Source organism: Nitrospira sp. T9, assembly GCF_052156535.1.
Lineage (GTDB): Bacteria > Nitrospirota > Nitrospiria > Nitrospirales > UBA8639 > Nitrospira_E.
Map to the genome: position 1 here is coordinate 1 of NZ_JBQKUP010000022.1, position 109,380 is coordinate 109,380.

Annotated in this window: 101 protein-coding genes, 4 tRNA genes and 1 pseudogene; 21 read left to right on the forward strand and 85 right to left on the reverse strand. The window is 50.3% G+C overall.

The genetic code is table 11. The features are described from left to right. From ACTRXD_RS02225 to ACTRXD_RS02240, 4 genes are all read right to left on the reverse strand, one after another. Window positions 1-131, reverse strand: a 131-nt coding sequence (locus tag ACTRXD_RS02225; protein ID WP_442430316.1) for a GTP-binding protein, incomplete at its 3' end; no start/stop codon positions are given. Between the two features lie 53 nt (window positions 132-184). After that, window positions 185-260: transfer RNA gene (locus ACTRXD_RS02230), tRNA-Thr, on the reverse strand. Between the two features lie 66 nt (window positions 261-326). After that, a tRNA-Gly gene (locus ACTRXD_RS02235) sits at window positions 327-401 on the reverse strand. A gap of 90 nt (window positions 402-491) precedes the next feature. Then, window positions 492-576 (reverse strand) — tRNA-Tyr (locus tag ACTRXD_RS02240). A gap of 512 nt (window positions 577-1,088) precedes the next feature. Between ACTRXD_RS02240 and ACTRXD_RS02245 the strand changes: the two genes are divergently transcribed. Then, window positions 1,089-1,454: a DUF192 domain-containing protein gene (locus tag ACTRXD_RS02245; RefSeq protein WP_442430237.1), complete on the forward strand. Its 366-nt coding sequence runs from the start codon at window positions 1,089-1,091 to the stop codon at window positions 1,452-1,454. 18 nt (window positions 1,455-1,472) lie between these two features. Here the strand turns inward: ACTRXD_RS02245 and ACTRXD_RS02250 are convergent, their stop codons facing one another. Both ACTRXD_RS02250 and ACTRXD_RS02255 read right to left on the reverse strand, forming a co-directional pair. Next, window positions 1,473-3,647, reverse strand: a complete 2,175-nt coding sequence (locus ACTRXD_RS02250; protein WP_442430238.1) for a RelA/SpoT family protein — start codon at window positions 3,645-3,647, stop codon at window positions 1,473-1,475. 339 nt (window positions 3,648-3,986) lie between these two features. Then, entirely contained in the window at window positions 3,987-4,190 is a 204-nt protein-coding gene (locus ACTRXD_RS02255; protein WP_442430239.1) for a ubiquitin-like protein Pup, read from the reverse strand. Between the two features lie 139 nt (window positions 4,191-4,329). On the opposite strand from ACTRXD_RS02255, the gene ACTRXD_RS02260 reads away from it, so the two are divergent. The 4 genes and pseudogenes from ACTRXD_RS02260 (at window position 4,330) to ACTRXD_RS02275 (ending at window position 6,475) form a co-directional block, all read left to right on the forward strand. Beyond that, window positions 4,330-4,404, forward strand: a tRNA-Val gene (locus ACTRXD_RS02260). 177 nt (window positions 4,405-4,581) lie between these two features. Continuing rightward, window positions 4,582-5,763, forward strand: a complete 1,182-nt coding sequence (locus ACTRXD_RS02265; protein WP_442430240.1) for a tetratricopeptide repeat protein — start codon at window positions 4,582-4,584, stop codon at window positions 5,761-5,763. A 94-nt stretch (window positions 5,764-5,857) separates the two neighbouring features. Beyond that, window positions 5,858-5,980 (forward strand): annotated as a pseudogene (locus tag ACTRXD_RS02270) (ribonuclease H1 domain-containing protein); the annotation flags it as partial. Between the two features lie 75 nt (window positions 5,981-6,055). Then, a complete protein-coding gene (locus ACTRXD_RS02275) occupies window positions 6,056-6,475 on the forward strand; it encodes an RNase H family protein (protein WP_442430317.1) in 420 nt (139 codons plus the stop codon). A gap of 63 nt (window positions 6,476-6,538) precedes the next feature. On the opposite strand, the gene ACTRXD_RS02280 is transcribed toward ACTRXD_RS02275, so the two are convergent. The 15 genes from ACTRXD_RS02280 to folD all read right to left on the reverse strand — a co-directional run bounded on the left by ACTRXD_RS02280 (window position 6,539) and on the right by folD (window position 21,929). After that, window positions 6,539-7,525 (reverse strand): hypothetical protein, encoded by a 987-nt coding sequence (locus tag ACTRXD_RS02280; protein WP_442430241.1) that lies wholly within the window; start codon window positions 7,523-7,525, stop codon window positions 6,539-6,541. 3 nt (window positions 7,526-7,528) lie between these two features. After that, window positions 7,529-7,822: an integration host factor subunit beta gene (locus ACTRXD_RS02285; RefSeq protein ID WP_312646236.1), complete on the reverse strand. Its 294-nt coding sequence runs from the start codon at window positions 7,820-7,822 to the stop codon at window positions 7,529-7,531. Window positions 7,823-7,922: 100 nt separating this feature from the next. Continuing rightward, the gene (gene sppA, locus ACTRXD_RS02290; protein WP_442430318.1) at window positions 7,923-8,762 is read right to left on the reverse strand and encodes a signal peptide peptidase SppA; all 840 of its coding nucleotides are present in this window, start codon (window positions 8,760-8,762) and stop codon (window positions 7,923-7,925) included. Window positions 8,763-8,858: 96 nt separating this feature from the next. Continuing rightward, window positions 8,859-10,562, reverse strand: a complete 1,704-nt coding sequence (locus ACTRXD_RS02295) for a 30S ribosomal protein S1 (RefSeq protein WP_442430242.1) — start codon at window positions 10,560-10,562, stop codon at window positions 8,859-8,861. 54 nt (window positions 10,563-10,616) lie between these two features. Next, complete coding sequence (locus tag ACTRXD_RS02300) at window positions 10,617-11,285, reverse strand: lysophospholipid acyltransferase family protein (protein WP_442430243.1); 669 nt, start codon at window positions 11,283-11,285, stop codon at window positions 10,617-10,619. Then, on the reverse strand, window positions 11,282-11,941 hold the full coding sequence (gene cmk / locus ACTRXD_RS02305) for a (d)CMP kinase (protein WP_442430244.1): 660 nt from the start codon (window positions 11,939-11,941) through the stop codon (window positions 11,282-11,284). The genes ACTRXD_RS02300 and cmk overlap by 4 nt, the downstream gene beginning before the upstream one ends. A 55-nt stretch (window positions 11,942-11,996) precedes the next feature. Continuing rightward, entirely contained in the window at window positions 11,997-13,304 is a 1,308-nt protein-coding gene (aroA, locus tag ACTRXD_RS02310) for a 3-phosphoshikimate 1-carboxyvinyltransferase (RefSeq protein WP_442430245.1), read from the reverse strand. Beyond that, window positions 13,301-14,215, reverse strand: a complete 915-nt coding sequence (locus ACTRXD_RS02315) for a prephenate dehydrogenase (RefSeq protein WP_442430246.1) — start codon at window positions 14,213-14,215, stop codon at window positions 13,301-13,303. The genes aroA and ACTRXD_RS02315 overlap by 4 nt, the downstream gene beginning before the upstream one ends. Before the next feature lie 10 nt (window positions 14,216-14,225). Next, on the reverse strand, window positions 14,226-15,239 hold the full coding sequence (gene aroF / locus ACTRXD_RS02320) for a 3-deoxy-7-phosphoheptulonate synthase (protein WP_442430247.1): 1,014 nt from the start codon (window positions 15,237-15,239) through the stop codon (window positions 14,226-14,228). A 22-nt stretch (window positions 15,240-15,261) separates the two neighbouring features. Next, window positions 15,262-16,347 carry a histidinol-phosphate transaminase gene (gene hisC / locus ACTRXD_RS02325; RefSeq protein ID WP_442430248.1) on the reverse strand — a complete coding sequence of 362 codons (1,086 nt, stop codon included), beginning with the start codon at window positions 16,345-16,347 and terminating at the stop codon, window positions 15,262-15,264. A gap of 129 nt (window positions 16,348-16,476) precedes the next feature. After that, window positions 16,477-17,559 (reverse strand): prephenate dehydratase, encoded by a 1,083-nt coding sequence (pheA, locus tag ACTRXD_RS02330; RefSeq protein ID WP_442430249.1) that lies wholly within the window; start codon window positions 17,557-17,559, stop codon window positions 16,477-16,479. Between the two features lie 155 nt (window positions 17,560-17,714). Then, entirely contained in the window at window positions 17,715-18,638 is a 924-nt protein-coding gene (locus tag ACTRXD_RS02335; protein ID WP_442430250.1) for a methyltransferase domain-containing protein, read from the reverse strand. 526 nt (window positions 18,639-19,164) lie between these two features. Next, on the reverse strand, window positions 19,165-19,695 hold the full coding sequence (locus ACTRXD_RS02340) for a hypothetical protein (protein ID WP_442430251.1): 531 nt from the start codon (window positions 19,693-19,695) through the stop codon (window positions 19,165-19,167). A gap of 561 nt (window positions 19,696-20,256) precedes the next feature. Continuing rightward, window positions 20,257-21,045 carry a 3-methyl-2-oxobutanoate hydroxymethyltransferase gene (gene panB / locus ACTRXD_RS02345; protein WP_442430252.1) on the reverse strand — a complete coding sequence of 263 codons (789 nt, stop codon included), beginning with the start codon at window positions 21,043-21,045 and terminating at the stop codon, window positions 20,257-20,259. A 26-nt stretch (window positions 21,046-21,071) separates the two neighbouring features. Continuing rightward, on the reverse strand, window positions 21,072-21,929 hold the full coding sequence (folD, locus tag ACTRXD_RS02350; protein ID WP_442430253.1) for a bifunctional methylenetetrahydrofolate dehydrogenase/methenyltetrahydrofolate cyclohydrolase FolD: 858 nt from the start codon (window positions 21,927-21,929) through the stop codon (window positions 21,072-21,074). Window positions 21,930-22,332: 403 nt separating this feature from the next. On the opposite strand from folD, the gene ACTRXD_RS02355 reads away from it, so the two are divergent. Together ACTRXD_RS02355 and ACTRXD_RS02360 are read left to right on the forward strand one after the other, a co-directional pair. After that, window positions 22,333-23,307, forward strand: coding sequence for a hypothetical protein (locus ACTRXD_RS02355; protein WP_442430254.1), 975 nt, complete (start codon window positions 22,333-22,335; stop codon window positions 23,305-23,307). Further along, on the forward strand, window positions 23,304-23,975 hold the full coding sequence (locus ACTRXD_RS02360; RefSeq protein WP_442430255.1) for a hypothetical protein: 672 nt from the start codon (window positions 23,304-23,306) through the stop codon (window positions 23,973-23,975). Before ACTRXD_RS02355 ends, ACTRXD_RS02360 begins: the two co-directional genes overlap by 4 nt. Before the next feature lie 38 nt (window positions 23,976-24,013). On the opposite strand, the gene ACTRXD_RS02365 is transcribed toward ACTRXD_RS02360, so the two are convergent. From ACTRXD_RS02365 to ACTRXD_RS02470, 22 genes are all read right to left on the reverse strand, one after another. After that, window positions 24,014-24,481 (reverse strand): peptidylprolyl isomerase, encoded by a 468-nt coding sequence (locus tag ACTRXD_RS02365; RefSeq protein ID WP_442430319.1) that lies wholly within the window; start codon window positions 24,479-24,481, stop codon window positions 24,014-24,016. Between the two features lie 178 nt (window positions 24,482-24,659). Then, entirely contained in the window at window positions 24,660-25,409 is a 750-nt protein-coding gene (gene rnc / locus ACTRXD_RS02370) for a ribonuclease III (protein ID WP_442430256.1), read from the reverse strand. 171 nt (window positions 25,410-25,580) lie between these two features. Then, a complete protein-coding gene (gene fabF, locus ACTRXD_RS02375) occupies window positions 25,581-26,834 on the reverse strand; it encodes a beta-ketoacyl-ACP synthase II (protein ID WP_442430257.1) in 1,254 nt (417 codons plus the stop codon). A 121-nt stretch (window positions 26,835-26,955) separates the two neighbouring features. Beyond that, entirely contained in the window at window positions 26,956-27,186 is a 231-nt protein-coding gene (acpP, locus tag ACTRXD_RS02380; RefSeq protein WP_312646215.1) for an acyl carrier protein, read from the reverse strand. 56 nt (window positions 27,187-27,242) lie between these two features. Beyond that, a complete protein-coding gene (gene fabG, locus ACTRXD_RS02385) occupies window positions 27,243-27,986 on the reverse strand; it encodes a 3-oxoacyl-[acyl-carrier-protein] reductase (RefSeq protein ID WP_442430320.1) in 744 nt (247 codons plus the stop codon). A gap of 41 nt (window positions 27,987-28,027) precedes the next feature. Next, entirely contained in the window at window positions 28,028-28,963 is a 936-nt protein-coding gene (gene fabD / locus ACTRXD_RS02390; protein WP_442430258.1) for an ACP S-malonyltransferase, read from the reverse strand. A 71-nt stretch (window positions 28,964-29,034) separates the two neighbouring features. Then, a complete protein-coding gene (locus ACTRXD_RS02395; RefSeq protein WP_442430259.1) occupies window positions 29,035-29,850 on the reverse strand; it encodes an SDR family oxidoreductase in 816 nt (271 codons plus the stop codon). A gap of 121 nt (window positions 29,851-29,971) precedes the next feature. Beyond that, entirely contained in the window at window positions 29,972-30,946 is a 975-nt protein-coding gene (locus ACTRXD_RS02400; protein WP_442430260.1) for a beta-ketoacyl-ACP synthase III, read from the reverse strand. Window positions 30,947-30,967: 21 nt separating this feature from the next. Next, complete coding sequence (plsX, locus tag ACTRXD_RS02405) at window positions 30,968-31,963, reverse strand: phosphate acyltransferase PlsX (protein WP_442430261.1); 996 nt, start codon at window positions 31,961-31,963, stop codon at window positions 30,968-30,970. A gap of 45 nt (window positions 31,964-32,008) precedes the next feature. Next, window positions 32,009-32,191: a 50S ribosomal protein L32 gene (gene rpmF, locus ACTRXD_RS02410; protein WP_312646209.1), complete on the reverse strand. Its 183-nt coding sequence runs from the start codon at window positions 32,189-32,191 to the stop codon at window positions 32,009-32,011. Between the two features lie 38 nt (window positions 32,192-32,229). After that, entirely contained in the window at window positions 32,230-32,847 is a 618-nt protein-coding gene (locus ACTRXD_RS02415; RefSeq protein ID WP_442430262.1) for a YceD family protein, read from the reverse strand. Between the two features lie 48 nt (window positions 32,848-32,895). Beyond that, window positions 32,896-33,147, reverse strand: coding sequence for a 30S ribosomal protein S18 (rpsR, locus tag ACTRXD_RS02420; protein ID WP_376753428.1), 252 nt, complete (start codon window positions 33,145-33,147; stop codon window positions 32,896-32,898). Continuing rightward, the gene (locus ACTRXD_RS02425; protein WP_312646207.1) at window positions 33,147-33,557 is read right to left on the reverse strand and encodes a single-stranded DNA-binding protein; all 411 of its coding nucleotides are present in this window, start codon (window positions 33,555-33,557) and stop codon (window positions 33,147-33,149) included. The genes rpsR and ACTRXD_RS02425 overlap by 1 nt, the downstream gene beginning before the upstream one ends. Beyond that, window positions 33,541-33,888 carry a 30S ribosomal protein S6 gene (gene rpsF, locus ACTRXD_RS02430; protein WP_442430263.1) on the reverse strand — a complete coding sequence of 116 codons (348 nt, stop codon included), beginning with the start codon at window positions 33,886-33,888 and terminating at the stop codon, window positions 33,541-33,543. Before rpsF ends, ACTRXD_RS02425 begins: the two co-directional genes overlap by 17 nt. Before the next feature lie 498 nt (window positions 33,889-34,386). After that, window positions 34,387-34,959, reverse strand: coding sequence for an aminoacyl-tRNA hydrolase (gene pth, locus ACTRXD_RS02435; RefSeq protein WP_442430321.1), 573 nt, complete (start codon window positions 34,957-34,959; stop codon window positions 34,387-34,389). Window positions 34,960-34,968: 9 nt separating this feature from the next. After that, complete coding sequence (locus tag ACTRXD_RS02440) at window positions 34,969-35,691, reverse strand: 50S ribosomal protein L25 (protein ID WP_442430264.1); 723 nt, start codon at window positions 35,689-35,691, stop codon at window positions 34,969-34,971. Between the two features lie 42 nt (window positions 35,692-35,733). After that, window positions 35,734-36,675 (reverse strand): ribose-phosphate diphosphokinase, encoded by a 942-nt coding sequence (locus tag ACTRXD_RS02445; RefSeq protein ID WP_312743993.1) that lies wholly within the window; start codon window positions 36,673-36,675, stop codon window positions 35,734-35,736. Between the two features lie 112 nt (window positions 36,676-36,787). Further along, the gene (gene ispE, locus ACTRXD_RS02450) at window positions 36,788-37,732 is read right to left on the reverse strand and encodes a 4-(cytidine 5'-diphospho)-2-C-methyl-D-erythritol kinase (RefSeq protein ID WP_442430265.1); all 945 of its coding nucleotides are present in this window, start codon (window positions 37,730-37,732) and stop codon (window positions 36,788-36,790) included. An 18-nt stretch (window positions 37,733-37,750) separates the two neighbouring features. Beyond that, complete coding sequence (locus ACTRXD_RS02455) at window positions 37,751-38,983, reverse strand: type II secretion system F family protein (RefSeq protein WP_442430266.1); 1,233 nt, start codon at window positions 38,981-38,983, stop codon at window positions 37,751-37,753. A gap of 54 nt (window positions 38,984-39,037) precedes the next feature. After that, window positions 39,038-40,150, reverse strand: coding sequence for a type IV pilus twitching motility protein PilT (locus tag ACTRXD_RS02460; RefSeq protein WP_442430267.1), 1,113 nt, complete (start codon window positions 40,148-40,150; stop codon window positions 39,038-39,040). A 24-nt stretch (window positions 40,151-40,174) separates the two neighbouring features. Further along, entirely contained in the window at window positions 40,175-41,998 is a 1,824-nt protein-coding gene (locus ACTRXD_RS02465; protein ID WP_442430268.1) for a GspE/PulE family protein, read from the reverse strand. Between the two features lie 14 nt (window positions 41,999-42,012). Next, window positions 42,013-42,585, reverse strand: a complete 573-nt coding sequence (locus ACTRXD_RS02470) for a CDP-alcohol phosphatidyltransferase family protein (RefSeq protein ID WP_442430269.1) — start codon at window positions 42,583-42,585, stop codon at window positions 42,013-42,015. Window positions 42,586-42,747: 162 nt separating this feature from the next. Between ACTRXD_RS02470 and ACTRXD_RS02475 the strand changes: the two genes are divergently transcribed. From ACTRXD_RS02475 to ACTRXD_RS02505, 7 genes are all read left to right on the forward strand, one after another. Next, entirely contained in the window at window positions 42,748-43,095 is a 348-nt protein-coding gene (locus ACTRXD_RS02475) for a hypothetical protein (protein ID WP_442430270.1), read from the forward strand. A gap of 900 nt (window positions 43,096-43,995) precedes the next feature. Next, window positions 43,996-44,877 (forward strand): mechanosensitive ion channel family protein, encoded by an 882-nt coding sequence (locus ACTRXD_RS02480; RefSeq protein WP_442430271.1) that lies wholly within the window; start codon window positions 43,996-43,998, stop codon window positions 44,875-44,877. Between the two features lie 446 nt (window positions 44,878-45,323). Next, window positions 45,324-45,800, forward strand: a complete 477-nt coding sequence (locus ACTRXD_RS02485; RefSeq protein ID WP_442430272.1) for a hypothetical protein — start codon at window positions 45,324-45,326, stop codon at window positions 45,798-45,800. A gap of 236 nt (window positions 45,801-46,036) precedes the next feature. Beyond that, the gene (locus tag ACTRXD_RS02490) at window positions 46,037-46,870 is read left to right on the forward strand and encodes a mechanosensitive ion channel family protein (protein WP_442430273.1); all 834 of its coding nucleotides are present in this window, start codon (window positions 46,037-46,039) and stop codon (window positions 46,868-46,870) included. Between the two features lie 4 nt (window positions 46,871-46,874). Next, window positions 46,875-47,738 (forward strand): CBS domain-containing protein, encoded by an 864-nt coding sequence (locus tag ACTRXD_RS02495; RefSeq protein WP_442430274.1) that lies wholly within the window; start codon window positions 46,875-46,877, stop codon window positions 47,736-47,738. Then, window positions 47,735-49,039 (forward strand): magnesium transporter, encoded by a 1,305-nt coding sequence (mgtE, locus tag ACTRXD_RS02500; protein ID WP_442430275.1) that lies wholly within the window; start codon window positions 47,735-47,737, stop codon window positions 49,037-49,039. Before ACTRXD_RS02495 ends, mgtE begins: the two co-directional genes overlap by 4 nt. 339 nt (window positions 49,040-49,378) lie before the next feature. Further along, window positions 49,379-50,581 carry a hypothetical protein gene (locus tag ACTRXD_RS02505; RefSeq protein ID WP_442430276.1) on the forward strand — a complete coding sequence of 401 codons (1,203 nt, stop codon included), beginning with the start codon at window positions 49,379-49,381 and terminating at the stop codon, window positions 50,579-50,581. A gap of 120 nt (window positions 50,582-50,701) precedes the next feature. Here ACTRXD_RS02505 and ACTRXD_RS02510 read toward each other — a convergent pair whose 3' ends face one another. From ACTRXD_RS02510 to ACTRXD_RS02525, 4 genes are all read right to left on the reverse strand, one after another. Continuing rightward, complete coding sequence (locus ACTRXD_RS02510; RefSeq protein ID WP_442430277.1) at window positions 50,702-51,172, reverse strand: carbohydrate-binding protein; 471 nt, start codon at window positions 51,170-51,172, stop codon at window positions 50,702-50,704. Window positions 51,173-51,379: 207 nt separating this feature from the next. Next, complete coding sequence (locus ACTRXD_RS02515) at window positions 51,380-51,958, reverse strand: antibiotic biosynthesis monooxygenase (protein ID WP_442430278.1); 579 nt, start codon at window positions 51,956-51,958, stop codon at window positions 51,380-51,382. A gap of 115 nt (window positions 51,959-52,073) precedes the next feature. Then, window positions 52,074-52,436, reverse strand: coding sequence for a nuclear transport factor 2 family protein (locus tag ACTRXD_RS02520; RefSeq protein WP_442430279.1), 363 nt, complete (start codon window positions 52,434-52,436; stop codon window positions 52,074-52,076). A 66-nt stretch (window positions 52,437-52,502) separates the two neighbouring features. Further along, window positions 52,503-53,183, reverse strand: coding sequence for a DNA-3-methyladenine glycosylase family protein (locus ACTRXD_RS02525; RefSeq protein ID WP_442430280.1), 681 nt, complete (start codon window positions 53,181-53,183; stop codon window positions 52,503-52,505). Window positions 53,184-54,003: 820 nt separating this feature from the next. On the opposite strand from ACTRXD_RS02525, the gene ACTRXD_RS02530 reads away from it, so the two are divergent. From ACTRXD_RS02530 to ACTRXD_RS02545, 4 genes are all read left to right on the forward strand, one after another. Then, window positions 54,004-56,118 (forward strand): UvrD-helicase domain-containing protein, encoded by a 2,115-nt coding sequence (locus ACTRXD_RS02530; RefSeq protein WP_442430281.1) that lies wholly within the window; start codon window positions 54,004-54,006, stop codon window positions 56,116-56,118. A gap of 331 nt (window positions 56,119-56,449) precedes the next feature. After that, the gene (locus ACTRXD_RS02535) at window positions 56,450-57,031 is read left to right on the forward strand and encodes a hypothetical protein (RefSeq protein WP_442430282.1); all 582 of its coding nucleotides are present in this window, start codon (window positions 56,450-56,452) and stop codon (window positions 57,029-57,031) included. Continuing rightward, a complete protein-coding gene (locus tag ACTRXD_RS02540) occupies window positions 57,022-57,600 on the forward strand; it encodes a hypothetical protein (RefSeq protein WP_442430283.1) in 579 nt (192 codons plus the stop codon). The genes ACTRXD_RS02535 and ACTRXD_RS02540 overlap by 10 nt, the downstream gene beginning before the upstream one ends. Window positions 57,601-58,111: 511 nt before the next feature. Then, complete coding sequence (locus tag ACTRXD_RS02545) at window positions 58,112-58,699, forward strand: DUF1353 domain-containing protein (protein WP_442430284.1); 588 nt, start codon at window positions 58,112-58,114, stop codon at window positions 58,697-58,699. 395 nt (window positions 58,700-59,094) lie between these two features. Here ACTRXD_RS02545 and ACTRXD_RS02550 read toward each other — a convergent pair whose 3' ends face one another. Then, window positions 59,095-61,737 (reverse strand): hypothetical protein, encoded by a 2,643-nt coding sequence (locus ACTRXD_RS02550; RefSeq protein ID WP_442430285.1) that lies wholly within the window; start codon window positions 61,735-61,737, stop codon window positions 59,095-59,097. Between the two features lie 920 nt (window positions 61,738-62,657). Here ACTRXD_RS02550 and ACTRXD_RS02555 point away from each other — a divergent pair. After that, entirely contained in the window at window positions 62,658-62,864 is a 207-nt protein-coding gene (locus tag ACTRXD_RS02555) for a hypothetical protein (protein WP_442430286.1), read from the forward strand. A gap of 436 nt (window positions 62,865-63,300) precedes the next feature. Here ACTRXD_RS02555 and ACTRXD_RS02560 read toward each other — a convergent pair whose 3' ends face one another. The 22 genes from ACTRXD_RS02560 to asnS all read right to left on the reverse strand — a co-directional run bounded on the left by ACTRXD_RS02560 (window position 63,301) and on the right by asnS (window position 87,103). Beyond that, the gene (locus ACTRXD_RS02560; protein WP_442430287.1) at window positions 63,301-64,386 is read right to left on the reverse strand and encodes a serine hydrolase domain-containing protein; all 1,086 of its coding nucleotides are present in this window, start codon (window positions 64,384-64,386) and stop codon (window positions 63,301-63,303) included. A gap of 42 nt (window positions 64,387-64,428) precedes the next feature. Next, the gene (locus ACTRXD_RS02565) at window positions 64,429-64,947 is read right to left on the reverse strand and encodes a DivIVA domain-containing protein (RefSeq protein ID WP_442430288.1); all 519 of its coding nucleotides are present in this window, start codon (window positions 64,945-64,947) and stop codon (window positions 64,429-64,431) included. A gap of 23 nt (window positions 64,948-64,970) precedes the next feature. Continuing rightward, window positions 64,971-65,270, reverse strand: coding sequence for a YggT family protein (locus tag ACTRXD_RS02570; RefSeq protein WP_312646157.1), 300 nt, complete (start codon window positions 65,268-65,270; stop codon window positions 64,971-64,973). Continuing rightward, window positions 65,254-65,499 (reverse strand): hypothetical protein, encoded by a 246-nt coding sequence (locus ACTRXD_RS02575; RefSeq protein ID WP_442430289.1) that lies wholly within the window; start codon window positions 65,497-65,499, stop codon window positions 65,254-65,256. Before ACTRXD_RS02575 ends, ACTRXD_RS02570 begins: the two co-directional genes overlap by 17 nt. A gap of 85 nt (window positions 65,500-65,584) precedes the next feature. Then, a complete protein-coding gene (locus ACTRXD_RS02580; RefSeq protein WP_442430290.1) occupies window positions 65,585-66,334 on the reverse strand; it encodes a YggS family pyridoxal phosphate-dependent enzyme in 750 nt (249 codons plus the stop codon). A 533-nt stretch (window positions 66,335-66,867) separates the two neighbouring features. Further along, complete coding sequence (gene pgeF, locus ACTRXD_RS02585; protein ID WP_442430291.1) at window positions 66,868-67,584, reverse strand: peptidoglycan editing factor PgeF; 717 nt, start codon at window positions 67,582-67,584, stop codon at window positions 66,868-66,870. A gap of 43 nt (window positions 67,585-67,627) precedes the next feature. After that, window positions 67,628-68,824 (reverse strand): cell division protein FtsZ, encoded by a 1,197-nt coding sequence (gene ftsZ / locus ACTRXD_RS02590; RefSeq protein ID WP_442430292.1) that lies wholly within the window; start codon window positions 68,822-68,824, stop codon window positions 67,628-67,630. A gap of 112 nt (window positions 68,825-68,936) precedes the next feature. Continuing rightward, window positions 68,937-70,190: a cell division protein FtsA gene (gene ftsA / locus ACTRXD_RS02595; RefSeq protein ID WP_442430293.1), complete on the reverse strand. Its 1,254-nt coding sequence runs from the start codon at window positions 70,188-70,190 to the stop codon at window positions 68,937-68,939. Window positions 70,191-70,193: 3 nt separating this feature from the next. Further along, window positions 70,194-71,015, reverse strand: coding sequence for a cell division protein FtsQ/DivIB (locus tag ACTRXD_RS02600; RefSeq protein ID WP_442430294.1), 822 nt, complete (start codon window positions 71,013-71,015; stop codon window positions 70,194-70,196). Next, window positions 71,012-71,980, reverse strand: a complete 969-nt coding sequence (locus ACTRXD_RS02605; RefSeq protein ID WP_442430295.1) for a D-alanine--D-alanine ligase family protein — start codon at window positions 71,978-71,980, stop codon at window positions 71,012-71,014. Before ACTRXD_RS02605 ends, ACTRXD_RS02600 begins: the two co-directional genes overlap by 4 nt. A 76-nt stretch (window positions 71,981-72,056) precedes the next feature. Then, on the reverse strand, window positions 72,057-72,977 hold the full coding sequence (gene murB / locus ACTRXD_RS02610; RefSeq protein ID WP_442430296.1) for a UDP-N-acetylmuramate dehydrogenase: 921 nt from the start codon (window positions 72,975-72,977) through the stop codon (window positions 72,057-72,059). Between the two features lie 38 nt (window positions 72,978-73,015). Beyond that, entirely contained in the window at window positions 73,016-74,395 is a 1,380-nt protein-coding gene (murC, locus tag ACTRXD_RS02615) for a UDP-N-acetylmuramate--L-alanine ligase (protein ID WP_442430297.1), read from the reverse strand. Between the two features lie 313 nt (window positions 74,396-74,708). Further along, window positions 74,709-75,797, reverse strand: coding sequence for an undecaprenyldiphospho-muramoylpentapeptide beta-N-acetylglucosaminyltransferase (gene murG, locus ACTRXD_RS02620; RefSeq protein ID WP_442430298.1), 1,089 nt, complete (start codon window positions 75,795-75,797; stop codon window positions 74,709-74,711). A gap of 17 nt (window positions 75,798-75,814) precedes the next feature. Next, window positions 75,815-76,993 carry a putative lipid II flippase FtsW gene (gene ftsW / locus ACTRXD_RS02625; protein WP_442430299.1) on the reverse strand — a complete coding sequence of 393 codons (1,179 nt, stop codon included), beginning with the start codon at window positions 76,991-76,993 and terminating at the stop codon, window positions 75,815-75,817. Next, complete coding sequence (murD, locus tag ACTRXD_RS02630) at window positions 76,994-78,397, reverse strand: UDP-N-acetylmuramoyl-L-alanine--D-glutamate ligase (RefSeq protein WP_442430300.1); 1,404 nt, start codon at window positions 78,395-78,397, stop codon at window positions 76,994-76,996. It lies immediately after the preceding gene. 31 nt (window positions 78,398-78,428) lie between these two features. Further along, window positions 78,429-79,505: a phospho-N-acetylmuramoyl-pentapeptide-transferase gene (gene mraY / locus ACTRXD_RS02635; RefSeq protein ID WP_312646141.1), complete on the reverse strand. Its 1,077-nt coding sequence runs from the start codon at window positions 79,503-79,505 to the stop codon at window positions 78,429-78,431. 130 nt (window positions 79,506-79,635) lie between these two features. Continuing rightward, the gene (locus ACTRXD_RS02640) at window positions 79,636-81,051 is read right to left on the reverse strand and encodes a UDP-N-acetylmuramoyl-tripeptide--D-alanyl-D-alanine ligase (RefSeq protein ID WP_442430301.1); all 1,416 of its coding nucleotides are present in this window, start codon (window positions 81,049-81,051) and stop codon (window positions 79,636-79,638) included. Window positions 81,052-81,066: 15 nt separating this feature from the next. Next, on the reverse strand, window positions 81,067-82,581 hold the full coding sequence (locus ACTRXD_RS02645; protein ID WP_442430302.1) for a UDP-N-acetylmuramoyl-L-alanyl-D-glutamate--2,6-diaminopimelate ligase: 1,515 nt from the start codon (window positions 82,579-82,581) through the stop codon (window positions 81,067-81,069). A 3-nt stretch (window positions 82,582-82,584) separates the two neighbouring features. Further along, window positions 82,585-84,354: a peptidoglycan D,D-transpeptidase FtsI family protein gene (locus ACTRXD_RS02650; protein WP_442430303.1), complete on the reverse strand. Its 1,770-nt coding sequence runs from the start codon at window positions 84,352-84,354 to the stop codon at window positions 82,585-82,587. Continuing rightward, window positions 84,351-84,698 (reverse strand): hypothetical protein, encoded by a 348-nt coding sequence (locus ACTRXD_RS02655; RefSeq protein WP_442430304.1) that lies wholly within the window; start codon window positions 84,696-84,698, stop codon window positions 84,351-84,353. The genes ACTRXD_RS02650 and ACTRXD_RS02655 overlap by 4 nt, the downstream gene beginning before the upstream one ends. After that, the gene (gene rsmH / locus ACTRXD_RS02660) at window positions 84,695-85,615 is read right to left on the reverse strand and encodes a 16S rRNA (cytosine(1402)-N(4))-methyltransferase RsmH (protein WP_442430305.1); all 921 of its coding nucleotides are present in this window, start codon (window positions 85,613-85,615) and stop codon (window positions 84,695-84,697) included. Before rsmH ends, ACTRXD_RS02655 begins: the two co-directional genes overlap by 4 nt. Before the next feature lie 186 nt (window positions 85,616-85,801). Next, complete coding sequence (gene asnS / locus ACTRXD_RS02665) at window positions 85,802-87,103, reverse strand: asparagine--tRNA ligase (RefSeq protein ID WP_442430306.1); 1,302 nt, start codon at window positions 87,101-87,103, stop codon at window positions 85,802-85,804. 112 nt (window positions 87,104-87,215) lie between these two features. On the opposite strand from asnS, the gene ACTRXD_RS02670 reads away from it, so the two are divergent. Further along, entirely contained in the window at window positions 87,216-87,536 is a 321-nt protein-coding gene (locus tag ACTRXD_RS02670; RefSeq protein WP_312646130.1) for a rhodanese-like domain-containing protein, read from the forward strand. Window positions 87,537-87,586: 50 nt separating this feature from the next. On the opposite strand, the gene ACTRXD_RS02675 is transcribed toward ACTRXD_RS02670, so the two are convergent. From ACTRXD_RS02675 to ACTRXD_RS02745, 15 genes are all read right to left on the reverse strand, one after another. Beyond that, on the reverse strand, window positions 87,587-88,516 hold the full coding sequence (locus ACTRXD_RS02675; protein ID WP_312743888.1) for an NAD-dependent epimerase/dehydratase family protein: 930 nt from the start codon (window positions 88,514-88,516) through the stop codon (window positions 87,587-87,589). A 64-nt stretch (window positions 88,517-88,580) separates the two neighbouring features. Next, the gene (locus ACTRXD_RS02680) at window positions 88,581-89,363 is read right to left on the reverse strand and encodes a TlyA family RNA methyltransferase (RefSeq protein ID WP_442430307.1); all 783 of its coding nucleotides are present in this window, start codon (window positions 89,361-89,363) and stop codon (window positions 88,581-88,583) included. 66 nt (window positions 89,364-89,429) lie between these two features. Then, window positions 89,430-89,675, reverse strand: a complete 246-nt coding sequence (gene xseB / locus ACTRXD_RS02685; RefSeq protein WP_312646127.1) for an exodeoxyribonuclease VII small subunit — start codon at window positions 89,673-89,675, stop codon at window positions 89,430-89,432. Window positions 89,676-89,787: 112 nt separating this feature from the next. After that, complete coding sequence (gene xseA / locus ACTRXD_RS02690) at window positions 89,788-91,131, reverse strand: exodeoxyribonuclease VII large subunit (RefSeq protein ID WP_442430308.1); 1,344 nt, start codon at window positions 91,129-91,131, stop codon at window positions 89,788-89,790. Window positions 91,132-91,138: 7 nt separating this feature from the next. Next, window positions 91,139-91,918, reverse strand: a complete 780-nt coding sequence (locus ACTRXD_RS02695; protein ID WP_312743874.1) for a TIGR00282 family metallophosphoesterase — start codon at window positions 91,916-91,918, stop codon at window positions 91,139-91,141. 20 nt (window positions 91,919-91,938) lie between these two features. Then, window positions 91,939-93,501 (reverse strand): ribonuclease Y, encoded by a 1,563-nt coding sequence (gene rny / locus ACTRXD_RS02700; protein WP_312646124.1) that lies wholly within the window; start codon window positions 93,499-93,501, stop codon window positions 91,939-91,941. Window positions 93,502-94,212: 711 nt separating this feature from the next. Continuing rightward, on the reverse strand, window positions 94,213-94,506 hold the full coding sequence (locus ACTRXD_RS02705; RefSeq protein ID WP_312743868.1) for a cell division protein ZapA: 294 nt from the start codon (window positions 94,504-94,506) through the stop codon (window positions 94,213-94,215). Window positions 94,507-94,522: 16 nt separating this feature from the next. Continuing rightward, a complete protein-coding gene (gene zapB / locus ACTRXD_RS02710) occupies window positions 94,523-94,756 on the reverse strand; it encodes a cell division protein ZapB (protein WP_312646122.1) in 234 nt (77 codons plus the stop codon). A gap of 49 nt (window positions 94,757-94,805) precedes the next feature. Then, a complete protein-coding gene (locus ACTRXD_RS02715; protein WP_442430309.1) occupies window positions 94,806-97,058 on the reverse strand; it encodes a transglycosylase SLT domain-containing protein in 2,253 nt (750 codons plus the stop codon). Window positions 97,059-97,414: 356 nt separating this feature from the next. Then, on the reverse strand, window positions 97,415-98,056 hold the full coding sequence (locus ACTRXD_RS02720; RefSeq protein ID WP_442430310.1) for an HDOD domain-containing protein: 642 nt from the start codon (window positions 98,054-98,056) through the stop codon (window positions 97,415-97,417). A 422-nt stretch (window positions 98,057-98,478) separates the two neighbouring features. Continuing rightward, window positions 98,479-100,326: a PAS domain S-box protein gene (locus ACTRXD_RS02725; RefSeq protein ID WP_442430311.1), complete on the reverse strand. Its 1,848-nt coding sequence runs from the start codon at window positions 100,324-100,326 to the stop codon at window positions 98,479-98,481. 120 nt (window positions 100,327-100,446) lie between these two features. After that, on the reverse strand, window positions 100,447-101,910 hold the full coding sequence (locus ACTRXD_RS02730) for a hybrid sensor histidine kinase/response regulator (protein WP_442430312.1): 1,464 nt from the start codon (window positions 101,908-101,910) through the stop codon (window positions 100,447-100,449). Continuing rightward, entirely contained in the window at window positions 101,907-103,193 is a 1,287-nt protein-coding gene (locus ACTRXD_RS02735) for a sensor histidine kinase (RefSeq protein WP_442430313.1), read from the reverse strand. Before ACTRXD_RS02735 ends, ACTRXD_RS02730 begins: the two co-directional genes overlap by 4 nt. Before the next feature lie 280 nt (window positions 103,194-103,473). Continuing rightward, complete coding sequence (locus ACTRXD_RS02740) at window positions 103,474-104,037, reverse strand: response regulator (RefSeq protein ID WP_312646115.1); 564 nt, start codon at window positions 104,035-104,037, stop codon at window positions 103,474-103,476. Then, window positions 104,037-104,900, reverse strand: coding sequence for a hypothetical protein (locus tag ACTRXD_RS02745; RefSeq protein ID WP_442430314.1), 864 nt, complete (start codon window positions 104,898-104,900; stop codon window positions 104,037-104,039). Before ACTRXD_RS02745 ends, ACTRXD_RS02740 begins: the two co-directional genes overlap by 1 nt. Window positions 104,901-105,684: 784 nt before the next feature. Here ACTRXD_RS02745 and ACTRXD_RS02750 point away from each other — a divergent pair. Then, complete coding sequence (locus ACTRXD_RS02750; protein WP_442430315.1) at window positions 105,685-109,143, forward strand: acyl-[ACP]--phospholipid O-acyltransferase; 3,459 nt, start codon at window positions 105,685-105,687, stop codon at window positions 109,141-109,143. Window positions 109,144-109,380: the final 237 nt, after the last annotated feature.

A 109,380-nucleotide genomic window follows, 5' to 3' on the forward strand; every position in this document is an offset into this window, starting at 1 on the left:
AACTTCGCCTTCCCCGTATCCCCCATCACTTTCGTCAAGGCCGACGTCAGGGTCGTCTTCCCATGGTCAACGTGCCCGATCGTCCCCACATTGACATGCGGCTTCTTCCGCTCAAATTTCGCCTTCGCCATGCCCTACCTCTTCCTTAAAAATGCTACGAAATAATTCTAAATTGTATCGTTGCTGGAGCCCACGACGCGGATCGAACGCGTGACCTCGTCCTTACCAAGGACGTGCTCTACCAACTGAGCTACATGGGCTCTTTCACTTTCTCGAGAAGATCTTTGCCTCAATCAGGCACGCAAATCTAAGCCCACCCAAAAAAATGGAGCGGGCGACGGGATTTGAACCCGCGACAGCCAGCTTGGAAGGCTGGAACTCTACCACTGAGCTACGCCCGCAGCTTGGTCTAAACCCTATATACTGAGAAAATTTTCCTTCAACAGCACATCTTGTCGTATCCACTAGATCCCGTCCTTTTCAGTCAGTCATGGTGGGCAGGCAAGGGTTCGAACCTTGGAAGCCGATGGCAGCAGATTTACAGTCTGCCCCCGTTGACCGCTTGGGTACCTGCCCTTTGAATGAGTAGGACCGTCTTCTACTTAAACCGCTTTGGAATTACATCATGGAAATTATTAAGATGAAGATCTTTTTGAAGTGAAGACAAACAAGGCAGAAATTAGCCCCTGCATGTACAGATCATCAACAAAAACATTCGTATTTTGTTCTAAAAACAGGAGCAGAACAAATTCACTCTTCTTGTAAACGAATCATTATAATTTCCAAAGATGGTCTGGTCAAGACCCTCGCGTGGACTTTAGGCGCTTACGACAAGAGAAAATCTTATTTGACAAACCCGCTCTCCTCACGCCACATTCCTAGCAATGCATTCCCGCATGAAGTACCATCGCCTCCCCTTAGGATGCCAGCAGAGAAGCCAGGTGAACTTTTATTGCTTGATCTGGGTAGTCATCGTGCCCTTTTTCTTAAGCATGGGCTTAATCATTGGATCTCCCGTAAACATTTTTGGCGAAATAAAAGACCGACAGGATAACGGGCTTGCAAGTATCACAACACCTAAGGGAGCAATGATCTACGCAGAGGTGGCAGATACCTCAAATAAAAGAGCTCAAGGCCTAATGTACCGGACGACCATGGAGGAGGATCATGGTATGCTCTTTATTTTTCCAGAATTGGGGTATTGGACTTTTTGGATGAAGAATACCAAGATCCCACTTGATATATTATGGTTGGACAAAAAGGGAACCATCATCCACATTGAAGCAAACGTCCCTATTTGCACGAGAACAGATGATCACTGCCCACGCCATTATTCATATAAACAATCATGGCAAGTCCTTGAACTCAATGCCGGAATCGCAGAAAAGCTCCAACTCCTACCTGGAAGCCGATTAACCATCTCATTGCCTCCCCAGAACCATAACCCCTCTTAGTTGCCCATAACATTCCCGTTACCATCCTCGCACTCGCTTAGCAGAAAGAATGCCGTCAACTCGTTGAATTTCCTGCAGTATCAGTTCAAGGTGGGCGGTATTTTTTACTTCAATAACAAAGTCCAATACGGCCTTTCGATCCTCTCTGGTAGAAATCTCTGCCCTGGTAATATTAGCTTGACATTGAGAAATTCCAGCGGACACCTTAGCCAACACACCAGTTCGATCCAAGGTCAAAACTGATACTTCAACTGAATGCGTGCCATCTAGCTCCGAATCCCATTCCACCTCTACTAAGCGATTGTGATCCCATTCTAATGATTGAAAGTTCGGACAATCGATCGCATGAATGGTCAACCCTCTCCCCCGAGTAATATACCCACGAATCGGCTCACCAGGAACAGGCTTGCAACACTTGGAGAGTTGCATCAAAACATCTTTGGTTCCCCCAAATTTCACAGATCCCTCCCGAAGGAGTCCTGGGAGCTTTTGCTGAGAGGGGTGAGGGACGACCTTCGAGGGAGACGAAGGCCCTTGCTCGGCACCATCGTGAAAGTGATTGACAATTTGATCCGGAGACAAACGACCGAATCCAACCTGCCGAATCAATTCATCCACCGTTTCACTGCCCTTTGCCTTAGCCATTGATGAAAGGCGATCAGATTTCAAGGATTGTGCGACAGGAAGATTATGTCTCCGAAATTCTTGCTCTAACAGTCGTCGCCCAAGTTCCAGTGCCCGCTTTTGCTCTTCAACTTTAAACCAATGCTTGATTTTCGTTTTTGCCCGGGAAGTTCGGACAAATTTCAACCAACCTCGATGAGGTACCTGCGAGGGGGAGGTCAGAATCTCTACCATATCCCCACTGCTTAATTGATAACGGAGAGGAACTAATTTCCCATTAATCTTTGCTCCCACACAATGATCTCCAATTTCCGTATGAATCGCATAGGCAAAGTCTAATGGAGTGGCCCCAACAGGGATCTCCCGCACTTCCCCCGTTGGCGTAAACACAAACACAACATCATGGAATAAATCCAATTTAACCGAATCCATAAACTGGCGGTTATCGGCAAGATCCTTGTGCCATTCCACAAACTGCCTGAGCCAGCTGAAGACCTGTTCATCCCGTTCGCCAACTTTTCCAGGCTCCTTATAAAGCCAATGGGCTGCCACACCGTATTCATTTATTCGATGCATATCCGCCGTCCGGATTTGGAATTCCACATACTCTCCTTGTGGGCCAACAACTGTCGTGTGTAACGATTGATACAAGTTCGAACGTGGAGTCGCGATATAATCTTTAAAACGACCAGGGACGGGAGGCCAAATGGAATGCAACAACCCCAAAATGGCGTAACAATTCATTTTGGTGTCCGTCACAATACGAACCGCTGTCAAATCAAAGATTTCGTCAAAAGATACGGACCGGCGCTCCATTTTTTGATAAATGCTAAAGAGATGCTTAGGACGTCCATCTATCTGTCCTGGCAACCCTGCGTCCAAAAGAGCCTGCTGAGCCAGGTGAATCAGGGATTGAATATATTCCTGACGCTCCTCATCCTTTTTAGCCAACCGTAGCTTTAAATGAGACCAGGCATCCGGTTCCAAATATTGGAAGCACAAATCCTCTAGCTGCTGCTTAATCCAACTCATACCAAGCCGGTTAGCTAGCGGTGCATAAATTTCCATTGTTTCTTGTGCAATTTTTCTCCGTTTTTCGTCCGACAACGCTTCAAGTGTCTGCATGTTATGCAATCGATCCGCTAACTTGATAAACACCACTCGAATATCATCAGCCATAGAGAGAACCATCTTGCGGAAATTTTCCGCCTGCTTCTCTTCATCAGTTTTAAAAGGAATTTGCCCAATTTTGGTGACGCCCTCCACTAAACGAGCCACGTCACTTCCAAATTCTTTTTCTAACTCGGCTCTCGTCGCTACGGTATCTTCGAGCGTGTCATGTAAGAGTCCAGCCACAATCGCGGGAACGTCCAATTTCAAAAAAGTTAAAATCCCAGCGACCGCTAAAGGATGCTGGACATAGGGTTCGCCCGTACGTCGAGTTTGCCCTTCATGAGCCTTCGCGGAATAATCATAAGCTCGTTTGATGAAGTCGGTATCAGCCTCGGGGTAATAGGCTTTTACCTGATCCATAAGTTGTGCAATATCGGTCAAATGCGTCACACCCATTTTTTAGTCTTTCATCCAATTGTCTTGGGACATTGCCGACGAATCATAACAAAAAACAGAAAAAAATGCTTTGCCTTTCCCTTTCAGAATCTGTAATTGGCGCCCCACATCCCGAGGGACACAAAAAGGAAGAGGCTCAATTTCCCCATGAAGAGACAGGTCACTCAAAAGAGGCATTCATCGGACTGAACCTGAATAAATGCGATGCGAAAGGTTTGAGGCCGGAAGACCTTCACTGAAAATGACCTTAAGAAGAACAGAGAATGCCAAGAGAGTTAATATATCCGGCGAGTGAAAAGGGCAGGAGAGAATTTCTAAAAATCAACGAACCTAATACATTTATTCTCCACCTTTTTGTACATAATTTTTGACAAATTCAGCCGCATTTTCTTCTAAAACTTTATCAATTTCATCAACCAGTTCATCCATTTCTTCTTTTAGACGTTGACCTGTCTCCGCAACATTCGGATCAGCCTGAACGTCCTCTGTTTCTTTGGGAGAGCTTGGTTTTCGAGGCTCGTATTTACGCTCTTGCTTGTCCATGGTGCACCTCCTTGGTCAAGTCGATGAAATACCTATTAATTCAGGGTACTCCACACTTTCTCCTACCGTCAAGAAAACTATTATCATCCTCGCGGACTTCATTGCAGCACTCCCAGCATTATGATAAATTGCCTCCCGCGGGCGATTAGCTCAGTGGAAGAGCGCTTCCTTCACACGGAAGAGGCCACTGGTTCGATCCCAGTATCGCCCACCATGATACATCCTTTCTGGATCAATTTCTTCCCGGCACTATCGTTGTTCACATCATCAGCAGATAAGAGCGAGGCCTTCTTGATCCTGTATTTTTCACCCACGACTTAATTCGGACCCCATTTCCCTAGTCGAGTTATTCTACAACACCTCGATCATTTACTCTCAAGAGCCGGTAGTAATGGTACAACCGATCACCCATCATAATCGACCTTACGCAAAGCCGACAAATGTCCTGAATGTGTTTTTGCTTTTCTTCTTACTCCCACATTGCGCCAGCACTCCCCCTGCCTCCAACCTTCCACCCTCCGAAAGCGACCTCCATCTCTTAGGAAAGGCCGCCTTGTGCCAAACAAAAACAGAGGTTCAAACGGGTTGGCTGCAATCCGTGGGACAGGAATCTCCCTGGGGAGGGGGCACCGAGGTCTTTCGTGAAACCGCATCACCCAAGAAACACGTACAATGGTTCATGTTTAATGAAGATCAGACCCTTGTGGGCGTCATCACCGTATTCCCACGCGGCCTGGCTTTAGAAGACTATCCGAAACTTCGTCATACCCTGAGTCAATTACCACCGGCTCGCGAATTCTTTTTTCATTCTTCCCAGCTTCTAAAAGAACAAACCCCTGACTCTGGTACTCTGCATCGGACCGGAGAAGCCACGACCACGCATCAATATTTCATGCGATACACTCAAGGGAAACAAGACCAACTGGTCATGGCCGTTTTCGTTCTTGATCCTTATGAAACGCTTTTAGATGGCAGCCATTCAAAATTTCTTTCTTATGTTGAAGGTCCAGATCCCCCGGAGAAAGACCTCCCTGGTACAAAAGGACAATTAGGCTCAGAAGAGGAATTTTTAGGACTTCAGCAATTTGCCAGAGGAGAGATAGCCTTATTTGCGTCGTGTGGCAACAAGCAGCCAGAACTAGCCGTTGACGCCTATCAGAAAGCCATTCAATATGGTTTATCTGATCCGAAACAGTTGGCGGAAGCCCACCATCGTCTTGGATTGGCCTTAAGAAACATGGGCAGACTCCCAGAATCCGCAACTGCTCTGGAACAGGCCCTGACCATCCAGCCATACTCAGCAGTCATCCTCAATAGTTATGGCTCAGTCTTAGCGCAACTTGGAAAAGTACCAAAGGCTATCGAAACCTATGAGCGGGCTTTATCCTTGCAGCCAAACTATGCTCAGGCCCGATTCAATTTGGCTGAAGCGTATGAAGTACATAACCCCAAACGCGCCATTCAAGAATACGAAACATTCCTGATATTGGCAGGGGATAATCCTGAGGAAATGACAAAAATTGACCTGGCCAAAGGTAGAATTCAGACCTTACAAGGCGGATCCAGACAGTAATCAAACTGCAATTAATTCTTATGAGACATACCCGGCTCAAGCACTAGTCATATCAAAAGATCTTTGCAGTGAATAATCCACGCGTTAAACCTTCATGAAATTCTATGCCGTCCGCCGCGGCCGCACCATTGGCATTTTTGAGAGCTGGGATGCCTGTCGTGCCCAAGTTCATCATTTTCCCGGAGCCGAATATAAAGCCTTCCCCAACCGAGAAGACGCGGAAGCTTTTCTTTCATCTCGTTCAATACGCCAACCAACCAAGAAGAAACCCGCGACAGGAACATCATCCTCAATGATCGAAGTTTGGGTCGATGGATCCTGCTTCCCCCAGGGCGATGGCTCTCTTCGACTGGGATGGGGAGTACTAGTCAAAAAAAATGGTGTAGAAATTCACCGGGACAAGGGGAACGACATTCCGCAGGCAGCCATGAATCACCGAAATGTCGCTGGGGAAATTCTTGCCATCCTCAAAGCCATTAAATGGTGCCAATCTCAAGGGATAACAGAAATAACGATCTACTTTGACTACCAAGGACTGGAAAGTTGGGCAACCGGAGCCTGGCGCACCAAACTACCATTTACCCAAGCCTACGCACAGGCGGTCAACGAATCAGGCATCACGATTCACTGGGTCAAAGTGAAAGCTCATTCCGGCAATCCGGAAAATGACCTTGTCGATCAACTTGCGAAAGAAGGGGCCAGGGGGAAGTAAGAAATTGGGAATTTCAAGGGGAATACCAACCGCACAACCAGAAGAAGACGAATCGAATATCGGTTACAGCTTTCCTTCTCCTTTTAAATAATTCCTGAACCGGGTCATCAGTTCATCACCCAATACACCAACATCAGGCTTTTTCTTCATGTAATCCTTAATCTCATCCAAGCGATGCTCTGCCTGCTCATTCCCCTTTAATCGTTTAACTTTTTGCATAGCATCACCGAACGCATCAAAGGTCAGCTCCTGATAGCCAAAACTTCGAATCCGCTTGACGGCTTTCATCATCGCCTCATTTCGAAAGGTGGTGAGGTGTTCGGAGTCGATAGTGGTTAATCCGAGTTTTCTCGCACGGCGTTCTGCGGCTTTTCGAATGCCGCTTCGGACAAAATCCGGTGAGGTATGAAGACGTTTCCAGGCCTCATCCGTCCATGCCACCTGTGTGGGCGGATCCTCCCAGAGACGGATCAAGGTTTCAGCATCAATCTTCGCGATCCCTTGTTCCCTGGCTAGATCCTCAGCATCCCGCTTTAACATATCCGTCACAAATTCCATAGCAATCGGAGGTGAATCCTGAATACGCTTATTCAACAAAGCCAGAGCTTCCTCGGTCCATTCCATGGGTACGTTTTTCTCGATCGGAATATCCCCTAAGGCTTCAACCTTTTCAAATAATTCCACATTCACTTCCATATGACCGCGTTCTTTAGCCACATCTTCAGCGATCTTGCCAATCATGCTTCGCATGAACTCTGGAACGGCCTCTAGGCGCTTCCGCGCCTCGGCGGTCCAGGGGAGTTTGCCTTGAGCCATATCCTCGGCCGCTTGAGTCATGCCGGCCGCGCCCCCCATCGAGCCCATCATTTGCTGTTTAAATTGGTCTAAAGTTTCAGCCGTAATTTCTGTATATCCCAATTCTTTGGCTTTTTTTTCTGCAAGACGGCGCACCATACCTCTCAGGAACAAAGGAGCGCGTTCCAGTCGAGACGAAGCCTCTTCCGTCCAGGGGATCTCGTGATCTGTTTGAGATGGCTCGGTAGTAGACATGGTTTAGACAGGTGGTAACTCAGGGTTTAATAATTCTTTGATCTCTTTACCGGCTTTAAAAAACGGCATGCGTTTTTCAGGGACCGACACCGATTCTCCAGTTTTAGGGTTACGCCCTTCTTTGGTCTGACGGTGTCGAAGACGAAAACTCCCAAAACCACGGATTTCTGTTTTTTCTCCACGCTTTAAAGAATCACGGATAGAATCAAAAATGGTGTTGACTACTAACTCGGCTTGCCTTCGACTCAATTGGGGAGCCTTTTCCGCCAACTTTTCGATGAGATCCGCTTTTGTCATCCGATCCTCCTTCTCACAGAGACTCGCTTTTTGAACCTTGAGTTATGCCAATGAGCATCGCTTCTCAAAAGACGTAATTGATCCATTTTGCTTGTCCGGATCAAGCCACCCAAAGGTACAACAACGGGGTGGGAAAATGAGTCGTGGCAAAGGTGCGAACACTTCCAAGAAATGTGTTTTCAAGTAAATCCCTGAATGAAAACGGTTTGCTCACCTCCAGGACACGTGGCTCCCCCTCAATCCCGCCTAATTCGCCGGCTAACTTAATGGCATCGTGCAAATCACCGATATCATCAACTAACAAAATTGATTTGGCTTGCTGCCCCGTAAAGACACGCCCATCGGCTAGCTGCTCGACTTCCGCCACATCCAGGGATCGCCCATCGGCCACCGCATCGATAAATTGACGATGGACATCATTCATCACCAACTCTAAGACCTTGCGATCTTCCTCATTCATGGGACGAAAAGGAGAGCCGATATCTTTATATTTTCCACTTTTGACTACAAGATTCTTGACTCCGATTTTTTCAAGTAGCTCGTGAAAATTTGCCAATTGCATGATGACGCCAATACTCCCCGTCAAAGTACCCGGATTAGCGAGAATGCGATCGGTGCCCACGGCAATATAATAGCCTCCCGAAGCCGCCACCGTACCCATGGAGGCGATTACCGTTTTATTCTTTTCTTTTCTCACTCTCTTAACGGCATTATAAATTTCTTGAGAAGGCGCCACGCCCCCACCCGGGCTATCAATTCTCACCACAATCGCTTTGACCAAAGGATCGTCAGCAAAGTTTTTCAGTTCCTCGACAGTCTGATAGGAATCAAGAATGGGACCCTCAACCCGAACGATGGCCACACCATCCTTACCTGCTAACAATAATTCCGGAATCAGGCTTTTCCCAACACTAAACAGGACAAGGCCTCCGAGAATCATCCACAGCACGCGCTTCCATCGAGGATACCCATTACTCATAATATTCGGGATTGGCCATAAGTCCCGCGCTCATCCAAACCATTCTGCCCATGAAGCCTATTCGCCTTCATCCCCTTGATCTTTCTTTTGGACAACTCGCCCAAGGGTTTGATCAACGCTGCCTTGAGAGCTATTAAATTCTTCCACCTCGGTTTGTTCTAGGTCCTTCAAATGCTCCCAAAGACTTAACGCAATTTTTCGATCGTCACAATCAACTTTAACGATTTTCGCTGCCACTTCCTGACCAACAGCAAATTTTTCCTCAAGGCGTTCCTGCACATCCGGCCCGATCTCACTGATGTGAATCAACCCTTCTACGCCGCCTTCCAATTCCACGAATACCCCAAAGTCGGCGATTTTGGAAACTTTGCCGGTAGTGACTTCGCCGACATGATATTGCTGGGGAATTTCAGAGACCCATGGATCCGAGATCAACTGCTTATACCCCAAAGATAAACGTTCCTTTTCTTTATCAATTTTTAAAATAACGGCTTTGACCGATTGCCCCTTCTTAAACAGCTCGGAAGGATGCTTAATATGCTTGGTCCACGACATATCAGAAATATGGATCAAACCATCGACACCTTCATCCAAACCGACAAAGGCGCCAAAATCCGTGACACTTTTTACTTTGCCCTCAATCTCCGTGCCTTCAGGGTACTTGTCTTCAATAATATCCCATGGGTTAGGAGCAGTTTGTTTCATCCCAAGAGAAATCTTCCGGCTATGCTGGTCAACATGGAGCACCTGAGCTTCTATGGTGTCGCCCACAGACACGACCTTTGATGGGTGGCGAACCTCATGGGTCCAAGACATTTCCGACACGTGGACCAAACCCTCAACGCCTGGCTCCAATTCGACGAACGCACCATAATCGGTCAGGCTCACAACTCTCCCATTCACGCGACTTCTTGCCGGATATTTTTCTTCAACTTTTGTCCAGGGATCTGGAGATTTTTGCTTAACGCCCAAGGATATACGACCCGTTTCCCGGTCGTATTTCAATACTAAGACTTCAACTCGATCCCCAATGGAGAACATATCGGATGGATGTCCCACACGGCCCCAGGAAATATCGGTAATGTGTAACAGGCCATCAATACCTCCTAAATCAAGGAAGGCCCCATAATCCGTAATGTTCTTCACAGTGCCTTCAATCAACTGCCCTTCCGACAATGTCGACAATGTCGACTGTCTTCGTTTATCCCGAGTTTCTTCGAGTAGCGCCCGTCTGGAGACCACTACATTCCCCCGACGATGGTTAATTTTAATAATTTTAAAGTTATACGTTTTCCCGACCAGACCATCCAGATCTCTGACCGGCGTCAAATCAATTTGCGATCCTGGCAAAAAGGCCTTCACGCCGATATCAACGATCATGCCGCCCTTAATACGAGAAATGACTTTCCCTTGCACTTGTTTTTCATCTTTGTGAGCAACTTCCAAATCCTCCCAAACCTTCATCTTGTCGGCTTTTTCTTTGGAGAGGAGCAAATTGCCATCCGCATCCTCACATTGCTCGATATACACTTGAACCGGGTCATTCACCGCCAGCTGTTCCAACTCTTCCGGAGAAAATTGGTCGGCAGGGATCATGCCTTCAGACTTATAGCCAATATCCACCACCACACGATCTCGCTGGATATCAATGACTCTGCCCTCGGTAATCGTTCCTTCTTCAATATTTTTAAACGTTTCGTCGTATAATGCGGCAAGAGTTTCGCGATCAATTTTTTCAGGTTGTTGAGTAAGAGTATTCATCCGACTTTTGTTACCTCCAGGAGAGTTTGGCGGGTTAAATGGTGATTGCCATGATTATTCACACAACTTGCTTTTTGAATCTGCTTCATACGCATCCTGGGCCGGAGAGGGAACGCCACCCAATTGCGCAATATGATCCATAACCGTTATCGATACGTCCTCATAAAATGACTTGACACTCTTCCCCTCATCTTTACAAAATTTCAACGGTTTTCCAAAGCTGACCCTTACCGGAAACAGCCGCGGCCATCGAGCCTGAATGGGAAGAACTGTAAAGGTACCAGAAATATACACAGGAATCACCTGGCATTGTGATTCAGCTACCAAATAACCCAGGCCAGGCTTCCCGATCTGCAAGGACCCGTCTTCCGTTCTTGTCCCCTCGGGGAAAATAACTACGGGTTCACCTGCTTGCAGGTGAGAGAGTGCCTGCCCAAAGGCTTTCCTGTCCAGTCTGTGCGTTTTTAAAGGGATCCAGCCTAGCTTTTGCAAGGCCCAATTCAGATACCGATTGGGAAATAAGCTCGCTCTCCCTAAAAAAAAAACCCGCCGCGGAATCGCGCACCCTAACAAGGGAATATCAAAGTAACTGGCATGATTAGCCGCAACGATAATCCCTCCAGTCTTGGGAAAGTGTTGGGAACCTTCTGTCCGAAATCGAAACAGGAGGCGCGCCAATCCATTAAACAGGATCCATAACAGCCCGTAGGCCACTCCACTCACGAACGATCCGCTATGAATTGCATCATGTGGCCGACAACTTCTTCAACAGATTGTCGGGAGGTATCAATCATGATCGCCTCAGGCGCCGGACGTAAAGGGTCGACCATTCTTGTCCGGTCACGATCATCTCGGACGGCCATGTCGTTACGCACGGTCTTCAGATCAATAACTTTCCCTTGTTGACCTAATTCTCGTTGCCGTCGGTTCGCTCGAATCTCCAATTCCGCATCGAGAAAAAACTTCACATCAGCACTGGGGAACACTCGCGTCCCCATATCCCTTCCTTCAGCAATAATCCCAATTTCACCAACAACTTTCCGTTGAATCGGGAGTAACCAGTCCCTGACGGACTGAATAGCTGCAATGCAGGAAGCCAACTGGCTAATTTCTGGCGTTCTGATGACCTCCTGATTAATTGCTTGCCCATCGACCCAAATGGAAAGGACATCCCCACTCAGGACCAGTCGCAGATTGGTCCGCGCTAGAAGTGCTTGGATGTAAGCAAGATTATTCGGGTCAAGATGTTCTTGTTGAACTTTCCAGGCAATCGCACGATACAAAGCCCCCGTATCCAGATAAACATATCCAAGACGGGTAGCCAAACACTTGGCCACAGTACTCTTCCCGACTCCAGCTGGACCGTCAATAGTGATCACTAACCGACGAGGTTGAACGGCCCTATTCTCCTCTTACGAACTAATTTCTGGAGCATTATAATGTTCGCTCAGAATTTGTCAATAAATCCAACAGCTTATCTTTGAACCCCGGGAATGATGTCTCAACGCATTCCACATCTTCAATGGTAATCTGAGACTCCGCCACTAATCCGCAGATGGCCAGCGACATCACAACCCGATGGTCGCCATAACTCTGACAAACCGCACCCTTAATCAGGGAACCGCCATTGATAACTAAACCATCCGGCTGTTCCTCAACTTCAACGTGGAGACGGGATAATTCTGTCGCCATGGCTCGAATGCGATCGGTCTCTTTCACCCGAAGTTCGTGTGCTCCGGTAATGCGTGTCTGTCCATGGGCCATAGCGGCAGCCACACACAATATAGGCAATTCATCAATCGTTTTGGGAATGAGTTCAGGCCCAATAGTCATTCCCCTCAGCGGAGCAGATCGCACACGGATATCCCCAACCGGCTCCCCAGATATTTCTCGTTGGTTGACGATGGTGATATCAGCTCCCATCTCGAGGAGAATATCCAAAATACCCGTTCTTTCCGGATTCAATCCTATTTCAGTGAGCAGGATATCCGAATCAGGAACGATCGATGCCGCAACAATAAAAAACGCCGCAGCCGAGATATCTCCAGGAACCTCAATTGGCTTTCCATCAAAAGAGGGTCCGCCTTGAAGTTGCACGGTGGACCCATCAACCTGGATGGGAACTCCCAAATAGGATAAGAGACGCTCCGTATGATCTCGTGATCGTCTAGGCTCCTTCACAATGGTCGTCCCTTCGGCAAAGAGCCCGGCCAAGAGGACGCACGATTTAATTTGGGCACTGGCGACAGGAGATTCATAGAGAATCCCCTTGAGCCCGGTCCCTTGAATAGCCAAAGGAGCCAACTCACCGCCACGTCTTCCGGAGATGACGGCTCCCATTTGACGAAGAGGAGTAACCACCCGGCCCATCGGACGACTTCTCAGAGAGGAATCCCCAGTCAGAACGGAAAAGAAATTTTGCCCGGCTAAGACGCCAGCCAAAAGGCGCAAACCCGTCCCGGAATTTCCACAATCCAACACATTCGAAGGTTCCTGCAGGCCCCAGAGTCCTTTGCCGGTCACCTCAAGTCCCTCAGGCGTTTTCTGTACATCAGCGCCTAAGGCACGAATCGCATCAAGGGTATTCAGGCAATCCTCGCCTTTAGAGTAGCCCACAATGCGTGTTTGGCCCTGCGCCAAGGCTCCAAAAATGAGGGCGCGATGCGTAATGGATTTGTCCCCCGGTACCGACAGGCTGCCACGAAGGGGTTTTTTGGTCGGAAGAATGGTGAACTGACTCATATCAATCGTTCTCGTGAGGCTTTGGCCCGAGCAATGGCCTCGTACAATCCAGGTGCATCCCGTTTGCTCAACAAGTCCCGAAAATCTTGTAGCTGTTGAATATACCGATCAACCATCTCAACCAAATTCGCATGATTGGCGATACAAATATCCCGCCACATTTCAGGCGAACTGGCCGCAATCCTCGTGGTATCGCGCAACCCTCCCCCAGAAAAATTCAGCAAGTCCGCCGGCTGAGATGTTCGTCCTTGCAATGCCTCCAAGGTGTGCATAAGAGAAAAAGCCGCGATATGAGGCAGATGACTCACCGCACCGAAGACCCAATCGTGGTCCATGGGATCCATCGACGCCATCACAGATCCGACAGTTTCCCAAAGGTGACAAACCCTTTCCAGGGCCTTGGCATTCGTATGGGGAGTCGGAGTCAGAATACATCGAGCGCCTTGAAATAAATGCGAATCGGCGTGCGCCACCCCCGATTTTTCTTTCCCGGCAATCGGATGGGCCCCGACAAAAAATGTCGAGGGAGGCAACCTGGCTTCAATTTTTGAGACCAGTAAGCCCTTCACGCTCCCCACATCACTCACGATAGCGGACGGAGCCAGATCCTTTCCCCACAGGTCAATTTGGGAGAGGTAGGTCTCTACGGGAGTGGCCAGGACAATTAAATCCGATTGGCTCACCGCCCGATGCGGCTCCAGGGCAAATTGATCAATGGCACCCATTCGAACGGCTAGTTCGAGATTTTCTTGTCGACGACCGATCCCCACGACCGTTTTGGCCAGGCCCTGTTCCTTCAGTGCAAGGCCGAGAGAGCCTCCAAGCAGGCCTATCCCGATAATGGACACGTGCCGGAACAGCGGTTCTGAATGGGAAGGCGACATGATGGAAGGCAAAAGTGTCGGAATCACAAGAGAACAATCAAAGTTCCCGGCCGACAGCCTGCGCCACCTTTTGTAAATCATTCATGAGTTCGGTAAACCGGCTGGGCTTCAGGGATTCCTCTCCGTCGCACAAGGCACATTCCGGATTAGAATGTACTTCAATCAACAAGCCGTCAGCTCCAGCCGCAATTGCGGCTTTGGCCATAGGGGCCACAAGCTTCCAATTCCCGGTTGCGTGACTTGGATCAACAATAACGGGCAAATGCGTCATTTCTTTTAGCGTGGGAATCGCACTTAAATCGAGCGTATTGCGATACTGAGGCTCAAAGGTGCGAATTCCCCTTTCACACAGCATGACATTCCGATTGCCACGGGACATAATATATTCTGCGGATAACAGTAACTCTTTAATCGTGGCCGAGAGCCCACGCTTCAACAAGACGGGTTTGTCATAGGCACCGACCTCTTTTAACAGTTCAAAATTTTGCATATTCCGGGCGCCAACTTGGATCACATCCGCTTTTTCTAAAAAATGTCCGAGATCACGAGCATCCAAAATTTCACTCACCACCGGAAGGCCGGTTTGCCTCCTGGCCTCAGCCAAAAACTCCAATCCTTCCTGTCCCAACCCCTGAAAGGAATAGGGCGATGTACGAGGCTTATACGCGCCGCCACGCAAAATGGTGGCACCGGCTCTAGCCACTTCTTGGGCGATGCCCACCGTAATTTCTAATTTCTCCACCGCACAAGGACCGGCCATAATCACGATCCGACTTCCCCCAACTTTTACGCCGGCCACGTCGATGACGGAATCGTGTTTTTGAAATTCACGGCTTACTAACTTCCAAGGCGCTAGAATCGGAGTCACACTTTCCACACCGGGAAACACGCTCAAGGGTTGCCCTTGGAGTACCCGGTCATCGCCAAGCACCGCCACAATGGTCCGTTCTTTCCCTTTCGTGATTTGCGTGACCATTCCTAATGAACGAAGACGATCAATCAAGTGATCAACATTCTGCTCTGTAGCTTCGGGTTTTAAGACGATAACCATTAAATAAATCTGAATCCTTGCGCTACGACAGTGTGGGAAGCACTCGGGCCAACGATTCAAGAAAGCGCCGATTTTCGGTCGGTTGCCCAATGGTCACTCGGAGCATGGGCCCACGAATATGCCGAACGATGACGCCTTCACGAAGCAACGCGTCATACGCACGCCTTCCATCAATCCCTACATTGAAATACAAAAAGTTGGCTTGACTGGGAACGGGCTCTAAACCCATGGTGATGAGCCTTTCTTGCAGAAAGGTCATTTCGGCTTCATTCATAGCCCGGCTTTTGGCCACATGATCGTCATCGGACAGGGCTGCACGTGCGGCTTCTTGTGCCAAGCTATTCACGTTGAAAGGGGGACGAACACGATTCACATATCCGGCGATTTCTTTGGTCGTATACCCATAACCCACGCGCAACCCTGCCAATCCATAAATTTTTGAAAACGTCCGTAGTACCACAACCGGCCGCCCGTCACGAACATACTGCAAGCTGTCCGGAAAATCGGGATGTCGCACGTATTCATAGTACGCCTCATCAAATACGACAACCACATGATCGGGAAGTCGGGAGAGGAACCCATCAATTTCCCGTGCCGTCAGCATGGTGCCCGTGGGATTATTCGGATTGCAGAGAAAAAAGAGCCGCGTGCGGTCGGTGACCGCGTCAACCATGGCCGCTATATCATGGACCCAATTTTTCAAGGGCACTTCTACCGGCACACCATGCCCTCCTAATACAGAGAGCTTGTACATCACAAACGTCAGATCGGCCATGACCGCTTCATCACCCGGAGAGAGAAACGCGCGAACCAAAAGACTAATGATTTCATCTGACCCATTGCCAACCAGAACCTGATCATCGGAAACCTTCCACCGCTCAGCTAACGCTTGCCGAAGGTAGTGAGCCCCGCCATCCGGATACCGGTGAAGCGACGCGGCTGCCCCCGCTAAAACCTGTAGCGCATTGGGCGAAGGACCCCAAGGATTTTCATTAGAGGCCAGTTTAATGGCCTGAGTAATTCCCAATTCCCGCTCCAATTCGTCCAAGGGCTTCCCTGGAGAATAGGGGGTTAAAGAGGCGATTGTGGGATGGACACGCAGTGGCATGGGTTTCCATTCTTTCTTTTGTGCACATGCGGGAAAAATCGAAAAAACTTCATATCTACCTGGGACGATCTTTTGCCCCAGCCCCTTACGGATCTCCATCCTTCAAGGGCATACAGGTTGGGCCAGAACCTACTGATGAGAAGAATACGATCCCAGAACCTTCATCATCAAACAACGAGACCTGACTTCCTCAAGGGCCTTCTTGAGGCGATCATCGTCCTGATGTCCATCCAAATCCATATAAAACAGATATTCCCAGACTTTTCGTCGGGTAGGCCGGGATTCAATTTTGGTCATACTAATGCCGTGCGATGAAAACGGGCGGATCAGGTCATACAAGGCTCCAACCCGGTCTTTTGCTGAGACAATGATCGACGTTTTATCACGACCGGTTGGTTCTGCTCCCTTTTGGGATAAAATGAGGAATCTGGTGAAATTATTAATGTTATCTTCAATTCGTGATCGCAGAATATTCAATCCATACAACTGAGCAGCCAATTCGGAGGCAATGGCCCCAGCGGTTGGATCATTCACGCACCGCTCAGCAGCCCGAGCCGTACTGGGCTCTTCCGCAAAATTCACAGAAGGCAAATTGGTTTCCAGCCAGTTCCGGCATTGGGCAAGGGCATGCGGATGAGAATAGACCGTCTTGATTTCTTCTAATTTTTCCGCCTTCGAAAGAAAGTGATGGGACACTTCCAGCATCACTTCACCATAAATCAACAAGGGTGAGTCCACGAACAGATCTAACGTATGGTTGACCACCCCTTCCGTTGAATTTTCTATGGGAACCACGCCAAACCGCATACGTCCCCGCTCCACTTCATCAAACACATCCTTAATGCTATTGACCGACACATAGTCGGCCGATCCCCCGAACTTCCGCATGGCAGCCAGATGCGTAAACGTGGCAGGTGGCCCTAGATACGCGACCGTTTGTGTTCCCTCGAGAGAAAGGGACGCCGACATAATTTCCCGGTAAACATGACGCAGCGCTTCACTAGGAAACGGCCCGGGATTCTTGCGCATCAACCGTTCCACGATCGCGACTTCCCGACCAGGGGTGTGAAGATGGGCAGACGAATCCTGTTGTTTTTTCAAATGCCCAATTTTAATGACGTATTGGGATCGCTCATTCAATATGTTGAGAATGTCGTCATCAAGCCGGTCGATCTCTTGACGGCATTGTTGCATATCCTCTGGAAGCTCCATGAGACTCATCCTTTATCCTGAAAAATCTGCAATTTAGGCAGGAGCATACAAGGAATACCCTGCTGTGGCAAGCAAGCGTTTCCCCCTGTCAGCTTGCGACTTTCCTTCATATACAGGGCTACATTTTTAGACCACCTACGCTGGGTCTTTCCCGGTCAGCGCGGCACCAGAAATACATACCGCTGAAGACGATCACTCAAACACCGATCGGTCGCTTTGATCGTCCAGTCGGGAAAGGTGGCCGTAATCCAGTCCAAAGTCATTGAGGAATCCCCGTAGGTGACGTCACCGTCGATCGGCGCCCAGTTGTGTGGATTGAAGGCGAAGCCTTCCTCGCGATGTCGAACGGCTAGGGCCACTTTCTGCTCGGGTGATGTATGCGGGTCATGCTCCCAGTTTTCGACAGGACGAATGGTCATGGCCAACAGCCCATCATCCGCAATATATTTCCGCAAAGTGTTTAACGAGGTTATCATTGCCCGTCGGGACAAATGAGTATACACAGAGAAGGCATAAATGAGGTCAAACTTCGCCTCCCCAACCGGTAGGGACGTAGGCAAATACTCGGATACGGCGAAATTTGAGCCTAGTCCCGACTTTCGGCAAAGCTCAATTGACTGTTCCCGAGGATCAACACCGAAGGTTTTTTCCTCGGCAGTGAAGTAATAGAGCAATTGCGCGATGCGGCCATAGCCGCATCCAAAGTCTAAGACAGTGGCATTATCCAATTGTCTCCCGGTCACGCGCGTATAGTTGTAACTCAACGCGCGCACGAACGCGGTAGTTTCCTTGAGCAATGCCACTCCATGGTTCCCCGTCCAGCTTCGCTGAACCTCATCACTCGCCATAGAAGGAAGTAATCGTGAAAGCTTGGGGTACACAGGATCAGGCATGGACAATATAACCAAACCGAAGTCATCAAGACTGAGTTGACGAAGACCGGTTATGGCATCCTGGCGAGTGACAACCCCCGGGTCATTCTCCAATGCACGCATGACTTCCCTGATATATCCAAACATATGGTCTTTGGTGGAATCCACACTCACGGACACGGAAAATGCGGAGGGAAATTCCTTCAACAGTTTCAATCCATAGGGTCTTATTATTTTTTTAATGAAATTTTTCATCGCCTGTTGAACATGCTCCCCATTCAATTTCCTCTTGAGACCGTTGACCAGATTGTAAGTCGGTCCACTGCAACCCCTGTCTACCACACAGGAAATAGGACCCTGGCGACAAATAGTAGATTAGCCAGACCTATGAGTGACAAGTTGTACCACACTCGTGGCACCGCAAGGGGCAACTGAAAAAGAATTCCTAAGCCTTTTAGTCTGCTCATACACTCCGATTATGTTTACGCGCCGGCCACGAAGAATACCTACAGATGGATTTAGTCATGTCTAGATTCAAAGAACGCCGTATATACTGCTACGTTAAAAAGTTCCCTCGTAGATTTTATACCGGCGATCGAATAGCTCATGACGCAGCCTAGAACGATCGGTGCTCAACTGACGCCATGTGATCACGGCTACCAAGAATGCTATTACAGTCGTCGCTATGGCGTTAATAGTCTCAATCAACATTTTTGTTGTTGTCGTCCTACGCTTATGTCGGGTGGCCTCCCAGCGCATCCCCTCCCTCTTGCACGGCAGGAGGCATTCTACTCGGTTCCCATCCCGTCTTAAACTGTCCCTTGCTGCGATCCCAAATCAAATCGTCAGATAATTGGCCTGTGATTCGTCTCACCCACTGGGCAGGCATACGGTCTCGAACCAACTCAGGGAAACCGTGATCACTAGGTTTGTAAAGTGGCGGTTCCTCCCAGGCTATCGTCTCGATACCAGTCTCTTCATTTTTGGACACGCATAGTTCATGAACGATACGGGCATGCAACCACGGATTATGTCCACACGTGATATCCCCATTGAACTGCCGTTCCGAACGATAGGGATTCCTGGCTGGGCGACCAGCATAGGCCGCAAGCTCAGAAGCAGTCGAATTACGTTTCGCATACAGGAACTCAAGGATACCAGCAACACGCTCGGGAGAGTAGCGTGGGTTAAGGATCGCGGCCACTGCGTCAGCGACACCCGCTGCATCCCCCATCCAATCCCAAGTGATCAACCAAGCGTTCATATGGGTTTACAACTATGTCTTTAGTACCTATATAAATTAAACTGATTCCCCCTCAAATGCACGGTTCCGGTTACCCCTCCAGACCGCAGGATTCCTATCTGAATGCGTGTGAACCCCTTGCATTGAATGGCTTACTACCTGTCCACGACCTATCACAATCTTATGCGGATCCGCATCCCACCACCTTCTGGAAAGGTTTCATAGCCCGACTGCCGGACTGCAAACGCCCGCCGATCTCCCAGGAGAGTCACCCAAAACCAATGTTTTGGAATTGCCCTGGGAGAATTTTTGGTCAACTGACGAAAGAAGGCAAATTTTCAGCTTTCTTTGTCTGGTCTTTTTGACCATGCCTATTGGTCTGGGTAAATTGGGGAATCCTTGAAGGGGAGATGGGAGCTGAAGCCATTGCAAAGGACAGGATTGCTGACGGGGGAGGACAATTAATAAGAAACGGCAGGGAATCAAGTTATAGGCTGCGGTTAGCTTGAAATAATTGAAGGTCTGCAGGGTGTGAAAAACGTTCAGTCCAGAGTTTGAGTGGAGTACGGCGTGAAGGTTCTTTTAATGATAACTTTCAGCATCGGTAGGGAATTTTCCGCATTCAACTTCTTCTTTATACCGCCGGAGCGCCTGCAAGGCATCCGCCTTCAGATGTGCATAGGGTTTGACAAATTTCGGGACAAAGTCATCGAAGAGGCCTAACAGGTCGTAAAGCACCAACACTTGCCCGTCACACCCCTGCCCGGCGCCAATACCAATGGTCGGTATTGAAAGGGCTTCTGTGATGCGTTGTGCCAGCTCGGTCGGCATGCATTCCAGGACCACGGCAAATGCCCCGGCGGCTTCCAGTGCCTTGGCATCACACACAATAGTTTCAGCTTCATCCTGCGCCTTCCCCTTAACCGAATATCCGCCTGATTGATTCACTGACTGTGGTGTCATGCCCACGTGACCCATGACGGGAATGCCAAAACGAGTCATGGCCTCCACCCGATCAATCACTGCTATTCCCCCTTCAAGTTTCACGGCGGCGGCCCCTGCTTGCAGAAAGCGCCCCGCATTCCGCACCGCATCTTCCACGCTGGCCTGGTAGGACATAAACGGCATATCTCCAATCACCATGGCCCGCTTGGCGGCCTGGGCCACCAACCGCGTGTGATAGAGCATGTCTTCCATGGACACCGATAAGGTATTGGCCTGACCTTGCACGACCATCCCAAGGGAATCGCCCACAAGAATGACGTCCAGCCCGGCCTGCTCCACAATCCTCGTGAACAGCGCATCATAGGCGGTCACCACCGTTAGCTTTTTGCCCTGTTTCTTCTGTCGTGTAAATTCAGGAATCGTCATGTGCGCCAATTTTTATGACCTGAGGGTTATGTGCCGACATTCCGTTTGGCTGATTCCACCGTATTCTGAAGCAGCATGGCGATTGTCATCGGGCCTACACCACCTGGAACGGGTGTGAGCCATCCCGCTCGTTCTTTAACCCGGTCATAATCCACATCACCGACTAATTTTCCATCGGCTAATCGATTAATCCCGACATCAATCACGATCGCCCCCGGTTTCACCATCTCTGGGGTGACGAAGAGAGGTTTCCCGATTGCCGCAATCACGATGTCGGCTTCACGAACCACCGCTGGAAGATCTTTGGTGCGTGAATGACAGATGGTGACGGTGGCATGTCGATGTAAAAGCAACATGGCCACGGGTTTTCCTACAATATTACTACGACCAATCACTACGGCTCGTTTCCCGGCAATGTCTTGTCCGGTCGACTCGATCATCTGAATAACCCCTTTGGGTGTACAAGGGATAAACACCGGGTCGCCTGTGACTAAACGCCCGACATTGACCGGGTGAAACCCGTCGACATCTTTTTCGGGGGAGACGGCTTGCAAAATCGCCTGACTGTCCATGCCTGGCGGCAGGGGGAGCTGGACCAGGATGCCGTGAATTCGAGTATCGGTATTCAGTTGGTGGATCAATTGCAATAAGGTCTCTTGGGTCGTGGACGCCGGCAGACGATGTTCCTGAGGATAGAGCCCGGCTTTTTCACAGGCTATTTTCTTGTTCCGCACATAGACAGCCGAGGCCGGATCGTCTCCCACCAACACGGCTGCTAATCCGGGCTTGACCCCTGTGTCTTTTTCCAGAAGGCGGACCTCTTCTGGAATGCTCTCTCGGATCGCCTGGGCTAATGCTTTGCCATCAATTATCTGTGCGGGCACGTCGACTCCTTCTCCTGGAGTGTTGAAAAATGCCGCCAGCGGCGTTCTCGCCCCTTGGCCGTGCTCACGTACTCCTTCGTACGCTCCGCCCGTCCAATTGGCTGCGGTTTTGTTGGGTGGACATTTTTGAACACCCCATTATTTTGCTCTCGGATACTCCCATGCGGATTAATTGCAAAATATTTCAATTATTGAACAGAGCCTTGCATTGAAATGGTTATGCAGCTCATTAGGGTAATTTTACGATATCAGGCAGGGAAAATCTTCGTCAACAAAATGACTGCCTCATCCTTCCTTGACACCCTACAAAATCCTCACTTACCATGCCACTTCAGCTTTTCCTCTAGGTATCCCTTGTCGCTCTGATCGTCATCATCGTCTCAGCGAAAGTTCGGTTGTTTCCATGAAGCCATATTATCTTGCTGCCTCCTTCAGGAATACGATCCTCACCAGTCTGTTGCTGCTGAGTTGTTGGACGGCCATCTATGCCGAAGAGGTGACGAATTTAGCGTTCCCGCAAAGCATGATTGCCGATGGAGGACAGGCCTATTTCATCGCCAATGCCAACGGAGACCCTGGAACACGGGAAAATAAGGGTTTTATTAGTAAAGTGACGACTGAGGGTAAGATGATTGACCTCCACTTTATCCAAGGTGGGCAAAAGTCGGTCACGTTGAACTCACCGAAAGGGATGGCCCTAGTGGGCTCAACCCTATATGTGGCCGATCTGGATGTGGTCAGGGGATTTGACAAAAACACGGGAAAATCCCTCCATTCTATTCCCTTCACACAATTTCACAGTCAAACCCTTGCCGGGCTGGTGGCGGATCCTCACGGAGGGCTCTATGTCTCTGATGCCGATTCCAATACCATTTATCACATTGATGACCCCGCCCACGATCCAACCGTGAAGGTCTTTGCCCAGCATGAAAGCTTATCGCACCCGCGTGGACTTACCATTCATCCCAGGAATGGGCATGTGGTCGGTGTCGGATGGGAGGATGGTAAGATTTTTGAGATTGACGAAACCGGGACGATTCAGGAGTTGTTCGCCAACACCTTGTTTACCGGTAGTTTCTATAATTTAGACGGTATTGATTTCGACAAATATGGCACCATGTATGTGTCTGATTTGACGGCAGGGAAAGTCTGGAGAATTTTAGCCAATCACAAAAAAGAGGTGATTGCGGAGTTTCTGTTGTCCCCTTCGGGAATCGGGATTGACCGGGTCAATCATGTGATCATGGTTCCCTATTTATATGTGAATGGTGCAGAGATTAATGGTCTTGAGCGTCCCTCCAATGCTAACCCTAACAAAAAGCCCCGATCCTGGTCGGATTATGGAATGGGCTGGCTCAAGAAAGATTCCGGCGAATGAGTAAATGCCTCTATTGTCATCAACGTAAAGGCAAACGGGCTTGTCCCGCACTTGGAGGCGTGATTTGCAGCCAATGTTGCGGCACAAACCGAATCACGAATATCAGTTGCCCGACATCCTGCGCCTTTCTCGAGAGCAATGATGACTATCAGCAAAAACGTGTGGGGAACAGATTTGAACTCGAACGTCGAGGATTCTATCGACAATTATTGGATCTCGGAGGGGAACGGGCGACTGAAATATTTTATGTCTTTGAGGCTCTCGCCTATCGATTTTTTCAAGATCGGCGTGATGCTGAAGATGCCGAGGTGCTGGAGGGACTCCAAAGCCTTCGACGAAGTTTCAGCCTGATCCAGATACCAGAAGCCGGCCTGCCGGCCTTCGGTGAAGAATTACGAAAAGAATTTAAGGTCTTCGGCGAACGACAACCATTAGAACCCACGCTGGTCACCAACGTGTTGGACCAAGCCCATACCTTCATTCAAAAATTTTCCGGACCAGGGCTTCGTTCCCATCGCTTTTTACATGGATTACTCGGCTATATTCGGGAACGCCATCCCGATGTGGCAGAACAACTCGCCCGCCAGACCGGTGCGGGAGGGCGCATCATTATTCCCAGTGGATTTGATTATGCACCTGACCAACCTTCCACCGAACCGGTCAATTGATCGGCATTTTCCATCCACATTCCGGGCCACCCCCTGATTTACTGAATCAGGTCTATCGTCATTTCAATTCGCTCTAGAGGATTATCCTTCAGATCGCGGGGCTGGCTCACGATCGTATCGATGACATCAAGACCTTTCACCACTTCCCCAAACACAGTGTACTGGCCATCCAAATGGGGAGCCTTATCCGCCATGATGAAAAACTGCGATCCCGCGCTATTGGGATCTGCCGTGCGGGCTGCGGAAAGAATGCCTTTTTCGTGAATAATCCGATTAAATTCTGCTGGAACCGTATAACCAGGGCCTCCGGTTCCGTATCGGCTTCGATTGGCTGGATCTTTGGTCAAAGGATCTCCCCCTTGAATCATAAATCCAGGAATGATCCGATGAAAAATGGTTCCATTATAAAACCCTGACTTAGCTAATTTGAGAAAACTTTCAACATGCTTGGGTGCTAAGTCCGGAAATAACACGGCTTCCATTTCTCCAAACTTCGTTTTGATCAGAACGTGAGGTGCCTTGGTCTCAGCCTTCGATGGTTCTTCCGCTGCCGCCTCGTTTGGGACAGGAGAACCACCGGCAGTGAATATGGTGAACAGTCCCATCACCATCATGAGCTGACGTAGACCGCTGGCTAATAAAGTCCGTGGCTGCAACACACACCTCATAATTCCTCCTCCATGGCTATTCTGTTGATTTCTTGATTGAATGATTGGACTCGACTGAAACATCAAGCCCAGCCTGTGCCATCGCTTGCGCTGCCGCAATTTGTTCGGCCTCTTTTTTTGTCCGACCCTCTCCCTGACCCATTATTTTTCCTTGGATTTCCACCGTGACAACAAAAACTTTTTGATGATCCGGGCCGGATTCCCGAACAAGTCGATACTGGGGACTTGCTCCAAATTGTTTATGCGTCCATTCTTGCAAACGGCTTTTCCCATCCCACCCCACTGAGGACACAGGATTGTTCTGTAATGAAGAAAATTCCGTGGTCAAAACTTTTTGAATAAAAGCTCTCGCGTCATCCAACCCCCCATCAAGATACACCGCCCCAATGATCGCTTCAAGGGCATTGGCTAACAGCGATATTTTTTCTCGACCCTTGGTGGCTTCCTCCCCCCGACCCAATCGTAACCACTTCCCCAACTGGAGACGACTCGCTGCTTTCGAAAGAGTGGATCGGCTAATTAATCCCGCTTTAATCTTGGAGAGTTCGCCCTCTGTAGAATGCGGAAACATCGCCGCAAGACTTTCGCTCACAACCAATCCCAACACCGCATCCCCTAAAAATTCTAACCGTTCATTGTGTGGACTCACCGCCTGGGGTTGAGTTTGAGAAAATGAACGGTGGGTGAGCGCCTCACATAGCAGGGCTTGCTGCTTAAATTCATACTCCAACGATTCCTGAATGTCTTCAAATGCAAGAGCAGCCACGAGATCTACAAAGAATTGGTAATGTTGACATGCATGATCGTTATTCTCTTATCTCTTGAGCAAAACGTTGTATTATATCATATCGTTTCGGGGCGGGGTCGAGACAACTGCTTCCGACGTCCTGAGAGGCACCCCTCTCGAAACAATCTAATCAGGAAAGGACCATGCTGCCTATTCGCCCTTCCAACGCCGGAATACCAGACAGGCATTGACCCCACCAAATCCAAATGCATTGGATATGGCTACATCGACGGCACAGGATCTGGCATGAGTCGGAATATAATCCAAGTCGCATTCGGGATCTGGCGTCTCCAAATTGATCGTCGGAGGAATGATGCCATGATGCATAGCCATAATAGAAAAGACCGCTTCAATTCCCCCGGCAGCCCCTAAGAGATGGCCGGTCATGGACTTGGTAGAACCCACAGGAATGGCATAGGCCCGGTCCCCAAAGACGTGTTTGATGACCTGCGTTTCAATCCGATCGGCGAACGTGGATGTGGCATGAGCATTAATATATCCCACAGATTCTTTGGCGATTCCTGCATCCTGAATCGCACGCTCCATACAGGTCACCGCACCGGCCCCATCATCTGGTGGAGCGGTAATATGAAAGGCATCGCTATTCATGGCATAGCCGATCACCTCGGCATAAATGCGCGCGCCTCGAGATTTGGCGTGCTCCAATTCTTCCAGGATTAACACACCGGCACCTTCCCCAATGACAAACCCGTCACGGTCTTTATCAAAAGGCCGACTGGCCCGTTCCGGTTCATCATTTCTCCTGGACAACGCCTTCGCCGCGGCAAATCCAGCAACCGCTGTAGGGCAAATGGTCGATTCCGCTCCTCCCACCAGCATCACATCGGCCTCTCCACGCTGAATCAGTCGAAACCCGTCCCCAAGACAATGATTCCCTGTAGCACAGGCCGTGACCGTACAGGCATTCGGGCCCTTAGCACCAAAACGGATCGCCACCTGCCCGGAGGCCAAATTTATAATGACCATCGGGATAAAAAATGGGGAAACCCGGTCGGGGCCACGTTCCAGCAACACCTTATGATAATGTTCAATGGCCGGAAGACCTCCAATGCCTGCTCCAATATAGACCCCCACACGGTCCGCCTCATCCGGGTTTACGACAAGCTTGGCATCATCCACCGCCTCCTGACTGGCGGCAATGGCAAAATGGATAAAGGTATCCATCTTTTTGATTTCTTTTTTCTCAATAAACGTCGAGGGATCAAAGTTTTTGACCTCCCCCGCAATCTGCACCGAATACTGACTGGCATCAAAACGGGTAATGGGTCCGATTCCGGATTGGCCTTTGCATAATTTATCCCATGTATTAGATACACCAATATCCAACGGCGTAACCAATCCCAATCCAGTCACAACCACTCGTCGTGGTCTCCATTCAGTCATTGAAGCACTCCGTACATATCATGGCTGGAAAACCCAGATAATGATTCTGAGGCTTTACCTCCTCGACCCCCGTGATCAACTTTGGACGAACCGCAACTTCGCACAGTACTCGATGACCTTTTCAGACTTTTTCTTTAATAAAATCGATGGCCGCCGAGACCGTTTGAATTTTTTCTGCATCTTCATCCGGAATTTCGATCTCAAACTCTTCTTCTAAGGCCATCACCAATTCCACTGTATCTAAGGAATCAGCTCCAAGATCTTCCACAAACTTGGCCTCAGGGACCACGTCATCTTCTTCAACACCTAATTGCTCCACAATAATTTTTTTGACACGTTCTTCAACTGCCATTGTTGGCTCCTCCTCCTTGCAAAGTTTATCGAATGACACATCCTATTGCGCATGGGCTAGGACGCCATATGCATCCCGCCATTCACATGTAACACATGCCCGGTAATATACCCGGCCTTCTCTGAACTCAGAAAACACACTGCATCGGCAACATCCGAAGGTTGCCCTAACCGCTTTAATGCAATTTGATTCAGTAATCCCTCTTTAATTTCTGGCGAAAGATGTTGGGTCATCGCCGTATCAATAAATCCCGGAGCCACGGCATTCACTGTAACATTTCGACTGGCATACTCCCGGGCAATTGTTTTGGTGAGACCAATCACACCCGCTTTTGACGCTGCATAATTGGCCTGGCCCATGTTTCCGATCGCTCCGACAATAGAAGCAATATTGACAATACGACCACTTCGCTGCTTGCTCATGGAAGGCAGAACGGCCTTTGCACAGAAAAACGTGCCGGTCAAATTGACCTGGAGGACGGCAAGCCAATCCTCCTCTTTCATCCGCATCAGCAAGCCATCTCGCGTAATACCTGCGTTATTGACCAAGATATCCACTCGTCCCCATTCTTTAAGAACGCGTTCCATCATTCCCTTGGCCTGTTCCCACTCGCCAACATTGACTGAAACCGCCAACGCTTTGCGACCCACTTGTTGGACAAGATCCACGGTTTCTTGACAACGTTCGGCATCAAGATCGGCGACCACCACATCTGCACCTTCCATGGCCAAGTTAGTCGCAATCGCCTGCCCGATTCCTTGGGCACCACCCGTCACTACTGCAATTTTTTCCGTCAACAACATTACTCAAATCCTTCTTGAAAATTCGATCCCGTTTGTCCTTAGGCACAGTGCGACAGGACGTGAGCGTAGGATTCCTGATCCATCACATTCCACGTGGTGGCCTCAGGAGCAATGCGCTTCACTAATCCCGTCAAAACTTTCCCTGGACCGATTTCCACGAAATGTGTGATGCCCATCAGCGCCATGGCCTGGATAGTTTCCTGCCACCGCACCGGGGAAGGTAATTGTCGAACAAGGGACTCACAAACCTCCTCCGCTGACAACAAGGCTTTCGCTTCCACATTATTAACCAACGGTACCTTTAAAGCAGACCACTTCAGAGAATCAATATCTTTTTTTAGCCTGTCAGCAGCAACCTGCATCAATGGAGTATGAACGGGAACACTGACCGGAAGCGGCATGACCCGCTTCGCTCCACGCGTCTTAGCCAATGCCGCTGCATGCTCCACTGCAGCCTTTTCTCCGGCAATGACCGTTTGGCCTGGAGAATTGAAATTGGCTGGAGCCACAATGCCCATAGATCCTGCTTCCTGACAGACACTTCGGACATCCTTTTCCGAAAGGCCTAAAATCGCGGCAACTAACCCACTTCCAGGAGTCACGGCCTCGGCCATATAACGCGCGCGCTTCTGCACCAGATTAACCGCTTCTCCAAAATTCAACGCGCCGGCCGCCACTAATGCGGCATATTCGCCTAAGCTATGACCGGCAACCGCAGCGGGACGAAGGGGGCCATCACCAACCTGTTGAAATGCTGCGAGACTGGTCACCAGCAATGCCGGCTGCGTATATTCGGTTCGATTGAGTTGTTCTGACGGCCCCTCAAAACACAATGCGGCGATATCATACCCCAAAATATCCGCGGCTTCCTTATAGAGGGCCTGAACCGCAGGATTCCTATCAAAAAGAGTCTTGCCCATGCCAACAGACTGAGAGCCTTGCCCAGGAAACAGAAAACCAAAAACTGGCTTCATGCTTTTCGCTCACCCTTTAAAATGCCATGACTCAGGACAGTCCGCCACATGGCTCCTCCCACTTTCTGAAGCTAGTCAACAATAAACTCTCCACCATCCACACAAATCACATTTCCAGTGATCCAATGAGCTTTCGGATGACTTAACAGGCCTAACGCATCGGCGACATCTTGGGTCGTAGTCAGCCGGTTTGAAGGATTTTTTCGTTTGGCTAATGTCAGCATTTCATCAGAACCGGGTATTTTACGCAAAGCCGGAGTATCGGTGACACCTGCCATCAGCGAATTTACCGTGATACCCAGAGGAGCCAGTTCCAGGGCTAATTGCCTCGTATGAGATTCCAGGGCCGACTTTGCAGCGGAAACCGCCCCATAGGTTCGCCAGACTCGTGCGCCTCCGGCGCTGGTCATGGAGAAGATGCGACTCCCTGTCCCCAAAAATTTTTGTGCCACTAAATCCTGTGTCCAATACACCAAACTATTAGCCATGACATCCAACGTCATATCCATCTGGGCTTTATTAATGGCCTCTGCATGGGATTCCGCAATATACGGCTTCAGGGTCCCAAAAGCTAACGAATGCAACAACACCCTGACACAGACTGGCCTCCCGGATTCTTCCCCCCGTTGCTTCAGTGCCTTCAAAATATCAACACGCTTTTCGGGATCGGCCGCATTGACATTAAAAAACAGGACCTCTCGGCCGAGTGAGCGAATCTGCGAGGCAATGCGCTCCGCATTCGCTTGTGTTGATTTTCGATCAAGATGCACACCACAGATATTCAATCCTAAATTGGCCAACTCCACAGCTGCCGCCTCTCCAAATCCACTAGAGACTCCTAGAATCAGCGCCCAATCATTTTCACCCCATGAGGTCGTTCCAGACATAATTCCCCTCTCTTTAAACCCCCAAAATATTCTGGCTTGCTCTTGTTGGAAGCCTCAGATTCTTCCTCTGCTTTTATGGCATTGATCTCATTCAGGAAGGAAAAATCCGCCAGCAGTCACATTACCAACGAACGACCGCTGAAGCCCAGGTAAGACCTGCACCAAATGCAGCCAACAACACCACACTTCCTTTATGAATTCTTCCCTCACGGACAGCTTGATCGAGCGCCAACGGAATTGATGCTGCAGAGGTATTACCAAATCGATCTAAATTTATCATCAACTTTTCTCGCGCCAACCCCAATCGCTGACCCACGGCATTCAATATCCGCATATTGGCCTGATGAGGAATGAACAGATCGACATCGTCCATTGCTAATTTATTGGTCTCTAATGCCTCTTTGGTGGCCTCCTCCATTGATTTAACGGCGATTTTAAAAGTTTCATTGCCCTTCATTTTTATAAAACACCGTTTTTCTTGAAGAACCTCTTTGGATGCCGGTTCCCGCGATCCGCCTCCAGGCACCTGAATCATATCAGAGAGTCCGCCATTGGCATGCAAATGGGTGGAAAGGATCCCCGAACCTTCAGTACCTTGTCCTACCACCACCGCCCCAGCCCCGTCGCCAAATAACACGCACGTATTACGGTCAGTCCAATCGGTTATCGCCGACATGACTTCGGAGCCAATGACCAATACGTGCCGCATACCATTTTTCACATAGGCATCTGCAATAGCCAACGCATAGATAAACCCACAACAGGCGGCGGAAATATCACACGCCGCTGCCCGATTTGCTCCTAACCGATGTTGGATAAGACAGGCAGTGGAAGGAAGAGGAGAATCACCTGTACAGGTGGCTAAAAGGATCAGGTCGATCTCCGATGGGGCCACATCAGCAGCGATTAACGCACGCTGAGCCGCCTCAACAGCTAAATCTGAACAGGCCTGTCCTGGGTCAACCACTCGACGCTCTTTGATACCTGTCCGTTCAATTATCCAGGTATCCGAAGTCTCAACCATGCGCTCTAAATCCGCATTGGTCAAGACTCGCTTGGGAACATAGGCCCCTGTCCCTAAAATCAGACTATTCATACATTAAACACCGCGTTGAACTCACATGCACCCTTGGGCAATGTCACCTCGAATTTCCTCAATCAAGCCACCTTCCGCCAAAGCCTGGGCTCGAAGAATCGCATTCTTGATCGCCTTCGAGGAGGAACGACCATGACAAATCATACTAATACCTTCAACCCCTAAAAGTGGAGCTCCGCCGAATTCGGCATAATCAGTTTTTCGCCGTAACCGCAGAAGGGGTCCGGCCACAAATAGATAGGAAAGCCGACCCAGAGCTGACTGGGCAATTTCTTTCATCAGCATTTTTTTAATCGCATCCGCCAACCCTTCAGAAATTTTCAAGGCCACATTTCCAATAAATCCATCGGTCACAATGACATCGGCATTCCCACTATAGACATCTCGTCCTTCAACATTACCGATGAAATTAATAGGGCTATCCTTCAATAATTTAAAGGTTTCTTTGGTGACTTCATTCCCCTTGGTATCTTCTTCCCCAATACTCAATAGACCTACCCTTGGACGATCAGTTCCCAGGAGATGCCTACCATATTCATGCCCCATTATCCCAAACTGGAAAAGTTGGCGAGCCGTACAATCAACAGTGGCACCGACATCCAGCATGATTGCCTTACCCTGGCGAGTCGGCAATGTCGCAGCGATTGCCGGTCGTTCTACCCCTTGGATCAATCCCAGAAGAAAAAATGCTGACACCATCGTAGCACCCGTATTTCCGGCACTCACCAACGCGTCAGCTTGCTTATTTTTAACTAATTCTGTGGCTTTCCATATGGAAGAGTCTCGTTTTTTTCTGGCTATCAACGCAGGAGATTCATGCATATCCACAACCTGTGGCGCATGAAAAATCTCAATGCCGGCTTTGGTGCCGCCGAGTTTGTCCAGATGAGATTGGAGAGACGGTTCGTCCCCGACCAGGATAATCGAGAGAGAGGATTCCCTTGTAGCCTGTATGGCTCCTTCGACATTGGGAGATAATCCATGATCCCCCCCCATCGCGTCCACGGCTATTTTCATGGGTTTGGTGTTAAAAGATGACGGACTCGAGAAGGAAAATGCCGTTTATCCCTCTTCAACCGAAATAATGGCGATGCCCTTATAGGTTCCACAATTTAAACATGTCGTATGAGATGGCTTGGGCTCATGACATTGAGGACACGTAGACAAATTTGGCGGGGTGAGCTTGAGATGAGATCGCCGCTTATCTCTTCGGGCTTTAGAAATTTTGTGTTTAGGATTTGCCATAATAGTCCAACTTTTCAGTTAAGAGGTGACTGATGCCTTCACGATCCTCTTCGAGCAGAAATAGAGGAACGCTTTGATGGATTTTTTTTTGATATTGTTTGCTGAATTGGCACTGGTGCTGAGCTAGTCACTGGGGTACAACACCCACATATGCCATCATTTAAATTACTCCCGCATACTTGGCACAACCCGAGGCAGTTTTCATTGCATAAAGATTGAAGGGGAGTAGCAAGAATGACCTGCTCTCGAATAGCCGGAAGAAGGTCAATTTCATTTCCTGTAATAGGGTATACATCTTCCTCTGTCGCATTCTCATCGACGGATTTGTCACGCCCCTTTGCCCATTTTCCTTTATCCCTGTGCGGCACAATCACATTGACTGCTTTCACGGTCTTTTTAAATTCCACCTCACACGATAGGGATAAATCTTCCTCAAATTGATCCAGGCAACGTACACATTCCCTAGCCATTCTTCCGGATATTTTCCCTTGAAAAAGCGCTGACCGCTCCCCGGTCAGAAATAGATCTCCATGACAACTTAAGTTCCCAATAGGGATTCCCTCATCATGGGAGAACAATAAATCCGAGGGCCTCACCTCATGATGAATTTGAAGACCTGTGGGGGGAACATCAAGTAGATTGATGGTTATAGACATTTAACAACCACACCTTTCTACCTGCCCCGTTTCGAAGAACACTGGACCTCAGTGTTCTTCTGCAAATGAAAGGATAGCCACATGCCTGGCACGCTTAATCGCTTGGGTTAACTTTCTTTGATGCCGCAAGCAATTTCCCGAAGTCCGACGAGGAATAATTCGTCCGCGTTCCGTGAGAAAATTCCTTAATAAATTTGCATCCTTGTAATCCAATGGCGTCTTATCGAAGCAAAAGCGGCACACTCTTTTCCGCTGAAACAATCGTCCTTTTTCCACAGAAACCTCTCCTAGGCTAAAAATTAGGGCATGGGGTCTGGATAATACTCTTCCGGATCATAGTTAGACTCCTCACTCACTCCTGCCCCAGAGGTACCAGAGGAGGACTTTTTCGGCAAGAACGTTACTGTTTGAGCAACGACTTCATGTTTGCTTCTCTTCTGCCCGTCGTCCGTTTCCCATCGCCGTTGTTGTAGGCGACCATCAACGATGGCCCCGTCACCTTTATTGAGGTACTGGCCACAATGTTCAGCTTGTCGTCCAAACACGACAATATCAACATAGCAGACCTCTTCTTTTTGATCATCGGCCTGACGATACCGACGATTGACCGCTAACGGGAAATTAACCACAGGGGTGCCGCTGGGTGTATACCGAAGCTCGGGATCTCTAGTCAGATTTCCAATCAATATGACTTTATTGAATCCCACCATCTTCTGCTTCCTCCGCACTTGCTTCACCTACCGCTACCAAATCACTTGGGTTCAGCCGCACCGTCATGAATTTCATCACCTGGTCTTCCATACGCTGAAAGCGCTCCAACTCAAAGACGACCGTAGGGGGCCCTTCAAATTGAACCGTAATATAGGTCCCTTTTCGCTCATGTTGAATATCATAGGCCAGCTTCTTTTTCCCGCTATTATCCAACTTTAAAATATTCGCTCCAGCCTGATTCAGGACTTCCTTCATTTTTTCAATCACTCGCTCATTTTCTGTTTCCGCTTGAACGGGACGAAGAATACACAGTGATTCATACAGTTTCATACGTAACCTTTCCCTCTGACAGTATTTTTCTAGTTTTCAGGCAGAGCAATCGTGTTGTATCACAAAAGGGGACACAAGCTACCATAGGGTAAATTGGAGTGTCAAACCTCTCTCAGGAATAGAACCTGCTAATTCAGAACCTAAAAACCCACATTGTTTTTAGTGAAATTGGGCCGTTTCACTAAAAACAATCGGCAGACTGTCGAATTTTGATATGAGACCCAAAACGGTATACAGGTCCCTCTCCAAAAGAGGTGCACTTTATAATGAACAGTCGAAAGTCCACTCACCCCTTCATCTAATCTCAATGTCCTACTGAATGCTAATTCATGTCGGCGATATTATATCCGTTCCAATTCAAAACGTTTTGAGGTACCAAGGTCATTTTCCAAATGCAAAAAGCCTGGAAATGAGAGAGGCTGCCTCAGCTCAACCCCACGAATTCCAACCGGATGGTTGATCCGCTTTTTCCAGGCAGAAAGGTCAATTCACGAATATTTACAAACCTGTTTCAGAGGGCCGCACATGAAATCGATTCATGGCAATAGCCGGCCCTTCACAAATAAGACATTCCAATGCATCAACGGCTTTCGGAAGAATTGAGACAACCTGCTCCCACTCTTCTGAAAGAAATGGTGAAAGCACAAAATTCGCCAGGCTTTCATTGTTCTGAGGGCGCCCTATGCCAATCTTAACCCTGGAGAATTCTTCCGTTTCCAGGCAGGACGAAACAGAACGCAGACCATTATGGCCACCAGCGCCACCTCTGGTTTTGATCTTGATCATTCCCAGAGAAAGGTCTAGATCATCGTGGACAACAATAAGACGAGACGAGTTGGGAGACAACTTCTGAAGAACAGACCGAACGGCAACCCCAGCTTGGTTCATCCACGCAAGGGGAAGAAGAAGCAAAACCGGATGGCCCTTAACTTCACCTTGCCCGAGAAACCCATCTTCCTGCTTGGACCAAGTCACACGCCAACGATCAGCCGCCTGCTCAAGAACCATCCAGCCAAGGTTGTGTCGTGTGTATTTGTAGGACTCTCCTGGATTTCCAAGTCCCACCACCACATGCAAGGGCTACTTCTTGCCTTCCTTCGCTTTACTGTCTGATGCGGCCTTCGTTTTATCTGCCGTAGCCACAGCCCCTCCGGTGGCAGCCCCCTCTGCAGCTTTTTCTGCTGTGGCAACTGGAGCTATCCCTTCAGCCACCTCGCGAGACAAGAGGGACTCTAGCTTCGCTTCGGACATCTTCGTGGCAACATGAGCAACCATGAGATCCTCATCATCCAAAATCTTGAGACCTGTCGGGACTGTAACTTCCTTCACATGCATACCATCACCAATCCCAAATCCTGACGCATCGATTTCAATATGATCCGGAATTTGAGCCGGCAAACACTCAATATGAAGTTCGCGCATCACCTGATGCAAAATTCCCCCCTCTTTCACGCCAACAGGGACTTCTCCGATAATCGTCACGGGAACTTTGACGCGAATGGCTTTTTTCATCGAGACTTCAAAGAGGTCAACATGGAGGATCGCCCCGGTAATGGGATCAATTTGGTGGTCTTGAAGAACTGCGATCCGTTCCTGCCCGCCGGAAATCCGGACAGTCAGCAAACCAGTATGACCAACCTGAGAAATCACCAGATTGCGGGCCGTCTTGTGGTCCATGGCCACAAATTCAGACTTCCCTCCTCCGTAGAGAACTCCAGGAATTTTCCCTTGACGCCGTAGTTGCCGCGCCACGCCTTTTCCAGCCTGATCCCGTTTTTCAACTTCAAGTTCATATTTCATCATCTTGCCCTTTTCTAAATAAGAATGAATGAACAGTTAGCTAATTTATACGAACAAGGATGTCACCGACTCTTCACGATGAATCCTCAAAATCGCCTCACCCAACAAAGGAGCAACTGTGAGAGTTTTCAATTTTGGACATTGCTGATCCTTCCCATTTAGTGGAATGGTGTTTGTTACCATTACCTCACGGAGACAAGACGATTGCAACCTCTCCAGTGCTGGACCAGACAGGACTGCATGGGTACTCCCAGCCCAGGCCGACAAGGCTCCGTTATCCATACAGGTTTGAGCTGTCTGGACAATGGTTCCCGCCGTATCAATCATGTCATCAAACAATAACGCATGCTTATCCTGAACATCACCAATAATATTCATCACTTCAGCCTGATTCGGCGATTCCCGCCGTTTATCGATAATCGCGAGAGAGGAATTCAGTCGTTTGGCAAATGCTCTCGCTCGCTCGACCCCTCCCGCATCAGGGGAAACGATTACCAAATCAGAGACATTTTGCTTTTTAATATAGTCCAACATCACAGGCATGGCATAAAGGTGATCAACGGGAATATTGAAGAATCCTTGAATCGGTCCGGCATGAAGATCCATGGTCAGAATCCGATTCGCGCCGGCCGCGGTGATCAAATCCGCAATTAATTTGGCACTAATGGGCACTCGGGGCTGATCTTTTCGATCCTGCCTCCCATATCCGTAATAAGGAATGACCGCCGTGATCCTGGAAGCTGATGATCGTTTGACCGCATCGATCAGGAGCAACAGCTCCATAATCGAAGTATTCACCGGGTGGCAGCAGGATTGAATCAGAAAAACATCGCCTCCCCGCACATTCTCATCAATTCTAACCCTGATCTCCCCATCACTAAAGGTTGTAACCGTTGCCTGACTCAAATCCTGCCCAATATACTGGGCAATTTCTCTGGCCAACGCAAGGTTGGAGTTACCCGTGATCAATTTTAAATCTCTGAGCATGGTGGTAGTCTCAACTTGCCTAGGTGAACCTAAACCGTAGCAGATTTTCAGGAAAAAAAGCAGAGCAAAGGTAATTCTACGATTGGTGCCTTGTCAACTCAAATCACTGAATTTACACGTTGGAAACCTGAGAAGAGCCAACACGGAACGGGGCATGAGGTAAATCAGTCGAACCCATCGGGATATCAAAGATTCTCCAGCTCGTATCACGACGCAACCGAGTGGAAGCCTGCCGAGCTTCTTCATGAGTGCGGAAAATCCCAAATACGGTGGCTCCACTACCTGATAATAGTGCGGCTTGAGCCCCAAAAGAAAGCAACGTGTCTTTAATGAATCCCAAAATCGGATAAAACGGAAACAACGGCGGTTCAAAATCATTTTCCATTATCCCGATCACTTCCTCCCAGGAAAGGCTCAATTCACGATCTATTCTATTCGTAAATTCACCTAAAGGTCTGACGGCCTTCCGTTGGGAGGACAGCTGTTTATATGCCCATTTTGTCTGTATCGGAAAGCCGGGATTGACGAGAACGACCCACCGTTCGCCTTTGAGAGAACAGGCCTCCACCTCTTGGCCCCACCCCCGAACCACTGCACAAGGTGCTTTAAAAAAAAATGGAATATCACTTCCAAGTGTTGCACCCGCCTCACACAAGTCAGATAAAGTCCAATTTAACCCTAGCAAGTGAGTAAGGCCATACAGAGTGGCAGCGGCATCACTACTCCCACCTCCCAGACCAGCCGACAAGGGGATAACCTTGGTTAGCTCAATATCAACCCCTACATTCTTTTCAGAACGCTGGAGCACCAATTCAGCCGCACGATAAACCAAATTTCCCCTATCCAAGGGCAATGGAGCATCTTCACACGTTAAGACAAGGCCCTCCCGATCAGGGTTAAGCCTAATTCGGAGAAGATCAAAGACATCGACCGTATGCATGAGAGACCACAAATTATGATACCCATTGGGCAATCGATCCAATACCCGAATCAACAGATTCACTTTCGCCGGTGCCCGCACGACGATTTCGGTCACAGACATATCATTCCCACTCATGGCGAAAAACCTCCAGACTCACCCAATAACTGAACCGATAGAAAAAATGGGAAGATACATCGCCACAACGACAAGGGCAATCCCACACCCCACGACCAAGATAATAATGGGCTCTAACACCGACGTTAACGTGGCTACCGTCCGATCGACCTCTTGCTCAAAAAGATCCGCAATTTTTTCCAGCATAACATCAATGGAACCGGTTGATTCTCCCACTTTAATCATTTGGGGAACCATCGGCGGAAAAACCTGGCCCGTTCTTAAGGTCTCGGAGAGAGGTTGTCCTTTTTGAATCGCTATGGCCGCCAGCTTAATGCTTTGCTCGAATGTTTTATTACCAGTCACCGTTTCCGCCACACCCAAGGCCGACAGCAACGGAACCCCACGACGAACTAAAAACCCTAATGTTCTGGAAAAACGCACCGTTGCTGCTTTTTGGATCACGGACCCCAAAAGGGGAACCCCTAAAACCCACCCATCAATGGCCTGTCGACTTTTCGGATTTTTGAGAAACCAACGGATACCCATACCCAAACTTCCACAAAATGCCACCAACAGAAAAAAGTGATCCCGAACCCTCTCAGCCACGTCAATCACTACTTGCGTCAACCAGGGAAGCGATTCGCCCATATCTTGGAATAAGCCAGAAAAAAGAGGGACCACCCAAATCAGCAAAAAGACCAGGACAATCATCGCCACAGCCACAAGCAAAGCCGGATATGCTAATCCAGAGAAAATTTTCGCCCGCAACTGAGCCTGTTTATCAAGGTACACTGCCAGTTGGGTCAAACTCTCATCCAAGCGACCTGTCGTCTCTCCTACTTCCACCATACTCCGGTAAAATTCACTAAAGACGGTCGGGTTGCGTTTTAAAGCATGAGCTAGCAAGGTTCCGCCCTCTACATCCTCTCGAATATGCTTAACCACTTGTTGCAAGGTCGGGTTTTCAGCTTCGCTGGAGAGAATGTCCAGACATTCCAAAAGAGGCACACCCGCACGAATCAACGTTGCCAGCTGATGGGTAAAGACCACCAATTCTTTACTGCTCACGCCTCTCCAGCTCCACCCGCGGCTCCAGCCGGTCAGCTGACCACTGAGATTGAATACCCTTTCAACTTTTTCTTGCAGACCGGTTACCAAGACATCCTGCCTACGAAGAAGTTGCAAGGCCTCACTGGAAGAAGCAGCCAAGACTTCTCCGTGGACCGTCTGTCCATCCAAATTTTTCGCACGATATTCAAATCTCGGCATTTCGAATTATTGCTCGCTTTCTCTGTGGGAGATCAAGAAGGCTCTTAATGCCATTTACATCCGAGGCCGCAACCTGGCCAAAGACATTGCCCCGGATCGCTCCCGACCCGTACGCTCCAATAGCTTGGATAACTCATCAGGAAGCGTTGTGAGTCCCATAGCGAGTTCAGAGGATATCACTCCTTGGCCAGCCAAGTCGGCCAAGGCTTGATTCATGGTCTGCATGCCATATTGAGCTTGTCCCGTTTGCATCATGGAATACATTTGATGGATCTTGTCTTCCCGAATCAGATTCCGAATTGCCGGAGAGGTAATCAGAATTTCCAAAGCCAGAACCCGGCCCCTTCCCTCTGAACGTGGCAAAAGTCTCTGTGCCAGAATGCCTTCCAGCACCATCGACAACTGGATACGAATTTCTTGTTGCTGGTTGGAAGGAAACACCGAGACCAATCGTGTCAGCGTGTGAATCGCAGAATTCGTGTGCAAAGTAGCCACCGTCAGATGTCCGGTTTCAGCCATGGTGAGAGCCGCCTGAATGGTCTCGAGATCTCGCAATTCGCCCAAAAACACCACATCGGGATCCTGCCGTAAAATACCTTTCAGGGCGGACTGGAATTCGTGGACATCGGATCCCACTTCCATTTGAGATACCAAACTTTTCTTGTGCGAATGCAGAATCTCAATGGGGTCTTCTAACGAAATAATATGTGCAGACCGCGCTTCATTTATATGATCCAACATCGAGGCCAATGTCGTACTTTTCCCGCTACCGGTCGGCCCGGTTACCAAAATCAGCCCTTGGGGCTTCCTCATCAATTCCGCAATAATTGGCGGTAACCCTAATTCTTCAAACGTCGGAATCTTCCCGGACACTGTTCGAATGGCCATGGCCAAGGATCCCTGTTGGGTATAGATATGGACCCGAAACCGCCCGATAGCAGGCACGCTGTAGGCTCCATCCCAGGCTCCGGTCTGCATAACCTGATGTTGCTGTGCTTCCGTCAACAGACTCGCGGTTAACTGAGACAGGTCCTGGCTGGTCAATATCGGAGACTCCATCGGGCGTAAATGCCCGTCCACACGGAGGCGAGGCACACTGCCGGAAACCAGGTGCAAGTCCGATCCGCCCTGCCGGCACAATTCACCTAGGAGTGCAGTCAATTCCATTGGGTATCCGGTCTTCTGACGTCCCTACACAAAAGCATCAGATCTCGTTTCGGCAAACACCTCACCCACAGTCGTCAAGCCACCTTGAACTGCCGCCATCCCCGCTTGTCTAAGCGTGCGAAATCCTTCGCCTATCGCACAGGTTATCAAGTCATTGGTGGATGCCCGTGCCAAAATTTTTTCATGCAGTCTTTCAAAAATAGGCAGGGTCTCAAATAACGCCATGCGTCCTTTAAATCCTGTCTGATGGCAGGACACACACCCACGCCCTTTCATCGCCTGAACCGCCCCGAGCGCCTCATCATCAAAACCCAACTCCCGCAGCTGAAATTGAGATACCGGCTCCAGTTCCCGACAATAATCACAAATTTTCCGTACCAAGCGTTGGCCCACAATGAGCGAGACGGCGGAAGACACCAAAAACGGCTCAATGCTCATATCGATGAGCCGGGTAATGGCCCCTGGGGCATTCATGGTATGCAGGGTCGAAAGAACTCGATGGCCAGTCAGAGAAGCCTGAATCGCGATTTGCGCAGTTTCCCGATCACGAATTTCCCCCACCATCATGACGTCAGGATCCTGCCGCAGAAAAGCACGCAACCCGGCGGCAAAATTCAATCCAATCTCTTCATGAATTTGCATCTGATTGATGCCCTGGATTTGGTATTCCACGGGATCTTCGACGGTGACAATATTCATCTGAGGAGTATTCAGAAATTGTAACGCGCTATAAAGGGTTGTCGTCTTTCCGCTCCCCGTAGGCCCCGTCACAAGGATCATCCCATAGGGATTTTCCAGAGCCGTCGTCAACCGGTCTAAATCAGGTTGGTTAAGCCCGATATTGGTTAAATGTAACGCAAGCCCTGACTGATTCAAGAGTCGCAGAACCGCTTTTTCGCCAAACAAACAGGGCAGAATGGCCACTCGAATATCGACGTGGGGAAAGCCCTCTATCTTCATCCGTCCATCTTGGGGTAACCGACGCTCCGCAATATCCAGATCGGAAAGAATTTTCACCCTGGCGAGTAATGCCTGGTGAAGGTCTTTAGGCAGATTTTGAATCGGGCACAGGACGCCATCCAATCGAAAGCGAACCCGGATCATAGTCTCCATCGGCTCAATATGAATATCACTCGCCTCCATTTCAATGGCCTGCTGCACAAGCCCATTCACAACTTCCACAGCTGAGGAATCTTTATCAATTTTCACATGACGCTTCAGTCGAGACATTTCTGCTTTGTCATGAAGCATGATCGATCTTTCTTGATCATGCAAACCGTTAGCAGAGGCACAGACAGGGCCAACAGGCTTTCCCATCGAATCGGGTGAAATCCGGTCGCCATTTCCCCAGCTTTTGAAAGTACCCTCCTCATCGTTTTTCATAGATTCTGTAGTAGAGGAAGATCCATCTGGGCCCTGGCCATATAGGTGGGAAATCGCCGTCCGTAAATCGGATTCGGTAGCTACCATGGGGATGATGTGCAACCCTGTCCGGAATCGCAAATCATCTAACAAAGACCCATTCGTGGGGTCGGCCATAGCCAGACTCAGTCGTGAAGTGGTTTTCCGCACCGGCAAAACGAGGTGCCGACTAACAACGTCATAAGGAACCAATCCCCGAAGACTCCCGTCAATCGAGCATGTAGACAATTCTACGGTGGCAACTCCATAGTGCTGGCTGAGAAACTCCAATAAGGTAGATTCAGACAGAACCCCCATCCGAACCAGAATGCTCCCGAGACGCCCTCCTTCTCCCTGCTGAATATCAAGCGCTTGAGACAAATCATCTGAAGAGATCACTTTCGCATCCACTAACTGTAGGCCCACCCGCTCTCGATTCAACTGCATCCTCCTGTTTACCCTTATTTCTTGCCTGACGAATTGAGCCGTTGAATTCCCCGGAATAGGTAATGCACTCCAGAACCGGTTGTCAGGATAACCATTACCGAGAGAAAAGGAATGATGGCTTCGGAAGGAACACGCCCGGTCGCAAAAAGTATCACTATGATGACATAACAAATTTGGGCAAAAGTGGTACCCTTTCCCAACCAGGTGGGAGTAATATCAATGTCGATTTCCGTTAAATTAGCCAATATGGTCCCCGTGAGGAGAATGGCGTCACGACTCACCACAAGAATCACTGCCCAGATCGGAATAAAATGGAGAACCGATAAGGTCACGATGGCCGACATAAGGAGTAATTTGTCAGCCAGAGGATCGAGATATTCGCCAAGGCGAGTGCGCTGATCGGTGATACGGGCAATGGCCCCATCCAGGCCATCGGTCACCGCCGCGACTAATAAAGTTACGAGGGCATAATCATAGTATTCGTAGAGCAAAAACCCAACGAAGACCGGAACAAGGAGAATTCGGAGGACTGTGAGGCTGTTGGGAAGGTTGATTGGAATGTCGGCACCCGATAACTTGCGGACCATTTCGCCACAACCCCTTTCCCACAAACGTATTTTTCCTGAGCGTAGGGAAGGTTACGTTGGGATTCTGAGGGAAGTCAACCACGCTTGCGACCCCCATCGAGGCGGCCTATAATCGATTTTCACAATATACCTCTACCCATCGTTAAGCTGGAGCCAGAGCACATGACATCGCTTCCCTTATCCTTTCGAGTCAGAAATGCCGTCGTGGAAAAGCATCAATTGGAGGGCATGGATCCTAGTGACCGATATTTCAATCGAATGATCCCAATTAAACGGGTGGAGCGCGGATACTCGGGAACGGTCATGTACGAAGCGCTAAATCTCCAGTCCCAGGTCTATCGAACCGTGCAGGAAAGCCTAAAGGACCTCATCGATCAACTTCGGGAATTAGGTTTTACCACCATGCGCACCCGCCTCAATTTCAAAGGCCAACAATACCTGGCGGAAAAAGAAACCTGGGTTGATTATCCGGAAGCCAAAATTTTGGGCTCAAACCAAACCACATCATGAGGACCTTTCTATTCCAGAACCCCTTCTCGATCACCGACAACTAGCCACCTGTTCCTTCATTCGTTGAGGAGTTGCCGCCACCGCACCCGGAACCGAACGGCCTGGACGAACCCCATAGGAGGCTTCATGGAACGCTGGCTCCCCCAAAAGCTCCAGATACCGCCCCTCACCACTCCCTGAGCCATCCGATCTCCAATGATTGGAATACCGAACTGCCTGAAGCCTCCCCTCCGCTTTGGATCTCACCTCGAAGCGCGGACGGTGCCACCGTACTACCCGACGACATCCGGGACCAGATCTTATGCCGCGGATTTATGAGATCCGCTTCAGGCTTCTGTCGAATTCATGCTTTCCTCCCCACACGAATTGGACCATGATTCCATTTAGATGACGCAGCCCCTTCGCTCCCTGATCGTTCAACCGCTTCCTCACTACGATGGGCGGCTCAGCTCCTGTACACCCCCTTGAGTCGGTTCTCCTACTATTTCGGGGTGGCGGTATCCCCGATTTCGAGCGCCCGACAGGCTTAAAATACGAAATGGCACTGCTGTCTTACATGTTGCACGGCTTCTCACCTAAAGTCGGGGGAAAACTTTGTCGTGTTTGTCTCATTTCTCACCTCGTTTGTGTTGAATTTTTTCGCCCTCACGAATGTCTTAGCCGCATGAGGCCTTAACGCCAAGCTATGCCTTCTTGTCCCCTCAAAATTTTTCAATCTCAAGTGGCAAAGTTCATCTGTCATATGTTTTTCTTCCCGCTTTGTTCTCCTCTATCTTTTCTGACATTTTTCTGGTTAATTCATCTGATCCGGCACGGCAAAAAAATGGAAAACCTCCCAAAAAGTCTTTCCATCAATCACAACGGGGCAATCAATTTATACCACCTCAAAGGAGCACCACCATGGATCTTTCAACGGTCCTGAACGGATTGGATCACTTTTTCACCTATCCCTTATTTACCGTCAACCAGACCCCGATTACCCTTTCGTCCCTTGCATTTTTTGCGTTCATCATGGGTGGCTTTATGATCATCAACACCCTGATACGACGTTTTCTGATCAACCAATTACTCAAACGCTCCAAGATGCCCAAGGCGACGCAATACACCTTAACCCGCCTCATTCAATACTTCCTGATTCTTATCGGGACCGTGATTGCCTTTCAAGTCATCGGCGTCGACCTGAGCGGTCTGGTCGTCATTTTTGGGTTTCTCTCCGTCGGAATCGGATTCGGCCTGCAAAATCTGACGTCCAATTTCATCGCGGGACTCATGTTGCTGTTCGAACAACACATCCAGATTGGGGACCGCATTACCGTGGGAGACACTGAGGGAGATGTGGCAGAAATCAACATTCGATCCACCACCATTCGCTCTCTAAACAACGTGGCCATCGTTGTTCCCAATTCCGAATTTATCTCTTCCACGGTTATTAACTGGTCGCACGGTGATCCTAAAACCCGTTTGGAGATTGAGGTGGGAGTTTCTTACAATTCAGATTTGGACAAGGTGATACAGTCACTTTTGGAAGCGGCCAAAGAAAACCCATTGGTTTTATCGCACCCAGTGCCCAAGGCCTGGCTGATGAGTTTCGGAGATTCCGCCTGGAATATGCGTTTATTAGCCTGGGTGGAGGATCCACAAGGCAGAAGGCAGATTCAATCCGATATTAATTGCGCCATCGTCAAGAAATTTCGGAAGAATGGTGTGGAAATTCCCTTCCCTCAAAGAGATCTTCATGTCCGAACCTCCGTACCTTTGTCCCTCTCATCCTCATCGACCTGAACATAGAGCCCAAACCTCAATCGAAGCAGGAAGGTTTCCGACGGCTGTAAGAAATGCTGGACGTTACTCGTCTTACATGCCGCTTCCACATTACCCCCATGATATTTGAGAAGCTCTCATAGCATTGCTAAAATGAAAGGAAGATGAGATTTCTCAAGAAAATGAATACATCCTCATGACTTTCTCGCCCGGTTTGACATGGTTCAGCCATTCTTTTAAATGTTGCCTAACGAACATTCAACTGATCACGATCTAGTCGCCATCCACGAGATCCCTAACAATTGCAACACTTCAATTTTAAGTGAACGAAATTACTGCATGACCGGAAACAACCAGTGTGGCTGGAAGTCGTTCATTTTCACGCAGAAAAATTCATTTTCGTCAAAGTCTTTGTATTAAAAAGGAAAGTGCCCAAAAGTCCTACTGTAACCGCGGAGAAAACGTGAATGAAATCCTTGATGGTCTACATTGTGGTGTTTGTTCTAGGAGTAGGATTGGGCTTAGGGGCACCATTTCTCGCCGCCCGATATGCCCAACCCTATTTGCCCCAATTCCTTCAGGAAACCGTTCATCCCCTGACGGGGACCGTCACACATAAGGAACGCCAGCAGGACCGATTGTTAATGACCGTCACCACGCCAAATGGCACCATCCTGGCGACCTTTCGGAAACAGGTTCCAGAAATTGACCTGCTTGTGGAAGAACAGGACTCTGTCACGTTGGACGTCAAGCAATATGAACCCTTTGTGACTGACCCACCGGTCATTAAAGTCAACAAACTCACACGGCAGGTCCCTGAACCGGCCCAACCCTCACAATCTTCGATCGAACCCGAACCTCTGCCGGACTCTCCGTTGAACCAGGTCCCCGCATCAGGAGGGCCATCTGAGGACACAGAACCTTCTCATCTCCCTCTCAATTAATGGCTGAGGGCCCAGGGGAAGAGAAAACCCCACGGGAAAACCCCACGGGATAAGATGTGGGCTCAGCAACATCACGTACCTGTCCGGTAAGGACATTTTCTCTCAGGATGATCGAACGCCACGTGAAACTTCTCGGTCCAGCCGACCCAGGAGCAATTTGGTCTCTCTGATCGACCAGCCCGTTGTCGGAGTGTTTACCGTATTTCTGCTTATTTATTTCTAAGGAGGTCAATCCCATGGATATCACCCTTTGGACCGCAACCCTTGAGGAATCGTTTGAGTACAGTTTCAAGCTGTTTATGGCCTATCTCCCCAAAGGCCTCGGGGCCTTGATGTTGTTAGGCCTGGGAATCCTCTTGGGAAAAATCGTTGAAGCGGGAACGAGCCGTGTGTTGCATCTGATCGGGGTCGATCGTTTGCTGGGCGGCACTGGTGTTCTCACCCTGCTCAAAAAAATCGGTAGCCATAAAACAATTTCACAAATTGTCGGCCTTCTAGGATTTTGGCTGGTCTTTCTCCTCTTTCTGATTTCCGCCACCGAAGCCTTAAGTCTCGCCCTGTTGTCCGAAACTTTAACCGGACTGGTCCACTATCTGCCTAAAATCGGCATGGCTACCCTTATTCTCGTTCTGGGCCTCCTGGCCACGAACTTTTTGCGCGACCTGATCTCTGTTGCGTGTGATTCTTCAGGAATCCGGCAAGGCACCATCATTGCGCAAACGGTTTATATAGCCGCGACTCTGCTTGTTCTGGTGACGGCCATTAATGAGTTGGGGATTGACACGTCGCTGCTTAATCAAATCATTGTCATTCTCATTGCCGGACTCATTGCCGGAGCCGCCTTATCATTCGGAATCGGTTCTCGTTCTGCCGTAAAGAACCTGATTGCCGCCCACTACATTCAGCCCATTGTCCGAATCGGGGAAAAGATTCAGGTCGGCGCCTACAATGGCACCGTCACAGCCATAACTCCCATGGTCGTCGTCCTGGATACGGCCAAAGGACGGGTCGTGATTCCTGCCGCGCAATTTACTGAAGTCACCAGCATTCTTTCTCCAACGGAGGGATAAGCCGATGAATTTGATCCAACAGCTCCGGGAAACCTTTATCCAGGAACATCCATTAGAGGCCGCACGCTATGTGGAGGAACTTCCGGCACAGTCGGCGGGAGAAATGTTGCAGACCATGGAACCTCAACATATCGCCGCCTTTCTGGAGTATTGTCTTCCCGGCCCAACGGCCGAAATTCTCAAACAGTATCCACCGGTAACCAGCGCGGTCATACTCAGCCGGTTATCCTCCCGTTCGGCACGGGCAGTCCTTCGACAGTATGATTCATCCACACAAACGTCTCTCCTGGATCAGGTTGACCCGGCCATCGGGGCACATCTTCGGCGATCAATCAATTTGCCGGATCATACCGCCGGCAGCCTCGCCGATCCGCATGTCCTGACACTTCCCCCGGACATCACTGTCGCCAAGGCCTTACAGCGGGTGACCCAAACCGTCGGGCAAGCCATCTATTATTTATACATCATTGATCATCAGACCATCCTGCGCGGAGTCATCCTCATGAAAGAGCTGCTTGGAGCAGAATCGACGATCACCGTGTCCTCCATCATGCAGCAGGACGTGAAAGCGATCCCGGCCTCGGCCAATGCCCTCGACATTGTCGCCCATCCCGCATGGGCTCAATACGACAGCCTTCCGGTCATTGATCAAGACCGTACGTTTATTGGGGCGCTTCGACATCGAACACTCAGGCAATTTCTCCTGTCACGTTCCGGCGAGTATCAACCGGCATTTCTCTCCGATGCCCTCCTACAGCTGTGGGAAGCGTATTCCCTCTCAGGAATTGGCCTGATGACCGCCCTGGGAGAATCCCTGAGCACATCAACACCGCCCACCTCTCCCCGGAAAGAACAGGAAACACCATGACAACACCTGCAACGACTGAACAGATGCATCAGGTTTTTATTGCCAAATTTCCGGATGAAGCCGCCCATGTGTTTGAATCCTATGATCCTCAGGAGGTGATCCCCATACTTGCCGATCTCCCCCCCACCATGATCGCAAAGGTCCTCTCGGTCATGTCACCCTCATTGGCCGCCGACCTTCTCGGAATCATTCCGCAACCGTTACTTCTGAGTGCGCTTCCTCACCTCCAACCCGCGGTGGCCGCCTCTCTCCTCCAGCGAATGCCCGATGAGACTCGTGTAGCCACTTTGAATGCCCTACCCCTGCACGTCTCAGCCGACATTGGACCATTCATGGAGTATTCGGAGGATTCGGTCGGCATACTCATGGATGTCAAATTCTTTGCGCTCCCGGAAGACCTGACCGTCGAGGAAGCCATCCGACAGGTTCGCACCCATGACACCCAGCATCTCAATGAAATCTACATTATCGATCGGCGCCAGATCCTTGTGGGCGTCCTCTCCCTCAGGGATCTGTTTTTAGCCCCTCCAAAAAAGAGCCTTGCAGTCTTGATGAAACGAGAATTACCCACCATTCATCCCCTGGAAAATCAGGAACAAGTCGTAGAAATTTGCAACGAATGGAAGGTCCTGACTATTCCAGTCACCGATTTGGACGGCCGCCTCCTCGGGGTCATTAGCAGTCAAGACATCATTCAGGTCGAAAAAGAAGAGGCCACCATCAGCATGCAAACCATGGTGGGTGCCAGTAAGGACGAACGAGCCCTGTCGCCGCCGGGATTCGCCATTCGTAAACGTCTTCTCTGGCTGCAAATTAATCTCCTCACAGCCTTTTTGGCAGCATTTGTGGTGGGGTTATTTGAGGACACCATTGCCAGATTTACAGCTTTGGCAGTTTTGCTCCCTGTCGTAGCCGGGCAATCGGGGAACACAGGCGCTCAAGCGCTCGCGGTAGTCATGCGTGGTTTAGCGTTGCGGGATATCCGTCCTTCCCAATGGCTCCGCGTGACCTTGAAAGAATCTTATGTCGCCTTGGCCAATGGAGTGGCAGTGGCCGCGACGACCTGTACCGCCGTATTTGTCTGGAGCCAATCCTGGGGATTAACCATGGTCATCGGCGTCTCCATGATTATCTCCATGGTCATGGCGGGATTTTCCGGGGCGATCATTCCCATCATCCTTCGATCCCTGAAACAAGATCCGGCTCAATCATCATCAATCATCCTAACCACCGTAACCGATGTGGCAGGGTTTTTTAGTTTTTTAGGACTGGCCACGATTTTTTCCAGTCTTTTGGAATAATTGATGCTCAGAGAATTTTGAGAAATACGGTCACGGTCTGAAAGCAGGATCTCCGGCAAAAATCAACCGAAATGAAGACACACCTGTCAAGTAAACGAAACCTAGAGCAGGGAAGTTCAGGATCGGCACGCCCTCTTCCCTTGACAGAAACCGCGGCTTTGATACTCTCGCATTACAGGAATTCTTGTTAGGTCAAAATGACTTAACTCTCGTGAACGGACAAAGAAATCGCTCCACGATATTCCGTTTCCCAAGCCCACCATCGCAAGAAAAATACTGTGATTCATAGTAAGGATCAACATAGGGAGAAAAACCCCCACTTGATAGGAAAAGGACACCGTGCAAAACGTACAAACCCAAAGCTCTTTTTTGGCCTGCATCATCCTCTGGAGTCTGCCTTTAATGCTATCCGGTTGCTTTTCCCCGAAGGCTCTGGAACATGTGGTCATTGCGTACGACCATTCGGTAACCAGATCACTGGTCGAACAATTGCTCCTCAATATTGCCAGATCCCATCATCATCAACCAGTGCATTTCACAGCCATTTCGAGCATTGCCGCCACCTTTAATTATCAATTTTCGGCCGGGGCAACCCCGCCGCTCGGTGGGTTAGATGGCGGATTTGCATTGGCGCCCGTCTTTGGGGGCAGCATCGCTGAAAACCCCACGTTTACCATTAGCCCCATTGAAGGAGAAGATTTTACCCAACGTCTCCTAACCCCTCTCCGGGAAGGAAAATTGACCCTCCTGCTGAGACAAGGAGTCGACATTGATTTACTCCTCAGGCTCATGGCAGGGGAAATCCGTACGACCACCAATAATCAGGAAACCGCCTACTATAATCGACCGTCGGATCAGATCGGATATCCCAAATTTCGACAAATCGTCCTTCATCTTTCCCGTTTACAGGACAACAATCAGCTCTATATAGAACCCTTGGTATATGACCGGGAATGGATCCTGCCATTATCCTCATTTTCTGCCGGAGACTTTCAAACCCTGGAAACTAACTATCGCGTCATTGTGGATGCGGATAAGCAGATCTTTACCATTCAAAAACGGTCGATCGGGCATACCGTGATTACGAACTACGACCCCACCACCATCTCCAATAGAGAGCGGTTGGCTCTGCAGGCCAAGGCGGATCGTTGGCCGCCGAACGATATCCTGGTCGATATCCGACCCGACAACCCGGGAGGCGAATACCCGATACAAGGGGCCTTTCGGCTCCGGAGTTTTCACGGCATTCTCAATTTTCTGGGTCGATCCATCGCGAGTGAGCCGGAGTATCATGTGGATCCGGATCCAGGAACGGGAATCGTCTCAGAAAATCCGGTCCGGGTCTTGGACATTATCGAATCCACTATTGAACGCCCTAATACCAAACTTTCCGTCACCCATGAGGGACATTATTATTCCATCGCCGATGAGGAGAAGCGATCATGGAATCAGGAAGCATTTCGTCTGCTGTACCAACTATTTCAAATGACCGTCACCGATGCCCCACGAGGGAATGTTCCCAGTATCACCATTGCGAAATGAACTCTCTATGCGATGGATAGGAGATGGAACTTCTTAGAGAAATGGGTCTCGTATTGAAAAAGAAAGAACGATCCCTCTGGATCGGAACAACGCCATAATACCAGCCCCGTGTCTATGGTGTTAGGCCAGCCGCAGTTGCGCCAGCGACGCGAGCGCGGGGCTCCCACTGGTGTCTGGTATGATGCTTAACTCGAGCACCGTGACCGCCGGGAGTTCGACGTGGTGGTCTTCCGTCTGGCTTGTTGCGCCGTCGGGACTGAAGTTCCACTGCTGGCGCACGATTTCCCGGAACGACTGCCCGCCATCAGACGACCACCGCAACACATACTCTTGCGTCCGCCCGATGCGGGTTTCCAAAAAGTTCAGCCAGATCCTCCGGAGCGGTTGCGGAGTGGCAAAGAGAAGCCGGATGGTCTGCTTGCCCGGCCCTGCGGCACGCCACCCCGAAGTCCCACCGGGCACCAACGCTGCCTCAATGGGATAAGCGGCGTCTTCCGAGGTGATTTCCACCTCCGCAAGCTCCTCCACATTCAGCCAATCCCCTGGCGGTTCGCTTCCGTCCTGAACCTGGCCGATCACTCTCTTGCGCATTCGGTGTGCCTCCTGATTGCAAGCTGGAAAAATATTCAACTACCTCTCTATGGATGATTTGGTTCCTTATGAGTCTACCGATCTGGTCCACCAGCAGCAAATGTCTCCGTGGCATACGAAGTCACCCATCGTGTCCTTCACCACACCAAGTTGAGCGCAGCTCGTGTCGACGGCTGGAGCGATTTTGGAGGCGGGTGCTTCTCGAAATCAGGCAAACAACCAGCGTTGGATCAGTTTGGTGTAGTGCGGCATCACGAGATAGACCATGACCCATACCACCGAACCGGTGCTAAGCAGCAAGTCCAGATAATGATTGTGAGGTACGCCCAGTTGCCGCAGCCCCAATGCCACGACCAGGGGAATGACGAGCACCAACGGAAAGATGGCGGACCATGTGACGAGAAATTGTTTCCAGCGGACAGGGACCTTCGCCCTCGCGCCTTCGGGCGTGAACCAGAAATCCAAACCACTGCGTATGAAAAAATCATCATCTTGAGCAAGGAGCGGTCGCACCTGTTCGATGAGTCGTTTCCGATCCTGTGAACTCATCCATCCCTGGAGGTGTTCCCTGGTATCAAACCGGATGATGACCGTATAGGTTGACGTGAGTCCGGGAACCGGACGGATAATCTGCAAATCCAGGTGACCCGGATAGCTACTGCATAGCGGACCGATTTCGTTCAACCAGGCGTCGTAACCCTCTTGTTGACCATCGCGGACGCGATGCGTAATCACAGCGGTGGCGCCCCATCCAAACGTGGTCGAAGAAGAATCTTCATGATTCACAGTGTCGACACCTCATAGTGTTAAAAAAATACGAACGCATAACACTTGTACCATGGGCATGGTGCACGGCAAGACGTTTCATACAACGATATGCTAAAGGACAGGATTCTGATATTCATAGCCGGTCAGGAATAGGCAAACCATGTAGACGCAGAAATGAAAGCTTGTCCCAATATCCTCGTTGGAAGACAATCTTATCATCCAGCACCTGAAAAAACCCGCACCCCCGCAACCCAAGCGGGTCCCGCCACTCAAGAATGGCCCAGTCATCGATTTCAAAAATGCGTTCAACGATGCAGCGCATCTCAGCCTTGGCAAATTCCTCCGCGAACATCCTATGAATGGCCGCTCGACCCACGACGGGCTCATTCGCCACCTGATGATTCACCGCGTCATCCGCGTACAAGCCGGCAAGCGCCTCCGCATCGGCACGATTAAATGCCTCCACCCATGATCGAACTAATTCCCCTGGTTTCATATTCGCCCGCACTCCTGGATAAAGGCGACCCGCGCTACGGTGTCGGCGTGAATGAATGGTTATGCACTAGCCCAACTCACGCATCCCATTGTTATCCGTCACGTACTGCCCTCTCGCGGCAAGGTAATGCGCCCACAAGATTCGCGCGGCAACCGATCGCCACGGCACCCAATGGCTGGCCAAGAGTTTCTGCTCATTTTTCGTCGGGAGGTCAGTAAGGCGTTTCACTTCACGGAGCGCGACGGCCAGGGCCAAATCCCCTTGAGGCCAGACATCGGGACGTCGCAGTGCCATAAGGTAATAGATGTCCACGCTCCAGGCCCCGAGCCCTGGAACCGCCAATAGGATCTGACGCCCCCGATCATCCGGACCGTTGGCCACCAAACTAAGATCAAGACTACCGTCGAGTATGCGCGCGGCCAGACCATAACAATAACCGGCTTTCTGCCTCGTCAGCCCGAAATTCTTCAACCCATTTATCTTGATGGCATAGACCGCTTCCGGAGTCATCGCACCCAGGTGGCTGGATAGCCGCCGATACATCGTGCGCGCGGCGGCCAACGACACCTGCTGTTCGAGAATAATCTGAATGAGAGTAGGGAATCCCGGTACTCGCCCCCACATCGGAGGTTCCCCCAGTCTATCCAGGACAGCCCCCAGATCAGGATCCACCTCCGCCAACTCCCGTGCCCCTCTACTAAGCGAAGCCGACGTCAGCCGCCGGGGAGTCCTAATAGGCAATGGCATTTGGATCAACGAACCAGTTTTATAACAGTTGTCCAGATAAAGTTTAAGCTAAGCAGCGTGACCCGAATTGCCGGTGATGGTCCTCTTGCATGTCCGACGGTCTGTTCTGCCAGCAACACATTTGTCTCTGTGGCATCTGAAACCACTCCTCGGGTCCTGCGCAACTCCAAACTCCTCTATCGCATGCGCTGGTATAATCGAGATGAATTTTTGTGGGATCATACATAATCACTAGCCCCCTCGTCGAAGGAGTTGGGAATGAAAGGATTGATGGCCGATTCCCCAACTCTTGTATCAACATGATGTTCTGTGATGCCGGGTTTCGCCCCGGCAGACGAGGACCATTTGTTTCGGCAAAAGGTCCCAAAACCATTGACGCCCCGTCTGGCCTCATAAGAGGGGACGGACGCTAGCTTGCGGAGGGCGGCCCAACTCGCAAGGCTCAAACAAGGTCCGCCAGCCGATGAAAGCGTCCCTCCCTTTGGCCAGTCGGCAGGCGTCGACCACAGAAGACAACATTTAAGGATCTCTCATGAAAGAGCGCAGATCTCTCCATCAAGGATTCCCCAATTCTTCATGACCAAGAAGCTCGGTCAAAAAGACCAGCCAAAGACGTCCCAAAAATTGACAAATTTCTTCAATTGACTAAGAATCCCCACATGACCATTCCCGAGCGTTCGCTTGTGGTCAGGTGTCCTTCGGGATTGCCAGTTGTTCATGGGCTTTGAACCCATCCAAGGAAGTGGTGTTAGGCCACACAACCCGCCGTCCGTCGCGTTCTCGCCGGGGAGGCAGGTCACCATCCAAGAGCGAGGAAACTATGCCCACACCACTGGACAAGTCCCAAGAGCTGTTTTGCGAAGCCCCGCCAGGCCATGTTCGGCTTCTTGCCCCGGCCGGCTGTGGCAAAACTCTCTCCCTCTTGTTTAGGTGCGTTTTCCTTACAAAAAAGGCAAAGCCTCAGAAGGCTCGCTTTCTTGTCGTCACGTTCACGGTTGCCGCCAAACAGGAACTCGCCTCTCGGTTGAATGAAGATAAGAGATTCGCCGCCATTCGAGACCATGTTGAGATTACGACTCTCAACGCATGGGGATACCGCCGAATCAGGAATGTTGCCTTCAACGCAACACTCATCACCGGCAAGGATAAGTACCACTTTGCCATGCTCAATCAGCTTCAACCGATTTGGATGAAGCATGAACGCGTCAAGGACGCAATCGAGTCGAAACGCTACACGACGCCAAGACTGCTGATGGACCTCTTGGATGCGTTCAAGTCAGTGGGCTTCGATCATGTCCGTCAAACAAACTTCGAGCAGTTTGCCGAGCGGCTAAATGAGATTCGTTCCCATGGACTCGGCCCAAAAATAGAGGAGATCATCAACGACCTTGCAAAGCTCGGCGTCCTGGTGACCACGATTAATCGAAGTGGTGAGGAAACTGCAAAGGCAGGCGAACGCGACATTCACAGCTCGTTCTTTCGGTTTTGGCGAGAGGCGACACAGCATTTGATCGCCAGCGCCACGTTTACGCTTGAGGACCAGAAATACGTCGCCTACCTCGATGAACAACAGAAACTTGAGGAAGGCAAGTATCTCACCGGTGCCGCCAGATACGATCACGTTCTCGTTGACGAGTTTCAGGACATCAACCCGCTAGACCTTGCCTTACTCAAGGCAATCACTGAACGAAATCGAGCAACCATCACGATCGTCGGAGACGACGACCAAGCACTATTTGAGTGGCGTGGTGCGACACCGGAGTACATTTTGGACCCGGGACGTTATTTAGGCTTTGACTTCACCACCTTTACCCTCGCCACGAACTACCGCTCCCCCGCCAACATCGTGGAATTGTCGCAACGGTTGATCGGACACAATACCAGACGGGTGGAGAAGAAGATTCAGTCTAGCGGAACCCAGAAAGCAACGATTGAGATCCACGCAACCGACGACTTGAACGAGGCGATGGATTTGGTTTATTCAGAGGTCAAGCAGTTCATTGGTTGTGGGCAGAGCCCGAGTAGGGTCGCAATCATCGGGCGAAAACGCAGCCAAATCATACCCTACCAAGTCTTCTTTGCGTCAAAGGACGTGTCGTTCTGTGCAGCTGAGGACCTTCAGGTTTTTTTGAGCCACACCTTTGAGCGCCTGCTTCGCCTCATCACCATCAAAACCCGATGTGACACAAAGCAGATGCGAACGCAGGTAGTGGATGACCTGATGGAACTCTGCAATTTGGTCAAGCGATATCCGCTCAGCAAGAGCGACCGAGAATCCCTTCGGAAGCATCTGAGCCAGTCAGGCACATCGACGCTATCGGCAGCAGTTAACGCATTGGAAGGTTACCGCGGTCCGTTGAAAGGCACGAATCCAGCCGGAAGAATCAGCATAGGCATGGCCGAATCTGTCCGACACTTCGTCAAAGCCAACACAGTGTCGGATTCCATCGCGAAATTGGGGGCCAACTTTGAAGGGCTCCAGGTAGACCTTGGCAAAGCAGAAGACGACATTTTCTTTGCCGATCCGCCGTTCTTCCATCTTGGCGAGTACGCAACCCGATACGGAAATGACTACATGCAATTTGTCGAAGACATCGAACGAGCAAAGGATCAGCTCGTCTATCTTCCGCCATTTGAAGAAGATGGGAAACCTTCATCAGCAGAGGAACTGTGGAAGCGACCGCTTCACCTTATGACGGCACTGCGAGCCAAGGGAAAAGAGTTCGACACGGTTATTCTTCTGGATGTCAATGACGGGATCTGGCCGAACCGAAACGCTCAAACCCCAGAGCAGAAGGAAGCAGAACGAAGGGTCTTTTACGTCGCGTTTACCCGCGCCCGAAAGCGCGTTGTCATGTTGGTGAGCAATCGTTTCGGCAATAGAGTCGCGATTCCCTCGCCCTTCATCAGTGAGCTTGGTCTGTCCGTTAGCTAAGGTCTTGCAGCAAAGCCAGGCCAAACCTGACGCTGACCGGGGCCGCCATGTCAGTTTCGCGCGACATCGAGGTCTTGCAGGCGGCCCTAGCAGCTTACCTTCTTCGTTCAGCCGGCCGCAGGTGGCACACGGCAGAAAAGTATAGATATAGGGGGCCATGCGTGCTCGATGTGTAATCGAAAGGCTTGGTGGGCGGTCCGCTGAACAGAGTCAGCGACTGAGTGGCGGACCGGAGACCCCTCGGTTCAAGCCGCGAGTTCGGCCGCCGCAGGCGAGTGTTGAGCAGCCCCAGATGCGGACTCTGTTAGCTGCCTAGGAATTAAATGAGGTCATGTATATCGCTCCTGGCTACGAAGACGCAGACTGGAAGAAACTTGAGCTTGATCATGGCACCAGTTCGGACTGGCCTAAAGCTATCAATATATTCGAAGCAAGGATTAAAGGACGCTACTTAGATCCATCTAATATGCTCATCGCTGCTGAAGAGGAAATAATGCCCACAAATCGCAGATTCGGATTTACCATTCTTGCAATTGATTGTCTTCTTATCGAAACTCTTCAAGCATTCATCGAAGGTAAGAAGCACACAAAGAATAAATCGAAGGAGATGTTCCAAAACTTCCTGACCACGCGGCAATCATTCTCGAAGTATTTCAATCAGCAGCTAGCCGATAGGTTCTTCTATGATTATCGCTGTGGAATACTCCACCAGACTGAGATTCCTCGCGAGTCGCTGGTTTGGTCTGTTGGTCCATTAATGGAGCTCAATGGCCCAAGAATGGCAATCAACCGCACAGAGTTCCACGAGGCGTTGAAGCTAGAGTTTGCATCGTATTTGACCGACCTGCGCAACCCACAGAATGTCAATTTGCGGAAGCACTTCCGAAACAAGATGGATTATATATGCCAATGAAAATTGCAATACTTGGCTGGGGATCCCTCTTGTGGGAGGGTGGCGTTGAATTCGACCGGTGGCATGAACAGTGGCATTATAATGGTCCCACCCTTAAGATCGAGTTCTCGCGGGTATCTAAGACCCGGTTAGGTGCATTAACGCTCGTTATCGACGAAGAGCATGGGTCGCCAACAACGGTCGCCTGGTGTCTAAGTAAGCGTCAAATTCCGGAAGACGCTATTTGCGACCTACGATGTCGCGAGGGCACAACGATTAAAAACATTGGAAGAATCTTCGTTGCTTCGAATGTCGAATGTTGTGAAGGTAACAATGAAAAGAATGCCATCGTTGGCTGGGCTAAGGAGAAGGAGATAGATGTTGTTGTGTGGACCGCTCTCAAGAGTAATTTCAAAGAGAAGGCAAAGCGACCATTCTCGGTAGAGGAAGTGGTTTCCTATGTGAAAACGCTGAATTCAGAAGGAAAAGTGAAGGCTGCTGAGTACGTGTGGAAGGCTCCTAATTTTGTTCAGACGCGAGTACGGACAGCACTTCAGCGAGAGCCATGGTTCTCCTCACCAGGGAGCTGACAACCTGGTGGGAAAATAATAAAGGAGTGTGAATTGTTTCTTACCATTCTTCCTAGGATATCGAGCTACAAGTACGCAGGACTATCGGAACCTGACCACATTGCCTAACGAGTGGCTGGACGGGCAAAGTCGGAACTCGGTTTGAATGCTACAATTATTTCTCCTTCCATCAGCATAAGAATGACGTCAATCCCTTCTACTCTCCACTTCCTTTTTCCTGACGCCTGCAGACTGGCCCCAGGGTGGACGCTTTTATTAACAGGCAGCCCTTGTTCGAGCCTAGCGAGTTGGGCTGCCCTCCGAAGGTCCGCGTCCGCCCTATCCGAACTGGCCAGGCTGGGCGTCATTAGTTTTGGCCACTTTTGCCGAAACAAAAGTGGCTCGGCTGCCGGGCCGAAACCCGGCAATATTCGAACAAAGGTGTCATACGAACAGGAAATCAATTACCCGGATTTATGGTAATCCCCCTAAGCATTGTTAGGCCGCACAACAGTTTGCCAAGGAGATTTGCATGCGTATAGGAATCCTCTTTCTCATCACAATCGCTCTCTCCGGCTGTGCCAGTCAAACATACCGCGAGACTCAAGAGAGTAAGTTTGCCGGTGCGCTCGATGTTCGATGGGTCAAGAACGACTACTTTTTATTTCTCCCTAGCAAAGACCATCCCTTTATGCTGATCCGGGCAAACGGTCAGTCAATCCGACCGGGCCCTATGTACACAGACGGCGGCTCGATCCCCCGATTCTTGTGGGGCATTGAAGGCTATTCCCCTTGGGGATATGCACCTGCATACATTGTCCATGACTGGCTCTTTGAGGCGCACCACTGCGGATACGAGCCTGACAACCAGCACACCTTCGGCGATTCCGTGGCTGTCATTGCGGAAGGCCTGAAGGCCGTCATGGAAGCCAATACCGAAGTTCGTAACTATTTTGTGTTTGACAGTGTGGTCGCAGCAGTCGGGTCACCCATTGCGAAACGCTTGTGGGAAGATGGTTCGTGTAAAGCACCGCCGATTGAGATTCAAGCACTCAATGAAAAGGCTTTTCGAGGTGAGGAGCTACCCGGAGATTTACTCATGACAATCACGTTCGAATAAAATGAGTAACAAGGGGATCACCCTCGGCAGCCATCTTTCTGAAAAATCAGGGAGAATTCCCCATTCCCTGCAACCATCCACTTCCTTCTCAACGACGCCTGCTGACTGGCCCAGGGCGGACGCTCTAATCCCCTGGCAGGCCTTGTTTGAGCCTTGCGAGTTGGGCTGCCCGCCGAAGACCCGCGTTCGCCCTATCCCGTGTGACAGGCAGGGTGTCACTGGTTTTGGAGCCTTTTGCCACCACAACAAAGGTTCCGCTTCTAGAGACGCATCAGGCAAAACCTCGGCTGCCGGGCCGAAACCCGGCACCACTCAATTGTCATTACACTCCCCTGCTAGGCAGCATCATGCCCGCCTTGGTTTATTTCCATTCCGTCCTATTCCCCTACCGAGCCTTAATGATTCGATTTGATCGTGTTGTCCGAATCGCCAGGCGCGACTTCCGGCCCAACTGCTGACGACAACGCGTCACAGCCTTCCGGACTTTCGCAGAGAGGGAAAGTCTTGAAGTTCCAGCCGTCGCGGTTGAGGAAGAAATCTTCTTTGGGAACGCCGAGGTTACAGATTCCGTATTCCCAGGTCGCCCTATTGGTCTGCATCGGTGTGCAACCTGGAGAGACTGAATTCATGATCTTCTCAAGCGGTTTGGACGGCGCAACGTTACGAGAGAAGTCATTCGTGACCACTTCGCGGACACAGTCATGGTCTGCGTTTTTATCAACGAAATAGTACTGAATGGTGTCGGGCCATCCGCCAGCTGTACAGAAATCGTCATGTGTGTAATACATCATTTGAAGCTGCCAGATCGATGGCGAGAGTGTTTGATAGATCCAGAGGGCAAACTGTTTCCGTCCCTCGCTCTTCGTCGATCTCGTCACCCAGGTGTCTGATGGGTCCCAGGCACCCGAGTCCTTTTGCTGCGCGACGTAGTTCAGCAGGCTAGCGTCGCTGGCAACGAAGGCGTGGCCGTTGGTGATTGAGTCTTTGTTCGTTTCAGAGAGTTCATTGAACTTCTTCTGGGCAGCTGCCCACTTGCCCTGGAAGCTATCGCTGCTGGCAGTGTCCAGTCCAGCTCCAATCAGCGCGCCAAGGACACCGCCCACAGCCGCTGAGACATCGCCACCGAGCGACGAGAGCGCGAACGGCGCCAGGAAGACCTCCTGGTAGAGGGCGTCGACGCTCTTCTCAGCCATATCCTCACCGTAGAGCTTCTTGGCGGTGGAGGTTAGGATATTCTGGTCATCCGTGAAGATACCGGAATAGAGGGTCGACAAGCCGGTGAAGTAGTCGGAGACTGACTGTGCCAGCCCCAATTCATCGTAGATCTGCTTGGCGACGATGTTCCAAGCGGCCAGGGTCGTATTTGTGGGTATTAAGATCGGATGTTGGTTACCAAGTTTCATGCAGGAATCGGTCGGCACCTGCGTCCAGTCGTTCCACTGATTGTCATTGGTACCGGTGAACAGACAGGTTTGGTAGTTCGACAGGGTGTTGGCGTCAGTGGTGTATTGATCGCGAATTGTTTGCCCAGTGCCGACGGTCAGAAAATTGTTGATGGCGGCGTAGGCGTCCGCTTCAACGGCGGTAAAAGCAGGAAAGCCGAAGGCCACCGGGTTGTCCCAGGCATTGGGAATGACCTTGTCATAAGACCAGGTGCGAATGCCGTAGCGACCGCGGGCGATCAGATCAGCCCTTGTATCACCATCGACATCGCCGGTTTGAATGGTGGTGTAGTTTTTCGCTTCGTCCCAATAGTTGTCAGCCAGCTGCGGATTGTCACTGTTGAGGCGGACCCAATGGTCAGAGTCCCACTTATACGTTTCCATGCCGCCCGCGACCCGGCCGAGCAGTTCGGCAGCTTTATCTCCATCAATATCGGCAGTCTGGATGGTTGCGTAGTATTTGACCTGATCCCAACCGAATTCATCCGACCAGCCTGGATTCTCAGTTTTGACCTGATCCCAGGCGGTGCCATTCCACTTATAGGTTTCCATGCCGGCTCCGGAACGGCCAAGCATTTCCGCTTTTCCATCGCCGTCGATGTCGGCCATCTGAATGGTTGAGTAGAACTGCGGATGTTCCCAGCCAATCGCATCCGACCAACCCGGACTGGCGCTCTTGAGGAGTTTCCATTCGCTGCCCGACCACTTGTAGGTATCCATGCCATTTATGCCACGAGCCAGCAGTTCATCACCTGGTTCACCATCGATATCGGCGGTCTGGATCGTAGAGTAGAATTTAGCCTCACCCCAACCGTTACTATCCGCCCAGAATGGATCGGCCGACTTGAGCAACGTCCATTCGCTACCGGACCATTTGTAGGTTTCCATGCCATTTATGCCACGCGCCAGCAATTCATCACCTGGGTTACCATCAATATCGGCGGTCTGGATCGTGGAGTAGAATTTGGCGACAGACCAGCCACCGGCATCAGTCCAGGCTGGACTGTCTGTTCTGAGAACCTGCCAGTTTGTCCCGTCCCATTTGTACGTATACATACCGGAGACTCCTCGGCCAAGCAGTTCGGCGCTACCGTCGCCATCAATGTCAGCTGTTTGAATGGTTGAGTAGTATTCCGGGTGATTCCAACCTCCCGAATTGGAGAACGGTCCGCTTGTGGAGACTTCGTTCCAGAGTCCCAGGGTCGCGTCCCACTTATACACCATCATGCCATGGTAGCCACGCCCGAGTAGTTCCTCTGCGCCGGCAGAATCACCGTCAATGTTTGCCAGCTGGATGGTGGCGTAGGAGCTCTCTTCATCCCAGCCTGTCCCATCGGTCCATGGTGGCAATGTGAAGACCGGCCCGACCGACGTGTTATAGGGCGATGCCGTGGCATTCGCATTCCCCGCGTCCTGACCAGCAACCGCTGCCGGCTGCACTACACAGCCCACTAGCAACAGGCTGATCGACAGTGTGAGCAGGATGACGAGAACGGGAAATCGTGAAGTCGAGAAACCGGAACCGGGAAGGAGATAGGAAGAAGGTAAGAAGAGCGTATAAAAACGGGGAACAGCTAAGAAGGGAAGACGCTTCATTTTTCGGGCCTTTCTGTTTTCTGACATTCTGGGTGCTGTTCCCCTTCGTTCTAGGGGAATAGGAATGTTAAAAGACTTTGGTGGGTAAGCAGAAAACTAACAAAGGCCGCATTGGGCGGTCAATTTTCGAACATTGGTGCCTGCCATGCGTGAGTACACCCTGCGCATAGGCCGGATTTTGCCAGGCGACAGCGAAATTTTGGTTTTTGTACTAAAAGGGAATCCAGGGAGGAGATATTGTTCTCGAACACTTCGGGAAATAATTGAGAAAAATTATGAAATAAATCCATGGAGTACACCCCAATCTCTACGACTCGCCACCTTTTCAACGACGCCTGCTGTTCGGCCCTATGGGCGGACGCTCACATCCCCTGGTGGGTTTTGAAACTTGAGCTCGACTTAAAATCCCTTCGACACGACCGATGATTTGTGCGAACCCCAGTTCCCTGATTGCACACATCTACTCATAGGCATTCGAAATAAATCTCAAACATTCTTGTCGGCATGAACACCCCACTACCCTTTCCCTGACTCCTGCTGACTGACCCAGGGCGAACGCTCTCATCAATCGGCAGCCCTTGTTCAAGCCTAGCAAGTTGGGCTGTCTTCCGAAGGCTTGCGCTCGCCCTTTCTGATGTGGCCAGGCTGGGCTTCAATGGTTTTGGCTACTTTTGCCGAAACAAAAGTAGCTCGGCAACCTGGCCGAAATCCGGCAAACCTCCATCAACCAATCATTCCGGCGAGGAAAATTTTGTGCTCCAACAGGTCAGAAAATTTCATGCGGTCTTCCGACTTCCGGTGAAAAAGTTGAATTTCTTTAGCCTTAAGAAATGCTCGCCAAACACCATATGGAGATATGGCAAAAAGGATGATACATTCTTTGTGTTCCCTATACGAACTCTTCTCACTCAGGATAGCCCATGCCGCCAAAACTCAAAAAACTGACCATACAACTTTCCAATGATCTTCTGACTCGAGTAACCCAGGCCACCGGTGAAGGCATCACGCCAACTATTCGACGCGGATTAGAACTGGTAGCTGCCAGTGGGGCTTATCGAAGTCTTCGCGCCTTCAAGGGTAAGGTCAAACTTCAACTCGACTTGGAATCCCTCCGACAAAATGGGTGATCTGCGTAAAAACCTGTTCCTTGATTCCACACATGCACTTATAAATTTTCCAAATAATTCCAAAACATTCTTGTCGGCATGAGCACCCTACCCCTTCTTTTCTCTGACGCCTGCTGACTGGCCCTGGGGCGGACGCTCTCATTCCCCGGCGGGCTTTGTTTGAGCAGAGCGAGTTAGCCCGCCCTCCGAAGACCCGCGTCCGCCCTATCCGATCTGACCAGGCAGGGCGTCACTGGTTTTGGCTACTTTTGCCGAAACAAAAGTGGCTCGGGTGCCGGGACGAAACCCGGCAACACTCGAACAAGCCCACTGCTACAGGTAGTAAAATCTTGTGCTCTCATTGTAACCCGGGACCAGAACTTTCAGATTTTTCATCGGCTAGCGAAACTGGACCTGCTGTAGCCTGAACAACATCGAGCATCAATACCCGGCGAGATCATGCCCCCAATTCCTGAATAATTGCATCATGCAGTTTGGGACGAAAGTCTTTGATAGCTTGATTGTCCCTGGTTGGGTGGACTCGGTTGGAAAGAAAAATAACCTCCAGGTCACGAGTCGGGTCTATCCAGATACTCGTGCCGGTAAATCCCAAGTGGCCGAATGATTCCGGCGAAAACCTCTGGCCCGAGGAGGAGGGTTGGGAGGGCGTATCCCAGCCTAAGGCCCAACTGGTTCCAGGCTGTGCCGCCACAAACTCTTTCACCAGGTGAGAATCCAATACACCGGAGTTTCCTTTATAACTTTTCAGCCAGGCTTGGGTAACCTGCCCTATGGCTTCGGCCGTTCCAAAGAGTCCCGCGTGCCCCGCAATGCCTCCCAGCGCAAACGCATTTTCATCATGCACTTCACCCTGCAAAAGACGCCCACGCCATGGATCCTGTTCAGTGGGTGCGCACCCGCCAATTGATGCATCCAAGGTGACCGTCACATTCGGCCCTCGATAGCCGAGTGGGCTCGCATGGAGGGGCCCATAGATCCGACTCCGACAAAAATCGGCTAATGATTGATTCGTGATCCGCTCCACGATAAACCCGAGCACCATATAGCCCAAATCACTGTAGAGGCTTTTGGGGTGTGTCCCTGCTTCAATCGGTTCCTTGAGAATTAATTCCAGAAATGCCTTGGCTCGATCCTGACGGGATGGGACATCTGAGAGGAGAGCAGGAGGGAAAGACCGGTAAAACGGACGCCAGGCTGGAAGGCCGCTTTGGTGAGAAAGCACGTCCTTAAGACGCGCCCGGCCTAATGGAAAATTTTTAGTCTCAGGGAGCCACGTGTCGATGGACGTTGCTAGATCCAGATGTCCATCCTGCACCAGGAGCAGAATAGCCGATGCGGTGGCCAGAGGCTTGGTGAGAGAAGCAAGGTCGTAGATGGTCTGAAGTTGGACAGGATAGGCATCCGGAAGTCCGGAGGTAAGACCCACAGCATGATGCATCCGGAGATAACCCTGGTGCCGAACGAACAAGACCGCACCGGGAAACACCTGCGCGTGAATTCCTTCAAGGAGGAGACGCACCATAGGATCGGTCTGATCCACAATGTATTGAGAAGGTTGAAACGTCTAGCCGGCTTCCCGATGGGAGGCTCGCTTATCACTCATGTCCGGCTCGCCTTCCCCTTCAAACGCATCGTCCGGTCGCTCTTCAATTTCTACTAACCGATGGAAGGAACTCAGCGTCAACCGTAAGCGATCCAACACCAGCGCCCGTTGCTGTTTGAGTGTCGAGATCATTCGACGCATTTCCGCGAGTTCGGCCCGACTTTGCGCCAGAATTTCTTCGGCTTTTAACTCCGCCTCTTTCACCAAAAGATCCGCATCCCGTTGGGCACCATGCTTGAGCTGGTCGACAAAAGATTGGGTTGAAATAAGCGTACTGGTCAGCGTGGTTTCCGCTCGTTTGAGTTGCCCCACTTCATCATCTTTCCCGGACAATTTCTCTTTGAGCACCAGGTTGTCCTTGGTAAGCTCCTCAACCGACTCGGCGATTTCTTCCAAAAATTGGTCAACCTGGGTCTTGTGATAGCCTCGCCATTGGGTATCAAAGACTTTATGCTGAATGTCCAACGGTGTAATTTTCATGACGACTCCTTTCCCCTCACCGGCTAGTGCATTCTGAGCGCGAGATCCTTCAGGGATGCTACCACGGCAATCTGGAAAAACATAATAATAAGGATAGCAATGATCGGAGATAAATCAATTCCCAATCCAAGCATGCCAACCCGACGCCGGATTTGAGAAAGGACCGGCTCCGTCATTCTTTCCAAAAACTGAACAATAGGATTCCAGGGATCAGGGTTCACCCAGGATATCAAGGCCCGAATAATGATAACCCACATATAGATCCATAAAATCGTATCTAGGATGGTCGCAATCGCCTGTAGAACGTTACCCGCAATAAACATGATCCTCCTTTACAGATAAGAGTGTTGAAAAAGCATGCCCTGAGTCCGGCCGCAGGGAACGCCAGCGGCGTTCTGCCTTCGCCGGGTCCCCTTCGCCGAAGGGGCTACGAAGGCTGAAAGGGGCTTCGCGCAGGCAGGTCGTCACTAGGCCGGCCTCACGTACTCCCTCATACGGTCCGCCCGTCCAATTGGCTGCGGCTTTGCTGGACGTGCCTTCTTGAACACTCATTTTTAGTATGGCTCCCGATTCTCCCACATGCCGACAAACTGAAATCTTTTTCGACTATTCAACAGCGTGATCGACATCGGCCGGGTTATCCCACGGTGCCGGGACTGACGGCTTTCCCTCGACTTCCAAAAATAGCTGTGCCGATCCGAACCATCGTCGCCCCTTCTTCTATCGCAATCTCGTAGTCATGAGACATGCCCATGGATAAGTCGGTCATCCGTACACGACGCCATGTCTGTCGAGCCAGCCCATCTCGCAATCGACTGACTTGCGTAAAATAGGGACGAACGTCTTCAGGATTTTCCTTCCACGGCGGAAGCGTCATGAGCCCCTGGATCTCGAGGTGAGGGAGCCGGTCTAGCTCCTCTATCCTGGCTTCCACCTCCTGTGAGGTAAATCCTCCCTTGCTGTCTTCCTCCCCGACATTCACTTCGAGTAACACGGCTTGTTGAATCCCAATTTTCCCGGCCACGGCATTAATATTCTCGGCCTGCTCCAGACTTTCTACGGAATGCAGCAACGAAAAATTTCTGACAAGATCTTTGAGTTTCCGACGTTGCATCCGCCCAATGAAGTGCCAGACTAAGGCATCTCGTGGCCCCAGAATCTGTCGCTTTTCCTGAGCCTCCTGAAGCCGGTTTTCTCCAAATATCCGCACTCCCGCCCTATAGGCTTCTTCTAAATCGACGGCGGGAACGGTTTTGGTCGCCGCCACCAACCGAATACCGGAAGGATCCCGCCCGACACGAATGGCGGCCTGCCGGATGTTCTCCTGGATGATTTGAATCCTATGGGTAATGGAGTTGGAAACGTGGTCATCCTTCAACAAGAACACCGAAGATTTTTCATATGACTTCTATTGTAAACGGGATTGCCGCTTGAGTCACGGACAGGAATGAAAGAGACATACTGAAGATTGGATTCCTCGCTCTTTCATGTGGGGCTCTGAATGGTTCGTCCCCCATATGGTCCGACGCCTGCCGTTTGGCCCAAAGGAGGGATGCTCTCATCTGCTGGCGGGCCTTGTTTGAGCCCTTCGATAAAACTCAGGACAGGATCCGCGAGTTGGTCCGCCTTCCACAGGCTAGATCGTCCCCTCTCATGAGGCCAGACGGGGCGTTTTGGGGCCTTTTGCCGAAACAAAAAGCCTGTCCTGAGTCTCACCGAAGGAGGCCTCGCCTGCCGGGGCGAAACCCGGCAACAAAGAACATCACGTTGACACAAGAATTGGGGGCACCAATGCCATCCCCTCTTCTACCAGCACCTTTTCTTGGAAACCCCAAGATGGGGCGAATCGCTTAGGATGGGTCAGCGATGCGTCCCTACATCGCATAAAACCTTGCCACTCCAGGCAAGCGAGATCAATCCTTAGGCAGCAGGCAGGATAATTCCACTATACATGGTCCCATTCACCTGCCCCTCCCGCCTGTAGGAATAAAAGAGATCGTCCCGACAATGGGTGCAATGGTCCACCCGTCCAATCTGAGAGTCCGGAACGCCACCGGCGCGGATCTGGTGGTAGATCAATTGTTTGAGGTCCAAGACCCCTTTGCCTTCGTGGGTTTCTTGAAGCACTCCAGGCCATGCCGGGTACCGGCTTCGCAACGGGTTGATGACCTGTTCATCGACTTCGTAACAACACGGTCCGATAGAGGGACCGATCGCCAGATGCATGTGCTCCGGCTTTGCCCCGAATTCTTTCACGCAAGACCGGATGGTTTCTGCCACAATTCCGCCCACGGCGCCGCGCCATCCGGCATGAATGGCACCAACCACTCCCCTGGCCTTCTCGATAAGCAGCACCGGGACACAATCCGCCGTGCGCACGACCACCAGGGTCTCAGGCTGATTGGTGACCAACGCATCACCCTCGGTCTGCTCTAATGTCCCTGGCCCCCTATGGGTGTGGATGACGACCACACGGTTACTATGGATTTGCTTGAGCGCGACAACAGCAGGAAAATCCCGCGGCCCGTTCGAAATGTGCCCAAGTTGTATATGGGTGGCTAACCCTACCGGCGTACTCCGGGTCCCGAAGAAATGCCGCACGGGGATCAAATCACTCGTCAATCCGTCATCAGACACTCCGGACCCCTTTGGTAAGGGACCGTTCTCCACATTCATGGGATTAGTTCTCCGCTTTCCTCCGTAAAAAAGTCGGCACATCCCAATCATCATCCACCAACAGGCTGGTCTTTTCAGGAACCGGCCTGGCAGTCGCCTGTCGTCGCATATAGGTAGGCCGGTCGAGATCCTCAGAACTGTTGCTAGCCCCATTTTCCGCAGGTACCGCCACCAATGCAGGTTTTTTGACAGGCTCCACCACAAGGGTCGGTTGATGCGAATTGGAAAACCGCATGACCGACTCGGTCTGTTCGAATCCTGTGGCAATGACTGTTACGGTCAATTCATCCCCTAGTTCGGGATTAATGACCTGACCCACGATGATATTGGCTTGAGGATCTGCCGCTTCACGGGCAATATTGGACGCTTCGTTGACTTCATGCAACGTGAGATTGGGGCCTCCCGTAATATTCAACAACAACCCTCTTGCCCCTTCCACGCTTCCATCTTCCAGCAAGGGGCTGGCAATGGCTAGTCTGGCGGCATCGCTGGCTCGCGTCGGACCCCGACCCGTACCCATGCCCATCACCGCACGCCCGGAATAACCCATGACGGTTCGCACATCGGCGAAATCCACATTGACCAATCCCGGAGTGGTAATGACATCAGAAATACCTTGAATGGCCTGACGCAGCACATCATCCGCAATCTTAAATGCCTCCACAAGCGGCGTACTTTTATCGACCATTCCCAGGAGTTTCTGGTTGGGAATGATCAAAAGGGAATCCACGTATTTTTTTAATTCACGGATTCCTTCTTCGGCAAAGCTGGTCCGCCTGTTTCCTTCATATTGAAAGGGTTTGGTCACCACCCCCACCGTAAGAATGCCCAACTCTTTGGCAATCTTTGCGGCAACGGGAGCACCGCCCGTGCCCGTTCCTCCACCCATGCCTGCCGTGACAAAGACCATATCCGCCCCTTCCAGGGCCTCACGGATCTGGTGTTCACTTTCCATTGCCGATTCTTTCCCCACCTCCGGCTTGGCTCCTGCCCCCAGACCCCGCGTCCGCTCCGGACCCAATTGGATTTTGTACGACGCAAGGGAGCGGCCCAGGGCCTGCAAATCGGTATTGGCCACGACAAATTCTACCCGGCTTAAGCCGGCTTCAATCATCGTATTCACCGCGTTGCACCCGGCACCTCCGACACCGACCACTTTGATGTTAATAACCGATTGCTCCTCATCAGACAGTGAAAACATACGACTCCTCCTTTCTACCACTCCCCTGGTCGCCCGTGGGGACATTTGATTGATGACTCACCTTGGCTCGCGAAGCAGGCACGGATCCATGATCCTCCTTTCCTGTCATGATTTAAAAAAAGTTCATGATCCATCCCTTCATTTTCCCGACCAGACCACCGGCCCACCGCCCCGATTTTTTGCCTTTGCCGGCTCCCGGGCCCACTAGTTCAAACTCATTTTCGTGACTCACCGAATGGACGATAAGCCCGACAGCCGTCGAGTAGCTTGGATTACTGACTATTTCCCGTAAACCTTCCACTCCGATTGGCCTCCCTAACCGCACCGACAGATTAAGCACGTGTTCCGCCACTTCGGCCATGCCCGGGAGTAAGGAGGTTCCGCCCGTCAACACGCCTCCAGCCACCAGCATGCCGTCATACCCGGCTCGACGGATTTCACGAAGCACGAGCTCGAACATTTCTTCCACCCGCGGAGATAGAATTTGCGCGACCAAGGCTCGAGGCATCACCCGGGGCGGCCGTCCTCCGACACTCGGCACTTCAATGCATTCGTCCTCATTCACAAAGAGACTACTGGCCACCCCATATTTCAGTTTAATTTTTTCCGCCTCCTCCGGCGCGGTTTTCAATCCCATTGCCAGATCCCCGGTGAGATGGCTCCCTCCGATGGGAAGAACCGCCGAGTGCCGGATACATCCCTCGACAAAGATCGCAATATCGGTGGTTCCTCCCCCGATATCCACCATCACGACCCCCAGATCTTTTTCCTCATGGGTCAGCACGGCCGCGCTGGAGGCTAACGGCTGCAACACAATATCGACGACATCCAATCCCGCCCGGCTGACACAGCGGATCAGGTTTTGTGCGGAGGTGACCGCTCCGGTCACAATATGCACGTCGACTTCCAACCGTGATCCCGCAATGCCTAATGGATCCCGAATCCCTTCCTGATCATCCACAATAAATTCCCGGGGAAGCACATGCAGAATTTGGCGGTCCGGAGCCGGCACGGCGCAGGCTCGTGCGGTATCGACGGCCCGACGGACATCCGCCTTGGTCACTTCCCGTTTTTTTAAGGCCACCACGCCTTGTGCACTTTCACTCCCGATATGGCTTCCCGCAATCCCCGTATACACCGAATTGATTTGGACGGCCGACATCAATTCTGCTTCCTCCACGGCCCGCTTAATGGACTCCACGGTACTGTCCATGTTGACGACCATGCCTTTTCTCAACCCGTTTGAACGATGCGAGCCCACTCCGATCACATGAATGGAGCGATCATCCTGGATTTCCCCCACCACCGCACAAATTTTTGTTGTCCCGATGTCCAGTCCCACGACGATGTGTTCTTTTTTGGTCATGTCCTATAGTGTCCTCTTGCGAAAAATGACTTTTTGAGCAAATCGCAAATCCACTTCTTGCGACCGACCTTCAATTTTATCCTTCACGGTGGGATACAACACCAAAAATCGTTGCCACTGGTCTTCCACCTCACGCCCGAATTGAAACCGGACATTGGGGAGATCCACGATCGTTGTATGAGGTTGCGACACATCAATCCGTGGTCTGCCCGAAAACTGCTGGGACAGCAACGCAGCAATGTGAATACCCTGCTTGGCGCGTCGATGGCCTTCGGCTTGGTGCTGTGTCATAAATGTGGAGGTCACCCCATCAACAATGGGCAATGTCGTCCCTGCCTGAACCTTCCCTTTCGGCAACAGATACCCTTCTGCATCCAAATAATAGGGTTCGGTTGGTGATCCAAACACCGCTGCCGGCTGACGCTCAGTCACCTGGATCACCAGTGAATGGGGCAACACCCGCTCAAAGTCGACCGACCCAATCCAAGGATGCGATTCCAACCGGGTCGCGAGCAGCTCTGAATCCACAGAGAACAAACTGGTCTGTGGCGCCAAGTCCAGCTTCGTCAAAATTTCATCGCGCGTGACTCGATCCAAACCCACAACCGTGATCTGTTGGATTTCCGTCCACTCATCCGCCCACCGCATCACCTGACGTCCTCCCACTACCACCGCCACAATAAGACAGGCCAGGACCCCTCCGATCACGACACGCCGGACCCGCAAGGCTGTTGATGATGACTTCGCTTTCCCCGGTCCTCCGGTTTTTTTAAGGGGCCGGTTTTTTCGAGGCCGTTTCGTGTTAAGGGATTCTCCCGATATCATGACGCAGAACTCCTGGTGCTCCTTTTTTTCCCGGAGGACGGGACCAGCCTTTTCGGTAGGGCCTCACGCAATATCCGTTCAACCAAATCATCATAGTCCCACCCGATCTGTGCCGCTGCCATGGGAAGCAAACTCCGTTCAGTCATGCCGGGAATGGTGTTCAATTCGAGAATATACGCACGTCCGTTGGTATGAATGCGAAAATCGACTCGCGCGGCACCGCGACACCCTAAGGCCTGATAGGCACGAAGGCTGTAATCACGGAGAGTGTTTTCCAGTTTTGAAGAAAGTGAAGCCGGACACTCATAACGAGTTGCCGCCTTTCCATATTTGGCCGTAAAATCGTAAAAGCCCCCGGGAACGATGATTTCTACGCCGGGTAAGACCTTGTTGCCAAAAACGCCCACCGCTATTTCCCGACCGGGAATATATTTTTCCACCACTGCCTGCTCCCCATATCGATAAGCTTCTTGCAAGGCCTCCGTCCATTGAGATGGCTTGCGCACGATCGAGACACCAAACGTAGACCCCTCCGCACAAGGCTTCACCACCACAGGCAAACCTAAGCTGGGAGGTGGACGAACCGGGATCATTTTGCCGGATACGGTCATGCCCGGCGGGACGGGTACCTTGGCAGCCTGAAGGACCACACGCGTCAATCCCTTGTTCATGCAAACGGCACTCGCAGTTACGCCCGATCCGGTGTATGGCATCTTCATGACTTCCAACATCCCTTGAACCGTGCCGTCTTCCCCTCCGGGTCCATGCAAGGCGAGAAAGGCCACCGAAATTTTTTTTGCCCGTATCTGATGCGGCAATGTGGCATCGACTTCAATGGGAATGACCGTATATCCACGTCGTTTCAACGCATCACAGATTGAACGCCCCGTCCTGAGCGAAATCTCTCTCTCAGCTGAAGATCCCCCCATCAGCACACCGATTCGCAAAGATTTTTGTGTCATCATTCTCTCTGTCTTCACCTTGTGATATGCCTTTCACTCCGATTACATCTCTTCCTCACCACCAATAATCCCGGCATCACTACGATTCTCCAATAATTTTCCATTCAAGCTGAAGACGGACCCCAAACTTTCTCGCCACGGTTTGCCGGACTTTTCGAATCAAGGCCAGGACCTGGTCGGCGGTGGCCGCTCCTCTATTCACAATAAAGTTGGCATGTTTGGTCGATATTTCAGCATCACCAATCCGCGCACCTTTTAATCCTGCGGCTTCAACTAACCGTCCGGCAGAATCTCCCGGCGGGTTTTTAAACACGGACCCGGCATTCGGAAGGGTTAACGGTTGGGTCTCCCGCCGGTACTGCAGATAGGTTTTGGTTTTCGCCTCAACCTGCTTTTTATCCGAGAGAGCCAACTGGACCCACGCGCCAACAACGACGCCTTTGGGGAGCGTCGCCTTCCGATAGGTAAATGACATGTTGGAAGCTTCGATTCGTACGCGATGTCCACGAAGATTCACCAAATCGACGGCATGCAAGACCTCCTGCATTTCCCCCAACCGCGTTCCGGCATTCATCACCACCCCTCCACCGACGGTTCCCGGAATTCCAGCCGCCCACTCCATTCCGGACAGATGATGCCCCACCGCAAATTGCATCAACCTGGGCAACCGCACCCCCGCCTGGGCATATACCACGTGACCGGTTTCCTCATGCATCCCGGTTAAGTGTTTCAATTGCATGACAATGCCTCGAATCCCTTTATCGCGAACGACCACATTGGTCCCGCCTAACACCACGTAGGGAATCCCTTCTGTTCGAGCCCCTACGATCACGCGCATGACGTCTTCCACATCCAGGGGAAAGATCAGGACATCCGCAGGGCCTCCCACCTGCAACGACAGAAGAGGCGCCAGGGATTCGTTCCAGTGGACTTCTCCTTTCACATGCTGCACGGCTCGTTGAAGCCGTTTTGCTGTCAGTGTCGGCTGACCAATCTTCACTTGTACAATCCTCGACTTCCATGACTCACCACATTCGGTTACAACGATTCCAATAATTCCGTTCCGACTTTCCAGACATCCCCCGCACCCAGGGTCAACAGGACATCGCCCTCACGAAGCTCCTCACGCAATTTGGTGATCAAACCGGAGTCACGATTGAGCCATTGGACAGAGGGATGACCAGACGCCCGAATGGTGTCGGCCATCATTTGTCCGGTGATCCCGGGGATCGGCGCCTCACCGGCGGGATAGATATCCATGACATATACGCGATCCGCCTGTTCGAACGCCTTAGCAAACTCGTCGGCAAGGTCCCTGGTTCTTGAAAACCGATGCGGTTGGAATACCACGATCAACGGGCGCTGCCATGCGGCTCGCGCCGCCGCCAAAGTGGCACGAATCTCGGTAGGATGGTGCCCATAGTCGTCCACCACCACAATGCCGTTTTTTTCTCCACGAATCTGGAACCGCCGCTCGACTCCGGCAAAAGCCGCCAGCCCTGCCCGGATCAAATCCACGGGCACATCCAATTCCAATGCCACCCCGATGGCCGCTAACGCATTGGCCACGTTATGCACACCCGGGATTCGAATGCGGAAGGGCCCGAGCTTTTGATCCCGGTAATGCGCCCGAAATTCGACACCCATCGCTTTGGTTTCAATGTCCGTCGCAAACAAATCAGAGGTCAGCACACCCGAAAAATCACTCATGCCGTACGTATGATATCGCTTCACCACCCGAGGCAGGAGCTTGCGAATCCAGGGATCATCGGCACACACAATCGCCACGCCGTAGAATGGAATCTTATTGATAAATTCTAAAAATGCCTCCTGAAGACCTTCCATGCTTCCGTAATGATCGAGGTGCTCACGGTCGATATTCGTCACGACCACGATGGAGGGTGACAACCGCAAAAACGACCCGTCACTCTCGTCGGCTTCCGCGATCAGCAGATCACTCCGGCCCAAACGCGCATGGGTCCCCATGGCATTCACCTTGCCCCCAATCACGAATGTGGGATCGAGGCCGGCTTGCGCAAGAATCGATGCGACCATCGACGTCGTCGTGGTTTTTCCATGAGCGCCGGCAATGGCAATGCCGTACTTCAATCGCATCAGCTCTGCCAGCATTTCCGCTCGTGGAATGACCGGGATCACCTTGGCCCGGGCCGCACGAATTTCCGGATTGGACCCGGCAATGGCCGACGACACCACCACCACTTGCGCCCCTTCCACATTCGATTCCTGATGTCCGATAAACACCGTGCCCCCTAATTCCTCTAACCGGCGGATCGTGTCGGACGCTCCCACATCGGAGCCGGTCACCTTATACCCTAATGTGAGGAGCACCTCTGCGATGCCACTCATCCCGCTTCCTCCAATACCGACCAAATGAATGTGCTGAATTTTTCGAAACATAATGTTTTAGACTTCCAGGGTTGAAGGGAGGTTCACCGAAGACGTTCAGTTGATGCGTCCACTGCTGGGGACGCATGGCCTGTAGGTCTGGAGGGATAGTCTCAATACCGGGTCGGCCTACCGGACTCGCGACTTCACCATAAGCCTCTCGTGTGACACGACGACTATTTTGGATCTTCCAGACGTGGCCATGACAGGACTTGCTCTTCATTCCCTGTAAGAGTCCCTCCTCATTAAAGATTGAATAGGTTCAGACAATGGTTTCTACTTTGACTCTATTGATTGTTCATCCGTGCCATATTTCCCCTGTGTTTCACGACGCCACCGGATGCCCCACCAGCGAGAGGCATTCATTCACCATTTGCTCTGCGGCGTTGACTTTCCTGAGGATCCAGCTCTGTCCTGCCATTTCCTGTAGGTGGGGAATATCCAACATCAATCGTTCAATTTCTTCTGCCAGCCGCTGCCCGGTGAGGTCGGATTGCAAGAGCACTCGAGCCGCTCCGGCCGTTTCCATGGACCTGGCATTCATCTCCTGATGATTGTGTGTCGCCTGGGGAAACGGGATCAGAATTCCGGCTTTTCCATATGCAGATAACTCAGCCAATGTGCTGGCCCCGGCCCGACAGACGATAAGATCCGCCTTGGCAAGCTCATGAGGCATATCAAAGAGAAACGGGCGGACATCTACCTGAACGCCCAATTGTGCATAGCCGGCCTTGACCCGTTCGAAATCGTCCGCTCCGGTTTGATGGGTGATGGTCACCTGCTCCCGCAGCCTCGATGAAATCTCCACAGCCTCCAACATGGCCGAATTAATCGCCCGAGCCCCTTGGCTCCCGCCAAAGATCAACAGATGGGAGATCTTCTGCGGAGGAACCGGAGGAGATTCCAAGGCAAAAGCCTTTCGAATGGGTGTGCCAATCACCTTGACTTTCGATGAGGAAAAGAAAGGTTTTGCACTGTCAAAGGCGAGAAAGACTCTGTCGGCCAATGGACCCAACACCCGATTGGCCAATCCCGGCATGGCATTCGGTTCCAACAGGACTCTGGGAATATTCAACAACCAGGCCGCCACAACCACGGGAGGACTAAAATACCCGCCCGTCCCAATGACCAGATCGGCTCGATGCCCGCGGAGAATCTGAATCGCACGCCATAACGACTTCGGGAGCAGCATGAGGGAACGCACCATGCCAACCAGCCCTCGGCCCACAAAACCTTCAACTGTGATCGGTTCAAACCCAAACCCTTCTTTCCCCAGAATTTCTCCCTCTAACGACTTCCCCGTCCCGACAAACACAATGCTCCCCCCAGGGTCATGCTGTTGAAATTCTTTGGCATACGCAATAGCCGGAAACATATGACCTCCCGTCCCACCCGCAGCAATGACGACCCGCATTACATCTTTCTCTTCACTTAAGGGCCGGCTCGTCCCTGTCGAGCCACACTCAGCAAAATTCCGAGAGCTAACATGGTGACCAGCAACGACGACCCTCCGTAACTGACCAAGGGAAGGGTTAAGCCTTTTGTAGGCAACAGCCCACTCACGACGCCTGCATTGATCAGGGCCTGAATACCCAGGAGCAAGGTAATGCCCAAAGCGAGATATCGCCCAAACAAATCGGGTGCCAAGGCCGCCACTCGAAATCCTTTACACACTAAAATGGCAAACAGGGCCAACAACCCGCAGGTTCCAATGAGGCCCAGCTCTTCTCCCACCAAGGCCAACACGAAATCGGTATGGCCTTCCGGAAGAAACATCAGCTTTTGCTTGCCCTGCCCAAGACCGACACCAAATAATCCGCCATTTTCCAAGGCCAGGATGGACTGGACAAGTTGATAGCCTGCACCTTGTCGGTCCGCGAACGGATTCATAAATGTCGTCATCCGTTCCCATCGTTCAGGACTCATCCAGATGAGAGCACCCACACCCAAAATCATCGGCCCACCTAAATAAGCCAAGTGCCGCACTCTCGCTCCGGCCAGATACATCATGCCGACGAACACCAGGCTGATAACGACGGTACTTCCTAAATCCGGCTCCACGACAATGAGCCCACACATGATGCCCACCATCGCCACAGGGGGAAGAAACCCTCGTTGCCAATCAGTGACTCGCCGTTGCGGGTTGGAGAGAAACGCCGCGAGGTACAGCACAACGGCCAGCTTGGCCATTTCCGTGGGTTGAATGGAAAAAAATCCAAGCGCGAGCCATCGTCGAGCACCGTTGATTTGAGGGCCCACAGCCAGGACCAGCAGTAATCCAACGATACATCCTCCGACAACCATTGGAATCCATTGCTTCCACTGGCGATAGTCGATGAAGGACCCGACCAATAGGACGCCAAATCCCAACAGCATCCACACGATTTGTCGTTGGAGGTAATAGGTGGCATTGGTAAATTTATTTTCCGCCATGACCCCACTGGCACTAAACACCATGACCAATCCCCCAAGGGACAGTGCCAGGGTGATTCCCACGATCAGCGGATCGATCCGCCTGGAACCGATGCCCAGATTCCCAGGGAACAGATCCGCCCATGCCCGGGATTCCACATGGGAGTTTTTACGCCGCAAGATAGCTGGAATACCCATTTAGTGAAGTTCTCCGACAACCCGCTTAAATTCAAGTCCGCGATGATGATAATTCCGAAACATATCGAAACTGGCGCACGCCGGGGAAAACAACACCACATCTCCACCGGACGCGAATGTCACGGCCTGGGACACCGCATCCGTCAAGCTGGTTGCGAGGGCCACCGGCTTGACCTGATCCAAGGCCTGGAGAATTTTCTGAGTCGCTTCTCCGATCACCACGACCCCCTTGACCTGTCGTTTAATACTGTCAGTCAACTGCGAAAAATCACCGCCTTTGTCTTTTCCACCAAGAATCAAGACCAAGGGCTCATGAAAGCTCTGTAAGGCTTTGAGGGTGGCGTCCACATTCGTGCCTTTCGAATCATTGACAAAGGTGATGCCCTTCCACTCCCGAACTACCTCTAAGGCATGCTCAAAGGTCGGCGTGGCCTGAAGAGCACGAACCATATCCTCTGCTGAACATCCACAGAGAAATCCGACACACATTGCCGCCATCGCATTTGCCACGTTATGGTCTCCCCGCATCGGGAGGGCATCACGTGAAGAGATGAAAAAATCCTTTCCGTGCATCCGTGCTCTTATCTCGCCTGCTTCGAGATACACCCCCTGATTCACTTTTTTGGCAAGACTGAATTCACAGAGGCCTGCCCGTGCCGACAATGCCAGGGTTCTCACCACAGGATCGTCCACATTAATCAACGCCCAATCCTGAATCGTCTGATTTTCCAAGATACGCTGCTTGGCAGCCCGATAGTCTTCTGGAGTGGGATGTCGATCCAAATGATCCGGCGTCACATTTAACAATGCGGCAACCCAGGGCTTAAACAGGTGGATCGTTTCTAATTGGAAGCTCGAGACTTCTGCGACAATATACTCATAGTCAGGCCCAGGAGACGGGTCCGTTTGCTTACGCACCGCCTCACATAATGGAATGCCCAGATTGCCGCCCACAAATGCCCGCTTTCCACAATGTTGCAGGATCGATCCAATGAGGCGTACCGTGGTACTTTTCCCGTTTGTTCCGGTCACCGCAATGATGGGAGCCCGAAGAAACCATCCGGCTAACTCAATTTCCCCAATAACCGGAATGCCCCGTTGGACAATCTCCCGGAGAAGACGATGGTCCTTGGGGATCCCAGGACTGACGACCAGGAGGTCGAGGTCCCTCAACCCGTCGGCAACTTCATCCCCTCCGAGCACTCGTACGCCTCGAAAACGATACGCTGCGGATGTGGACTCAACATCCTGACTTGTGTGTTCTTCGACGATCGTCACCACCGCACCAAGATCCAGAAGGAGATCGGCAGCCGCTCTGCCGCTTCGTCCGAGGCCAAACACCGTGACACGCTTACTTGGCCAACTCGTCATGGGAAACACGGGAGTGACGTTCACGGTTTCCATGGCTCCACAGGGTTCCACAAAGATCCTCTGCTTAGCGTAACTTCAATGTGCTAATACTTAAGAGGCCCAAAATGATCGCAATAATCCATAAACGCACCACCACTTTGGGCTCTTCCCAACCCTTCAGTTCAAAATGATGGTGCAATGGCGCCATAAGGAAAATTCGCTTTCCCCTGGACTTAAACGATGCCACTTGAAAAATCACGGACACCGCTTCCATCACAAAAACTCCGCCAACCAGAATCAATAACAATTCATGTTTGCACACCACTGCCACCGTCCCTAAGGCCGCACCCAGGGGTAAGGATCCCACATCGCCCATGAAGACCGACGCGGGATACGTGTTAAACCAGAGAAACCCCAATCCCGCCCCAACAATAGAGGCCGTCAGGATGGCCAATTCCCCAGCTCCTTCAATATGAGGGACGAGCAGATACCCTGAGACCAATTTATTTCCAACCGCCCAGGCCACCACCGAATAGGCCATCGCTGAAATAATGACCGGTCCGACGGCCAAACCATCCAGCCCGTCAGTGAGGTTCACCGCATTGGAACACCCCACAATGACTAGAACGGCAAATGGGATGTAGAAGACTCCTAGATCTGGAGTAAAGTTTTTGAAAAACGGCACACTGAGTTCCGTGGAATAGCCGGGAGAAAGATAAAAAAAGAGCCCAATGCCCAACGCCACTCCTAACTGTCCAACGATTTTTTGCGTGGCCGTCAATCCCTTGGATTGGCCACGTAAAATTTTTATGTAATCATCCACAAATCCGATCATCCCGAAACCCACCAGCGATAGGAGGACCAACCAGACATAGAAATTGGAGATATCCGCCCACAACACGGTTGAGAGCAAAACCGAAAAGATGATGAGCAATCCTCCCATCGTAGGGGTACCGGATTTTCCCAGATGCGATTGCGGGCCATCAGTTCGTATTTTTTGCCCGAGTTTCAAGGTCTGCAATTTTTTGATCATGGGAGGGGCCAGGAAAAACACAATCAGAAAAGCGGTCACTGCCGCATAAATAATGCGGAAACTGAGATACCGAAAGACATTGAAGATGGCAAATTCGGTATGAAGGGGATAAAGCCAGAGATACAGCATTAGGATGTACTTTCTTCTGGTAGAGGAAAAGAAACCTCGTCCAGATATTGTTGCTCATTCATCATCACGGTCAGACGTTTCACTCTCAAGGACTCCTTATGGCCCTGGCGTCCAGCCCAATTCGTGCAGACTAGGACCCGGGGCGAACGGCATCGAGCACTCGTTCCATTTTTGCTCCACGGGAAGCCTTAATGAGCACAGCATCCCCACGCTTCACAATGGTTTTCAGCAAGGCGCCGGCTTCCGTGGCATCTTTTACCACGGACACCTGTGTGGGTCCGTGTACTTTTTGAGCACCTTCGGACATGTTGTGTCCAAACGCACCACAGGCAATTAAATGGGTGACATGGTGCTTGGCAGCATCGCGTCCAATTTCCTGATGAAACTGCGCCTCTTTAGGCCCCAACTCAAGCATGTCACCCAATACGGCGATCGTCCTTTTGGCCACATTCAGTCCAACAAGCGATTCCAACGCGGCTTTGACTGAAGCAGGGTTGGCGTTATAACAATCAAAGAGATACAGCACTCCACCCCACCTGCGGATCTCCGACCGCATGGGAGCGGGGCGAAACTTTTGTAATCCTGAAACAATGTCATCGCCCGACAATCCCATGGCACAACCCACTGACGCGCCGGCCAGGGCGTTAGAAACATTGTGCGGGCCCATGATTCGCACACTGGCTCGTTTGGCCAATTTTCGATGAGGTAAGAACAGGCGAAATTCCGTTCTCCGTCCGTTCCACTCCAAGTCGGCCGCCCGAACATTCGCCTGAGCCGACATCCCGAATGAGATCACCGGGCATTTCGCTTTCCGGGAAAACATTTCAAAATATCGGTCATCTGCATTCAGAATTGCCGCATCATCAGTTCGAGGAAGCCAATCCAATAGTTCAGCTTTCGATATGGCCGACCTGGCCTTTGTGCCGTAAAATTCCAAATGGTCGGGACCGACATTGGTGATCACCCCTGCCGTAGGCCTGGTCATGTCACACAATTGAGTCGTCTGCCCCACTTGATCCACCCCCATTTCAATTACGGCAGCCTGGTGTCGGGAGTGAAGACCCAGGAGCGTCCTGGGTACACCTATGGCATTGTTAAAATTCCCTTGAGTTTTATGGACGCGCCAGCGAGTCGCCAGCACCTGATACACCATTTCCTTTGTCGTCGTTTTTCCATTGCTGCCGGTAATGGCCACCACCGGAATTGAAAAGCGCAATCGATGGAATCTGGCTAGGTCCTGGTAAGCTCGCAGGGTATTGTTTACCGCCACCACCATGACAGGAACCGGGCCAGCCTGACGTACTTGCGTCAACATCTCCCGGGCCTGCGCCTCCTCAACCACCACACCTCGGGCTCCCAGCCTGCAGGCCGTTTTCACAAACTCATGGCCATCGAATTTCTCCCCTTTCAAGGCCAGAAACAAATCACCGGATTTAATCTCCCGCGAATCAGTTTGCACTCGAAGCATTCTCCCTTTCTGTGGTCCCTGTAGGAGCAACCTCCCCTCAGTCGCATCGAGCACTTCATTGATCTCAAAAGCTGCCATATTGAATCGTCAGCGCTACCGGGAACCCATCTGTCGATGGATGGCCTTCCTGGCCTCTTCACGATCATCAAAATGAATTTTTTGTGTGCCGAGAATTTGGTAGTCTTCATGCCCCTTTCCCGCAATCAACAACAGATCTCCGTCCCTGGCTTCTGAAACCCCGGCATGAATGGCTTCGGCGCGATCGGTAATAATCTGATAGGAACACCGTTCGTCTGGAAGCAGAGATTGAATGCCCTGTTCGATTTGAGTCAGAATTGTTTCAGGATTTTCCGTTCGTGGATTATCGGACGTGACTATCACCACATCGCTATGTCGTGCCGCAACCTGCCCCATCTTGGGACGTTTTCCGGGATCCCGATTGCCCCCACAGCCAAATAGGGTAATGATGCGTCCTTTTGTAATGGCCTGCGCCGCGCGAAGCAACCGATACAGCGCATCTTCGGTATGCGCATAATCCACGACGACCGTAAATGGTTGGCCTTCATTGATACGTTCAAACCGTCCGGGTACATTGGCCACTGACTGCACGGCTTGTTCAATCATCGGAACCGTCATGCCCATTTCCAGACCAATTCCGATTGCAGCCAGCATATTCGACACATTATGTTCTCCCACCAATTGGCTGTTGATTGTCAACGGGCCCTTGGGACTGTTCACCAGAAATTCCGTTCCTTCCATAGAAAGGCGGACGGATTCCGCTCTGATGTCGGCGTGGGAATGAAGCCCGTATGTCCAGGTCGGAATGGAACAATGTTGAAGAATCAGGCAAGCCCGTTCATCATCCGCATTGACGAGGGCTCGTTTGGGGCGGGTCTTCTGACCGTTATCGACGCATTCGGTAAATAAACGGAGTTTCGCCTGAAAATAGGCATCCAACGTGTGATGAAAATCTAAATGGTCTTGCGTCAAATTGGTAAACACGACTATGTCGAATTCACAGCCGGCTATCCGATCTAAGGCCAACGCATGGGAAGAGACCTCCATGACCGCGACATCCATTCCGGCATTGACCATAGTGCTCAACATGTCCTGTAGCTCGACAGGAGCCGGAGTGGTATGTGACGCCACACGGCGCTCTGTCCCGAACACATAGCCTACGGTCCCCAACAGTCCCACATGATGTCCTTGAGCTTCCAGCAGGGATTTGGCTAAATGCGTCACCGTGGTTTTGCCATTCGTCCCCGTGACCCCCACCATGTGCAGGTGGGCAGACGGCATACCGGAAAGTTTTGCCGCCAACAACCCCAAGGCCTTCCGGGAATTTGTCACTCGAATGAGCGCAGACGAGTTTCCTGCTAATGGTGGATTCTGTATCTCAAATCCCTCCTCCACCACCACACCAACTGCCCCTTGCTTTTGAGCCAGTCTCACAAACTGATGTCCATCATAGTGCTCCCCTTTGATGGCCACAAATACTGAACCAGGCTTCACTTGCCGGGAGTCCTCGGTAACGAATACAACCTCTGCCTGAAGATCCCCTTCACGTACCACCGTATCCAGTGAGGCAAGAAGCTCTTGAAGCGTCACAGATTACTGCACAATGGGCTGCGGTGAAGGAATTGGCGAATTTGCCGCAGCCGTCCGAATAACTGCGGATCCACCCGGCAACACTCCCAAATGGGGCAAAACGCGCTCTGCGACCTTTCGAAAGACCGGAGCGGCAATTTCCCCACCCCAGTTCCCAATCGTCGGCTCATCAATGACGACTAACATGGCAAGACGCGGGCGCTCGACTGGTGCAAATCCGACAAACGAGGCAATCACTTGCGAAGAAGAGTAGGACCCGGTTTTCGGGTCAATTTTTTGAGCCGTCCCCGTCTTTCCCGCAGCGCGATATCCGGCAAGCCTGGCACGCTTGCCTGTTCCTGCCTCTACGGCCAGTTCGAGAATCCGAGTTAACGTGCCGGTTGTCTCAAGCGAAATGGGTCGCCGTTTGGGTTGTGGATCTTTGGTCAAGACAGCCTGTCCGTTTGAGTCCAGGATCGAAGAGACGACGTAGGGCGTCATCAGCCAACCACCATTGGCCACCACTGACATAGCTGTGACCATTTGAATCGGGGTGACGGCGATTTCCTGACCCATGGCAATGGAAGAAAGGCTTCGACCGCTCCATTTATTGGGCTCTCGGAGTATCCCTGAGGACTCTCCCGGAAGATCAATTTCGGTTTTTTCTCCAAATCCAAACGCTTTTAAATATCGAAAAACCCGGTCTTGCCCTAATTCCATGGCGACTTTGATCGCCCCCACATTACTCGATTGCGCCACCGCTTCGGAAAACGTCATCCAACTGGTTTTTGCCGGATCATGAACAATGGTCCCTGCCACCGACATCTTTCCGTCTCCCCCATAAATTAACGTGTCTGGAGACATCACCTGCTCTTCAAGCGCCGCCGCTGCCACCACAATTTTCAACGTTGACCCCGGCTCATAGGGATCCGTCACCAGTCGATTTCGCCAATCCTGAGTGGAAAACTGCCCTAAGTGATTAGGGTCAAAGGTGGGATGAAGTGCCCACGCCAGAATCGCTCCGGTTAAGGGGTCCATGATCACAATGCTTCCAGACTTCGCGCCGCTTTGCTTTAAGGCTTGCGCCAACTCCGCCTCCGCAATGAATTGGACAACCTCATCTATGGTCAACGTGAGATGATACCCAGTCGACAAGGGTACGGAATCATGACTTGGGGGTGAGGCAAGCTTTCTGCCCAAAGCATCCCTTTGGTATTTCACCAGGTTTTTTTCACCCCGTAGATAGGACTCATATTGAAGTTCCACCCCTTCTAATCCCTGGCTATCAATTCCGGCAAACCCCACGAGATGAGATACCAATTCTCCCTTGGGATAAAAACGATGCGGTTCTTTGGTCAATCCCAACCCGGATATATTCAACGCCTCCACTTCCTTGACGACGGGTTCCGGGATATTGCGTTTAACCCAAACGTATGGCTGATTTCGTGTGAACAAATCGCGTAATTCCTTGACTGGCATTTGTAAGATCGGCGCTAAGGATCGGGCAACCCGTTGTGGATCATTCAAGGACGGTGGCCTCACATACAATGAGGACACTTCCACATTGAGAGCCAGTGGATGCCCTTGTCGATCAACAATGACCCCTCGATCCGGCTGAACGATCACGGTTTTTTCGTGTTGCTGTTGTGCCTGATGAGCCCCAACGTCCGCTTGAAGGACCTGTAGGTAAAACAGTCGGCAACCGATAAGCACAAACCCGCAAAGGAGGCCCAAGCAGACAATGCCACTTCGGATTCGACAGACGGGATGAATGTCCTGAGATGGAGTTTTCACGGAAGGCTCACGACGGTATTGCCAAATTCACGGACCAGACGCACAGGAAAATTTCCATCCGATTCAGACTGGGGTAACGTATCCAGCGAGACCATAACGATCTGCCCTTCCTGAGCCACAGTGAGTCCCAATTGACTTTGCGCCCGTTGGGCAACTCGTTGCGGATCCGTTAACTGCGACAGCCGAACCTGCAAACCTTCTTGCTCTTTTTTGAATACCGCACGCTGAGTTTCTAACTCTTCAATGGCATACCCCAGTCGCCACATGTCTATCTTGACCCCAACATAGAGCAGACACCACACCCCCAATAGAATCATGACGCCAAGGAACACGTTTTTCCTCATAGGGTCTCTCCTTCCGGAAGGCGCTCGGCCACACGTAACTTAGCGCTTCTGGCACGAGGGTTTTGTTGTATTTCCAACACACTCGGAATCACAGGCTTCTTGACCAGCAATGCAACTTTTGGATGCTCTCTCTGTGCCAGAGAACGAAACGTCTGCTTTACAATACGATCTTCTAACGAGTGAAATGCGACGACACACACCCTTCCGCCATCCTTCAGCAGGTCGATGGCATCCCGAAGAGCCGGCTCGAGCAAGTCCAACTCACGATTCACGCGTATCCGAAGCGCCTGAAAGGTTCTAGTCGCAAAATGTAAGCGCCCCTTTTTGTAGACATAAGGAAGCGCACCCTCAAGGACAGACACCAAGGCCTGCGTGGTTTGAATAAGACCGGCGCCCCTGGCCTGAACGATTGCACGGGCAATTCGACGGGAATACCGTTCTTCACCGTAGGTAAAAATGACATCCGCTAATTCTTTTTCCGGAAGATGATTCACCAGATCAGCTGCTGTGACTTTCTGGGTTTGATCCATTCGCATATCCAATGGCCCACTCAGGGAAAAACTAAATCCACGCTCTGCCTGGTCCAACTGCAACGATGACACCCCTAAATCAAACACAACACCGTCAACCTTCTCATAGCCGGACTCCTGAACAAAATCTCGAATGTGGGAGAAATTCCCATATAGTATCTTTACAGACGATTCATATTCACTTAATGTCTTCTTCGCAAGAGCAACGGCCTGATAATCACGGTCCAAACCAATAATATGAGCATTTTTTCCGGTTTTTTCCAGTATCTTCAGCGACGTTCCACCAATTCCAACAGTACAATCAACATAGATCCCACCCGGAAGCGGATTAAGCCAATAACAGATTTCCTCTACGAGTACCGGTATATGAACATCATTCATGCACACCTTGTTTCATTTTTACAATATATGTGGAATTCATCCCACTTCCTCCCACATTTGGAAGTATACAACCCTCGCCTATGATGTCAAGCACTCAGAAAAGGTTGCAAGAAGGTAGGAGCTAGAGAATAAGAAATTTAGGAGCCATGGCCATAATATTTGTGAACCTCAAGGTATTCCCCAATAAATATTTTAAGGATACAACGTATAGAGCATCCTGGGGAATGGAATCGTTTCTCGAACATGGTCCAATCCACAAATCCAGGCGACGACTCGCTCAATTCCCATACCAAAACCAGCATGAGGAACCGTTCCGTATCGTCGCAAATCCACATACCACTTAAAGGCCTCCTCAGGAAGGTCGTGAGCTTTAATTTGCGTCAGCAATTCATCCAAATCATGGATTCGTTGGCCTCCTCCAATAATTTCTCCATACCCCTCCGGCGCGAGCATATCCATACATAATGCCAAGTCTGGCCTCTCTGGATCTTTCGCCATATAAAATGCTTTGGCGGCAGCCGGATATCGATGAACAATCACCGGACGATCAAATTCTTGCGCCAAAGATGTTTCGTCATCGGCTCCGAAATCATCGCCGAATTGAATAGCGACCCCCTTTTGATGAAGACGCGTCAGGGCCTCTTCATAGGTTATTCGCGGAAAGGGTTTGGCCATGGCTTCTAATTTTGGAATATCCCTTTCTAGGATTTCCAGTTCAGGTCGACGAGTTTCTATGACTCGCTGAATAACCGTTGAAACCAATTCCTCTGCCAGTTGCATGGCATCCGGCAGGTCGGCAAAGGCCATTTCCGGTTCAACCATCCAAAATTCCATCAAATGACGTCTGGTTTTTGATTTTTCCGCTCGAAAGGTTGGACCAAAACAGTATATTTTCCCAAAAGCCGTCGCAGCCGCTTCTCCATATAATTGACCGCTTTGGGCTAAATAGGCTACCTGGTCAAAATATTGAGTTTGAAATAAGGTCGTGGTGCCTTCGCAGGCGTTTGGAGTAAAAATCGGCGTATCAATTAAGGTAAAATCTCGATCATCAAAAAAATTCCGACACGTCCGGATTATTTCATGGCGAACCCGTAAAATGGCGTGCTGGCGTCGCGACCGCAACCAGAGATGCCGATACTCCATCAGAAAACCAACTCCATGGTCTTTGGGTTGTATGGGAAAGGGTTCTGCAATGTGAATCACTGACAATGTGGATACATCAAGTTCAAATCCACCTGGCGCTCGAGCATCCCTTCGAGGTTTTCCAGTCAGAATCACAGAAGACTCTTGGGTTAACTGACTACACAAAGAAAATTGGTCCTCACCAACCTCACCTTTGCTTAAAATAGCCTGGAGATCTCCTGTGCCATCACGCACCATCAAAAAGCTTAATTTTCCGCTCGAGCGTCGGTTGCGGATCCATCCCTTGATGGTAATGTTCTGGCCTTCAAACTGTGAAATCTGTTCAATCGAGACGACCGACTGTTCCGGCATGATGCTGCTCCCTCCCGCTCTCGCAAAGAAAAAATTGACACCCTGAAAATTCAGCCGCTATGATCATTTGTCTATAAAGAGATACCTCAGGAACGTAAGGAGGCTTTCAAATATGAGTTACACCATCACTGTCAGTGAATTAAAAGCTCGGATGGATAAAGGCGATAAAATTTTCTTGTTGGATGTCCGAGAACCCCACGAATACTCCCTGGCAAAAATAGAGGGATCAGTGCTGATTCCTCTTGGCCAGGTTCCCCATTCCCTGAAACAATTGGACCCGAGCGCTGAGATTGTTGCGTATTGTCATAAAGGAATGCGGAGTGCGGATGCCGTGGGATTTCTTTTGCAACAGGGATTCTCGAATGTTAAAAATCTGATTGGAGGAATTGAAGCCTGGTCCATTGAAATCGACCAATCCGTTCCCAGGTATTAACCGAGAAGCTACCAGGTGAAATCATTCTCCTTCTACGCGCAACGGAGAGGTTATTTTCCGGTTCCACGAAAAAAATCGACTGTCCGGGTAAGCCCTTCCTGCAAAGTAACCTGAGGATCCCAGCCAAATACCTCTCTGAGTTTTGTCACATCCAACACACTCCTGAATTGCTCGCCTTTCTTTGCCGCTCCATATAGCTCTTTGCATTGACACTTCGTTAAACTTTTAATAATTCCATAACATTCGTTGATAGTCGTCTCCTGGCCAGTTCCCACATTAAAAATTCCCCGAACATCCTCTCCCAAGGTCACCAAGATCGCTTCCACCGCGTCATCCACATAGATAAAATCTCTTGTTTGCTTCCCAGTTCCATTGACAATCGGTTGACCACCATCCAACATTTGTTTTGAGAAAATAGCCACGACCCCTGCCTCCCCCTCAGAGTCCTGCCTGGGCCCATAGACGTTCGCAAAACGAAGCGCCACATACCTGAGTCCGGTCGCATTTGCGTAATAGGCTAAATATTTTTCTCCAGCCAGCTTACTGATTCCATAAGGAGAAAGAGGTTCTGTCCGGTGCGATTCTGCGGCCGGAAATATTTCCTGTTCCCCGTAGACCACACCACCAGACGATGCAAATGTCACCTTTCGCACACCCTGCTTCACGGCATGCTCTAAAACATTGATGGTCCCTAAAATATTGACTTGCGCGTCAAACCCCGGATCATCCGTGGAATGGCGTACACTCATTTGCGCGGCCAGATGGACGACAATTAGGGGACGCTCATTTCGGAATACCCGTTCAATCCGCTTACTCTGAATATCCATTTTATAAAATTGGGCTTTTTTATTGACATTCTTTCGTTTCCCTGTAGAGAGGTTATCAACAACAATCACCTCATTGCCTTCCTGAATCAACCGGTCAACCAGATGTGATCCAATGAATCCGGCTCCCCCGGTCACCAGAATTTTTGTAGACATGCCAGACTTTCTCCTTTTACATGATTAGGTTAAGAGGATACTGCGAGCCATTGGCTTGCTTCCTTCAGTACTCATCTTCCCGTTTTTTCATTCCCACCAACATCTCTTTATTTCCTTTTTTTCCCAACAAGGTCGAATCCATGACACCAATGACGTCGAGATGAAGGCTACGGACATAATCCACAAAATCGTCCCTCACCTGCTCACGCAATCGTTCATCACGGACAATGCCTCCCTTGCCGACTTGTCCTTTCCCAACTTCAAACTGCGGCTTGACCAAGGCGACAAGATACGCCTGATCACGCAGGGCAGGCAAAATCACCGGCAACACCAAACGTAGGGAAATAAATGAAACATCGATTACCGCCAAATCAACCGGCTCAGGAATATCTTGGGGGCACAGATGGCGGATATTGCAACGGTCCATGACCACAACACGAGGATCCGTTCTCAGCTTCCAATCTAACTGCCCATACCCTACGTCAATGGCATAGACTCGATTGGCTCCACGTTGCAGCACACAATCTGTGAACCCCCCGGTGGATGCACCCACATCCATCACCACACAGCCTGAACAGGAAATAAAAAATGCATCCAAGGCAGGTGCCAGCTTTTCACCGGCTCGGCTGGCATAGGCGAATTCCGGCTTCGTCACCTCCAGCGAAACAGTTGTCGCAACCAGCTTTCCTGGTTTATCTATAAGGACCCCATTAACTTTCACTCGACCGGCAAGAATAAGTCGGCAGGCCTGTTCTCTGCTTGCGACCAATTCCTGAGTTAGGACAAGGGAATCCAGTCGTTCTTTTGAGGGTCTCCGGGAAGGAGCTGATGGCTGAGCAGCCTTCATAAGTTCATGTCCACAAAGCAGACAATGCGAAGATCACCGATTGAGAGAGGTGGTCGTGGAGGAAATTTAGGATTCTGGTAAATTGGAATCCTCAATCGAAAAAGCCTGTATACGCTTTCTTCCATCCTTGTCTTGCACAAGGATCTCCACTTTGCGTTCTGCATCATCCAGCATTTTCAGGCAGGTTTTTGAGAGCTTGACTCCTTCCTCAAAAATCCTCAGGGATTCATCCAAGGAAAGCTCCCCGCGCTCCAACTCGGCCACGATAGTTTCCAGGCGGGACAGTGCTTTTTCAAATTTCAGTACAGCCATAAATATTGTCCGAAGATGATCAGTGATTCAGTTCTCTCGTATCATGGGTTCATGATCTATTAACCTGACATGTATTATAGCCATGCCGGAACATGAAGCAAAAGGAAATTTCTTACGTTGAAGGATGGGTACGCTTTACCAGACAAATCAATTCGCCTTCATGAAGTCTGGTACGTACAGACTCTCCCACCGAAACTTCTGTTGATTGCTTTACAACTTTTCCATTTTGCAGCTTGTGAACAATGCTATACCCCCGCGCTAAGACCGCAAGGGGACTTAATTGATTCAGCTGAGACATCCACAATTCTGTCTGATGGCGTTTATCAAGAATGCATCCCGACATACCGCGTACAAGCCGAATTCCTCGGTCAACCAAAGCCCGTTGCTGCCGATGAATGTCAATCAGAGGATTCCTCTCCCAAATTGAGGACTGATGCTTCAGCAATTGCACCTGGAGATTCCGACACCAGTGCTTCATTTTTACATAGAGTTGCCGCTCTAACTCATCCACCTGTTGCACAAATTGTCCAAGCACGAGTCTAGGCTCAGGCAATCGTCCAGTCATTTCCTGAACTTGCCCTCTCCACGCGACACATACACTCCTCATAGACCGTTCCAATCGTACTCGTTGATGGCCCAAGTGATGCCTAACCGTTGAGCAATCCGGAACCGCCAACTCTGCCGCAGCAGAGGGAGTGGGAGCCCGAAAATCAGCAGCTAAATCTGCGAGCGTCAGATCGGTTTCATGGCCAACAGCCGACACCACCGGAATCCTGGAAGAGGCGATAGCTCTCACCACAATTTCTTCGTTAAATGCCCAGAGGTCCTCCAACGATCCTCCACCACGCCCGACAATTACCACATCCAGTTTGCCTAATTGGTTGAGCACCCCGATAGCCTTAGCGATTTGTCCGGCAGCTTCATCCCCTTGCACGGGAACAGGAGCAACCAATACTTGCGCAAAAGGCCAGCGACGATGAATGATGGTCAGCAGATCATGGATTGCAGCACCGAAAGGCGATGTCACCAGACCAATCCGATGCGGATACAGTGGAAGCACCTTTTTTTTCGAAGCTTCAAATAATCCTTCGGCTTCCAACTTTGCTTTCAGTTGAATAAAGGCTAATTGGAGCGCACCAACACCCTTGGGCTCAACCGCCTCCAAGAGTATTTGATAGTCTCCACGTGGTTCATACACTGAAAGCCGACCGAATACAAAGACATCCAAACCTTCCTGAAGCGCGAATTTCAGGCGTTCGACCTGACTACGAAAGAGCACAGCTCTGATCTGACTCGATTGGTCTTTCAGGGTAAAATACCGGTGTCCCGAAGACGGGCAGCGAAGGTTAGAAATTTCCCCTTCAACCCAGAGTGGAGGAAAGTTTTGTTCGAACGTTGAACGAATCTGTCGGGTGAGAGCCGAGACGGTAAGCACTGAAGGGAAAAGCCCTGGCACGGATACGTTACTCAAACACACGAAGGCGCGTGATGTGAGTGGTTTTTCCAGTTGAGTAATTAAGATTTAACACTGCCGCACTTAAAACAGAAGGTCCTGTCGCCACTTCGAATCTTTTCGGAAGTTGGGTCAGAAATTTCTGAATCACCAAGTTTGGTTTCATCCCGATGACGGATTGAACAGGGCCGGTCATTCCGACATCGGTTAAATATCCCGTTCCCTGAGGTAAGATTTGTTCATCAGCAGTTTGAACATGCGTATGCGTTCCAAGGACCGCAGATACCTTGCCGTCTAAAAAATACCCCATCGCCATTTTTTCTGAGGTGGTTTCGGCATGCATATCCACGAGAATACAGTGGGTCTGTGTCGTTAATTGAGCCAATTCGCGTTCCGCAACCCGAAAAGGGCAGTCCACCATGGGCATAAACACTCGCCCCATAAGTTGCAAAATCCCCAGACGCTCACCATGAATGGTTTCTACAACACACGTACCTTTTCCTGGAACTCCATCAGGATAATTCGCGGGACGGATCACGCGCTGCTCTTTTTGCAGATACTCTAAAGCTTCACGTTTATCCCATGCATGATTGCCCAGTGTAATGACTGAAAGACCCAGATCAAACAAGTCTTCGGCCACTTCCTGTGTGATGCCAAACCCACCTGCCGCATTCTCCCCATTGCCAATAACCAGATCAATCTGATGTTCCTGGATAACCTTTGACAGATGCTTTAAGATCACCCGACGGCCAGGCTCTCCCATGATATCTCCGATAAACAGTACGTTCATGATCTCCTTTACTTACAGAGCTATTTGGCAAATTCGATAAAGCGATTTTCTCGAATGACTGTCACCTTTATCTGTCCAGGGTATGTCAGTTCTTGTTCAATCTTTTTGGCCAAATCTCGGGACAGGGCAAAACTTTCACTGTCGTTTAATTCTCCTTGACGAATTATTACCCGAATTTCACGTCCAGCCTGAATTGCATAGGCCTTATCAACCCCTGTAAACCCAGTAGCTAAGGATTCCAGCTTTTCCAATCGCTTGACATAGGCTTCGAGAGTTTCGCGTCTGGCACCCGGGCGGGCGGCCGAGAGAGCTTCCGCTGCAGCCACTAATACCGATTCAGGACAAAGTGGCTCAACTTGTTCGTGATGGGCAGCAATGGCATTCACAATGAGCTCCGACTCTCCATACTTCTTTGCCAATTCCGCCCCGAGCATCGCATGCGTACCCTCCTCTTCATGGCTAACCACTTTTCCTATATCATGCAAGAGGGCTCCCCGCTTAGCCAATTTCACATCTAACCCCAGCTCTGAAGCCATAATCCCACAGATATATGATGCTTCCCTGGCATGATATAAATTATTTTGGCCATAACTGGTTCGATATTTCAGACGACCCAATAATTTGACAATTTCAGGGTGAAAATCTGAAAGACCGACTTCAAAGATAACTTTTTCAGCATCGTCTCTCATTAACTTATCTAAGTCGCCTTTGACCTTTTCTACGACTTCCTCAATCCGAGTCGGATGAATGCGCCCATCCTGCATGAGGCGTTCAAGTGCAATTTTCGCGACTTCCCTCCGAAGGGGATCGAAGCCGGACACGATCACTGCCTCCGGGGTTTCGTCAATAATAAGATCAACGCCGGTTGCTGCCTCCAAAGCCCGAATATTTCTTCCCTCGCGACCGATAATCCTTCCCTTCATGCTATCATTCGCGAGAGGAACCACTGAAATCGTGGCCTCGTTGACGTAATCTCTTGTGATCCGCTGTATCGACCGGGTTACAATTTCTCTAGCCTCTCGTTCAGCGGTTTCTTTAGCCTCATCCAAAATTCTTTTTGTTAACAACGCCGCATCCATTCGTGCTTCACTTTCAATTTCACCCAACAACTGGCGCTTGGCTTCCTCGGCCGTAATTCCTGCCACCTGCTCCAGGGCAAGACGGTGCTCCTTAATGGCTTGGTCGCACGCAGCAGCTTTATTGACCAGAGCTTCTTCCTTCTCCTTAAGGGAACGCTCTTTTCGTCGCATCTCCTCATCACGTTTTTCAAATTGGTTGATCTTACGCTCGAGAGCTTCTTCTCGCTGGATGATTTTTCGATCCGCGGCTTGAATCTCATTTCTCTTTTCCTTTTCTTTTGTTTCAAGCTCAGACTTGGCTTGAAACAGCAGATCTTTTACTTCGATTTTTGCTTCTTTGACAAGATTTTCTGCCTCTCGTTGAGCATTTTGGGTGAGCTGTTGAGCTTGCTCCTCAGCTGCTGACCGACGCTTCAAGTCTCTCTGTTGCTGATACACCTTCGATAACACAAATCCAAGAAAAAGCCCGATAACCACTGCAAGTATGGGAATTACCGTGTCCATTGGTTAGCTCCTATTCGTTTCCTCATGTCACAATCACGAGAAAGATTCATCTTCCCTCTGTTAGGCGGAAACAAACCCGCAAAACCACAGGGGAAAATCAGAAAAGGAAGGAAAACAAAAACTGGAGAAAAGCCTATCTGATGGGACAGAAGGCCCATATTTGCAGGAAACGAGGAGGAGGAAAAATAGGGCAACTCTTTAAGCCAAAAGGGCCCATAGCAACACACAAAGTACTCACCCAATGAATCCAGTCTTCACATTTACTGCTTGAATTAGAAGAACATGGATACAACAAAGGCCAAAAATTTAAAATTTTTAGATCAAAAGGCGAGCCATTTGGATAGAAATGAGCAATTTGCCTCGTAAACAACGATTTCCAAGAATTCAATCTGCCCTTAAATAATAAAATTTCCCTACCTCGTACAATCCCATCATACAAAAAACCCACAATGACTATGAAAAGACTTGTCATAGTGGGCCTCCAGTTCAATTCCCTCCACAAGAGGGATATTCCTTTCTTTCTTTGAAATTCAATAACTTATGAAAAGTAAAATATCAGAAGACGATGAGGAATTTCAATAATGTGCCATTTGAATGATGGGAATAGACCGACAACATTCCGCCCACGAATGGAACGAAGCACTTCAACCAATTGATTTCAAAGGTAATACCTAATTAACGCTGGACGAGAGGAAATGACGGAGAGAATGGTTAATGCGGGTTGGCCGCGAGATGTTTTTCTATCGTTTCCAGCAGGACTTGGGTCCGTCGCTCAATTTCAGCTTCTCCAAACTGCCGGTGTCTCTCCTGTCGAAAGAGCTGATCCGTAATGTTAATTGCGGCCAAAATAGCCAGCTTTGTGGGAGTACTTGTTCGGGTTTTTTGGGCGAGGGTACGCATTTGCGCATCAACATACCCGGCCAACTCATGAAAATACGCCTCATCTCCCTCCCCTTGGAGAGAGATTCGATGACCAAAGATTTCGACTTCAATGGTCCTCGTCATTCTTAAGTCCTGTAGGTTAATCGTTTGAACGGTCTAAAAATTCAAGCTCGCCCAGCACTTTTTCAATTCTGGATCGAATCGTGGTTCGCTCCTCTTCCCATCCTTCAGACATTTCTTCGTGTTTGGCCAGCCGTTCCCGGGTCGATTCCAACTCCTGTTCAAGATGGGATTTATCCTGCCGTAGTTCAATAACCAGATCAAGTAATTTTTTAACTCGAACCTCCAACGTTTCTAATTTCTCTACGCTCACGTGCACGCCTCCTTATTCACAAGGTCAAACGAGGCGGACTATAATTCGTTCAACAAAACCTGTCAAGAGAAACACCTCGGCAGACATCCCCAAACAATGTCCGATAAATTCGATAACTTCCAAGTACGCGTTTCACATATCCACGGGTTTCTCGATATCCAATCAGCTCGATAAATTCATCCGGATCTCGGTGACCATTTTGCCCAATCCACCGTTTGACCGCCTGAGGTCCAGCATTATACGCGGCCACTGCATAAATAATATTCCCCTGAAATTCATTCAGTAATTGCCCCAGGTAATACGTCCCTAATTGAATATTGCGATTTGGCTCATCCAGGCCCTTTCGATCAGAATCGGACTCCTGTAATCCCAATTGACGACCAACTTTTTTGGCTGTCTCTGGCATGAGCTGCATCAGGCCAATCGCGCCAACGGGGGAGACAACACGAGCGCTATATAGGCTTTCTTCTCGTATAAGCCCCGCGACTAAAAACGGATCCACATGCTTTGGGGCAAACGATTGAATGACACTTTGGTAGCCCATGGGAAAAGCCCCCAACCAGGCGGCAGACGAGGAATGAAGCTGTCCTTTCCGCAACGTCCCGCCAAAATGACGAATAGATAATCGAATCCCGACGTCGTAGGCCCCAATTTCGCTTGCTAACGAGACCAATTGAGGAAAGGCTTTGGGATCCGCTCCGAAGCGGGCAAAAACAACCTCAAGCTCCTTGACTGCCTCCTTATACAGGCGAAGGGTTCGTAACTCTAGTGTTTTTTGATAATGGATATCCTGCTGAAGATGAGCTGGCGTCTCCACATTCATTATGTCTGTTGATGCCAACACCGCCCATTGTTTCGTCGAAAATTCCGTGGGACCGAGTCGAATCTCCGCCAATTGCCCGTAGTAGGTAAAGGGGTAGTCCTGGCTGAGATTTTTTAGACGTTCTCGCGCGGGTTCCATCTGCCCAAGACGTTCCTGGGCGCGGGCCAGCCAATAGAAAGCCTGTGAAGCCGCATGCAGAGAAGAATCGGTTTGGGGAGTTCCAACTGCCTGGACAATCTCCTGAAACATTTCAATGGCTTCAATGAATTGTTTCTGTTGATAATGAATCCACCCTACTCGCCAAAGCGCATCCAACCTCTGCGTCAGCGTGTGAGCCACAGCCGCTGCCCGCTTATAGGCCTTCCCAGCCTCTAGCCAGCGCGCATGATCTTCCAACCAAATGCCATAAAAGGTGAGGAGCAATGATTGCTGATCACCTGTTACTTTTTCAGTTGACAGGGCTCCGACAAGAGCCTCCAATTCTGGCCCTTTCCCCTGACGCAAATACACTCTCCCCAACCATACCCATGCATCATCTCTTCTGGGGGAAGAGGAACGCGATAGTGAGGTCAGAATCCCTTCTGCCTGGTCATACCGTTTTAAACGAACGAAGGCCATGGCCATGGTATATTGGACCTGAAAAAGCTGAGGAGTGGGAGGAGAGAGAGACGTAATGTGTTGAAATTCCTGTACGGCTTCTTCTAAAGCCCCGCCATTATATAATGCCATGCTACGCTTGTATCGCTCGTCTAGTGAGGGTAAAAACAAAGAACCCACCTCCCGGCGTAGCCACGACTCAGCCTGCACTCGCTCCGGGGCCAAGGGAAATTTCCACCATAATTCACGGAAAATCTCAACAGCCTTTTCACGTTGTCCCATCTGAGCAAAACATAGACCCATTTGAAAGAAGGCATTTGCAGATTTGGGATGGTCAGATTTTATACTGAGTGCCTGAGACCACATGGAGAGAGCGGCTTCACAATCCCCCAGGTTTGCCAAAACATCCCCACCAGCATAGAGTGCGTCAGCTCGAAGCAAAGAATCTGAAAAATGCTCACTAAACTGCTGAAATGCCTCTGCTGCTTCCTTCCCCAAACCAGCATGGGCGTATGCCTGCCCCATCCAAAAGGTGAGATAATCCCTCAGAATAGGGAAATCACGAAGAGAGGCTTGCAACAGAGTAATGGCCTCAAGAGGGGAGAATTCCTTGAGCCAATATCCATAACGAATCCCGGCATGTTTGGCCAAAGCGGAATTACCATTGGCTCCGACAAACTCATTGAAAAATTTGGCATGATCCAAGCGGGCTCCAGAACCAGTTCCGCTAGATTCTAGTTGTTCAAGAAATTGCGCGACACATCCTTCAGGATTTTGACACGGGGCGGAAGGAGGATCCAAGGAGACGACGGTCTGAGGAAGGAAAAGGATGCATCCTCCCACGATCACTCCGCCAATCAGATATATCGACAGAATCTTCATGACTCTCCTCAATATCATTATCTACCAGCTTACCCAGTAATCGTCATGCATACAATTACCAGAATGCCAGAAAATTTCAATCAGTAAAGTGATAAATCGGGTCGTCCGGGTGACTGACCTTCATCCCCCCTCAATTCGATAACACGGGAAGACACTCTTCAAACAAATCCTACACCCTCTTCTTGGCAATGGGAACCCAAAGAATTCCGGAATTTTGGACCAGACTAGAGAAAGAAAAAAGATGCGATTACGAGGCAAATGCTAACGAAGGGTAATGAAAAACATCTGCGAAAAACATAGAAGAGGCATTGGGGGTCATGCGAACCGTAGGACAATGAATTGAGCGATACGAGGGTTCAATGAATCGCCAGTTGGGGAATACTTGGCATCCAGCTTTGCCAAATCGGTAGATCTTCCCACAGACCTAAACGGGTTAAATAGGCTTCTCCTTCTCTCCCAATGACTCCATCCCCATCCTGAGCGATCCCTCCTCCCTCAACAAAATTTCCGGCATACACCGCCGTCAATGGGCCGAAGGTCGCATGGGGAACCTTCCATGGATCATCATGGAACGCCGCAATGGTCAGTAACACATCATCTATACCCCATCGCGCCAGAAAAGTGGCTCCACTTTCCCCGTGAGTATACCCTAAAACCCGTCTTTCCAACTCCGCCAAGCTCCCTCCTCGGCATTGAGATGTCTCTACAACCGTCGTAAATACCTCCGGATGCTGAGTCAAAAGCACAAGCATGCCAATATCATGAAGCACCCCTCCCACAAATGATTGCCAGACCATGCGTGAATTCGATTCCTGATTCAAGGCAATCCGTGCAGCCAGGTATCCCGTTCTGAGGCTATGCCGCCACAAGGCGGCAATACACGAAGGCTCTACCGCACATCCCTCGGATAAGAGAAACACTTCGATCCCAAGGTCTAACGCACGCTCCAGATCAACCGGAATCATTCCCGCATCACCCGCTACTGCCTGCACATGCATTTTCACCTCAAGGTTAAGATAAGGTGACGCTTGAGATGGAAGCTCATCAAATTTTGTATGCCTTCCCATCAGTACCCGCGGTGAAAAAGATCTGGCCCAGGGGGTCAGTGGCTTTCCAGTATGAAACGAAGACATCCGATTTTCATGAGTCCTTTCTCCCTCCCCCTTCCAAAAGTCATCATCGGTTTGATGCCAATATTCAATCACGTGAGATACTCCAGAAAACATAGAAAAATTGCAGAGGACTGAAAGTTTCCTCTCACCCCTTCAAAATTTTCTCGGTTTCACCAGACTGACTCTTGAGGTAGGAATCCATAAGACAGTCCAAGAAAAATGCCAAACAAAAGGAAGAGGCAACAGAACAACACAACGCTCATGAAGAGACGGCCAGAAAAAACGATGGAATTCGCTGGATGTAGAAGTTACAAATCGGGAAAATGAAAATTCCCTGGCAGGTCTAGAAAAAATGTGGCGCCTTGCCCCAGACCCTCACTTTGAGCGCGAAGGGCCCCGCCCATATTTTTTGCCAATAATGCACCGTGATGCAGACTCAAGCCCCGTCCTCCATTTTTGGTGCTATACCCTTGACCAAAAATTTTCGTAATGTCGTCGGGAGGAATCCCGCTGCCGGTATCCTGAACTTCCAAGCAAAGAGAATCCGGAGGGCCAATGATGAGCTTGATACGCACAATTAAGTGCCTCTGGGCAGCCGATTCCATGGCCTGACAGGCATTGCGAATGACATCCACTAAGATTTGAAGGAGTTGATGCTTATCCACGTTGAGCTGTGGCACCTCCTGAAACTCTTGAATCACCGCAACGTTGGTTTCCTCCAACATCTTTTGATTCACGGCCAGAGCTTCCGCTATCACCTCAGCTACACATACCTGTTCCGTCATCCCGTTGGGCTTAGCCAGATCCTGTTGAGCCGCAACACATTGCTGAGCATGCCCAGCATTCTCCCTTAAGCGCTCCAATTCCAACAATGCCACTCGCTGCTCTTCCTTCAATTGCCCCGATAATTTCCCCAAATAATGCGGTACTTGTTTCCCCTTGGGGTTTTGCGATAAGTACGTTCCAAGATCTTCACGATGCTTATCCAATAACTGTGAGATCCGACCTACATCCCCCACCATCGAATTTTTCAAAAGATCCGTAATGACCCCGATGGATACGTTGATGCTATTTAACACATTCCCAACATTATGCAGCACACCCGTCGCCACTTCGGCCATTCCCAACTGCCTTGAGGTTTCCATTAACTGCTCATGCAATTGCAGCTTCTCTTCTTCCATCCGTTTTCGTTCAGTGATATCCTGGGCAACACATACCAACCCCTGAAATTGCCCCTGCAAATCCTGCATCATCGAACCAGAGACGGAAATGGTAATTTTCTGTCCCTCATGAGTCAGGAAACTGGACTCCACACCACTCACCGATCCTTGAAGTAAAAGATTTTCTATGATAGCACCTTGAGAAAATTCCTCGCCAAAAATCAAGCCGGGCGACTGCCCAATGAGCTCATCCTCCTGATAACCCAAAAGGTTTAACAAAGAAGGATTCACTGCTCCAATGGTCATATCGGCGTTAATGACTAATAGAGAGTCGGCCATCGATCTGAGAATATTCTCAACATAATATCTGGAAGCTGCTAATTCGCCACGAGCAGATTGCAATGCCCCCGTCGCCTCTTCGCCATTAGGGGCATTAATATCAAGGTAGGGGGTAGAGGAACAACTGATTTCATTAGAGTCGGTTGCCCTATCCAACGCCTGCTGCACGGGATTCGGTAACGGCAGGCTCAAACAACTGGCTAATTGAAAGGCCTCTTCTCCAAGGAATGGGATCCGAAGTACCGCCCATTGCTCGGGCCGGCTCACAACCAGTCGATGGGGCCAGGATGCGCGATCAGAGGGAAGACAGAAGATGCACCGTAAGGTCTGATCACATTTCCACAGCCCCTCAGCCAGATCTCGCACGATCTCCCATTCCCCAGCACGACCCTCAATGACAACGAGTGCAAAGGGATTGTTCGCAGCTTGAGCCTCTGCGAACTTCGCTAATGCCTGAGGCCCCATTTCCACGCTGACAAGGGTGAACTGCGGTAAAGATGCCTGAGCACCGGAGTTCGCAATACTTTTGTCACTTAATAAGCTCTCTATCGGCCGGACATTCACAGACGGCGCAGACAACGCGGCGCGCAACAAGCCTTGGATTTCGGGATGCGTCCAAACTAGTAAAACAGGGCGATGCGCAGGAATCGGTACCATAAATTATAATGAAATTAAAAAATTTCTTCCCAATATCCACAAAGCAAATTTAAGCAATCTACGCTTCTCCCAATCGGTAAATCCCTGTGGGTCATCTTTGGAACTGCCCGTCAACTCTTCTCATCGCTGAATGGGGAGCGTGACTATAAAGGTTGATCCTTCTCCCAGATTGGAACGAACGGAGATGGCTCCACCGCACTGTTCGACAATACGTTGACACACTGCTAACCCAATCCCTGTCCCTTCGAATTCCTCTTTCCGATGAAGTCGCTTAAACATCCCAAAAATATTTTCGAAATGTTCTGGCGGAATACCAATTCCCTTATCTTGAATTTCGATTTGACAAAGTTTCCCATGCTGGCCTGAACCTGTGTGACGTCGATCCTGAATAATCGTTGCTGTGATACGAATGACAGGTGGCACCCCCGGCTGATGAAATTTCAAGGCATTGCCCAGCAAATTTTGTAACAATTGTCTGATTTGAATCGCATTTCCATAAATGATGGGTAATTTCTCAAGTTGAACGACAGCCCGCGATTCCTCAATTCGGGCGCCTAGATCCGATAGGATTTCCTCAACCAACTCGCGCAAGACAAGCTTCTCCTCCGCCATTTGCGGAAACTCGACCCTGGAATACACCAACAGGCTTTGAATCAGCTGTTGCATACGACCAGCCGCATTTTTGACGCGATCAACATACCCCAGACCATGAGTGGTAAGAGCTGATCCATACTTCAGCCGTAAAAGATCAAGGAATACCTGTATGGAATGAAGCGGTTCCTGTAAATCATGGGCTGCAACCGACGCAAATTGCTCCAAGTCGCGATTCGACCTGGCCAATTCATCGGTTTTGTGACGCAATATGACTTCGACCCGTTCCCGTTCATGAATTTCATTCAACGCATGGTCCCGAACAGCAGAAAGTTCGAGAGTGCGTTCTTCGACATCACGGATCGCGTGAGCTAACTGCGCCTCAACCGCTTGTCGCCTGAACAAAGCCTGCTCCAAACGACGGTTGGTTTCTTCTAGGAGGCCCGTGCGCGTCATGACGACCTGTTCGAGATCCTGAACCCGCAACCGGGCCTGCTGAGCCCAATGCCACTTCATCGTCAAAACTGAAGACAATTGCCACACCTCAATCGGATCAAAGGGCTTACGTAAAATTAATAATTGATCCCGGCGTCCTAATCGAGGCAATACCTCCGACCATCCACAATCAGGATAGGCCGTACACAATACGACCTGTACGTCAGAATCCTCATCCCAAATTCGCTCAACCGTTTCAAACCCGTCCCAGCCATTAGGCAATTGGACATCCAAGAACACCACCGCAAAGGGAGACCCCTCCGCCTTAGCTTGCGTGACCAGATCACGCCCTGACTCCCCATTGTCCACACAATCGAGATCGAAGGGTTCTTTTCCATGATGCAGGAAGGGCTCATCAAAAAGATCATGACTGCCCTCCGAGCACGAATCGGAAATGAATCTTATGGCGGGACACAGAATTTTCCGAAAATCCTGTAAAACGTTCGGACTATCATCAATCACTAAGATCCGTCGATTAAGAGTACAGACGGGATTCATGTCTGTCCTGCCCCTACCTCAACCGGAAGGATCAGTGTCAAGGTTGCACCGGCGCCAACCCCTTCGCTATGGGCCTGCAACAATCCACCCATACGATGAATCTTGACCATCGAACTATGCAGACCAATCCCATTGCCATCGTGTTTGGTCGTAAAACCGCGAGTAAACATTCTGGCCAAATGTTCAGGCGCAATTCCCATTCCCGTGTCTTGAATTGTGATGACAACCGAAAAACCATCTTCTGTCCGAACTTCGACTCCTATGGTGAGCTGGTGGTCGACTCCGTCATTTGATTGCATCGCCTGTTTAGCATTTCGTAGCAGATTCACGAGAATTTGAAGGAGCTGATGCCGATCGGTTACAACAGCCGGGACAGGCTGATAGTCTCGTTGGATCCTTATCCACTTCGCATCCCCAGGTTGAAAACTTAACTCCACCGCTTGATCGAGAATTTCCACCACAGAGAGAGCCTCACTGGTGCCCCGAGACTTCGCCATCGTCTGATGTGAAATGATAATTTGTTTCACGTGATCAATATTGCGAACCAGGCCTTCCAATTCTTTTAGCACGTTCTGTTGCTCTGCTATGAGGTGGCTCCCCAATTTCATAATCGCCGGCGGAATCCGCTTTCCTTTTGAATCCTGAGTGAGGAAAATTTCCCAATTCTCATCATGCCGCTTTAACAGTTCCGCAATTCGATGAACCAAAATCACTGAAGACTGATCAATCAACTCATGGACCACATGCACCGCCACATTGACGCTATTAAGCACATTACCCACATTGTGCAACACGGTTGAGGCCACATCCGCCATCTCAATTTTATAAGAGGCATCTTCCACCTGCCTGCGCAATTGCTCCCGCTCGATCAAGCCCCGACGTCGAACCAACCCCTCTTGAATGGCCCAGGGAATCGCGACACCTGCCATATGCTCATTTACCAGCCAATCAATAGCCGTTTCGGTTATTCCCTCCCCCTCGTGAATATCTTCATGAATCAATCCCAAAATAAACGCATTGCCACAGGTTTTTTTGATATCGCGCGCAATCTCCTCACCCCTTCGCTTCACGCGACAGTCCACCAAAATGAGATCAAATGGGTTGTCAGAGTCAGAACAGAAGGGATGCACTGAGGTATAGTCAAGCCAGGTGATCTGAAGCATGGAACCCCGAGAAGCCAACACCCTTTGACAGGATGGGGAAAGATCCCTTTCCTGAAGTCCCACGATCCCCACACGAAGAAGCGGAAATTCTGAAAGCACCTGCCGATTAGATTCCGACATGCCCTGGGCCATCACATAAAGGGAATAAGGAGAGGAGGTCACTCATGAAGGAGAAATAGCTCAAACATAAAAAAACAGCAGTCTACGCTGGACGGATGAAATTCCGCCCTGAACATCCATGGTATTTCATTCTCAGGAACATGCGAATTAAGGCTTCCCTGACTTGCCGACATATTGCGCACACTGTAAAGAGAGACCATCCCCTAATCCACAAATATCCTTCCAAAAAAATTAATATCCCATACGCACGAATTTACAAAATATGAGAGATGCACTTACTTCAGTGGGCTTTGATTGTTTCCTCGGCCCGTTCTTCTGCCCATTTGGCTAATAATTCCAACTGCGACTTTGCTTGACGCGATTCCGCCCAACGTTTGGTAAGGGAATTCGCCAACTGCCAAACTTCAATATTATCAAACGGCTTTCGCAAGATGAGGAGTTGGCCATTGTTATTCAATCGTTGAATGACATCTTCCCATGCATGATCCGAGAATGCCGTACAGATCACAATCTGCAAATCAGGATCTTCTTCCCACAGATGCTCCACAGTCTCTACGCCATCCCAGCCTGGAGGCATGCGCATATCCACAAAGGCAACCGCATACGGCCGTTCAGCCTTCATCGCATCTTGCACCATCCGATGTCCCATTTGCCCTTGGTCCGCAGTTTCAACTTCAAACTTCTCAACAATTTTTTGTTCTTCCACATCATCAAACAATTCGGCCCGAACCTCTTGAAGCAGCGAGGTGTCTAATGATCTCTCAAGAATTTTTCGAAAATCATCGTGGATCGCCACATTATCATCAATCACCAAAATACGCCGGTTGCCTTGTTCCTTCTCCATTACCGTTCTCCCTCCATGTGAATAACTGGCAAATCAAGAGTAAATATTGCTCCCTGCATTGGACCGTCACTCCACACCCGCAGCGATCCAGCAAGCTCTTTGGCCGCTATAGCACTGGCATGAAGATTCGGCAACAGGTCTGATTGCTCCCCCGGCGCCTGCGGGAAAAACACCCGCGTGAGACAATCCAAAGGGATTCCGCTTCCAGTATCAGCGACCTGCAAGCGGACAAACCTTTCGCGGTCCGGGCAGGGCAACACAGATAGAGTGAGGCGATGGGTACGGTCGGTTATCTTCCGCATCCCATTGATCGCGTTCCGGATCAAATTCACCACAATACAGAGGAGCTTGGATACCTCCAGAATACCTTCGCCAACCATTTGATACTCCCGACACACTTGGACTCCCATCCGATCCAATTCACCCTGATGAGGAGCCAAAGCCTCATCCATAATCGTTGCAAACTGAATGGTATCTTTAAATCCCCCGACCCGAAGGGGTGCTTGCCCAACCGTCAGAAAATATTCCAATTGTTCAAGGTGATAATTGAGTGTGGTCAATTCTGTCAGAGTGTCGAGGTGGTTCTGTGCCAATTCCTCACTCAACTGCCCCAAGAAATGTGGAAGTTTTTTCCCTTTGGGATCCTGAGTGAGGTACTTCCCATATTCATGGCTATGGGCCTCCAACATATCTGCAACCCGCCCAACATCTGCCACATGAAATTCCCGAAGCCGATGGCTAATAAGCCCGGCAGAAACATGTATGCTATTCAAGACATTTCGCATTCGATGGAAGATGGACTCCCCCACTGCTCCCATTTGTCCTTCAGAAACCCCTGATGATTTCGTCTGAGCCGTCATCACGAAAATAGTCGTCGAGGTCCCTTTACCGAGATGGCATTTAAATTTATATTGCGAAATCTATTGTTTCTACAGCGTTTGCACGAATCCCGGTTATGAAAACGGAAGAGAACATGCCAAAACATCTCAACCGAATCCTTGGCGCGGCATATGGAAATGAATCGGCTGTATACGAAGGAACCTTAAGAGCCTTGGAAGCTTAACTCGCATGTTCCTGCATCCTGAGAAAAGCCGATTCTCAAGGGATGGAGGTTAGCCTTGAAAAAAAAGCACCTGCTGCATCTGGCCTACGGCATGTACTCTCAGAACGGTGAGAATTTCCGAATCATTTAAAACGGAAGTATCCCTTCACGAGAAGTATCGATCGAAACTGCACATAGGTACTGGTGTGATTTCTTTGATAAGATGTGTGGCCACCAAGGATCGAACCATGATTTCGCCAAGTCACAACAAAGGATAAAATACATGGATCAAAAAATGATTGACGGGGAAGGATAGTTCCTACAAGATAACTCAACTTAGCTATCTCGCTTTCCCAAAAATGACTTACCCCCTTTTGAATTCTCAGAGCGGTCTTGACTTCTTTTTACGGGGAAATAATAGAAACCATGCTACCATTGAACCATCTCGGGCTCAGGGTTTACCCAAATTCTACAGCCCTTGGGGTCCTATTCCGGGCAACAACCGACAGATAGTTTCGGTTCCGTCATGAAGCATATTTGTCTAATATCTCCTTGAACTCAAGGATAATTGAAGAAAAAACCAATACTCACACCTCGTAATCCCGGTGACTGAATCTTCCTCAGCTTCCCCACCACCTGCAGCTCAGTCTGCAGCTCTCCGCGGCCTGCTCGTCGCGCAATTTTTTGGAGCCTTTAATGATAATGCCTGGAAACTCATTGTCGCCCTCCTGGCTATTAAACAAGTCGGCGCCTCGGTAGGTGCCTCTGGGCCGGACTTTGAAGCAGCCTCCCAGACCACCACCACACAAGCCTTTGTGATCTTTACCCTTCCCCTGATGGTGGTTTCGGCCTTTGCCGGAGTCTTTTCCGATCGGTTCAGTAAGCGAACCGTCATCGTCGTCATGAAAGCCGTAGAAGTCTTGTTGATGGGAGCCGGGACCGCAGCCCTTTTTTGGAATCCGCTAGGTGGAGTCCTCCCTCTCCTGGTACTAGCCGCAATGGGTGCCCAAAGCGCCCTTTTTAGTCCTTCCAAATATGGAATTCTTCCTGAACTCCTGCCGCACCATCGCCTTTCATGGGGAAATGGTCAACTCGAGATGTGGACCTTCATCGCCATCATTGCAGGGACCGCATTGGCAGGTCCCTTGCTGGACCTTTCCGGCCAAACTCCATGGCTAACAGGTTTAGTGCTTATGGCGTGCTCGGGAATAGGTTTATGGGCTTCATTGTTTATTCCCACAGTCCCACGGGCTCGCCTTGAGGGCGGAGTGCGAGAAACCTGGATAGCCGCCATTGAAGCCCTTCGGTTAGATCGAGTCTTGAAATTGGGCATCATGGGGGCCATGGCATTTTGGACGTTGGCCAGTTTGGTTGGGCAGGATGTGTTGATCTACGCAAAAGCCGTCCTTCAATTATCTGATTCTCTTTCAGGGCTGCCCCTGGCAGCCTTCGGAATCGGAGTTGGCATTGGCTCCCTGTTGGTCGGAAAACTCTCAGCGGCCAAAGTGGAATTAGGTTACCTTCCCTTGGGAGGCACCGGGATAACCGCCAGTCTTTTCGCCTTAGGGTTTGGGGAGCCACAATTAGGAGGAACCCTCATGGCCATGGGATGCCTCGGCCTCGCCAGCGGATTTGTGGTGGTCCCGCTCAACGCTCTCATTCAATGGCGATCCCCGGCTGATCGACGAGGGGCCGTGATTGCCTTTGCCAACACCCTGGTCTTTGGGGGAGTCCTTTTGGGATCTCTGGGATCAGGATTCCTGTCAAAGATCGGGCTTAGCGCCAGCAATATTTTTCTCGTATCAGGCATCGGGAGCGCGACTCTGACCATTTGGGCGCTTCGGGTTCTTCCCGAAATGTTTATTCGGTTGATGTTAGTCTTGTTCACCCACACCATTTATCGACTCACCATTACCGGACGGGATCGTATTCCGCAAAAAGGCGGGGCACTTTTGGTGCCCAACCATGTCTCCTTCATTGACGGACTGCTCCTACTCGCCACCACCGATCGCCCTATTCGATTTCTCGTCGACCAACATTATTATGACCATCGCGTGCTCCATCCCTTTGCCAAAATCATGGGGGTCATCCCAATTTCCTCGAACGGATCTCCCAGAAAAATTTTACATGCGTTACGGCAAGCAGGACAGAGTCTCGATCGAGGCGAACTAGTCTGCATTTTTCCAGAAGGCCAAATTACCCGTACCGGTAACCTCTTACCCTTTCGATCGGGATTCACCCGTATCGTCAAAGGCCGGAATGTCCCCATTATTCCCATCAACATCGACCGTATCTGGGGGAGTATCTTCAGTTTCATCGGTGGACGATTTTTAGCAAAATGGCCGACCTGTTTCCCCTATCCCATCACGCTCTCTATCGGCGATCCCCTTCCCTCAACCACATCTGCTGAAGAGGTGAGGCAAGCCGTTCAAGAATTAGGAGAAGCCGCATGGCGTTTACGAAAACCCAGCCGACGCCCTCTCCATCACAGTTTTGTATGGTCCATGCGAAAACACCCTTTTCGCCTCATGTTTGGAGATGCGATTACACCTCACGTGTCCTGCTTCAAGGCGCTGACAGGCGCTATTGCCTTGGCAAGAGCACTCAGACCTCGCTGGGAAGGGCAACACACGGTTGGAATTCTGCTTCCTCCGAGTGTGGGCGGCGCACTCGCCAATGTGGCTGCGACTCTTTCGGGAAAAACCACCGTCAATTTGAATTACACCCTTGGGGTACAAGGGTTGGAGGCCACCGCCAAACAAGCCGGATTAATAACGGTTCTCACCAGCCGCATCTTCTTAAAAAAAGCCAAAGTCGAATTTCCGGCTTACCTTACTCCTGTCTGGATCGAAGAGATTCGAAACACGATTAATTTGCAAGCTCGGCTCACCGCGGCGTTGTTAGCGCTCTTCGCTCCAATCCGGATGTTGGAGCGTCACTGTGGAGCCACAATACATCCCTCTATCGATGATATCGCCACCATTATTTTTAGTAGCGGGAGCACGGGAGAACCTAAAGGCGTCCTGCTGAGTCATTTCAACCTTGATTCAAACGTGGAGGGAATTGCCCAAGTCCTGCACCTGGATCACAATGACCGACTTTTGGGGGTTTTGCCGTTTTTTCATTCTTTCGGATATCTGACCACACTGTGGTTTCCACTCATCCATGGAGCCGGCGTGATCTACCATCCCTCTCCCTTGGATGCCGGGCCCATTGGAGACCTAATCCACCAGCATCGAATCACCATCCTCTTAACGACCCCGACTTTCCTGCAATTATATCTTCGCCGCTGCACCCCGGAACAATTCGGTTCCCTCCGGATCGTACTCACAGGCGCAGAAAAGTTACCCGACCGGCTTCTAATCGCATTCGAAAAACGATTTGGCATTCGTCCCATTGAAGGATATGGAGTCACAGAATGTTCGCCCGTGATTGCAGTCAATTGTCCAGATTTTCGAGCTTCGGGGTTTTTTCAATCCGCCTCCCGGCGGGGGACGGTCGGACAGCCACTTCCAGGCGTGTCTGTCAGAATTGTTGATCCTGATACTGAGCAACCGTTGCCGATTGGCACCCCGGGTATGCTCTTAGTCAAAGGGCCAAACGTGATGGATGGGTATTTAGGCCGTGAAGATTTGACAGCAAAAGTGATACGACAGGGATGGTACACTACCGGAGATATTGCGGCCCTGGATGAGGATGGGTTTATTACGATTACCGATCGCCTATCCCGATTTTCCAAAATCGGTGGCGAGATGATCCCTCATGGACGGGTTGAGAATGCGTTACTGGAAGCATCAAACGCCGAAACCATGATTTTAGCTGTCACCGCCGTACCTGATGAACGGAAAGGGGAGCAGCTGGTCGTCTTACACACCCTCGAAGAATCGGCCATTCCGGAGATCTTGGAAAAGGTCTCGGCTAGTGGATTGCCCAATCTGTTCATTCCCAAACGGGATAATTTTATCAAAGTAGATCATATCCCCGTATTGGGAACTGGAAAATTGGACTTGCGCACCTTAAAACTACTGGCACTGGAAAAACTATCAAATGCACAACTTCCTTAATATCGGTCAGTGAACGTGCTCCCAATTGGCTTCATCTTCGGATAACTCATAAGCACAAAGTGGCAAAAAAATGACTGTCCAAGAAGTACCTGTAAACACTACTGTCCGGTTAACTGAGTCGCCTTTCGGCCTAAGCGCATGAATGAATTACATGTTTTGGCAAATTTGGATGGTGTCGACTTGAACGGCGACCCGCCTTCAGGTGATTGTCCCCCGGGTAACCCCCGGAGGATTCAC

Bases quoted from the DNA above. Each gene is read 5' to 3' on its own strand.
- ACTRXD_RS02640 (WP_442430301.1), bottom strand. From the start codon at position 81,051: ATGGCAGCTTTTGAGATCAATGAAGTGCTCGATGCGACTGAGGGGAGG.
- ACTRXD_RS02555 (WP_442430286.1), top strand. From the start codon at position 62,658: ATGCCGCCAAAACTCAAAAAACTGACCATACAACTTTCCAATGATCTT.
- ACTRXD_RS02475 (WP_442430270.1), top strand. From the start codon at position 42,748: ATGACATCGCTTCCCTTATCCTTTCGAGTCAGAAATGCCGTCGTGGAA.
- ftsZ (WP_442430292.1), bottom strand. From the start codon at position 68,824: ATGTTTTCACTGTCTGATGAGGAGCAATCGGTTATTAACATCAAAGTG.
- ACTRXD_RS02285 (WP_312646236.1), bottom strand. From the start codon at position 7,822: ATGACAAAAGCGGATCTCATCGAAAAGTTGGCGGAAAAGGCTCCCCAA.
- ACTRXD_RS02720 (WP_442430310.1), bottom strand. From the start codon at position 98,056: ATGCATGTGCAGGCAGTAGCGGGTGATGCGGGAATGATTCCGGTTGAT.
- ftsA (WP_442430293.1), bottom strand. From the start codon at position 70,190: ATGACCAAAAAAGAACACATCGTCGTGGGACTGGACATCGGGACAACA.
- ACTRXD_RS02465 (WP_442430268.1), bottom strand. From the start codon at position 41,998: ATGCAGTTGAATCGAGAGCGGGTGGGCCTACAGTTAGTGGATGCGAAA.
- ACTRXD_RS02470 (WP_442430269.1), bottom strand. From the start codon at position 42,585: ATGGTCCGCAAGTTATCGGGTGCCGACATTCCAATCAACCTTCCCAAC.
- ACTRXD_RS02340 (WP_442430251.1), bottom strand. From the start codon at position 19,695: ATGAACGCTTGGTTGATCACTTGGGATTGGATGGGGGATGCAGCGGGT.
- murG (WP_442430298.1), bottom strand. From the start codon at position 75,797: ATGCGGGTCGTCATTGCTGCGGGTGGGACGGGAGGTCATATGTTTCCG.
- ftsW (WP_442430299.1), bottom strand. From the start codon at position 76,993: ATGGGTATTCCAGCTATCTTGCGGCGTAAAAACTCCCATGTGGAATCC.
- ACTRXD_RS02530 (WP_442430281.1), top strand. From the start codon at position 54,004: ATGCCCACACCACTGGACAAGTCCCAAGAGCTGTTTTGCGAAGCCCCG.
- ACTRXD_RS02495 (WP_442430274.1), top strand. From the start codon at position 46,875: ATGAATTTGATCCAACAGCTCCGGGAAACCTTTATCCAGGAACATCCA.
- ACTRXD_RS02725 (WP_442430311.1), bottom strand. From the start codon at position 100,326: ATGGTACCGATTCCTGCGCATCGCCCTGTTTTACTAGTTTGGACGCAT.
- ACTRXD_RS02445 (WP_312743993.1), bottom strand. From the start codon at position 36,675: ATGCTCAGAGATTTAAAATTGATCACGGGTAACTCCAACCTTGCGTTG.
- acpP (WP_312646215.1), bottom strand. From the start codon at position 27,186: ATGGCAGTTGAAGAACGTGTCAAAAAAATTATTGTGGAGCAATTAGGT.
- ACTRXD_RS02705 (WP_312743868.1), bottom strand. From the start codon at position 94,506: ATGACGAGGACCATTGAAGTCGAAATCTTTGGTCATCGAATCTCTCTC.
- ACTRXD_RS02295 (WP_442430242.1), bottom strand. From the start codon at position 10,562: ATGAATACTCTTACTCAACAACCTGAAAAAATTGATCGCGAAACTCTT.
- ACTRXD_RS02655 (WP_442430304.1), bottom strand. From the start codon at position 84,698: ATGAGGAAAAACGTGTTCCTTGGCGTCATGATTCTATTGGGGGTGTGG.
- ACTRXD_RS02460 (WP_442430267.1), bottom strand. From the start codon at position 40,150: ATGGAATTGACTGCACTCCTAGGTGAATTGTGCCGGCAGGGCGGATCG.
- ACTRXD_RS02400 (WP_442430260.1), bottom strand. From the start codon at position 30,946: ATGAATAGTCTGATTTTAGGGACAGGGGCCTATGTTCCCAAGCGAGTC.
- mraY (WP_312646141.1), bottom strand. From the start codon at position 79,505: ATGCTGTATCTCTGGCTTTATCCCCTTCATACCGAATTTGCCATCTTC.
- xseB (WP_312646127.1), bottom strand. From the start codon at position 89,675: ATGGCTGTACTGAAATTTGAAAAAGCACTGTCCCGCCTGGAAACTATC.
- ACTRXD_RS02480 (WP_442430271.1), top strand. From the start codon at position 43,996: ATGGATCTTTCAACGGTCCTGAACGGATTGGATCACTTTTTCACCTAT.
- ispE (WP_442430265.1), bottom strand. From the start codon at position 37,732: ATGAGTGGGAATGATATGTCTGTGACCGAAATCGTCGTGCGGGCACCG.
- rpsF (WP_442430263.1), bottom strand. From the start codon at position 33,888: ATGAAACTGTATGAATCACTGTGTATTCTTCGTCCCGTTCAAGCGGAA.
- ACTRXD_RS02545 (WP_442430284.1), top strand. From the start codon at position 58,112: ATGCGTATAGGAATCCTCTTTCTCATCACAATCGCTCTCTCCGGCTGT.
- murD (WP_442430300.1), bottom strand. From the start codon at position 78,397: ATGGAAACCGTGAACGTCACTCCCGTGTTTCCCATGACGAGTTGGCCA.
- rny (WP_312646124.1), bottom strand. From the start codon at position 93,501: ATGGACACGGTAATTCCCATACTTGCAGTGGTTATCGGGCTTTTTCTT.
- ACTRXD_RS02360 (WP_442430255.1), top strand. From the start codon at position 23,304: ATGAGTAAATGCCTCTATTGTCATCAACGTAAAGGCAAACGGGCTTGT.
- ACTRXD_RS02565 (WP_442430288.1), bottom strand. From the start codon at position 64,947: ATGAAAATTACACCGTTGGACATTCAGCATAAAGTCTTTGATACCCAA.
- ACTRXD_RS02275 (WP_442430317.1), top strand. From the start codon at position 6,056: ATGATCGAAGTTTGGGTCGATGGATCCTGCTTCCCCCAGGGCGATGGC.
- ACTRXD_RS02485 (WP_442430272.1), top strand. From the start codon at position 45,324: ATGAAATCCTTGATGGTCTACATTGTGGTGTTTGTTCTAGGAGTAGGA.
- pheA (WP_442430249.1), bottom strand. From the start codon at position 17,559: ATGGAGCTTCCAGAGGATATGCAACAATGCCGTCAAGAGATCGACCGG.
- ACTRXD_RS02535 (WP_442430282.1), top strand. From the start codon at position 56,450: ATGTATATCGCTCCTGGCTACGAAGACGCAGACTGGAAGAAACTTGAG.
- ACTRXD_RS02730 (WP_442430312.1), bottom strand. From the start codon at position 101,910: ATGAATCCCGTCTGTACTCTTAATCGACGGATCTTAGTGATTGATGAT.
- ACTRXD_RS02255 (WP_442430239.1), bottom strand. From the start codon at position 4,190: ATGGACAAGCAAGAGCGTAAATACGAGCCTCGAAAACCAAGCTCTCCC.
- hisC (WP_442430248.1), bottom strand. From the start codon at position 16,347: ATGCCACTGCGTGTCCATCCCACAATCGCCTCTTTAACCCCCTATTCT.
- ACTRXD_RS02600 (WP_442430294.1), bottom strand. From the start codon at position 71,015: ATGATATCGGGAGAATCCCTTAACACGAAACGGCCTCGAAAAAACCGG.
- ACTRXD_RS02680 (WP_442430307.1), bottom strand. From the start codon at position 89,363: ATGAAGGCTGCTCAGCCATCAGCTCCTTCCCGGAGACCCTCAAAAGAA.
- ACTRXD_RS02670 (WP_312646130.1), top strand. From the start codon at position 87,216: ATGAGTTACACCATCACTGTCAGTGAATTAAAAGCTCGGATGGATAAA.
- asnS (WP_442430306.1), bottom strand. From the start codon at position 87,103: ATGCCGGAACAGTCGGTCGTCTCGATTGAACAGATTTCACAGTTTGAA.
- ACTRXD_RS02415 (WP_442430262.1), bottom strand. From the start codon at position 32,847: ATGTCTATAACCATCAATCTACTTGATGTTCCCCCCACAGGTCTTCAA.
- ACTRXD_RS02695 (WP_312743874.1), bottom strand. From the start codon at position 91,918: ATGAACGTACTGTTTATCGGAGATATCATGGGAGAGCCTGGCCGTCGG.
- ACTRXD_RS02715 (WP_442430309.1), bottom strand. From the start codon at position 97,058: ATGAAGATTCTGTCGATATATCTGATTGGCGGAGTGATCGTGGGAGGA.
- ACTRXD_RS02575 (WP_442430289.1), bottom strand. From the start codon at position 65,499: ATGAGTGTTCAAGAAGGCACGTCCAGCAAAGCCGCAGCCAATTGGACG.
- ACTRXD_RS02265 (WP_442430240.1), top strand. From the start codon at position 4,582: ATGGTACAACCGATCACCCATCATAATCGACCTTACGCAAAGCCGACA.
- ACTRXD_RS02355 (WP_442430254.1), top strand. From the start codon at position 22,333: ATGAAGCCATATTATCTTGCTGCCTCCTTCAGGAATACGATCCTCACC.
- ACTRXD_RS02570 (WP_312646157.1), bottom strand. From the start codon at position 65,270: ATGTTTATTGCGGGTAACGTTCTACAGGCGATTGCGACCATCCTAGAT.
- ACTRXD_RS02455 (WP_442430266.1), bottom strand. From the start codon at position 38,983: ATGCCGAGATTTGAATATCGTGCGAAAAATTTGGATGGACAGACGGTC.
- ACTRXD_RS02245 (WP_442430237.1), top strand. From the start codon at position 1,089: ATGATCTACGCAGAGGTGGCAGATACCTCAAATAAAAGAGCTCAAGGC.
- ACTRXD_RS02395 (WP_442430259.1), bottom strand. From the start codon at position 29,850: ATGTCTGGAACGACCTCATGGGGTGAAAATGATTGGGCGCTGATTCTA.
- ACTRXD_RS02740 (WP_312646115.1), bottom strand. From the start codon at position 104,037: ATGGAGAAGGAACAAGGCAACCGGCGTATTTTGGTGATTGATGATAAT.
- plsX (WP_442430261.1), bottom strand. From the start codon at position 31,963: ATGAAAATAGCCGTGGACGCGATGGGGGGGGATCATGGATTATCTCCC.
- panB (WP_442430252.1), bottom strand. From the start codon at position 21,045: ATGACGATTCCTGAATTTACACGACAGAAGAAACAGGGCAAAAAGCTA.
- aroF (WP_442430247.1), bottom strand. From the start codon at position 15,239: ATGGTTATCGTCTTAAAACCCGAAGCTACAGAGCAGAATGTTGATCAC.
- ACTRXD_RS02560 (WP_442430287.1), bottom strand. From the start codon at position 64,386: ATGGTGCGTCTCCTCCTTGAAGGAATTCACGCGCAGGTGTTTCCCGGT.
- murC (WP_442430297.1), bottom strand. From the start codon at position 74,395: ATGTTTCGAAAAATTCAGCACATTCATTTGGTCGGTATTGGAGGAAGC.
- ACTRXD_RS02425 (WP_312646207.1), bottom strand. From the start codon at position 33,557: ATGGTGGGATTCAATAAAGTCATATTGATTGGAAATCTGACTAGAGAT.
- ACTRXD_RS02735 (WP_442430313.1), bottom strand. From the start codon at position 103,193: ATGTCGGAATCTAATCGGCAGGTGCTTTCAGAATTTCCGCTTCTTCGT.
- ACTRXD_RS02280 (WP_442430241.1), bottom strand. From the start codon at position 7,525: ATGTCTACTACCGAGCCATCTCAAACAGATCACGAGATCCCCTGGACG.
- ACTRXD_RS02605 (WP_442430295.1), bottom strand. From the start codon at position 71,980: ATGATGACACAAAAATCTTTGCGAATCGGTGTGCTGATGGGGGGATCT.
- ACTRXD_RS02490 (WP_442430273.1), top strand. From the start codon at position 46,037: ATGGATATCACCCTTTGGACCGCAACCCTTGAGGAATCGTTTGAGTAC.
- ACTRXD_RS02510 (WP_442430277.1), bottom strand. From the start codon at position 51,172: ATGCGCAAGAGAGTGATCGGCCAGGTTCAGGACGGAAGCGAACCGCCA.
- aroA (WP_442430245.1), bottom strand. From the start codon at position 13,304: ATGAGTCAGTTCACCATTCTTCCGACCAAAAAACCCCTTCGTGGCAGC.
- mgtE (WP_442430275.1), top strand. From the start codon at position 47,735: ATGACAACACCTGCAACGACTGAACAGATGCATCAGGTTTTTATTGCC.
- ACTRXD_RS02520 (WP_442430279.1), bottom strand. From the start codon at position 52,436: ATGAAACCAGGGGAATTAGTTCGATCATGGGTGGAGGCATTTAATCGT.
- ACTRXD_RS02440 (WP_442430264.1), bottom strand. From the start codon at position 35,691: ATGATGAAATATGAACTTGAAGTTGAAAAACGGGATCAGGCTGGAAAA.
- fabD (WP_442430258.1), bottom strand. From the start codon at position 28,963: ATGAAGCCAGTTTTTGGTTTTCTGTTTCCTGGGCAAGGCTCTCAGTCT.
- ACTRXD_RS02250 (WP_442430238.1), bottom strand. From the start codon at position 3,647: ATGGGTGTGACGCATTTGACCGATATTGCACAACTTATGGATCAGGTA.
- ACTRXD_RS02540 (WP_442430283.1), top strand. From the start codon at position 57,022: ATGCCAATGAAAATTGCAATACTTGGCTGGGGATCCCTCTTGTGGGAG.
- rpmF (WP_312646209.1), bottom strand. From the start codon at position 32,191: ATGGCAAATCCTAAACACAAAATTTCTAAAGCCCGAAGAGATAAGCGG.
- sppA (WP_442430318.1), bottom strand. From the start codon at position 8,762: ATGATTCTCGGAGGCCTTGTCCTGTTTAGTGTTGGGAAAAGCCTGATT.
- ACTRXD_RS02675 (WP_312743888.1), bottom strand. From the start codon at position 88,516: ATGTCTACAAAAATTCTGGTGACCGGGGGAGCCGGATTCATTGGATCA.
- fabF (WP_442430257.1), bottom strand. From the start codon at position 26,834: ATGACTGAATGGAGACCACGACGAGTGGTTGTGACTGGATTGGGATTG.
- ACTRXD_RS02550 (WP_442430285.1), bottom strand. From the start codon at position 61,737: ATGAAGCGTCTTCCCTTCTTAGCTGTTCCCCGTTTTTATACGCTCTTC.
- ACTRXD_RS02525 (WP_442430280.1), bottom strand. From the start codon at position 53,183: ATGCCATTGCCTATTAGGACTCCCCGGCGGCTGACGTCGGCTTCGCTT.